This is a genomic window from Paenibacillus sp. Y280 (genome assembly GCF_056786335.1).
Map to the genome: position 1 here is coordinate 57,672 of NZ_JBXCIW010000009.1, position 112,443 is coordinate 170,114.

Annotated in this window: 58 protein-coding genes and 4 pseudogenes (1 of these 62 cut by a window edge); 8 read left to right on the plus strand and 54 right to left on the minus strand. The window is 48.8% G+C overall.

Annotated features, from left to right (window positions below; genetic code table 11):
- From AC1TPC_RS14025 to AC1TPC_RS14095, 15 genes are all read right to left on the minus strand, one after another.
- On the minus strand, positions 1-1,380 hold the 5' portion of the coding sequence (locus AC1TPC_RS14025; protein ID WP_482067451.1) for a sensor histidine kinase. The gene continues 411 nt to the left of window position 1, outside the view; the window shows 1,380 of its 1,791 coding nt (coding positions 1-1,380); its start codon is at positions 1,378-1,380; its stop codon lies beyond the left edge, outside the window.
- 238 nt (positions 1,381-1,618) lie between these two features.
- Positions 1,619-1,687, minus strand: coding sequence for a histidine kinase (locus AC1TPC_RS14030; RefSeq protein ID WP_482067528.1), 69 nt, complete (start codon positions 1,685-1,687; stop codon positions 1,619-1,621).
- Between the two features lie 109 nt (positions 1,688-1,796).
- Positions 1,797-2,600: a response regulator transcription factor gene (locus AC1TPC_RS14035; RefSeq protein WP_482067452.1), complete on the minus strand. Its 804-nt coding sequence runs from the start codon at positions 2,598-2,600 to the stop codon at positions 1,797-1,799.
- On the minus strand, positions 2,597-4,477 hold the full coding sequence (locus AC1TPC_RS14040; protein ID WP_482067453.1) for a sensor histidine kinase: 1,881 nt from the start codon (positions 4,475-4,477) through the stop codon (positions 2,597-2,599). Before AC1TPC_RS14040 ends, AC1TPC_RS14035 begins: the two co-directional genes overlap by 4 nt.
- Before the next feature lie 44 nt (positions 4,478-4,521).
- On the minus strand, positions 4,522-5,352 hold the full coding sequence (locus AC1TPC_RS14045) for a carbohydrate ABC transporter permease (RefSeq protein ID WP_482067454.1): 831 nt from the start codon (positions 5,350-5,352) through the stop codon (positions 4,522-4,524).
- Positions 5,353-5,369: 17 nt separating this feature from the next.
- Complete coding sequence (locus tag AC1TPC_RS14050) at positions 5,370-6,260, minus strand: carbohydrate ABC transporter permease (RefSeq protein WP_482067455.1); 891 nt, start codon at positions 6,258-6,260, stop codon at positions 5,370-5,372.
- Between the two features lie 99 nt (positions 6,261-6,359).
- On the minus strand, positions 6,360-7,682 hold the full coding sequence (locus AC1TPC_RS14055; protein WP_482067456.1) for an extracellular solute-binding protein: 1,323 nt from the start codon (positions 7,680-7,682) through the stop codon (positions 6,360-6,362).
- Between the two features lie 322 nt (positions 7,683-8,004).
- The gene (locus tag AC1TPC_RS14060; protein WP_482067457.1) at positions 8,005-9,240 is read right to left on the minus strand and encodes an aminopeptidase; all 1,236 of its coding nucleotides are present in this window, start codon (positions 9,238-9,240) and stop codon (positions 8,005-8,007) included.
- A gap of 224 nt (positions 9,241-9,464) precedes the next feature.
- Entirely contained in the window at positions 9,465-10,730 is a 1,266-nt protein-coding gene (locus AC1TPC_RS14065) for a glucuronate isomerase (RefSeq protein WP_482067458.1), read from the minus strand.
- 161 nt (positions 10,731-10,891) lie between these two features.
- Positions 10,892-12,310, minus strand: coding sequence for a nickel pincer cofactor biosynthesis protein LarC (gene larC, locus AC1TPC_RS14070; RefSeq protein ID WP_482067459.1), 1,419 nt, complete (start codon positions 12,308-12,310; stop codon positions 10,892-10,894).
- A 1-nt stretch (position 12,311) separates the two neighbouring features.
- Complete coding sequence (larB, locus tag AC1TPC_RS14075) at positions 12,312-12,986, minus strand: nickel pincer cofactor biosynthesis protein LarB (protein WP_482067460.1); 675 nt, start codon at positions 12,984-12,986, stop codon at positions 12,312-12,314.
- Positions 12,983-13,798, minus strand: a complete 816-nt coding sequence (gene larE / locus AC1TPC_RS14080; protein ID WP_482067461.1) for an ATP-dependent sacrificial sulfur transferase LarE — start codon at positions 13,796-13,798, stop codon at positions 12,983-12,985. Before larE ends, larB begins: the two co-directional genes overlap by 4 nt.
- 26 nt (positions 13,799-13,824) lie before the next feature.
- Positions 13,825-15,339 carry a gluconokinase gene (locus AC1TPC_RS14085; protein WP_482067462.1) on the minus strand — a complete coding sequence of 505 codons (1,515 nt, stop codon included), beginning with the start codon at positions 15,337-15,339 and terminating at the stop codon, positions 13,825-13,827.
- Entirely contained in the window at positions 15,336-16,613 is a 1,278-nt protein-coding gene (locus AC1TPC_RS14090) for a nickel pincer cofactor-dependent isomerase, group 22 (protein WP_482067463.1), read from the minus strand. Before AC1TPC_RS14090 ends, AC1TPC_RS14085 begins: the two co-directional genes overlap by 4 nt.
- Positions 16,610-17,371, minus strand: a complete 762-nt coding sequence (locus tag AC1TPC_RS14095) for an SDR family oxidoreductase (RefSeq protein ID WP_482067464.1) — start codon at positions 17,369-17,371, stop codon at positions 16,610-16,612. Before AC1TPC_RS14095 ends, AC1TPC_RS14090 begins: the two co-directional genes overlap by 4 nt.
- A gap of 170 nt (positions 17,372-17,541) precedes the next feature.
- Here AC1TPC_RS14095 and AC1TPC_RS14100 point away from each other — a divergent pair, with 170 nt between their 5' ends.
- Entirely contained in the window at positions 17,542-18,543 is a 1,002-nt protein-coding gene (locus AC1TPC_RS14100; RefSeq protein WP_482067465.1) for a LacI family DNA-binding transcriptional regulator, read from the plus strand.
- Positions 18,544-18,647: 104 nt separating this feature from the next.
- On the opposite strand, the gene AC1TPC_RS14105 is transcribed toward AC1TPC_RS14100, so the two are convergent.
- Positions 18,648-18,884, minus strand: coding sequence for a helix-turn-helix domain-containing protein (locus AC1TPC_RS14105; RefSeq protein ID WP_482067529.1), 237 nt, complete (start codon positions 18,882-18,884; stop codon positions 18,648-18,650).
- Between the two features lie 14 nt (positions 18,885-18,898).
- On the opposite strand from AC1TPC_RS14105, the pseudogene AC1TPC_RS14110 reads away from it, so the two are divergent.
- From AC1TPC_RS14110 to AC1TPC_RS14125, 4 genes and pseudogenes are all read left to right on the plus strand, one after another.
- Positions 18,899-19,177 (plus strand): annotated as a pseudogene (locus AC1TPC_RS14110) (Gfo/Idh/MocA family oxidoreductase); the annotation flags it as partial.
- A gap of 17 nt (positions 19,178-19,194) precedes the next feature.
- Positions 19,195-19,935 carry a Gfo/Idh/MocA family protein gene (locus tag AC1TPC_RS14115; RefSeq protein WP_482067466.1) on the plus strand — a complete coding sequence of 247 codons (741 nt, stop codon included), beginning with the start codon at positions 19,195-19,197 and terminating at the stop codon, positions 19,933-19,935.
- 195 nt (positions 19,936-20,130) lie between these two features.
- On the plus strand, positions 20,131-20,313 hold the full coding sequence (locus AC1TPC_RS14120; protein WP_482067467.1) for a hypothetical protein: 183 nt from the start codon (positions 20,131-20,133) through the stop codon (positions 20,311-20,313).
- 206 nt (positions 20,314-20,519) lie between these two features.
- A complete protein-coding gene (locus tag AC1TPC_RS14125) occupies positions 20,520-20,885 on the plus strand; it encodes a hypothetical protein (protein WP_482067468.1) in 366 nt (121 codons plus the stop codon).
- Positions 20,886-21,091: 206 nt separating this feature from the next.
- Here AC1TPC_RS14125 and AC1TPC_RS14130 read toward each other — a convergent pair.
- Positions 21,092-21,211 (minus strand): annotated as a pseudogene (locus tag AC1TPC_RS14130) (DMT family transporter); the annotation flags it as partial.
- A gap of 722 nt (positions 21,212-21,933) precedes the next feature.
- Positions 21,934-23,214, minus strand: a complete 1,281-nt coding sequence (gene ectB, locus AC1TPC_RS14135) for a diaminobutyrate--2-oxoglutarate transaminase (protein WP_482067469.1) — start codon at positions 23,212-23,214, stop codon at positions 21,934-21,936.
- Between the two features lie 234 nt (positions 23,215-23,448).
- Here ectB and AC1TPC_RS14140 point away from each other — a divergent pair, with 234 nt between their 5' ends.
- Positions 23,449-24,927 (plus strand): alpha/beta hydrolase family protein, encoded by a 1,479-nt coding sequence (locus AC1TPC_RS14140; protein ID WP_482067470.1) that lies wholly within the window; start codon positions 23,449-23,451, stop codon positions 24,925-24,927.
- A gap of 60 nt (positions 24,928-24,987) precedes the next feature.
- Here the strand turns inward: AC1TPC_RS14140 and AC1TPC_RS14145 are convergent, their stop codons facing one another.
- The 26 genes and pseudogenes from AC1TPC_RS14145 to AC1TPC_RS14270 form a co-directional block, all read right to left on the minus strand.
- The gene (locus tag AC1TPC_RS14145; RefSeq protein ID WP_482067471.1) at positions 24,988-26,769 is read right to left on the minus strand and encodes an ABC transporter ATP-binding protein; all 1,782 of its coding nucleotides are present in this window, start codon (positions 26,767-26,769) and stop codon (positions 24,988-24,990) included.
- Positions 26,766-28,565 (minus strand): ABC transporter ATP-binding protein, encoded by a 1,800-nt coding sequence (locus AC1TPC_RS14150; RefSeq protein WP_482067472.1) that lies wholly within the window; start codon positions 28,563-28,565, stop codon positions 26,766-26,768. Before AC1TPC_RS14150 ends, AC1TPC_RS14145 begins: the two co-directional genes overlap by 4 nt.
- 19 nt (positions 28,566-28,584) lie before the next feature.
- Entirely contained in the window at positions 28,585-41,259 is a 12,675-nt protein-coding gene (locus AC1TPC_RS14155) for a non-ribosomal peptide synthetase (protein ID WP_482067473.1), read from the minus strand.
- Between the two features lie 21 nt (positions 41,260-41,280).
- Positions 41,281-49,014 carry an amino acid adenylation domain-containing protein gene (locus tag AC1TPC_RS14160; protein WP_482067474.1) on the minus strand — a complete coding sequence of 2,578 codons (7,734 nt, stop codon included), beginning with the start codon at positions 49,012-49,014 and terminating at the stop codon, positions 41,281-41,283.
- 36 nt (positions 49,015-49,050) lie between these two features.
- Complete coding sequence (locus AC1TPC_RS14165) at positions 49,051-56,763, minus strand: amino acid adenylation domain-containing protein (RefSeq protein ID WP_482067475.1); 7,713 nt, start codon at positions 56,761-56,763, stop codon at positions 49,051-49,053.
- 111 nt (positions 56,764-56,874) lie between these two features.
- Positions 56,875-77,133 carry a non-ribosomal peptide synthetase gene (locus tag AC1TPC_RS14170; protein WP_482067476.1) on the minus strand — a complete coding sequence of 6,753 codons (20,259 nt, stop codon included), beginning with the start codon at positions 77,131-77,133 and terminating at the stop codon, positions 56,875-56,877.
- 22 nt (positions 77,134-77,155) lie between these two features.
- Positions 77,156-77,947: a thioesterase II family protein gene (locus AC1TPC_RS14175; protein ID WP_482067477.1), complete on the minus strand. Its 792-nt coding sequence runs from the start codon at positions 77,945-77,947 to the stop codon at positions 77,156-77,158.
- A 265-nt stretch (positions 77,948-78,212) separates the two neighbouring features.
- On the minus strand, positions 78,213-78,887 hold the full coding sequence (locus tag AC1TPC_RS14180; RefSeq protein ID WP_482067478.1) for a 4'-phosphopantetheinyl transferase family protein: 675 nt from the start codon (positions 78,885-78,887) through the stop codon (positions 78,213-78,215).
- 4 nt (positions 78,888-78,891) lie between these two features.
- The gene (locus AC1TPC_RS14185) at positions 78,892-79,473 is read right to left on the minus strand and encodes an RNA polymerase sigma factor (RefSeq protein ID WP_482067479.1); all 582 of its coding nucleotides are present in this window, start codon (positions 79,471-79,473) and stop codon (positions 78,892-78,894) included.
- Positions 79,474-79,519: 46 nt separating this feature from the next.
- Positions 79,520-80,707 carry an ABC transporter permease gene (locus AC1TPC_RS14190; protein WP_482067480.1) on the minus strand — a complete coding sequence of 396 codons (1,188 nt, stop codon included), beginning with the start codon at positions 80,705-80,707 and terminating at the stop codon, positions 79,520-79,522.
- The gene (locus AC1TPC_RS14195; protein WP_482067481.1) at positions 80,704-81,393 is read right to left on the minus strand and encodes an ABC transporter ATP-binding protein; all 690 of its coding nucleotides are present in this window, start codon (positions 81,391-81,393) and stop codon (positions 80,704-80,706) included. Before AC1TPC_RS14195 ends, AC1TPC_RS14190 begins: the two co-directional genes overlap by 4 nt.
- Complete coding sequence (locus AC1TPC_RS14200; RefSeq protein WP_482067482.1) at positions 81,390-82,445, minus strand: efflux RND transporter periplasmic adaptor subunit; 1,056 nt, start codon at positions 82,443-82,445, stop codon at positions 81,390-81,392. The genes AC1TPC_RS14195 and AC1TPC_RS14200 overlap by 4 nt, the downstream gene beginning before the upstream one ends.
- Before the next feature lie 1,729 nt (positions 82,446-84,174).
- Entirely contained in the window at positions 84,175-84,381 is a 207-nt protein-coding gene (locus AC1TPC_RS14205; protein ID WP_482067483.1) for a hypothetical protein, read from the minus strand.
- A gap of 261 nt (positions 84,382-84,642) precedes the next feature.
- Positions 84,643-85,509 (minus strand): phosphosulfolactate synthase, encoded by an 867-nt coding sequence (gene comA, locus AC1TPC_RS14210; protein ID WP_482067484.1) that lies wholly within the window; start codon positions 85,507-85,509, stop codon positions 84,643-84,645.
- A gap of 111 nt (positions 85,510-85,620) precedes the next feature.
- Entirely contained in the window at positions 85,621-86,919 is a 1,299-nt protein-coding gene (locus tag AC1TPC_RS14215; RefSeq protein ID WP_482067485.1) for an MFS transporter, read from the minus strand.
- A gap of 122 nt (positions 86,920-87,041) precedes the next feature.
- On the minus strand, positions 87,042-87,416 hold the full coding sequence (locus tag AC1TPC_RS14220; protein WP_482067486.1) for a hypothetical protein: 375 nt from the start codon (positions 87,414-87,416) through the stop codon (positions 87,042-87,044).
- Between the two features lie 153 nt (positions 87,417-87,569).
- Complete coding sequence (locus AC1TPC_RS14225; protein ID WP_482067487.1) at positions 87,570-88,229, minus strand: YitT family protein; 660 nt, start codon at positions 88,227-88,229, stop codon at positions 87,570-87,572.
- A 154-nt stretch (positions 88,230-88,383) separates the two neighbouring features.
- A complete protein-coding gene (locus tag AC1TPC_RS14230; protein ID WP_482067488.1) occupies positions 88,384-89,196 on the minus strand; it encodes a DUF4091 domain-containing protein in 813 nt (270 codons plus the stop codon).
- Positions 89,126-89,839, minus strand: coding sequence for a glycoside hydrolase domain-containing protein (locus AC1TPC_RS14235; protein WP_482067489.1), 714 nt, complete (start codon positions 89,837-89,839; stop codon positions 89,126-89,128). The genes AC1TPC_RS14230 and AC1TPC_RS14235 overlap by 71 nt, the downstream gene beginning before the upstream one ends.
- A gap of 129 nt (positions 89,840-89,968) precedes the next feature.
- The gene (locus AC1TPC_RS14240; RefSeq protein WP_482067535.1) at positions 89,969-90,091 is read right to left on the minus strand and encodes a hypothetical protein; all 123 of its coding nucleotides are present in this window, start codon (positions 90,089-90,091) and stop codon (positions 89,969-89,971) included.
- Positions 90,092-90,207: 116 nt separating this feature from the next.
- Positions 90,208-90,567 carry a DUF6463 family protein gene (locus AC1TPC_RS14245; RefSeq protein ID WP_482067490.1) on the minus strand — a complete coding sequence of 120 codons (360 nt, stop codon included), beginning with the start codon at positions 90,565-90,567 and terminating at the stop codon, positions 90,208-90,210.
- 5 nt (positions 90,568-90,572) lie between these two features.
- Positions 90,573-90,827 (minus strand): hypothetical protein, encoded by a 255-nt coding sequence (locus tag AC1TPC_RS14250; protein WP_482067491.1) that lies wholly within the window; start codon positions 90,825-90,827, stop codon positions 90,573-90,575.
- A 6-nt stretch (positions 90,828-90,833) separates the two neighbouring features.
- Positions 90,834-92,018: an ArsA family ATPase gene (locus tag AC1TPC_RS14255; RefSeq protein WP_482067492.1), complete on the minus strand. Its 1,185-nt coding sequence runs from the start codon at positions 92,016-92,018 to the stop codon at positions 90,834-90,836.
- 64 nt (positions 92,019-92,082) lie between these two features.
- Complete coding sequence (locus AC1TPC_RS14260; protein ID WP_482067493.1) at positions 92,083-92,559, minus strand: MarR family winged helix-turn-helix transcriptional regulator; 477 nt, start codon at positions 92,557-92,559, stop codon at positions 92,083-92,085.
- Positions 92,560-92,696: 137 nt separating this feature from the next.
- Positions 92,697-93,575: a carbohydrate ABC transporter permease gene (locus tag AC1TPC_RS14265; protein ID WP_482067494.1), complete on the minus strand. Its 879-nt coding sequence runs from the start codon at positions 93,573-93,575 to the stop codon at positions 92,697-92,699.
- Positions 93,576-93,587: 12 nt separating this feature from the next.
- Positions 93,588-94,088: pseudogene (locus tag AC1TPC_RS14270) on the minus strand (ABC transporter permease subunit); the annotation flags it as partial.
- Positions 94,089-94,172: 84 nt separating this feature from the next.
- Here AC1TPC_RS14270 and AC1TPC_RS14275 point away from each other — a divergent pair.
- On the plus strand, positions 94,173-94,805 hold the full coding sequence (locus AC1TPC_RS14275; RefSeq protein ID WP_482067530.1) for a peptidoglycan-binding domain-containing protein: 633 nt from the start codon (positions 94,173-94,175) through the stop codon (positions 94,803-94,805).
- Positions 94,806-94,873: 68 nt separating this feature from the next.
- On the opposite strand, the gene AC1TPC_RS14280 is transcribed toward AC1TPC_RS14275, so the two are convergent.
- From AC1TPC_RS14280 to AC1TPC_RS14310, 7 genes are all read right to left on the minus strand, one after another.
- A complete protein-coding gene (locus AC1TPC_RS14280; RefSeq protein ID WP_482067495.1) occupies positions 94,874-96,364 on the minus strand; it encodes a discoidin domain-containing protein in 1,491 nt (496 codons plus the stop codon).
- 584 nt (positions 96,365-96,948) lie between these two features.
- Complete coding sequence (locus tag AC1TPC_RS14285; protein WP_482067496.1) at positions 96,949-98,223, minus strand: cache domain-containing protein; 1,275 nt, start codon at positions 98,221-98,223, stop codon at positions 96,949-96,951.
- A 760-nt stretch (positions 98,224-98,983) separates the two neighbouring features.
- Positions 98,984-100,093: an alginate lyase family protein gene (locus tag AC1TPC_RS14290; RefSeq protein WP_482067531.1), complete on the minus strand. Its 1,110-nt coding sequence runs from the start codon at positions 100,091-100,093 to the stop codon at positions 98,984-98,986.
- Positions 100,094-100,126: 33 nt separating this feature from the next.
- Positions 100,127-102,406 carry a glycosyl hydrolase family 95 catalytic domain-containing protein gene (locus AC1TPC_RS14295; protein ID WP_482067497.1) on the minus strand — a complete coding sequence of 760 codons (2,280 nt, stop codon included), beginning with the start codon at positions 102,404-102,406 and terminating at the stop codon, positions 100,127-100,129.
- Between the two features lie 46 nt (positions 102,407-102,452).
- A complete protein-coding gene (locus AC1TPC_RS14300) occupies positions 102,453-104,840 on the minus strand; it encodes a glycoside hydrolase family 2 TIM barrel-domain containing protein (RefSeq protein ID WP_482067498.1) in 2,388 nt (795 codons plus the stop codon).
- Between the two features lie 55 nt (positions 104,841-104,895).
- Entirely contained in the window at positions 104,896-106,032 is a 1,137-nt protein-coding gene (locus AC1TPC_RS14305) for a glycoside hydrolase family 88 protein (protein WP_482067532.1), read from the minus strand.
- A gap of 68 nt (positions 106,033-106,100) precedes the next feature.
- Positions 106,101-107,129, minus strand: a complete 1,029-nt coding sequence (locus tag AC1TPC_RS14310) for a glycoside hydrolase family protein (RefSeq protein ID WP_482067499.1) — start codon at positions 107,127-107,129, stop codon at positions 106,101-106,103.
- Between the two features lie 161 nt (positions 107,130-107,290).
- On the opposite strand from AC1TPC_RS14310, the gene AC1TPC_RS14315 reads away from it, so the two are divergent.
- Entirely contained in the window at positions 107,291-108,154 is an 864-nt protein-coding gene (locus AC1TPC_RS14315; RefSeq protein WP_482067500.1) for a helix-turn-helix domain-containing protein, read from the plus strand.
- Between the two features lie 25 nt (positions 108,155-108,179).
- On the opposite strand, the pseudogene AC1TPC_RS14320 reads toward AC1TPC_RS14315, so the two are convergent.
- The 3 genes and pseudogenes from AC1TPC_RS14320 to AC1TPC_RS14330 form a co-directional block, all read right to left on the minus strand.
- Positions 108,180-108,479: pseudogene (locus AC1TPC_RS14320) on the minus strand (ABC transporter permease); the annotation flags it as partial.
- A gap of 145 nt (positions 108,480-108,624) precedes the next feature.
- A complete protein-coding gene (locus AC1TPC_RS14325; RefSeq protein ID WP_482067501.1) occupies positions 108,625-110,319 on the minus strand; it encodes an S-layer homology domain-containing protein in 1,695 nt (564 codons plus the stop codon).
- A gap of 74 nt (positions 110,320-110,393) precedes the next feature.
- A partial coding sequence (locus AC1TPC_RS14330) for an immunoglobulin-like domain-containing protein (protein ID WP_482067502.1) occupies positions 110,394-112,443 on the minus strand: 2,050 nt, incomplete at its 5' end.

Here is a 112,443-nt window from a genome sequence, read left to right on the forward strand (position 1 = left end):
AATCGACCTTCCGAATCGAATCTCCATAATATATAAATAATGCTTCAGGTGGTCGACTTCTTCCTCTATCGTTGTGAGCAGACCGCCGCGATTAAACGAAGAGGCGAGCAAACGGGTTAAGGCATGCGTCATATTGCGGATATTGTCTGCTTTGCTGATTAAAGCCATGTACTTGATCGAATTTAACGTATTGATCAGAAAATGAGGGTTGATTTGGGACTGAAGAGCGGCAAATTCGGCTTTGCGCTTCTCGATCTCCTGCTGCTCATGCTGATCAATCAGCTCCTTAACCTGTTCCGTCATTAAATTAAAGGAATGGCCAAGCCGCACCATTTCCAAGCTTCCCGAACCGGTATATCTTGCATTTAAGTCACCGCCGGTAACGCGGACCATTTGACGGAGCAGCGCGCTGATCGGCTCCGTGACATTGGATACGAGATAGAAGGAAACGAGCACAAACGACAAAATGATCAAAATCGCAAGAAACCATACAAACGAATTAACGCTTCTGTAATTTTCGAGCAAATCCTTATAAGGAAGCATTTGCACAATATACCAATTCGAATTATCCACTCTAGCATACGTTATTAATTTGCGCTTGCCCTCTGTATCATCGACGAAAGAGCCCTTCTCCTCATGACCGATCTTCGTTTTCCAATTGCCAGGAATCAAGCTGCCTCTATCCACAATCGTATTGGATGCGATAATTTCACCTTTCTCGCTTACGATGTGCAGAACCGATTCGGAATTATCACGGGATTGCAAAATACGATCGAAAGCGCCGCTCTCAAACGTAAACAAAATCATCTCTAGTTTAGAAAAAGGGTTAGGGTCGCTCGGGGACAACGCAGCGGCCATAAAATACGGATTATAATTGCCATACAGCATATTCGGGAGCATGCCTAAGAAACGGACGATGTTAGGCGTGCTCGTCGTATCGTGATACCATTTCTGCTGACGGATGTTCGACTCTTCGATCATCATATTTTTTAAATAGGAGTACGATTTGCCGTTATCAAAAAAGAAGTTGACCGATAAGACTCGGCCAGAGACTGACGCCGTATACTTCTCGATCAATATTTTCAGCTTATTGCTGGCTAATTGCTTCTCAATGCCCACCTTGTGATGGACGTCAAACACCGATAATATGACATCCTGATCCACCCCGATTGAAGCAAATAGACCCGCCATCCGGTTAATTTCCTGACTAACGGAATAGGCTACCGCTTGCGAGGTCTGAAGCGACCGTCCCGTATTTTGTTGAAGGATATCCCGCTCATAGATGTTCAAAATGACCGCGCAAATTAATATGACCGGTACGATGACGACTAAAATGAAGAAAAGTCTAAGTATCGTGGACATGCGTAAATTTTTTTGCATAAGGACCCCTTCAGCTAAATTTTCAGAGCCTGTCTAGCAATTACAGCATTTGGAAGCCTCTCGTTTCAATTCGACAATCTGCGATAAAACCCTCTCGCGATGTCTTCGTTAGCTTTATCATAAACGAGCAAGCCCTTTTTTTATTTAGCCATAAACGAGAATAGTTGGACAATTCCGTTATGAATAACCGAAACTCCTCCTAGAACCCCGTTTCGAATAAAATAGGACAGGTTAAGTTCTAAATAGCTATCCACTTTATATAGTTTAATGTATTCAGCAAAAAATGCGGATTTATTTGCGCTTGCAGCGCGCGGAAGCCTTATCCTCTTTGCCATCCAGCCATGATGCTAAACAGAAAAAAACCGCCATATGCGCATGGCGGTTTAAGCTTGCTATATCCCGATTCACACCTACAATTAAAGTGATGTGCGATCAGTCTTCTGAGACTCTGACATTCGATATTCGGTTGGTGTTTCCTGACATGATTTTCGGAACACCTGCGTGAAATGACGCATATCATTAAAGCCAACCTGCACCGCAATATCCGATACTTTAAGATTTGTATCTCGCAGCAATGCCTTGGCTTTTTCCATTCTTAGCTGAGTAATGTATTCCTTATAACCAGCACCGACTTTTTGTTTGAACAGCAGGCTGAAATAAGTTGGATTTAAAAAAACGGCCGCAGCGATTTTATCGAGCGACACATTTTCATGAAAATGCTCATGAATATATTGAATGGCTGTGTCGATCATTCCTGTTGATGCTTTGTCGCTATCCTTTAACAGTTGGGTTGACTTTGTTGCCTTTTCTTCGAGCTCCAACAACTCTTTTGCAGATAATCTTTCTTGCTCCTTAATCATTTCGGCCTGCAATCTTGTAATAAGCGCTATCAATTTTTGCTTCCCGATCGGTTTAAGCATATAGTCGGAGGCTCCTTGCCTGAGCGCTTCCTGTGCATAGTAGAAATCGGCATGGGCTGAAATGATGATCCACTTAATACGTTGATCCAATTCCCTGCCTGCTGCCAGAAGCATTAATCCGTTCATCTTCGGCATCTTGATGTCCATAATGACGATATCAACCGGTGATTTGGAGAGTAGATCCAGCGCTTCCTTCCCGTTTCCTGCGACTAAAATCGAAGCATCCGGAAAGGAGGAGAGAATGGTCCGTTTCACACCGTCACATATCGGTTTCTCGTCATCCACGATCAAAATATTCATGAATGCTCCTCCTCCAAAATAGCGGGAACGACAATGGATACTCGCGTTCCCTCTCCAAATGTGCTGCGGATTTGCACGCCATAAGCTGGTCCATACCAAAGCAAAAGTCGTCGGTGTACGTTAGACAGCCCAATCCCCGTATCGGATTCCCGCTGCAAGTCAATGGAGATTAAATCTTCTGCTTGCCCTTCAGGGATTTCCTCGAGCCCGTTCGCCGTCTTCCTCTCAAACGTGCGCTCCTTCTCAGACTTGATATGGAGTAAGGATAATAGTGACCGAAGCTTGTCCTGCTCCATGCCAACACCATTATCCTCAATATGAATATAGAGATTCCCAGCATCAAAATTGGATGTAATAAGGACAACTCCAGCTTCATCCGAGTCCTTCTCGTCCAGACCGTGAACGATAGCGTTCTCAACAATCGGCTGTAAAATCATCTTCGGGAGCTTTATTTCATGCCAAATGAGATCGATCTCTATTTTAATTTCTAATCGATGACTCATTCGTGTTTGGCAAATGAGTGCGTAGTTTTTAATTTGTTCGAGTTCTTCGTGGAGCTTTACACTTGATGAATGCTCCCAGTTGCTGCTATATCTAAATATTTCAGAAAGGGAAAGGACAACCTCGCTAAGCGTTTCTTCTTCCTTCTCCTCCAGCATCCAGTAAATCATATCCAACGTGTTATACAAAAAATGAGGATTCACTTGTGCTTGCAGAACTTGAAGCTGTACATTCTTCTCACTCGCGGATATCGCTCGAATACGATCTATCAAACCATTGATCCGATCAACCATTCGGTTAAATCTTTGAGCCATTTCCCTAATTTCCTCGAATGACTTTACTTCCATCATACCATTAAAATCCCCACGCTCAACCTGCTTCATTTGACGAATCATTTGGCTTATCGGCAAGGAAACCGATCTCGATACAAACAATGCCAATAAGATTGACAAGAAAATCAGCAGCATAAAAATCATGAGAAGAAATTGCTTCGTCTGATTGAGCTCAAAAGCGAGATCCGATCTGGGCGTTATGCTCAAGAGCTGCAGTCCCTTGCTGTTCAGCATGCCATTAACGATTAAATAACGATCATTGTCAATGATCTGAACAGGCTTGCTGTCATGTTTATCCGCAATATCACGCGCAATAGAAGTTGCAATGTGATCTGGCTTATTATGAGCCAGTAACGCCTTATCGCTGTTCAAGAGAAATGATTCGCTATTATTGGACAACTCCAAATTTTTCATGATGTCATTAAGAGCCTTTGGCTCCATCTCGACAAGTATGATGCCCATCGACTTCTGATTGGTGTAGTCCACCAATTGGCTTCCGAATGCGAATACAGATCTTTGTTCAATTTGATCAATAATTGATTTTTCCTTTACGCCAAGCCAAATAGGCTCCCCTTTGGATTGCTTAATCTGATAGTACCAGAGGGAATCCTTATAGCCAACGTCAATCACCTGTGCATTTCGGCTTCCGTAGCTGTACACTTTTCCTGTATCCGTTATCACGTAGATGCCAATAATGTCATCCCACGAATAATAAATCGAGCCTAAGGCGTTTGTTATCGTACGCTCTCTAATAGCCTGTAGTGAAGGAATGTCTTTTTGATCACGTGCCGCATAGGTTTGGATCTCCGGACTGCTGACAATCGATTTCGCCAATATCGAATAACCCTTCAGAAGCAGCTCGGCATGACCGCTAGCTTGCGACATGCTCTTTAATGCCACGTCTCCTACTTTGTCATTGACTTGGATTGCCGATCTTTGGTAATACAGCATGGTTAACATAAGCATGAGGATAAAGGAGCTCCCGACAAACAATAGAAATAAACGAACACCTAATCGATTAAACCGTTGTTTGCCCCGCCTCATGCTTTTATCTCCCTTGAATCCATTTTAAGGCAGATCTCAATGGATCATCCTTTTACCGCGCCTGCAACCATGCCTTGCGTAATTTTGTCAGCAAGGAGGAAGTAAACGATCAGTACAGGAATAACGCCTAAGATCAAGTATGCACCAATTGCACCGTAATTCGTCGTATATTTTCCGACAAAGCTATAAATACCGAAAGGCAATGTTTTGAGATGAGAGCTAGAAATAAAAGTAGCCGCCATAATGTATTCGTTCCAAATGGTGATGAACGTTACGATCGATACAGTCATCAAAGGCGGAACTGTAATTGGGAAAATAATGCTTGTAAAAATCCGATAAATGGATGCCCCATCAATTGCTGCCGATTCTTCGAGCTCATGAGGAATTCCTTTATAAAATTCGGACAAAATAAAGACAGCCATTGGCACAGAGAATGCGATATAAGGCAAAATAAGCGATAGATGCGTGTCCATAATATGCAGCTTATTAAACAATACAACAAGCGGAATCAGCGTCGCTTGTGTCGGTATCATAATACCGACCAAGAAAACAAGCATGACGATTTTGGATGCTTTCCATTTGAAACGGGCAATTGCATAGGAAACCATGGCGCCGAGTATCAATGTGATAATCATCGATACCCCTGTCACAATAACGCTATTCCACAAATATTGCAAGTAGTGGCCGTTAACGAATGCATTCGTGTAATTTTCCCATTTCATAACTTGTGGAAGGGCAAAGAAGGTGCTTGATAATATTTCCTCGTTAGTCTTAAAGGAGTACAACACAAGCCATAGCAATGGATATACTTGTGTTATTATTAGAAGGGCCAAAAAAGCCCGGACAATCGTTTTTTTGATTTTCACTTGTATCATCCTCCTGTTCCGCACTATTAAGATGCGGCATTCTCTGAGCGTTTGAAGGCAAAATTAAGCAATATTGTAGCGACCAAGCCTTCTGCGACTAAAAATACGGACATTGCGCTGCCGTAGCCGTACTGGAAGGACATGAACGTTTTGTTATACATGAGGGTAGAAATAACTTCGGTTGAATTTCCTGGTCCTCCGCCTGTCATTACCATAACAATATCGAATGCATTAAGTGAACCGATAACCGCTAGTATAAGCGATATTTTAAGTACGGGTGCCATTAACGGAATGGTAATGTAACGATCAGCTTTAAAGCCTTCTGCTCCGTCGATACGTGATGCTTCATATATTTCCTTGGAAATATTCTGCAATCCTGTAAATTGGATTAATACATGGTAGCCTAGATACTGCCACAAGGCGACGAAAAAGATTGCATAGATCGCGATTTTAGGTTCTGCCAGCCAAGTATGTGTCCAGCTCTCCAGCCCTACCGATACAAGCAGCTTGTTCAGCATGCCTCCAAATTCGGCTGGGTTATAGATCGAACGCCATAGCTGACCGATTACGACAACAGACAAAATAACGGGCAAAAAGTAAATCGAAACCAAAGTGTTCGGTTTGCGAAGGTACCTTGTAAGTAGAATACCTATAAACAATGCAAACGGAATTTCACATGCCGATATTAGCGCGAAGAGCAAACCCCGATTTACCGCTGGCCAAAATAACGGGTCTTTCGTAAGCATGGAAACAAAGTTGTGAAGTCCTACAAATTTCGCCGTGCTCATGCCGTCCCATTGGTAGAAAGAATAGAACATGGATACAATAATTGGAACAAACACCATCAGCACATACAAGATAAGACACGGCAGTATGAAGATCGCTAGTGCTGTTTTTGAAACTTTCAAAATATTCATTGTAATCCCTCCGTGTTGCCATAGGCTTCATTGGCCTGCTTATTGAATAAAGGAAGGGAACCGTGAAGGCTCCCTTAGTTAATGTTTTAGGTTTGTAGATTAAGGATTGTTGATGTCAAAATTACTTTTGTGCTCAGCAGCAATATCTTCAGGTTTAACCTTCTGAATGAACATGCCTTGAAGCGAATTCAAGTGATATTGAGTCGTGCTTGGATCAATCAAGTTGTCGAACGCGATCGAGCCGCCTTTTACTGACTTGAAAATATCAAGAACATCAATTGCTGTTTGCGAGTAACCCGCGCCAGCGAAATCACCGTCTACGATTTGTGCAAGACCAACTGCACCTTTCATGTCAAACATCTTTTTCGGATAGTTAGTCATGTAGTAAAGCAAGAACGCTTTGGATTCTTCCATATGCTTCGTACCCGCGGAAATAACATAACCTGAACCAGGTCCAAGCATAAATTCATTTGGATCGCCTTTGCCATCTACTGTAGGGAATGGTTTCGCGACTACTTTATCCTGAACTTCAGATCCTTCGATAGAAGCAGTTACCCATGAACCCATGTAGTACATTGCAGCTTTGCCAGTCAAGAACAAATTCTCGCCTTGCTCATAGTCGAATGATGTTGCACCTTCTTGGAATGCACCTGCTTGAATGAGATCTTGCATTTTTTCAACGGACTTCACAAATGCTGGGTCGTCGAAAGATTTTTTCTTTTCAATTACGTCTTGCAAGAAGCTAGCACCGCCAAGACGGATTACGATGTTTGTGAACAAGAACGATCCTGTCCAAGGCTCTTTCTCACCAATTGCCATCGGAATGATTCCTTTAGCTTTAAGCACTTTGGAAGCCTCTACAATTTCTTCGAAAGTAGTCGGGATCTCGAGACCCGCTTGTGCGAACAGATCTTTATTGTAATACATTAGACCAATGTCATTTGCTTCCGACAATCCATAAGTCTTGCCATCAAATGTGTAGTAGTCAAGTATTCCTTGTTGGTAGGAATCACGCAAGCCGTCTTTGTCCAAAATGTCGTCAAGCGGAGCAAGCTTGCCGCCATCAACATAAGGTTTCATTTGAGCCCCTGGATTCACCACAGTAATATCCGGCATGTCATTGGAAGCTGCTTGCGTTTTCAACTTCAATTTCTGTTGGTCGCTGTTTAACGCGTCCACTTCGATTTTGATGTTAGGATTTGCCTCAGTGTAATCCTTTACAATTTGACGAAGCGCTTTCAATTGAACCGAAGATTCATCTGCTGTATGAATTTGAAAATTAAGCGTAACCTCTTTTTTCTCCGTGCTTGTGTTGCCAGTAGTCGGATTACTGCTTTCTTCCGTTGGTGCGTTGTTGCCTCCGCATGCAGCCAAGCTGATAGCGAATAATGACATTACCATGATCAGAATCAATTTCTTCATCTTTTTCTCCCCCGATTCTAAAATTTGATAGTGCGCCTTGCCTATTTACAATTATCACGTAATATAGCCTATTGACGTGATACGTTTTTTTTTGGTTTAATGTTTAATTTTTTTAGGATAATCCACATTCCTGACACAAACCTCACATGAATCCGATTGCGACAATTCCAGTAATTTGGATATGCCCATCTACTCTAATCCAAGTATGTAAGAATTAAAAAAACCAGCGCAACAGCGGATTCCATTTAGAAATCGCAATTGCGCTGGTTTTTGTTGATTGGCCAAGCAGATCATTCTGAATGAGCCAAAGCCTTTGCTTTAACTAGATCGCCCAATTGCCATTGCGGAAAATAGGCTCGCGGGTTCCATCCTGCATCACGCCGTCAATATTCATATCGGGCGAGCCGATCATAAAATCTTCATGCGTAAGGCTTCTGTTTGCACCGTGAGCGAGCAGCTCCTCAGGGGACATTTTGGTACCGCCAGTGAGGTTAACTGGATACGCCTGACCTAGTGCAAGGTGGCAAGAGGCGTTCTCATCATATAAGGTATTGATAAAAATCACATTAGAGTTTGATATTGTCGAGTCATGAGGAACAAGCGCGATTTCGCCCAAATGTCTAGCCCCTTCATCCGTACCCAGCAAATTAGTCAGCGCCTCATAGCCTTGCTCAGCCGAGTAATCGATCACTTTGCCGTCCTTGAAGGTCAAGGTGAAGCCGTTAATAACCTGGCCATTATAATTTAAAGGCTTCGTGCTTCGAACGACACCATTTACACCATCTCTATGGGGCATCGTAAATACTTCTTCCGTCGGCATATTCGGGTTAAAAAACACCCCTTTGGCGTTCGCTTTGGCTCCGCCCAGCCAAATATGACCTTCCGGCAGCTCAACGGTCAAGCTAGTGCCTGGCGCCTCATATTGCAGCTGCTTGTAGCGCTTGCCATTAAGCACCTCAACCATTTGGAGCAGCTTCGCATTATGTTCTCTCCATGCTTGAATCGGATCTTCTAGTCCGATGCGCGTAGCATCGACAATCCGCTCCCACAGCTTCTGAACCGCTTCTTCCTGCGATACATCCGGAAATACTTTCGACGCCCATTCCGGCGTTGCATAGGAGATAAGCGTCCATGCGTTGGTATGGCTCATCAAGGCGCCGCGGTAGCTGCTCATCGCAGTAGAGGCCGTCTTAGTCGCTGTCGCAACCCGGGCCGGATCCACGTCGTTCAGAAGATCCGGGTTCGGCGAATAAATGGTAATAAACGCCGCACCTTTATCTGCATAATCCTCCCATGCCTTGGCACGCCACATCGGGTACTCCAAGAAGGCTTCCTCCGGCGCCTGCTTGTACTTAATGCGGGTTAGCTCCTCATCGTTATATTCGACATGCACGTTTTTCGCTCCGGCTTCATAAGCTTTGGAGGCAATAAGCCGTACCAATGGAGCGGCGGTAATCGGAGCCATAACGACAACCGTCTGCCCTTGCTGAACGTTGACGCCAACCTGTACGGCCAGCGCAGCGTAATTTTCCAAATGCTGATATGTAGGATATGTCATTGTCAGTTCTCCTCCAATATTAGTATAAATTTACTTGGCAATTGCTTGCTTCTATTATAGTACTCCCTTACAAAATGCTCAAATGAAGCTAGGGATCTATGCGTTTAATGAAGCATGGAAGGCATATTCGGAATTAAAAAATCTCCCTTATGCAAGAAAAGGCAATTCCCCGCTTTACGCGGTAAGAATCGCCTTTTATTATTTGAAGCACCTTATTCATTCGATTAGGAAATATCTTTGCCGAGGAAACGCCAGAAGTTCCGATTCAACATATCATCCAAATCTCTTTTGATTTCCTCCTCAGTCACTTCCCAGCCGCTATGATGCAGCTTCTCGTATTTATCTGCCAGCACGTTCCCGATAATTGACCTCGAATGCTCCCATTTATAGATCAGCTGCTCGAAGACACGACAATCCGAATGCTGCGGAATGACCGAAGTGCCTAGAAGCTCTATGCGGATCCTAGTCATTTCCTCAACCATGGACTCGATATGGAGAAACCACCAGCAGCCAAAGATCATCAAATTACGGAACTTGCGGGCAAGCACCGTTAATTCATGCTGATTCTCTCTTGCAAGCATAGTGATAAGAAACTTTTGCTCCGGATAACGTCGGCATAACGCTTCAACGGCAGACACGTCTGAGCGCATGCTCATATCACCAGCAAGTCCCAGCGACGGGTTCACTTTTCTGCGAACACCAATCATAAGCGCAAACGGAATTTGCTGCTCCTGGCATACGGGAATCATAACTTCATCTATCATCTTGCTTCTATGATCATCGGCTGGGTATTTAAAATCGCCCGGCATCGACACCGCAAGATAGAGAGCATCCATCCGAATAATCCATTCAGACAGAAAACGACGGGTCTCCTCTTTTGTCCGCTCCGTCCACTCTGCTTGCACGTCATACCCGAGCTTTTGCAGCTCGTTTACGGCGTGAGGCCAATCATTAAGCAGTGCGTCAACCCGAAGCGCCGCAAAAAAACGGGGATCCGACTTCCCATTGCCTGACAACCAGACCGGCCGTTCTACAGCATCAAATGGGTCGTTTGTCATGACGATTTTTTCAATTCCCGCAATCTGCATCACCGTATCGACTTGCTCATGCACCGTTCGCTTCGCCAAGGCTTGACGGTAATCGTCCAGGTTGCGCGAGGATACGTCGAATCCTAGTCGCTTCAAGATGGTGATGAATCCGGTAGCCGCCTCGCTTACCGGAGAATGGTCAATGAATAGCTGCTTCCATATCCAATCCGCTTGCTCGCGCTTGGTCATTGACCAGAAGCGGCTGTATTCATCCTCTGACCATCTAAACGATTCCGAAATCAAATAATGATAAGTCAGCAGATCATCGATACCCCACAAAAGCAGATCCCCGAATTCGGGAGCGTATAAATGCGTATGCATATCTGTGACAGGCATGCTGTGAGCCCATTTTTGTACCGTTTGCCGAAGATCAGCCAAGCTTATAACGGATTGGGTATTCATTATTTTTTCCCCCTTGAATTAGTTTCATTGATCATGTTAAAAGGCCAGCTTTGTCGATAGTACGGAAAGCACATGTGCAGCATTTGGCAGGATATAGGCAACGTTATACCAACGTTGTTATTTTTGGCCGAAATTACGTTATCCCCTCTACTCCCAGTCTCCTATTCTTTCAACTGTCTGTAGACTTCGCGATATACGGTTTCTAGAGGTATCCCTAATGTTCGGGCAGCATGAGCCGCATCCTCAAATTCCGGTGATTGGCGAATGATCCGCTCTCCGTCAATCGCCTGCTTTACTCTTACTGTGCCGTATGGCGTTTCAACTTGAATCCATCGGCGCTCCAGCGCCCTGCGCTGCCACTCGCTTCGGCGCACACCGAAGGTTGACGTTTCTGCAAGCAGCGTTTCCTCGCATCGGTCGCTATCAGTTGGTCGGCATAACACGCTGACGAGGACACCCGGACGGTTTTTTTTCATATAGACCGGCGTATGGTACACATCGAGCGCCCCGGCTTCGAATAGCTTTTCCATCGCATAACCAAGCATTTCCCCCGTTGAATCGTCCACTTGAGCTTCGAGTACGACAATCGTCTCTTTGTTTTCTTTCTGCTCCTGTTGATACAAAATAGCGCGCAAAACGTTCGGATGCTCAAAATCCTTTGTACCTGCGCCGTAGCCGATTCGATCAATCGTACCTGCGGGCAAAGTGCCGAAGCCTGCTGCCAGCGCTTTGACGATCCCGGCGCCGGTCGGCGTCGTCAATTCACCCTTAGCCGTGAACGGCGATAACGGTACGCCTCGAAGCAGCTCCGCAGTCGCAGGGGCCGGAATCGGATATAATCCATGTGCCATGCGAAGCTTACCGGTTCCTGTAGGCACGGGTGAAACGATTATTTTGCCGACATCGAGGCTCTCCAGCGCTAAACAAACGCCAATGACGTCTAAAATGGAGTCCATAGCTCCGACCTCGTGAAAGTGAACGTCAGCCGGGTTCATGCCATGAATTTTGCCTTCTGCTTCGGCAATCAGACGAAAAATGGAAAGACTCCGCAATTTAACTCGGTCTGGCAGGCTTGAGTGTTCGATCATGCGTAAGATGTCGGAAGCTTTTCTATGCTCATGCGAATGCTCATGCGAATGATCGTGGCTGTGATGATGATTATGATCATGACTATGATCGTGACTATGATCATGGCTGTGACCGTGACTGTGATCATGGCTGTGACCGTGACTGTGATCATGGCTGTGACCGTGACTGTGATCATGACTGAGATCATGACCGTAATCATGACTATGATCGTGATCATGCCCATAACTGTGACTGTGGCTATGAGCGTGTTCATGATCATGGTGATGATGAACATGAGCATCCACATGATCGCTGTTAACAAAGTCTAACTTCAACCATTTCGCTGTGATGCCCCTCCGGTCCACCTCTATAAATTCCATGGTGAACGGATCGATTGGCAGCTTCGATAAATGGCTAATCATATAAGTCGGGTCTGCTCCAAGGTCCACCAGCGCGGACAGAGCCATATCTCCTGCGATGCCTGAAATGCAATCCAAATAAAGCGTCCTCATGCTACGTGCCCTCCGCTACCAGTTGTAAAATCATTGCTGCTTGAAATCCTGCCCCAAATCCGTTATCGATGTTCACTACCGTAACGCCTGCTGCACAGGAGGTCATCATGGCAAGAAGCGTCGTTATGCCTTGTAAATTCGCGCCGTATCCTACGGAGGTCGGCACAGCTATTACCGGCCTGCGAACAAGTCCGCCAACAACGCTCACCAAGGCTCCCTCCATGCCCGCGACCCCAATGACAACGGATGCTTCCCTGATCCGTTCCTTTTGGCTTAGCAGCCGATCGATGCCAGCGACTCCGACGTCGTAGATGCGATCAACCTCGCAGCCCATCCACTCCGCAGTCCCAGCCGCTTCCTCCGCTACTGGAATATCCGATGTCCCGCCGGTCACGACGGCTACCTTGCCAGGAAGCACTCGCGTTGACCTTCCTAGCGAGATAAGGCGAGAGGCTTCGTCATAGCGGGCATCAGTAAATTTTGCAACTACTCGTTCGCCCATCTCGGGCGTTGCACGCGTTACAAGCGCCCTGCCATGAATCTCAACAAGCCGGGAAAAAATCGTTTCCACCTGCTCGGTTGTTTTGCCCAGTCCAAAAACGACCTCGGGATGCCCGGTCCGCTCATTGCGCCCCACATCCAGCTTGCAAAAACCAAGATCCTCAAATTCGTTCATATCGCCGCTCCTCCGTGTTCAAGCACTTTATTCATGCTGCCGCTGCGATAACCCGAGAGATCCATGGACACATAGAGGAAGCCCAGCTCCTTCAAGCGGTCCGAGATGATCGATGCAAAGCTAATCAACCGCTCCATCGCTCCTTGCTCCACTTCGATTCTGGCGATATCGCCATGGCTTCTCACCCTGACTTGACCGAAGCCAAGGGAGCGAATATAGCGCTCGGCTTCACCGACGCGTCCCAGCTTCTCAATCGTAATCGTCTCGCCGTAAGCGATCCGAGAGGAAAGACAGGCGAAGGACGGCTTATTCCAAGTGGCAAGCCCGTGCTCGCGGGATAGATCACGGATTTCTTCTTTATAAAGACCCGCTTCCTGCAAAGGGCCGCGCACGCCGCGTTCCTTCGCCGCCTGAACTCCCGGCCTATGCTCATTCATGTCATCCGCAATCAGCCCATAAACGATATGGCGGTAATCACCGTCCTTGATGAACGGTTCAAGATGCTCGAACAGGCTTTTTTTGCAAAAATAACAACGGTTCGCATTATTCTCTTTATAACCAGGTATTTGGAGCTCGGACGTTTCAATTACTTTATGTGTTGCTCCAAGACGCTTCGCCAGCTGGATGGCTTCCTCCAGCTCTTCCGACGGATATGTCTCCGAGTCAGCCGTAACCGCCAAGACACGCTCGCTTCCAAGCGTTTTGATTGCGGTGTCCAAAAGAAAAGTGCTGTCGACGCCTCCAGAGAACGCGACCACAACGGATTCCATGTCCTTTAAAATCGCTTGCAGCTTGCTGTATTTATCATGCATGTTACTGCTCCCTCCTTCTGCTAAGGTCATCCAACCGACGTATTTTGAAGCAATGAAATTTCCCTCATCGGCTCTTTCAACCGATCGTATAAGCTTAAATATAGCGGCAATAGTCTTTGGTATAGTTGATGATTCATCAAATCAGGTACATAGAGGCTGCCCTCATCCATCTTCCACCTGAGCAGCGGGCCTTCGCAACCTCCCATGGCGTATAATCCCAGCTGAGCGGCTCCGAGTCCCGAGCTTTCGACGGATACGGGCACGCTTACCGGTACCCCCAGCATATCGGCCAGCATCTGGCACCATAAAGCTGAGCGCGCAAAACCTCCGGATGCCCGAACCTCCTTAGGCTTTTCCCCAGCTTGCTTCATTAAAGCAACGATAGCCGTAATTTGGAACATGACCCCTTCCATTGCAGCGCGAAGCATATCCGTTTCATTGTGCGAGAGCGTCAGTCCGAACATAACCCCCTTCGCCTGCGCATCCCAGAAAGGAGCCCGTTCACCCGATAAAAGCGGCAGAAAGAGCAGTCCATTAGCTCCCGCAGGGACAGCTGCAGCAAGCGGAAGAATCTCTTCAATCGCTTTGCCCGGGTATAGCCGATCCGCAATCCATTTCGCTACGATAGCGCCATTGTTGGAAGGCCCGCCAACAATCCAATGGTTACTCGTCAAAGCGTAGCAAAACAGCCGCCCAGCCGGATCGAAGGCGGGCTGACTTACGGCGGATCGTACCGCCCCGCTTGTGCCAATCGTTACGGCGAGCACGCCTTCCTCCACAGCTCCGATACCGAGATTGGCAAGCACACCGTCCTGCGCGCCGACGATAAATGCGGTATTTGCGGAAAGTCCCATTCGCTCGGCAGCTTCAGGCTTCAACCCATTCAATCGTTCCGTAGTTGGAACTAGTCTTGGCAACTGCTCCTCGCGGATCCCTGCCAGAAGCAGCGCTTCCTTGTCCCATGCCAACGTCTCCAAGTTAAACAATCCAGTTGCGCTCGCCAGAGAATGATCCATAACCATAACACCGAACAGCTTATTTAAAATATATTCCTTAATGCCAACGAAATGGCTTGCAGAATAAAAAAGTTCTGGACGCTCTTCCCTCATCCAGATCAGCTTGACGAGCGGCGACATCGGGTGGATCGGCGTTCCCGTCCGCGAATATATCGGCAAGCCGGTGCCGTCTGCGAGCAATCGCTCAGCCTGAACGGCGGCGCGCAGGTCTGCCCATGTAATGCTTGGAGTAAGCGGAAGCCCGCTGGCATCCAGCAGAATCAAGCTGTGATTGGCGGAGCTGAACGCAGCGCAAACTACATTTTCAGCCGAATAATCGCCTTTCCTCATAATGCTCTCTACACCTTCCAGTACAGCCTCATAGATCACATCCGGGTCCTGTTCGGCATAACCTGGACTTGGCGTATGCAGCGGATATTCGATCGACTCGCTGCCTTGAATGTTTCCTGCAAGATCGACGGCCAGCGTCTTCGTGCTTGTCGTACCGATATCAATTGCGATAACAATTTTGGGATCCGCATTCATTTCGGCAAATATCCTTCCTCGTCGAACGTCCACTCGTAAGGTCCTTCCAATATTTCAATGCGCGGATTGATCTTTGCTTCCTCAAGCAGCGCTGCCGAAATTTCAATCGTTCCAAGGTGGAGCGTATCGCGGATGCGGACAAGCTTGCACGCGGTATAATCCAAAATGTTGCAGGTTTTGATAGCCGCCTTAATGGCATCACGGTCATTCGCAAGCGTAGTCGCCTGCTTCGTTGGCGCACAGACCGTTGATGTAAGCCCATTTGCATAGGTGCTCGGCCAATCCGTCTTGCCAACCAGCCTGCTCGTCGTGAAATCGGCCGTGCCTACGCCGTTGGCATTCCCTTGGGATTCCGGCGTAAGATCAAGAACAACCATCTTATTGACCTCCGGGCCTCCATGCGCATACGGTGTAGGGTATCTTCCCGTAATATTCGGATCGGCTCCATCGCCGCTGATGTTCTTGCCGATATAATCGATCACGAGCACGTCAAGCTCCGTAAAAAGAATTTGGGGAAGGCGGCTTTTCGCTTCGATGAGCAGCTCCTTTTCCCTTTCTTCCATAATATCCGTACCAAGAACCTCGATCCGGCAAATCTGGTCATAAGCATTCTCGACGACCGCCACGCCGAACTTAATCGGGAGCTTCTCGATCATAACCTTCGCCATTGCAGGTACATTCTCAGCCATATACTTAAACCCAAGCTGATGGCACGCTTCCGCTCCCTTTTGCTTGCCTAGCCCGATCGAAATCATTTTGAACATCCCGCTTTCAATCGCCCCGCGAAAAGCGGTATGCGGCTTAATGCGGTTGATGACGACGATTGCGTCCGCCTCCGTCGCAGCGATTTTGTCACAATAAACCGGCAAGTCGTTCGGCAGACGCTCTAGCAGAACGACTTCCATCGATGAGCGCACGGGACAGCCCATTCTCTGCTCGTCAATGCCCAGATGGGCAAGCACCTCCGTCTGCCCTTCCGCTGTCGCTCCTCCATGGCTTCCCATGCATGGCACGATGAATGGCTCTGCGCCGATTCTCTTCAGCTCGTCGATCACCGTCTTCGTCAATTCATCGATTCGGGAAATGCCCCGGCTTCCGACGGCGACCGCAACCTTATGACCGGTTGCAATGCCAGCCATCGATTCGGATGCTTGCAGCCGTGCGGAGAGATGTTCAAGCGGATCTTCTAGAATCGTGTCGTCAAATGATTGGCGAATCTTCACAAGCTTGGGAAGCGGTATGTTTTCAACTAACTGTGTTAAAATATCGCTCATATCGTCATCGCTCCAAATCCGCCGTCTACCCGCAGAAAAGCACCGGTTACAAACGATGATGCGCGCGGTGAGGCTAAGTATACAACCGCTCCCTTGAGCTCTTCGGGAGCTCCGAAACGATCCATCGGGGTATGCCGCATAATCGATTCAATTCGATCCGGAGATAAAATCTTTTTATTTTGCTCAGCAGGGAAAAAGCCTGGAATAATGGCATTGACTCTTATATTGTGCGGGGCCAATTCGCGTGCCAAAAATTGTGTGACGCTGTTGACTCCCGCTTTGGATGCCGAATAAGTGAACACCCGAGAAAGCGCCGGAGCGGACGATACCGATGAAATATTAATGATGGAGCCGCCGCTCCCCTGTTCAACCATTCTTTTTCCGAATACTTGGCTTGCCAGCACGACGCTCTTTAAGTTAACGTCCATAATCCGGTCCCATTCATCCATCTCTAGTTCAAAAAAAGGCGTCGTGCTGTTCGTTCCCGAGGCGTTGACTAGCGTATCCACGCGTCCTCCCCATTGCAGCACTTGCTCGAGTACCGATTCCAGCTCGTTTTTCTTAGTCGCATCCGCTTGGAAGGATCTAGCTGAACCGCCGCTTCGTTCTATTTGCTCGCACACCAATGCGGCCTTCGCCATATCCCGGCCAACGACAGCAACCTTTGATCCCGCTTCGGCGAGTGCAGATGCCATGGCACTTCCCAGTACGCCATTGCCACCGATCACAACTGACACCGTTTCCTGTAAATTAAACATAAGCAAACCACTCCCACCCCAAATTAACAACGTTGTTATTTTCATCATATCCGAATATTCCTTACCTGTCTATACGAAATGTTTACCGCTTTCATTTGCAAAATAGACATTCTGTGATAAAGTGAACGACATAATTGAGTGCGTGCATATGTGCCTTCCGGAGGGAATTCATGGTAACGATTAAAGATATTGCAGACCGGGCCGGCGTTAGCTTCTCCACTGTCTCGAAGGCGCTGCGAGATAGCCCGCTCGTCCAGAACAAAACAAAGCAGCATATTCTTGCCATCGCAAAGGAAATGGGCTATCAACCCAACATCGCAGCCCGAAGTCTCGTCTCTCGTAGAAGCGGGGCGATCGGCGTCGTATGGCCATCCATCGAACGCGCCGCGCTTTCCTCCCTCATTACCAAAATTAATGAACAGCTTGAGAACTTTGGCTACATCACCTTGCTATCGATCAGCAATTTGGAATCGGCGGTTGAAATTTTTCGCCGCTACCAAGTAGACGCCATTCTCGTCTTCGGAGACCAGGATCGCATTTCCAGCTTCAACCATTTAAATCCGCTGCAAATCCCGATTCTTACTTACGGCGCTGCCGGATATACGCCTTACTCCGCGGTTGACGTAAACCGGGGTCAAGCGGTTCGCCTTGCCGTTCGTCACTTGGCGGGGCTCGGTCACAAGCAGATCGCGTATATCGGGGAACCGCAGTCGCATGATCCTTTGCAGACGGTCAAGATCGAAGCTTTCCGGGAGGAAATAGACTCTCTAGGGCTGCCAGCCTCGGATGACGCAGTGCTTCAGATGAACGGCTTGGAGTTTCACGACGGTTACATTGCCGCGCGAACGATGCTTGAGCGTACGCCTCGACCAACAGCTGTAATTAGCGGCGGCATCGATTTGACTCGCGGCATCCTTCGGGCGATAGGCGAGCATGGGCTTCGCGTCCCGCAGGATATTTCCGTTGTCAGCTACGACAACCTGCCCCAAATGGAAGACATCGGCGTTCCTATGACCGTGGTAGGCGTAGCCATCGCGACGATCACATCGGTTATCGCAGCTACCATTCTTGAACTTATAGATAAACCGGAATCGCTCAAAATCGTCTACTTGGAACCGGAGCTTGTCGTTCGTGCTTCTACTTGCAAGCTGCAAGGCGGCCAAGTTGAATGAAATATGAGCGCGCACAAGCGAATAAATAGGTATAAATAAAGGAAAAAGGCCCTACTGTCATCTGCACAGAAGAGCCTTTGCTCGTTTTTTAAGCTCCGTCCCGATCACTTTGTCCGAAATATTTTCCGATATTCACGAGGCGCGAGGTTAAACCTTCGTTTAAAGGACCGCTCGAAATTCGGTATCGTATTAAAGCCCGAGGCATAACAGATTTCCGTGATCGGCAGCAGCGTGCTGCAGAGCAGCGCCCTAGCGAACTGCAGCCTTTTCTCTTGCAGATGCACTTGGAAAGATGTCCCCGTCTGCTTCCGAAAGCACTCGCTAAAATAATTCGCAGACAGACCAACATGCTCAGGCTGAAATAGCCGGAACCGAAGGCGTCGTCATGACGAACAGCTTGAAGAGCAGCTCGCTTCAAATCCACAAGCATCCTTCCGGAGTGTCGGCCCCTGCTGTATCCATCCCAGAAAGCCCTGCATTCAAAAGTCCATATGCTCTTGAGCTCGAGCATTTTATCCGCTGTATTCGTGATGGATCAGAAGCAATCGTAACCGCGAGCGATGCGTATAAAGCGCTTGAATTGGCGCATGCTGCGCTTGAGAGCGCACGTACCGGCAAACCTGTTCAACTCTAATAGCGAGGAGGAAAAAAATGAAGAAGCTTAAAGTGGGTATGATCAGCTTTGCGCATGGCCATGCATATTCCTATTTCGAAGCATTAAGGAGATTGCCCGAAGTTGAGCTCGCAGGCATTGCCGATCCGGTAGAAAGCAGAGTCAGCGCTCTCGTAGCCGAGCATCATCTTCCTTATTACAGCGATTATCATCAGTTGCTTGATCAAGAGATAGATGCCGTCGTCATTTGCTCAGAAAATGTTCATCATGCCGAGATTACTATCGAGGCTGCCAATAGAGGAAAGCATGTGCTATGCAAAAAGCCGCTGGGCATTCAAACAGATGAAATGCATGCGATGATTAAAGCTTGCCGCGACAATCAGGTACAGTTGATGACCGCCTTCCCCTGTCGATATTTAGCTGCGGTTGTACAAGCGAAGAAAGCGATTGAACGAGGAGAAATCGGCAGCATCGTCGCAATTAAAGGAACGAATCGGGGGACTGCGCCAGGCGGCTGGTTCGTTGATCCCAAGCTCTCCGGAGGCGGCGCTTTGCTGGATCATACTGTCCAAGTCAATGAGGTGTACAGCCGGCAAGCCGGCAAAGGACAATGGAACTATTGGGGAGACAACATGGATTTCCATATGATTCAAGCATTTGTCCAAGCTATCCATAGCGGTCAACCCGTCCCGATTACAGGCGAAGACGGCTTGCGTTCAACGAATGTTGCCCTTGCAGGGTATCGATCGATAGAACTAAAGCAGCCGGTTGCACTATAAAATTTTACGGTAAGAGGGTTCGATAAACAACCAGCCTTGATATTGTACTCCAACACGTTCATACCATTTCCCCTCCCCTCCCGTTCACTAGTCTAACAAACTATAAGATATGTTATCGTAACAAACATACAAACATAGTTCTACCAGCAAACATAACTTATAGAGAGCTCAACTTAATAGGAGGTGGATTGAACGATGTTCACTCAAACGAGTACAATTCTAGTGCTTTTTATTTTATTAATAATTCTCGCTTGTAACTGCGGCTTAATTAGCCGTAATGATCGACATGATGACAAAAAAGATGACAAAAAAGATGAGAAAAAAGACGACAAAAAAGACGATAAGCTCCATTTCGGCTTCTATGGCAGATGCTGCTGAACATTTATAGTTAGCTTCCTAAGAGACCCATCGATGGGTCTCTTTGCTGTTTAAAGAGCTGCCATCATTTTAAATATTCATAGGCAAATCACATAGATTAAAAGTCTCCGTAACAAGTATCCAGTCATTGAACGACATCCATGCATATTTTACAGTGTAGTCAAAAAGTATTATTCAAGATTATGGAGAAAGGAAAGTGATTTGAAGTGAAAAGAATAAAAAAAGCCCGTACAAGCGCAATTTTACCTGCTGCAACTGAGCCTTTAAATGACATTAACACAGGAGAAGATTCTCTAACAGCGCCTATATCAATAGGTGAAAGATCGATGTTTGCCCGAGTCGGCGGTTTTGACGGAATCATGTCTATGATGGGGAAGGTTCAACAATTTTTCGGCATGTTCCAGCAGATGCGGCCGGCGATCAAGATGGTCGGTTCATTTTTGGGACCAAAAGCTTTTTTAAGCAACGTACCTAGTAGAAAACCAAGCATGAAAAGAAAAAATGTCGAACTACGATCAAGAGCAGCAGCTTCACGCAATAGCACGAAACGAAAACGGAGCACGCGTCGATAATAAAAATGAATGAAAAGTAGATAACAAGGATGCAATCTCAGAGCAAACATCCTGTTCCCTGAGCATCTATTTTAAATCATGCATCCTTATTTGCTTTCTCGTAATTCCCTAATAGGATACCTTAAACAGGCCCTCTGGCAGCTTCGCTTCCCATTCAACAGGCGAAGCAAGTCCGAGCGCGCGTATTACGACTTGAACACTCTTAAAATGCCGAGCATTGTTCCAAACACCGTTCCTATCTCGCGAATGGGTGCCGGATGTGACAGCGGCGCAAGATTCATAGCAAAGAGAAACAACAGGTATGATCCAGACGACAGTACCGTTCCCCATAAAATCGCTTGTAATACATAAACCGACCATTGTCTTCGTAAACATATTCCAAATGGCATGGGTCAAGCCTGAGCATAAAACAAGTATGATACCTAAGGAAATAACTTACCCCTCCTCCGATTGATTCGTATTTTTCATTTTTTATCTTACTTATCGACCTTTACAATATCAATATAAAAACAATAAAAAACAACTAAAACCACATTATAAAGTCGATAAGAAAAAACAAGCTAATGCCTCTTTACGAGGATTAGCTTGTTTCAATCAGAGAACACATTGGTTCAAGTTTGTTTAATAATGATGCTTTGGACCACCTAATAGGTTGCTCATAAGCGTTCGATGCCAATTAAATCACTTAAAGTCGATCCTGATAAGCCTCCATAATCCTGTTAAGCGCATATGTGTTCTTACAGCTCACCAAAACACATGATTCATTAGCTTTAAGAACAAATGTGTTCTTACAGCTGTCTTTTTACGTTTCTAATACGTCTATTTGCTGCTGTTAAGCGCATATGTGCGCTTAAAGCTCATCAAAACACATGATTATTAGCTTTAAGAGCAAATATGTTCTTACAGCTTGCCTGTTGAATCTGGTTTCATCTATCCCATTTAATATGGATAATATGAAAGCTAAGCCTCCAACTCCACCATCACGGTGAGTTTGGAGGCTTTTTTAAAAAGCTAGGCATGCTATGGCACCTATTTAATTAAGACTGCTTTATGCCAAAAGATATTCGGAAGCCTTATACTTCTCATAGCATTCTTGCACCACTTGCTTCACGATTTCACAGCCCTCTTCAAGCTCTTCCAACGAGATCGTTAGCGGCGGCATCAGCTTGATCACTTTATCGTCGCGACCCACCCTCTCGAGGATAAGACCAAGCTCGTAGCAGCGAGTAGCAATTTCCTTTGAAAGGTCATGCTTGCTCGCAGATACGTCAATTCCCCATATAAGACCCATCCCTCGAATTGAGATGGACTGGTCGATCGGCACAATCTCTTTGGTCAAAAACTGACGGACAAACTCCCCTTTTCGGTACACATCCGCTTCGAGATTAATAGAGTCGCCATATTCGAGCGCGGCTGTTGCCCCGACAAAAGCAAGCTGGTTGCCGCGGAATGTGCCGGTATGCTCCCCCGGATTCCAAATGTCCAGCTCCGGCTTCATGAGCACGATGGACATCGGAAGGCCGTACCCGCTGATTGATTTTGAAAGCACGACGATATCTGGAACGATGTCCGCTCTCTCGAACGAGAAAAACGGGCCCGTCCGACTGCATCCAACTTGAACCTCATCGCAAATGAGCAGGATGTCATGACGGTTGCAAAGCTCCCGCAGCTGCTTCATCCACTCTATCGGAGCTTCGTTGATTCCGCCTTCCGCCTGCAGCGTCTCGAAAATAATCGCAGCCGGCTTCTCGATACCCGAATGCCCATCCGTAAGAACCTCTTCTAGATATTGAATCGTATCAAATGAATTCATAAACCCTTGCGGAAACGGCATAAAATGGACGCGATCCAAATCCGTACCTGCAGCGCCGCGATGATATAGATTGCTGGTAGCGGCTAAGCTTCCAAGCGACATACCGTGAAATGCTCCCATGAACGAGAATATGCCGGTTCTTCCTTTTACCCTGCGTGCCAGCTTCAATGCCGCTTCAACCGCGTTGGTGCCGGTCGGTCCGCAAAATTGCACTTTGTAGGATAAATTTCTAGGCTTCAAAATAAGGTCCGAAAACCGGTTCAGAAAGATTTCCTTCGCCGAGGTGTGCATATCCAAGCCGTGGGACATGCCGTCCGATTCCAAATACGCAACGATTTTCTGTTTAATAAAGTCATTATTATGGCCATAATTCAAGGCTCCCGCTCCTGCAAAAAAATCTAGGAACGATTTTCCAGATTCGGCGTATATTCTAGAGCCCTTTGCTTTTACGAATACATCCGGGAAAGACCTGCAATAAGACCGTACATTCGATTCCATTGTCTCAAAAACGTTCATTATCCCACTCTCCTATTATGTTTTCAATAAAATACCATACAATATTTAACATACTGTCATCATTTGATTAAATAATTATGAATTAACATCTCCTTATTCATGTTAATAAAATGTTAATTTTTTTCATTAAAATAAAAACTTGTAACTCTATCAATGCGAGTATACAATATGGATGGGCTTCTGCAATAAAAGCAAGAAGACCGAAAAAGCATGTCCCTATTAAGGAGGTTTGAAATGAAAATCTTTGAAGTTTTGGTTTTATTCATTTGCATTTTTCTGATCATACGAACTCGCTTCGGCAAAAGCATAACCCGATCGACGGTTATCTCGATGACTTTACTTACAATCGTTTCCGTTGTTCTTCACCTGACGGTAAACGGGTACCGCTGGCAAATGATTCCCGCTTACGCTTTGACACTCTTTGGCATCTTCCGCATGCTGCGGCATGGAAGACATGCAGGACTATCGTTGGCACGCACGAAACTGCTGTCGGTAAAGCGGGCTATCTCTTCAACCTTGCTTGCCGTATTTATCATTATTGCCATCGCACTCCCAACGCTGCTCCCGGTATTTGGCTTCGATTCGCCAACCGGACCATATGCTGTCGGAACGGTAGAATATGCAATGGTTGATCCGAATCGACAGGAAACCAATACGGAAGATCCTAACGATCATAGGGAAGTGCTGGTTCAGATTTGGTATCCCGCCGATATCGATAAGCCTCTTCAGGGCAAAGCTCCTTATGTCAAAAATGTTCCGGTCATCGCAGCAGAAGTAAAAACCAAGCTTCAAATCCCTAAATTTTTGTTTCAATACCTTGAACTCGTCAAGACGAACTCTTATCCGAATGCTTCTGTTGCAAGCAAACAGCAGTCATACCCGCTCATCCTGTTTTCGCACGGACTGCCCGGAGCGCGGTTCTCGAATACGTTCCAATTTGAAGAGCTAGCCAGTCAAGGGTTTATCGTAGCCAGTATCGAGCATACCTACAACGCCCTTGCAACCGTTCTGCCTGACGGAAAATTCGTAACGATTGCCAACCTCCCGGGAATGACTGACATTAACGCATGGGATAGCCTTATTTCGGACATTTGGGTTAAGGATTCAACCTTCGTGCTTGATGAGCTGGAGAAGCTAAGCAATAAAGACTCGAATCATCTGTTCAGCGGCAAAATCGACTTGAACCACGTTGGGATGTTCGGTCATTCCTTCGGCGGCGCGAATGCTGCTCAAGTATTGTACTCGGACCCAAGAGTTAAGGCCGCAATCAATATGGACGGCACCTTGTTTGGCAACACGCATAAAGCCGAAGGTACGGGCAAGCCGTTTATGCTGATGGACACCAAGCCTTTTGAAATGGAGACCAACCCTGTAGCTCCAACCGAATCGCAATTGCAAGAACTGAGCATGACGCGCAAGCAATTCGATCGAATGTCCATTGAGCTCCCAATGCGAATGAAGCAAGCATTAGGCTCAGGAGCCTATGAATTATCGTTGCAGCGTACCCGTCACATGAGCTTCAGCGATTACTATTTTTGGTCTCCGGCTCTTCCCATTATGGAGAAAATGCCGCTTTCGCCAAGACGTGCGCATAAGGTTATCAATGCTTATACGGTCGCTTTTTTCCAAAAGCATTTGCTAGGTCTGGACACTCCTCTTCTTGATGCGGAGCAATCCACAGATTATCCGGAGGCAGCATTGAAGCGATACTAAGGTCACGGGAGTCAGAACGTATCTTGTTCTGGCTCCCTTTCCCTTTCATTGTTCACAAAATTACACAGCTGCATATTCCCTTTCATTGTCGAACTGATGCTTGTATAAACTCGCGTACAAGCCCCGTTGATGAATAAGCTCCTCATGGCTCCCCTTCTCGAACACCTCCCCCTGCTCCAATACGTAAATGACGCTTGCCTCTTGGATCGTTGACAATCGGTGAGCAATGACAAGCACCGTACGGTTTTTCATTAGCTGCTCCAGAGCCTGCTGCACCCAATATTCGGATTCGTTGTCGAGAGCGGAGGTCGCTTCATCGAGCAGCAGAATCGGAGAATCCTTCAGCAGCGCTCTTGCAATCGCTATTCGCTGGCGCTGCCCGCCTGAGAGCTTGGCGCCTCTCTCGCCAACCATCGTTGCATAACCGTCAGGCTGTTCCTCGATAAACTCATGCGCATAAGCAGCCTTAGCGGCGGCAACCATTTGCTCGCGTGAAGCGTCCGGCTTGCCGAGCATAATATTTTCTTCGATCGTACCTTCAAATAAATAGGCATCCTGAGGAACATACGCGATCATCCCGCGAATTTCTGCTAATGTATACGCTGAGAACGGCTTGCCGGCAATGCCGATTGCGCCGCCATCAATCGAGTAAAACCCGAGCAGCAGTTTAAATAATGTGCTTTTTCCGCTGCCGCTTGCGCCTACGATCGCTGCAACTTGCCCTTGCTGGACATTCAAATGGAATCCTGACAGCACCTGAGCACCAGTTTCATAGGAGAAGCTGACATCCTTAAACTCCAGCATCGTATCCTTGCTCAGCGTGGATTCCTCTGCGCGTTTCGGAAACCGTTCTTGCTCCGGCTCATGGTCGATCACTTCAAATACGCGCGCTGCTCCTGCAAGCGAGCTCTGCATCATGGAAACAACGCTGCCAACCTGCAGGAAAATCATCGTGACTCCCATCTCGAGCTGCACGATTGCAGCCATCGTCCCAAGCTCCAGCGCACCTTTTGCGAACATAAATATACCGACAACCAAGATGCCGCCGAAGCTTATGAAATTGATCAAGTAGTTAACAGCCTCAAGCAAACCATTGCGGTGTCCCTGCTCCAAGGAAGAAGCTTTTACCCGTTCGCTCTCTTCATTGTATTTTCCGGTAATGATGGTCTGAAGCCTGAACATCTTCACCATGTGAAGGCCGGCAAGCAAATCCGTTAAGCGTTCCGTCAATTTGCCCAGCCGCTGCTGCAGCCGGTTGCCTGTGCCGCGGAGCGGACCCGCGAAGGCCAAATTAACGGCGATGCCGGCAGCTCCAAATGCCGTTAAGGCGAGGGCAAACCGCCAATCCAGTATAAACATGGAAATAATGGAACCAAGCAGCGTAAAAGCGTCGGTTAAAATCGACTTCAGATGCTCGACGTAAATATTTTCCATCGTTTGAACGTCACTCGTTGAGCGGGAGATAAGATCTCCCGAATGCCTGGTTTCGAAATAGCTTGGAGGCAGCTCCCCGAGATGATCGTATAACCGTCTCCGCGTGTTCACCATCGTTTGCTTGACGATCTTCATATACAGATAAGAGAAAATCGGCGATAGCAGAGCAATGCCTAGAAATGCGGCGCTTACGAAAGCGATCGAATTGTAAAAAAGCTGCCGGTCGCCCTGTACCGAGAAGTCGAGTAAATTTTTGAATACGAACGCCATCATTATGGTAATGCTGCCATTAACCATGCTATCGCCAATCAAGCCGGCAAAATACAGCCTGCGACCGGAGCCAAGCAATCCGATCATTCTTGCAAGCTCAGCCTTGCTTTTCTTCAGCAGCGACTTTTCTCCAATCATCTCCGCGCTCCCTCCCCTGACGCTTGCTGCATCGCATCGCGGCTTTCAAGAGCGGCGAATTGCTTGTAGTACAGCTTCATGTAAAGGCCTCGTTGCTCCAGCAAGGACGCATGCGTTCCCCGTTCAACGATTCGACCTTGATCAAGCACCAGAACGAGATCCGCTTCTCTAATCGTGGATAGCCGATGTGCGACCACCAGCACGGTTCTATCCTTCATGACGCGCTCCAGCGCCTCCTGAACGATGGACTCCGACTGCGTATCCAAAGCGGAAGTCGCTTCATCAAGCAGCAATATCGGCGCATCCTTCAGCATTGCGCGTGCAATCGCTAGGCGCTGGCGTTCTCCGCCAGACAGCCTCGCTCCCCGCTCCCCAAGTATGGTCTCGTAGCCTTCCGGAAGCGCCTCGATAAAGGCATGAGCGCCTGCTGCTTTTGCTGCATGGATGATATCCTCACGGCTTGCTCCTGGCCTGCCGTAGCCGATATTTTCTGCAACGCTGACCGGAAACAAATAGGTATCCTGCGAGACGAGCGCGAGCTGATCGCGCAGATCAACTGGGTTCCATTCATGCAGTGGCCGCCCAAACACTCGAATGGCGCCGGACAACCGAACGCCGCTTACATCCGCATCCCCATCCGCCTCGTTCTCCAAGCCGTAAAAACCGCAAATCAGCTTTAAAATCGTACTTTTGCCGCTGCCGCTTGGGCCAACTAACGCCACGGTCTGCTTCGGATTCGCCTTGAAAGTGATGCCAGCAAGCACATCTGGCTTACTTTCATAAGCGAATGAAATGCCGTCAACCTCGATTGGTACGGCTGCCTCATCAACGGTTTGCGCCCCTCGCTCAGAGGGCTCGAGCGGCAGATCCAGTACTTCGAACAACCGCTTCGCAGCTCCCTTCACCTCTTGGATCTGGGCGGAGAGCACCGGTGCCATCGATAGCGGCTGCATCAGGAAGTTAAGCATATAGAGAAACAGCACCATGCTTCCTGCAGTCAGTTCTCCCTCTCCGATCAAATAACCGCCGTATGACACGCTGAAAATAATCGGACTCGACATAAGGAGCAGGCTGATAGGCGCAATGAATGCCCGTCTTTTCTCAACCTGCAGGCCCTTCTTAAGAACGAGCTCCATTGCAGCCTTGTACTTCACCGACATTGCCCTGAACATATTGAACGCCTTCAGCATCGGAATGCCGCCGATTGTATCCTGCGCGATCGCATTGGCCGAGCCCAAATACTGTTGAAGCTGCTCGGACATTTTGTTCATCGGAAAAATAAGGACGCTCGTAACTACGATCGCAACGGGAAGAAACAAGAGACTAAATAAAACCAGCTTCCAGCTCGTCATGAGCAGCACCGTCAGTGCACCGATAAAGACGACCGGCATGTAGAACAGATTTGCAAAATGCAGCATAAAAAATTGCTGGAGCACCGCCGTGTCATTCGTCAATCGCGATACCAAATCTCCAGAGTGCCTGCTTTCCAGCGCAGCCACCGTCGATCGCTCCAAGTGACTAACGATATCGCGGCGTATATCGCGCAAGGCGCACGCACTGAATCGGGTCAGCGCGTACTTGATCAAATAGCTCGCTGCGGCACCAATAACCGTTAATGCCGCTAGCAGCTTGAGGGTTGAGCCAAAGCTGTGTGCAAAGCTTCCCGACGCGTCCTCTACAAGCCTTTCGATGAAGAGTCCCAGCCATATATCGATGGCTGCAACCGTCAATGATGCTGCAATGCTGAGTACAATCCAAAAGCTGTAGGGCTTCATATACTTGAACAGCTTAACCAAGGGTGAGCTCCTTTCCCGATCAGCCAAGCAGCTGTCGGATCAATTCCGCATTAGCCGTAATATGTGCAGGCTCGAGCATATCCTCATGCGTGCCGGCGCCTTTATATTTAAGATGCCTGCCGGTCGTATGCTTGCTCCAGTTAAGCTGGCGTTGAAGCAGGCTCAGCTCCTTGCCTTCGGACTCGATGAAATGGATGTCGGCTGCGAGCTTGCCCTTGTTGTCAAGCTTATTCAGAAAGGACATATAGGCGACGATGTGCCGGTAAATCGCATCGCGGATCATATTATTTTGCAGGTACGCTCCATATTGCGAGCCTTCTGCTTCCTGCTCGATAATTTTCCCGACCTCCTCTTCCGTCTGCTCAGCCGACTGCTTGATCGCCTTCTTCTTAGGCTCGGCATCGAGCATGATGAGATCAGATACGCTGCTCCCCTCGGCTTCAAGCATTTGGGCTACATTGAAAGCCAGGTTGCCGCCTGCTGAGTAACCGAGAAGAAGATATGGACCTTCCGGCTGTACGCTGCGAATGTATGCAACATACTGCTCGATTCGATCATCCTCATGAATGAAATCGAAGCCGTAAACAGCTATGCCTGCCTCTTCCAGCAATGCGCCCAGCTCTTGATAAACGAAGCCGTAGCCGGCAATCGGCGGGAAGCAGAACAAATGCCTGTCTGCTGAACGATTGAGCAGTGTAATCGGCTGATCCGCGCTTCGCTGAATGCGGCGGCTTGTTATGTAGCTAGCAAGCTCCGCAATCGTCGGCTGCTGGAAGACGGCAAGGAATGGAAGCTCCACCCGCAGTTGTTCATACACGTTAGCCGTAAGCATGGTGGCCTTCAACGAATTTCCGCCTACCTCGAAGAAGTTGTCGTGAATGCCCACCTCAGTGACGCCGAGCAGCTCCTCCCAAATTTGTGCAAGCTTTTGCTCCTCTTCATTTCTTGGCGCCATATAAGGCTTGCGCAATGCATGAACGTCTGGCTGCGGCAATGCCTTCATATCGATCTTGCCGTTAGGCGTTAACGGAAGCCGCTCTAGTCGAATGAAATGAGCAGGCACCATATATGCTGGAAGCTCTTTGACAATGGCAGCTTTGGCTGCCAGCACCGCCTCTTCGTTATCTGCGACTAGATAGGCGCATAAATATTTTTGTCCGCTCGCATCGTCGAGCGCTTGAACAGAGGCAACGCGAATGTCAGGCTGCTTTAGCAGCACCGCATCAATCTCAGCAAGCTCAATGCGATAGCCGCGTACCTTCACCTGCTGATCGATGCGTCCGGCAAATTCAATCATCCCATTTGGCAGCCAGCGCGCCGAATCGCCTGTTCGGTACATGCGCTCGCCCGGCTCGAATGGACAAGGGATGAATTTCTCCTCCGTCAGCTCCTGCTGATTCCAGTAACCGCGCGCAAGACCGATGCCTGCAATGCAAAGCTCTCCTCTGACACCGATCGGCTGAAGCTGCATCCGATCGTTTACAATATAAATTTTTGTGTTGGCAATCGGCTTGCCAATTGTAATGGTCTGATTTGGCTCAAGCCCGCGCATATAGGTGGACATTACGCTGCTCTCGGTCGGCCCGTATTCGTTCACCAGCTCTGCCTTTGCGTTTTTTAGCTTCGTTTGCGCAACCAGGCCGCTGCTGACAGGCTCACCGCCAAGCATAATCTGACGAATGGATCCAGCCTCTTCCGGCTCAAGCAAATGAATGATTGAACCGAATAAGCTCGGCACCCCGTTTAGATTCGTGATTTTAAAGGCTGACACCATTTTCTTCAATGCTACCGGGTCCTTTGCTTCTTCATTCGGCACGAGATAGCTGACCGAACCTGAAGCAAGCGGCGTAAACAAGCTGATGACGGACGCATCGAAGGAGAACGACATCATTTGCAGCGCCTTGTTCTCTGGTCCGAATCCGAATTCGGCACGCCTCCACTTTACCGTATTGGCAATGCTTTGATGCTCGATCATGACTCCCTTCGGTTTGCCGGTTGTCCCAGAGGTGTAGATCACATAAGCTAGATCCTCAGGCAAAACGGTCCATTCCGGATTCGAGTGGGACGCATCGTAGCTGTCTTCAGAATTCAGATTAAGCAGACTGCCGCTGAATTCGATTTCCAATGCCTCTATCATGCTTGCTTTTGCCAGCAGCAGCGGCGTTCTGCTATCCTCAAGCAAATAACGGATGCGGTCAGCAGGATAATCGGGATCGATCGGCAAGTACGCTGCGCCTGCTTTCATAATGGCTATCATGCCTACGACCATTTCAATCGATCGATCTGCCGCTATCGCGACAATATCGCCTCGCTGTATGCCGCGGCCTCGAATGACGCGGGCTAATTGATTGGCCCTCGCATTCAGCTGCGCGTACGACAGAGATGACTCCCCTTGTACGATAGCCGGCTGTGACGGATGCAGGCTTGCCTGCTCCTCGAACAGACCGTGCAGCAGACTAGCGCCTGTATACTCGCGCTCAGTCGCATTCATTTCGGACAGCCACTGCTTTTCCCCGTTAGACATCAGATCTATTTGTCCAATAACGGAATCAGGCGAATACGCAGCTGCCTCAAGAATGCGCAGGAAATGACCAGTCATGCGGTGAATGGTCTCCTCCTGGAACAGATCCGTGCAATATTCAAAGCTTAGTCGTAAAGTCCCCTCGCCTGGCGCTGCTATCAAGGACAGATCGAATTTAGAAATGCTATGCTCTTGACCGAATGGTACGATACGAAGCTCGTTTTGCGAATGTGAGACATCGGATGTTTCGCTTCGTTCAGCGTCCGCATTTTGCCAAACCACCACGGTATCGAACAGCGGATTGCGGCTTAGATCACGCGGAAGCTGCAGCTTCTCGACCAGCATTTCAAACGGATAATCCTGATGCTCGAATGCATTCAGCGCATTTTGCTTCACGTCTGACAGAAACTCCCGGAAGGAACGATCCGCGTTAAGCGAGCTGCGAATGGCCAATGAATTTACGAACATGCCAAGCATGCCTGACGTATCGACATGCGAGCGTCCCGCGATCGGAGCACCGACCACGATATCCGGGTGGCCCGAATAACGAGCAAGCAAAATTTTATATGCTGCAAGCAATACCATGTACAAGGTCGCTCCGGAATGCTGCGCCAGCCTCTCAAGCCTGTCCGTCAAATCGGAGTTTGCTTCAAACGCGGCTACAGCGCCGGAGAAGCTCTTAACGGCTGGACGGGCATAGTCGGTCGGAAGCTCTAGAAGCGGTAAGTCTCCCCCTGCAAATTGATTCAGCCAGTATTGCTCCTGCTCAGCGAAAGCCTCGCTCTCCAACCATTCGTTCTGCCATAAGGCAAAGTCCTTATAATGCAGTACAAGCTCCGGCAGGTCCTCACCTTCATACAGCTTAATGAGCTCCTGCAAGAAGATCGAGCCTGATACGCCATCCGAAACGATGTGATGCATGTCATATGCAAATACATGCTTATGCTCTGAGATTTGGATGAGAGCCGCGCGCAGCAGAGGCGCAGCTGCCAAATCAAATGGTCGGAACCATTCTTCGAGCAATTGCCCTGCCGCTTCCTCGGAGCTTGCTTGATAGCGCTCCAGCTGCATATCAACCGTGTCGTGAATACGCTGAAACGGTTCACCGTCCACTAAATAGAAGGAAGTGCGCAGCGGCTCATGCCTTGCAACGAGCTTTTGCAGCGCCTGTTCAAATCGTTCTGCATCGATAATCCCTTCCAAACCAACGACAGCCGGCATGTTATAGGCAAGGCTTGTCCCTTTTCCTTCAAACAGGTCGAGAATGTACATGCGCTTCTGTGCCGAAGACACTGCATATAATTCCTTCTTAGGCGCGGGTCTGATCGGGCTATAGGATTTCTTGGCATGCCCGTCGATATAGCGTGCAGCCGCTTCGATTGTAGGCGATTCGAATAGATAGCGAAGCGGAACCTCGACTCCGCATGCCTTATGCATCTGCGCGAGCAGCGCCATCGCTTTGAGCGAGTGGCCTCCGAGAGCGAAGAAGCTGTCCAGCACGCCAATGCTTTCAACGGCAAGGGCCTCTCGCCATAGGCTGACAAGCAGCTCCTCGGTTGGCGTTCGAGGTGCGACATACGCTGCGCCTGTTGCCAGTTGCCCTTCAGGCTCAGGCAAGGCTTTCCTGTTTATTTTGCCATTGGAGGATAACGGCAAGCGCTCCAGCTGAACGAAATGCGAAGGAATCATATACGCAGGGAGTCCGTTCCCTAGATGCTCGCGCAGCTCGCTTACGTTCAGCTCGCGGTCAGCCGTAAAATAAGCGCACAGGAAGCTGAGCTTCTCCTTATCCTGCAAGGCGACAACGACCGTATCGCGGACAGCCTCATGCCTTTGCAGCGCGGTTTCGATGTCGCCTAGCTCGATGCGGTAACCGCGAATTTTGACCTGAAAATCAAGCCGCCCCAAATATTCCACATTCCCATCTGGCAGCCAGCGCGCCAAGTCGCCTGTTCGGTACATTTTTGTGCCGGGAGCAAACGGATTGTCTACAAACTTCTCTGCTGTCAGCGCAGGGTTGTTCACATAACCTCTAGCCAAACCAATTCCGGCTATACATAGCTCACCTGGAATGCCAATCGGCTGAAGATGGAAATCCCCGTTCACCACATACAGCTGAATGTTACCAATCGGCTTACCTATAGGAACGATACCCGCTGCATCATTTGTCGAGCAGTCAAAGTACGAGACGTCAATGGCAGCCTCGGTCGGGCCGTATAAGTTAATCAGCTTAGTGCCATGCCTGCTGTAAAGCTCCTTGTTGAATCGCCTCACTTGATCGAGCTGGAGCGCTTCACCGCTTGCGAATAACAGGCGCAGGCTAGGCAGCCGCTCCGCGTGCGAACCACTGGCAATATATTCGAGGAACAAACCGAGCATAGATGGAACAAAATGCAGCGTCGTTACACGGCTTCGCTCGATCGCCTGAACGATTTCCTCCGGGTCCTTCTCCCCTCCCGGCTTCAGGAAGCAAACCTTTGCTCCGGTAATGCCCCACCAGAACATTTCCCAGACGGAAACGTCGAACGTATACGGTGTTTTTTGCAAAATAACGTCGTTCTCGTTTATCGGATACGCCTTTTGCATCCAGTGAATACGGTTAATCGCAGCTCTATGCTCGATCATGACGCCTTTTGGCTTGCCAGTAGAGCCAGAGGTATAAATCACATATGCGAGATGGCACGGCCCTGCGATCGGCTTTAAATTACGATCTTCCCCGTCCGCATAAGACGCTGGATCATTAAGATCAATCACTTCGCCAACCTGCAGTGAACGCGCTTTTGCCACAAACTTCGTTTGCGTCAGCAGCCATTTTGCTCCGGAATCCTCCAGCATGTACTGAATTCTCTCTTCCGGAAAATCAGGATCGATAGGCAGATAAGCTCCTCCCGCTTTCTGAATAGCGAGAATGCCGACGATCATCTCAGCGGCGCGTTCCAGCATAAGCGGCACGATGCGGTCTGGACCGACGCCGCTCGCACGCAGCTTATATGCCAACCGATTAGCTTTGGCGTTCAGCTCACGATACGTTAGCGTTCGGCTGTCATCCACTACAGCGACGGCGTCTGGCGTTTTGTCCGTTTGAGCTTCAAACCATTCGTATAGCGTCGTCTCAGCTGGAAATTCTGCTTCCGTATCATTAAACTGCTCCATCAATTTCGCTTTTTCTTCACCGGTCATCATATCGATATCTGCAAGCAGCACCTCGGGATTACCGGCAACCTCTTTTAAAATACGAACAAAATGATCACCCATCCGTTCAATCGTCTCGCGCTTGAAGAGGGAAGTTCCATACTCGAAGCTTATGATAAGATCGTCTTCCGTCTCCGTAGCTTCAAGCGATAAATCGAACTTGGCGGCGCCGCCCTCAAAATGGAACGGCTCAATTCGGAGCCCAGTCAGCTCCCGCGTGCCCATATCGATATTTTGCAGGCTGAACATCGTGTCAAAGAGCGGATTCCTGCTCAAATCGCGCGGCAGATTCAGCTTTTCTACCAGCGTATTGAACGGATAATGCTGATTATCCAGCGCCGCTAGCGTAGATTGCTTCACTTCCTCCAGCAGCTGTCCGAAATTTTTGGACGCCTCGGGGTTGCTGCGCAGGGCAAGCGTATTAACAAACATGCCGATTACCGACTCTACATCCGCATGCGGACGTCCCGCCACCGGTGTACCGACGACGATATCGGTCTGGCCGCTGTATTTGTGGAGCAGCACTTTGTACGCTGCAAGAAGGACCATATATAAGGTCGTTCCTGTCCGGGCTGCCGCAACATTCAGCGCGTCTTTCAGCGCACTGCCGGCTTGAATTGCATGATTTGCGCCTTTGAAGCTTTGCACGGCGGGACGCGGATAATCGGTCGGCAAAGCCAGAAGCGGCACTTCCTCCGCGAATGCCTCCAGCCAGTATTGCTCTTGCCGCTTCAAGGCGGACTTCCCTTCACCGCTGCTTAGCCATACGGCAAAATCCTTGTAGCTAATGCGCAGCGGAGGCAGCTCCTCGCCTTCATAGAGCTCGGCGAATTCCTTCATGAAGAGGCTCATCGACACGCCATCGGCAATAATATGGTGCATATCGCATAGCAGAATGTGCTTTTCCTCCGAGAGCTGGATCAGCTCTACCCGAAGAAGCGGTGCCTGCTCCAAATCGAACGGCCGAATAAAGGCTTCGATAAGCTCGGATAAATCCGATTCCTCTGCTAGACGCAAGCTAATGCCGAACGAAATATCATCGTCTGAAGCAATAAGCTGAACGGGTTCGCCGTCTACCAGACTAAATGAGGTGCGAAGCGCTTCGTGACGGGAGACCAGCTTGCGGAATACAAGCTGCACATGCTCCCATTCAAGCGGCCCATCTATCATCATGACACGCGGAAGATTGTAGCTGATGCCAGCTCCCTCGAACCGGCTTAACACAAACAATCGTTCCTGGGCTGGCGACAGCGGATAATACGGCTGCTCAGGCGCTCTGCCTATTGCGGTCTGTACCTCTTTATCCGCCTGATCCATATAGATGGCCAATGCTTCCACTGTCGCCGCTTCAAACAGCTTTCGCAGCGGAACGTCAACACCAAAATGCCGTTTCATTCGGGCGATTAGCGTCATTGCTTTCAAAGAATGACCGCCCAGAGCGAAGAAATCATCGGTCACACCAACAGGCTGCGTGCCGAGCACTTCTTCCCATAACGCAGCTAGCTGCGTTTCCGTATCGGTGCGAGGCGGCACATAACCCGCGCTTTGAGCTGCGGCTGCCGTGAAATCAGGCTTCGGCAGTGCGCGGCGATCGATTTTGCCATTAGCAGTTAGCGGGAACCGTTCCAGCTGCATGAAGCATAGCGGAATCATATAGGCTGGAAGCTGCTGTGCCAGCGCCGCACGAAGCTCCGAAGCAACTAGCTCAGCTTCACTGACATAATAAGCGCATAGAGCCTTTTGTCCGTTCTGGTCCTCACTCGCAACTACGCATGCTTCCTTCATTCCCTGCAGCTTCAACAAAGCGGAATCGATCTCTGAAAGCTCGATCCGATAGCCGCGAATTTTTACCTGCTGGTCAATCCGGCCCAAATATTCGATCACGCCATCTGCGCGCCATCGCGCGAGATCCCCGGTTTTATACATCCGTTCTCCATGCTCGTACGGGTTTGGAACAAATTTCTCTGCTGACATTTCCGGCAGATTCGCATACCCGCGGCCGACACCGTCGCCTCCAACCACAAGCTCGCCAGGGACGCCAATCGGCTGCAGATGGCCAGCTTCATTCACGATATAGGCTGTCGAGTTGCTGATTGGCATGCCGATCGGAATAGAATCCTCAAAATCAGACTCAATTGGAAACGTCGTCGAGAAAGTCGTATTTTCAGTTGGACCGTAACCGTTAATCAAGGATAGTCCCGGCGTGCTGCGGCGCACGCGGTTAATATGGCGCGGAGATAACACATCTCCCCCGATAATTAATTGACGAACACCAGCAAACATGCTCGGATTCTCTTCCGATAGCTGGTTAAACAGCGGCGCTGTCAACCACATCAACGTAATCCGGTGCTCGCGAATATAGGCAGCCAGCTGTTCTGAATGAAGCAGCACATCCTTGTCCACAATATGCAGCGTCATGCCATTCAACAGAGCTCCAAATATTTCAAACGTAATCGCATCAAAGCCGACAGAGCCCGTCAGCAGCAAACGTCCGTCAGAATCGAAGGAAGCGTATTTCGTTCCTTTCACGAGTCGGACGACACTCCGCTGCTCAACCATAACTCCCTTCGGATTGCCGGTAGAGCCTGACGTATACATGAAGTAGGCAAGGTCGTCTGGCGCAATAGCTGCGTTTAAATCCTCATCCTCGGCTGCCTCACTCGACATCAATTGTGTCAGCTCAAACCAGCCGATATGCAGGCTTGTCAACGGCTTGGTTCCGAATGTCAAGCAAGCCGATGCTGCACTGTCCTCCAGCATGAATCGAATCCGCTCCTCCGGAAATAGCGGATCGAGCGTGACGAAGGCAGCTCCTGCTTTCAAAATGCCTAGAATACCGACGATCATCTCAAGCGATCGGTCAGCATAGATGCCAACGGTATGGCCGCGGCCAATCCCGATATTTTGAAGCGTAAATGCTACTCGATTGGCATAGGCATTAAGCTCTTTGTAGCTCAGTTGTCGTCCGCGATAGGTGACAGCAGCATGCACAGGCGTTTGCTCAGCTTGTTTCTGGAACAGCTCTGCAATGGAGGCATCACGCGGATAAGCAGTGCGGCTGTCATTAAAGACCCGCAGTATAACCTGCTTCTCGCCACCTGTAATGATTTCGATCTCACGGATAGCACCGTTTGGCCGAGCGGCTATGCTCTTCAATATTTCGATAAAATGGCCTAGCATCCGCTTAACGGTCTCCTCACGATATAAAGCAGAGCTGTACTCTGCGCTAAGCAGCAGCCCCTCCTCTGCTTCTCTCGCCTGCAGAGACAAATCAAACTTGGACACATGCGCCTCAGAGGCGAGCGGAATGAAGCTTAGACCAGGCAGACCGGTCGCTTCAAGATCCATATTTTGCAAAATAAACATCGTATCGAACAGCGGATTGCGGCTAATGTCCCGCCTAAGCCCAAGCTTCTCGATCAATGATTCGAACGGATAACCTTGATTATCAAAGGCTTCGAGCGTAGATTCCTTTACTTGCTGCAGGAAAGTCGCAAAGGATTTATCCGCTTCCGGCCTGTTCCGCATAACTAGCGTCCCGACGAACATCCCGATCATCGGTTCTGTATCCGCATGCTGACGGCCTGCGGTTGGCGATCCGATGATGATATCTTCTTTTCCCGAATATTTGGCCAGCAGGACGTTATAAGCAGCGAGCAGTACCATATACAATGTCGTATTCGTTTTCTTCGCAAGTACTTGCAGCTGGTTCAGCAGCGGCCAGTCTGCTAGCTGCGTTACGACGCCGCCATGAAAGCTCTGTACAGGCGGGCGCGGAAAGTCGGTCGGAAGATCTAGCACCGGAAGCTCGCCGGAGAACCGATTCAGCCAGTATTGCTCCTGCGCCTTCAATTGAGCTGAACCTAGCCGCTCCTGCTGCCACACCGCGTAATCCTTATACTGAACGCGCAGCGGCTCTAGGCTTGTGCCTTGATACAGCTCAACAAACTCCTTGACCACTATGCCAGCCGACACGCCATCGGAAATAATGTGATGCATGTCGTACAGCAGCAAATGCTTGTTTTCCTTTAATTTGACCAGCTCCACCCGGAAGAGCGGTGCAGCATTCAGCTCGAACGGACGGATGAACGCTTCCGTCAAGCGTTCGGTTTCGGATTCATCCGCTTCCGAATAAGGAACATGAAGCTGGGCATGCTCCTCTATGATCTGCACCGGCTCCCCATCTACAGCCTCAAAGCGGGTCCGAAGCGTTTCATGACGTTTAACTAATTGGCGAAAAGCCGATTGCAGCAGTGGGACGTTGAGCTCCCCTTCAATAAAGATGAAGCCCGGCAAATTATAGCTTGTCCCTGAACCCTCAAGAGAGCTGACAACATACATCCGTTTCTGTGCCGAAGATACCGGATAATAAGCTCTTGCCGTCACCGCCTCAATCGCTGAATAGGTATGGCCAAGACCTGACTCCTTCTGCCGGATAATATAGTCCGATATCGCTTCAATAACCGGCGATTCGAAAATAACGCGGAGCGGAACCTCTATCCCGAAAGCTTGATTGATTTGCGAGATCATCGTCATCGCTTTAAGGGAATGTCCCCCTCTTTTGAAAAAATGATCCTTCGTTCCGATGACCGGCACCGCAAGCAGCTCCTGCCACATGGCACATAACCGTTCCTCCGTATCATTCGAAGGCGGGGTATATTCCGCAGCATCGCCGGTTATTGCCGATGTGAAGTCGGGCTCCGGAAGCGCTTTTCGATCCAGCTTGCCATTTGGCAGGCGCGGCATGCGATCAAGCTGAACGAAATGCGTCGGCACCATATATGATGGAAGCTCAGCCGCTAGTCTTTCCTTGATGTCTAGGAGTGCAAGCTCGTCATCCGCAGTCAAATAAGCGCATAGCGTCTTTTGCCCATTCGCATCATCACGTGCAACGACGACGGCTTCCTCGACAGTCGGATGACTCAGCACCGCAGCTTCAATCTCCCCAAGCTCAATGCGATAGCCGCGAATTTTGACTTGATGGTCGATCCGGTCTATATATTCGATCCGCCCATCCGGGAGCCAGCGGGCAAGATCGCCGGTACGATACATCCGCTCCCCCTGCTGGTAAGGACAATTCACGAATTTCTCAGCGGTCAGCTCCGGCCTCATCCAATAGCCCCGAGCAAGCCCGGCACCCGCAATACACAGCTCGCCGGGAACACCTATCGGCATAAGCTGCAAATGCTCGTTAACGATATATATAACCGTGTTTGCGATCGGACTGCCGATCGTTACCGCTTCATCTGCCTTTAACTGACGGCAAATCGTAGCGACTACGCTGGTTTCTGTCGGACCATACTCGTTCACAAGCTCCGCTTGCGGCGCTATTTTCCGGCTCCGTTCAAGGAGTGCGTCTGGGATTCGTTCTCCTGCCAAAGTCACAATACGGAGTGAGCTGGCAGCCTCCGGCTTCATGCCGTCTATAATGACCCCATACAAGCTTGGTACACTTATGAAATGCGTCACTCCCGCTTCGGCGATATGCCTTCTGAGAGACAACGGGTCCTTCGCTTCCTCTTCGGAAACGAGCACGACCGTTGCTCCGGAAATGATCGGCGTGAAGAAGCTTGTCACAAAACCGTCGAACGAGAAGGAAAATAGTTGAAGCACGACATCCTGTTCCGTTAAACCGTACTCGGCTGCTCGCCATTGAATCGAGTTTGCAACTCCGCGATGCTCGACCATAACACCCTTTGGCTGTCCGGTTGTACCTGATGTGTAGATGAGATAAGCCATTTGCTCTGGCCCAGCCAGAGCTGTCAAATCGGAATCATCCGCATCATAAGCAGCCTCGTCGCCTAGATCAAGCGTCTGCGCTGCACCGCATTCGGCCATCAGATGGGTTTGTGCAAGTACGAGATTAGCAAGGCTGTCATGGATTAAATAATCTCTACGCTCTTTCGGATAAGCCGGGTCAATCGGAAGATAGGCTGCTCCTGCCTTCATGACAGCTAGAATCGCTACGATCATCTCGTTTGATCTCTCTGCCATTACGGCAACTACTGTATCCGCAGCTGCTCCGCGTGCGCGAAGCGTACGCGCAAGCCGATTGGCGCGCGCATTCAGCTCGCGGTATGTAAGACGCTCCGTGCCGAATTGGACAGCTGTTCTCTCAGGCGATCGAAAGGCCTGCTCCTCGAACAGACCATGCAGCGTTCGTCCTTGGGGTAAATCAAGCGACGTATCATTAAAAGTGTGCAGCAATAGCTGTCTTTCTTCCTCAGAAAGCAGAACAAGCTGCGATAACGGCACGTCCGGTGTTTCAATCCCTTTAAGCGCAAGATTAAGATGAGCGGCTAATGAAACCACATTTTGCTCACTAAATCGTTGTAAGTCGTATTCGATTGCGACCTCCAAGCGATTCTCATCCTTACGGAACACAAAGGCTATGCTTGATCGAATATTAGCCGCATCGTTTCTAGCGTGGACACCCTCCAGCATGACGAGAATTGGCAAATCTGCTATTCCATCCTCCGATAACGCAATCTGCGCATATTCGGCCAAGGTGTGAAACGGAATGTTCTGATGCTCATTCGCCTCCGTCACGGCTTGACGGACATGACCTGCAAAGTCGCGGAAGGTATGCTCGCTCTTATATTCGGTATGAATGACCAGCAGCTTATTGACCGGCTCTTTCAAATCTTTATGCTGCTTAAACACCGGCACCCCAATCCGGGCTTGACCTGCCGATGCATGGTGGTGCACCAAATAGCTGACGCCGGATAACAGCAGCATAAACAGGCCGTATTCCGTGCTTGCCGCTGCTTTCAGCTTGGCTGCAGCTGCCTCATCAACAACATGAAGATAAGTGCCGATACCACTGGCTGCCTTCGCGGATGAGGCAGAGCTGCCTTGGATAATCATCCGCGGAAGCACGCTCATGCCGATGTCATCCTGCAGCTTTTGAGCCCAAAAATGCTGCTCCTTATCGTAACGGCCGCTCGTCAGCAGCATTTGTTGCGCGTATTTATCGATCATTACGAGTCTCCTCCAACCGAATCAGAATTGAAACTGTACGTCTTCCCCCAGCAAATTATCCATTTGCTCGGCTTCAATCAGCTGTATGTCGCCGATACGGATGCTTGAATCGTTCGTTACAGCCTCCAGCACCTTGATATAATGCTGCGCCAGCCGGTCAATCGTGTCCCGTTTGAACAACGCTGCTGCATATTCGAAGGAGAATCTGAAGCCCTCCTCATCCTCAACCGCCGACAGCGTCAAATCGAACTTCGCAATCGAGCTGCCTAGTTCATAAGGCACAAACTGCAAGCCGTCGATTTCCTCTGCCTCACCCGCAATATTTTGCAGGCTGAAGACGGTATCGAATAATGGGTTGCGGCTTAAGTCCCGCTGCAGATCTAGTCTCGCTATTAGCTGCTCCAGCGGAAAGTCCTGATGCTCGAAAGCTTCGAGCGTAAGTGTTTTTACTTGAAGAACAAATTCCGTAAACGATAAATCGGCATCATGAATGTTTCTAAGCGCCAGCGTATTAACGAACATGCCCATCACTTGCCCGAGCTCAGCAAGCGGTCGTCCCGCAGCCGGAACACCAATAACGATGTCAGACTGTCCCGAGTACTTAGAGAGCAAGACGTGATAAGCCGCAAGCAGCACCATGAATACCGTTGAGCCTGTTTCCTCACTCAATAGCAGCAGCTTATCTTTTAGGCCCGGAATTGTGCTAAACGTAATCGCATCGCCTGCAAAATCTCGTTTCTCCGCTCTACTGAAATCAGTCGGAAGCGCTAATTGCGGAACGCCTCCCTCAAATTGCGCTAGCCAAAAAGCTTCCATACGCTCATAGGCAGAGGAGGCAAAAAGCTGGTTCTGCCATGCGGCAAAGTCTTTATACTGCAGGTTTAAAGCTGGAAGCGAACGCCTGGCGTAAAGCTCGGCAAACTCTCGAACCAGAATAGCCATTGATACACCGTCAGAAATAATATGATGCATATCGAACATAAGCAGATGCTTTGACGGCTCAAGCATGACAAGCCCTACACGCAGCAAAGGCGCCTGCTCCAAATCGAATGGCTGAACAAATTCGTTTAATACACTTTCCAGCTCGGCTTCGCCTGCATGCCGATAAGAAATTTCGAACGCAGCCTCATCGTGAACTTTCTGTACCGGCTCTCCTCCAATGGAATGGAACGTTGTCCGGAATGTCTCATGGCGCTGAATGATGCTGCGGAAGGCGTCCTGCAATCGGTCAGGATTCAATTCTCCCTGTATGATCATCGCGCCTGGCATATTGTAGCCCGTTCCTTCGCCATCGAATTGATGCATAATGTACATGCGGCGCTGAGCGGCTGACACTGCATAATGCGGACTGCTCGGCAGCGGTACAATTGCTGCTGTCACTATCCGCTCCTTGCGGTCAATCGCCGATGCTAAAGCTTCGAGTGTCGAGCTCTCAAACAACGAGCTGAGCTCCAGCTTCACGCCAAAGGCTTGCACAACTTTGGATATGAGGTTCATCGCTTTCAGCGAGTGGCCGCCAAGCTTGAAGAAATCGTCCTGCACACCGACTCGCTCGGCGCCAAGCAGCTCGGACCAAATAGCTGCGAGCTTCACTTCCGTCAATGTTCGAGGCGCGATATGCTGCGATCCGGATTCAAGCAGCGATCCAGCGGTTTGCCGCAAAGCAGGACGGTCGATCTTTCCATTCGCTGTGAGCGGCATCCTCTCTAATGGAATGAGGCGTGCCGGAAGCATAAAGCTAGGAAGCTTAGCTTCCAGATGCTCACGCAGCTCGGCCGGCTCAAGCCCGTTTTGAGCCGTATAGAAGGCGCAAAGATAAGCATCGCCTTGCCCGTCAACAAGATCGAGCACGATAGCTTCAACAACGCTGCTCATCTGAACCATCGCCGCTTCAATCTCACCAAGCTCGATTCGGTAGCCGCGAATTTTCACCTGATGATCGATCCGCCCCAAATATTCGATGCTGCCGTCAGGCCGCCAGCGTGCTAAATCTCCGGTTCGGTACATCCGCTCGCCAATCAGGTAAGGACAAGCAACGAACTTCTCCTCGGTCAGCTCCGGCCGGTTTAAATAACCTCTAGCCACGCCTACGCCTCCGATGCATAATTCCCCAGGTACGCCGATCGGCTGCAGCTGGTTGTCCTGGCTGACAATAAATATTTTCGTATTCGCAATAGGCTTGCCGATCGGTATGGACGATGAAGCTTCAAGCGGCTGCTCGTTAATCTCGCAAGCGGTCGCGCATATCGTCGTCTCCGTCGGACCATAGGCATTGACGTAGCTTACATGGTCAACCCACCGGGTGACAAGCTCTCTTGAAGAGGCAGAACCAGCGGTAATGAGACGCCGCAAGTAAGGCAGCCGCTTCGGCTCCAGATGAATGGCAAAAGTAGGAGGAAGCGTAATGACTGTAATTCGCTCCTCGTTCATAAAGGCTTCGAAGCTTGCATAATCATTCATCGCTTCCTTCGGAACGATATGGAGGCTTGCTCCGGTGAACAGCGCCATAAATATTTCCCAAACCGATGCGTCGAACGAGCTGCTTGCGAACTGGGCGATTCGATCCTCCTTGCCAATGCCGTACTGGTTTTGGAAATAAACCTGTAAATTAACAAGCCCCTTATGCTCCAGCATCGTCCCCTTCGGCATGCCGGTTGTTCCGGAGGTATAGATGACGTATGCCAAGCTCCCGGACGAAATAATTGGCTGTTGCTGCTCACCCTGCGCTTGATCGATGCTCGTGAGCGTTTCGGCGGCGGCGGTCAATTCACCAAGCTCCTGACCTTCTGCTCCCAGACCCATAAGCTCCTCGTATATGAGCAAATTGCTTTGCGTATCTACGCTTGCCCGAACCTTGTCATAGTCAAGCTGCCTCGTAACGAGAAGCTTGGCTCCGCTATCCCGGACGATGTACTGAATCCGTTCATCGGGATAATCGATGTCGATCGGCAAATAGGCTCCGCCGGCTTTCATAATAGCCAGCAGCGACACGACCATCTCGGTTGATCGCTCCATCAACACGCCAACAATCGCTTCCGCTCCAATACCGGCATGACGAAATTTATCAGCCATCTTATCGGCCTTGGCATTAAGCTCTGCATAGGAAAGCGTAATGCTGCCTAGGCTCAAAGCAGCGGCATCAGGATTAAAGCTTGCTTGCTGCTCGAACAGTGAATGAACGGTTTCGTCAGCCGGAAGCTCGCTTCGTGTATCGTTGAAATCCTCCAGCAGTCTTCGGCTGTCTTCAGCTGTGAGCATATTGATTTCCGCAAGCGTCAGCTCTGGCCGCCGAACGATAGCTGTCAATATTTCCGTATAGCAGCTCAGAAACAGCTCCATCGTATCCTTGTTGAACAAGGATGTACTGAATTCAACGCCTAGCGTTATTCCTTTGCTAGATGGCTCAGCCATGAGCGTCAAATCGAATTTGGACCATTTATTTTCGAATTCATGGGCACTTACTTTTAACCCGTTCGGATCTTCTGCGCCTTCTGATAGATTCTGTACCATGAACACCGCGTCGAACAAAGGATTTCGGCTCAAATCACGCGGCAAATCCAGCTTCTCCAGCAGCGTTTCATAAGGATAGTCCTGATGCTCGAACGCAGACAATGAAGTCTCCTTCACTTCTTTCAGCAAAGCACGGAACGTCTTTTTCCCTTCCGGCTTCGCACGAAGAGCCAACGTATTCACAAACATCCCGACGATTTGATTCATATCTTCATGCGTTCGTCCAGCTACCGGAGAACCGACGATGATATCCGTATGGCCGGTATATTTGTACAGCAGTCCAAAGTATGCAGCAAGCATCACCATGTACAGGGTAACGCCTTCCTTCGCTGCAAGCTCCTCGAGCGCAGCTGCAAGCCTCGGTTCAAGAAGCATAGACAAATGCTCGCCCTCAAAGCTTCTAATAGCAGGCCGCGCGTAATCGGTTGGAAGGTCAAGCAGCGGCAAATCTCCTGAAAATTGCTCCAGCCAGAACGCTTCCTTCCTGCTGAAAGCCTCCGATCCGACGAGGCTGTTTTGCCAGACGGCAATATCCTTATAGTGGATGCGCAGCTCCGGCAGCTCCTCGCCTCGATACAATGCCGTGAATTCATCAATGATAATGCCTAGCGAAACGCCGTCTGCGATAATATGATGCAGATCAAATAGCAGCAAATGACGGTCAGCAGCCAGCTTAACCAGCTCTACGCGAAATAACGGCGCTGCTAGCAGATCGAAAGGCCGGACAAAACGTTCGATCAGCTTTTCGGGCTCATGCAAGGCTTCCGATTGTTCTGAAACATCGATCCTATTCACATGAAAAGAAATGCTGTCGTGTACGCGCTGCATAGGCTCGCCATCGGTAAGTATGAAGGAGGTTCGCAGCGATTCATGTCGCTCAACCAGCTTTTGCATCGCCGCTTCGAATCGGACGGCATCGATTTCGCCCTCAAGCAGAAATATGCCGGGAATGTTATAGCCCGTATGAGCCGCGCCCAATTGTTGGAGTACAAACATCCGTCTCTGCGCGGACGAGGCAGGGTACATAGGCTGCTTCTTCGCCTGCGGAACGGCCGAAACCGTCGGAACGTGTTCGGAATCAGGCTGATTTGGAGCTGAAAGATATGTAGTCAGTGCTTCAATAGTCGGTCTCTCGAAAAGCATTTTAAGCGGAACGTCGATGCCGCACTGCTTGCTTATGCTGGATACGAGCATCATCGCTTTAAGGGAATGCCCTCCCAGTGCGAAGAAGTTGTCGCAAATGCCGACTTGGGCAACTCCAAGCACCTCTTCCCATATTGCAGCCAGCTTTTGCTGCAGCTCATTCGTCGGAGCGACATAGGCAGTTCCTGTTCCTGCGTCTCCCTCCGGCATCGGAAGCGCTCTTCGATCGGTCTTCCCGTTAGGCGTAATCGGCAGCTTCTCCAGCTGAATGAAAAATGACGGCACCATGTAATCAGGGAGCGCTTCAAGCATATAATCCCTCAGATCAACTGCTGATAACATTTCCGATGCCGCGTAATACGCACATAAATATTTGCTGCTCTGAGCATCTTCGTATGCGAGTGCCGCCGCTTCCGTAATAGCTGGATGATTGAGCAGACGAGACTCAATCTCGCCAAGCTCGATACGATGACCGCGAATTTTCACTTGATGGTCGATGCGGCCCCGCAATTCAATTTCCCCATTCGGAAGCCAGCAGGCGAGGTCTCCAGTGCGATACATGCGCTCAGCGGGACGGTATGGGTTCTGCAAAAATTTCTCTGCGGTTAATTCGGCGTTGCCGATATAGCCGCGCCCGACATTGTCTCCAGCGATATATAGCTCGCCGGGTATGCCAACGGGCTGAAGCTGCAAGCCGCTGTTTAAAATATAAATGCCTGTATTCGAAATCGGCCGTCCGATCGTCGGCAATTCGGCTATCGGCTCTGCTCCCCCGAGCGACAACGTCGTAACAACATGCGTTTCCGATGGGCCGTAATGGTTGTGGAGCGTAACGCCACGTTCTTTCAAATAAGCTCGAAGGCCATCCGAAACGACCAGCTGCTCGCCCGCGGTTATGATGTGCTTAACGCAAGGCGGGAACAGCTCTACGTAGCTTTTTTCATTAAATACAAATTTGAGAAAGGGAACCGGCAAAAACAAGACGGGAATCGATTGCTCGCCGATCCACGATGTTAGTTTTTCAACACTGCGCTTCGTATCGTTATCGATTAAACAAAGCGTGCCTCCTGCCAGCAGCGTCGAAAAGATTTCCTGATAGCAGACGTCGAAGCTGATCGTCGTGTATTGCAGCACCTTCGTATGATAAGGAACGGCTGTTTTCGACCATGCATAGGAAAGTAAATTGACCATGTTTTTATGCTCAAGCATGACCCCTTTGGGCTGCCCGGTCGTGCCGGACGTGTAGATCACATAAAACAAATCGTTCGAAATCGCTGAAGGAGGCAGATTGTCAGACGGCAGCTGCACGTACAGCTCGTCTTGCAGCATTTGCAACTTGATATCCTCACCAACAATAGTTGATGCCTTGTCAGCCATATCCGGCTGGATCAAAAGCGTTTCCGCTCCGCTGTTATTCAGCATATAGGCGGCGCGCTCTGCCGGAAGGTCTGGATCAATCGGCACGAATGCGCCGCCAGCCTTCAATACAGCTATCACTCCCGTCACATATGCGATCGAGCGCTCCGCCATGATGCCGACCGTCTTGCCAGGGCTGACGCCCTGCCGCCGCAAGCTATGCGCCAACCGATTCGCCGCTGCATTCAGCTCGCCATAGCTGATTTGCTCAGCGCCCATCACGATCGCAACCGCTTCTCCCGTACGGGCTGCCTGCTCCTCAAACAAACGGTGAACCGTATGCTCGGATTGATACTCGCATGCATCACCGTTAAATGATTCCAGCAGCTGCTGCTCTTCGCCGGTTACGATTCGCATGCTGCGAACGGGCATGTCCGGGCTTGCAACAGCTTGCTCAGCCAACGTAATCAGATGACCTTCAATAGCCTCAAGCTGCTTCGGATCATAAATGGATGCATTGAAATTAAGCTTTACTGTCAAATCGTCGCTCGGAAGAACCATCACGTTCAGATCATAGCTCGTCTGCTCATACATGCTTACATCGCCTACATCGAAGCCAAGCGTATCCTCCGAGCCGCTCTCTGAAACTTCCTTTTCAATCGGATAGTTTTCAAACACGACAATATGATTAATCAGGCTGTTTTTTAATTCCGTCATATTTTGAATGTCATATAACGGCATATAGTCATAACCTTCCGATTCAATGGCCTTCCTCTGCACGCTTGCAGCCAGCTCCGCGAACGATTCATTCCCCAGCGATCGTATGCGAACCGGAATCGTATTGATAAACAGCCCAACCATCGTTTCAATACCAGGCAACTCCGATGGGCGGCCGGATACGACAGAGCCAAACACGACGTCCTCCAAATGGTTGTACCGCTTAAGCAGCACGCCCCATAACGTCTGGAACAAGCTGTTTAGCGTAATCTGACAGCTGCTTGCCAGCTCCTGCAGCTTGCGGGACAGCTCCAGACCAAAGCTGAATCGCAGCTCGGCTTGCTCATAATGTTCGGCTTGAACAAGTGACTGGGCTTTGCGCCTTGGAAGCGATGCCTCTTGCTCGTAATCGCCAAGCAGCTCCCGCCAGTAAGTTAAAGCTTTCTCCTTGTCTTGCTTCTCCAGCCACTTGATGTAATCGCTGTAAGGCTGAGCCGGCGCGAGCGCAGGCGTTTCCTGCCGTTTCAAGCAGCCATACATGCTGAATAATTCATTGATGATGATCCCAAGGCACCAGCCGTCCATTAGAATATGGTGATGGCTCCAGATCATTTCGTATTCGTCCGCTGCAAGACGGAAAACAATCATACGCGTCGGGATATCGTGAGAGAGGTCGAAGCCTCTCTCACGATCCTTTTGCCTGGCGGACTCAAGACTTGCCTCTTGGGCCTCTTTGGTTAAATCCGACAAATCCTCAACATGGATTTTTAGCGAGCGTTCCTTCAGCACTACCTGCACCGGGCGCTTGACCTTGTCATATAAGAAAGTAGTCCGAAACACATCGTAGCGCGCAACTATACGGTTCATGCTCTCTTCGAACAAAGCGACATTCAGCTCTCCGCGAATACGAACGGTCATTTGCTCAAAATAGGAGGCGTCCTGGCTCATGATGGTATGAAACAGCATGCCTTCCTGCATCGGAGACAAATAATAAATATCCTTCACTTGCTCTTTCTTAAAAGTTGACATTTCGCACCTCTCTGACAAGCATATTCGCTCGCTTTCTCATTTCAGCTTCTCTTCCAGCAGATCGAAAATGTCTTCCAAATCGTCAACCGTCATCCCTTTTGAGCTAATATCGCTTGGCGTCAGCTCAGCATCCTCTTGTGAGGTACAATGAGCGATTACGCTTCCGAGCTGCGCGCGATAAGCATTCATAAAGCGGTTCATCGTCTCCTCCGAAAATTCCAAGCTGTTGTAATGGCATTTCATTGAAAGTCGGCCTTGCTCGACGATGCCTCCGAAGCTCCATGCAAAGCTGTTTTCCGCTTTTGAGCTGACAGGTGACCCATTGTCATAATCCGACATAGTGAAAATTTCGTTTGTTACATCTCCGTCAATTTGCCCTAAGTAGTTGAAGCAAATCTCCGGCTCAAGGTCGAAGCCAAGCGCTGGCTTCAATGGGTCTGGCGTCATATATTTCAATAGATCGTAGCCGATGCCTTTGCCAGGTACAGCTCGAAGCTGTTCCTTCGTCAGCTTAATCTGACGAGATAAATCGTCCTCCGCGCTCATATCCAGCACAACCGGATATTGGGAGGTGAACCAGCCAACCGTGCGCGAAATGTCCAGCGCCTCTGAGATAGGCTCGCGCCCATGTGATTCTAGGTTGATGCCTACCTGATCTATGCCGGACCATTGCTTAACGGCAAGACCTAATGCTGTCATCAGCAAATCGTTGATCTCCGTATTATAAGCACGTCCAGCCCGCTTCAGCAGATGTTCCGTTTCCATCTCATCCAGCTCGAACTGTGCCGTCCGCAATGTCGAGAAATCACCGCGGCCCGCATGTCTATCGCGAGGAAGAGGAATGACGCCTCTCTCCTCCAGCTCTCTCCAATAATCTGCCTCCCTTAGAAGCAGCGGGCTTTCCGCATACAAGCGGAGCTGCTCCGACCAATAGAGGAAGGAATCGGATTTGAGCGGAAGCCGTACCTGTTCTCCGCTCAGCGCTTGGCTATATGCCTGCTCCAGATCCTCGAACAAAATGCGCCAGGATACGCCGTCAATGATGAGATGGTGGGCGATCAGCAGCAAATGATCGCCGCTTGCCGTCCGGTAATGAGCGGTCAGGAACAATGGACCCTCTGACAAATTAATCGAGCCTTGAAGCTGCTCTGCATGCCTCGCAAGCACCGAGCGGTCATCCGACTCGCCGGTTAAATCAATATACTCGTATTTATGCGTCTCCTCTTCCTCCAGCCCCCGATTGAAGGGGATATAGGAGCCTTCTGCATTCGGGCGGAAAACGAAGCGCAGCGCATCATGATGCCGAACGATCGCATCAATGGCAGTTCGGATCGCCTTCTCCTCGAACCGCCCCGGCGTAAACAGCATGACCGATTGATTCCAGTGATGGGCATCGGTAAATTGCTGCTTAAAGAACCAATGCTGAATCGCGGTAAGCCCAGCTTCGCCTGTTACGGCGCCTTGCTCAATGCTCCGGGTGACGGCCTTTAGCCGCGGAGCAAGCTCACCGATTGTCGGATACTGGAATAAATCTTTAATCTCCAGCTTCAAACCATGCGCACCGAGTCTAGCAGCTACTTGTATCGCTTTAATAGAGTCGCCGCCAAGCGCAAAGAAATTTTCAGCCGAACCAATATTTTTTGCGCCAAGCACGCCTTGCCAAATGTCTGCCAGCAGCTGTTCGCGAATGGATTCTGGAGCGATATACACACTGCCGGTAGCGATGCTCAGATCCGGTTCAGGCAGCGCATGCCTGTCAATTTTCCCATTAGAGGTCAGAGGAATTTTGTCCAGTTGGACAAAATAGGCCGGAACCATGTAATCAGGCAGCGATTCTTTCGTAAATTGCCGCAGCTCGGTGACGGTCAGCGCTTCCTCGGCAACGATATAGGCGCACAGCGCTTTGCTGCCGTCCTTCTGGTCACGTGCAATGACGGTTGTTTCCTTAACTTTGCTATGATTAAGAAGTACAGTCTCAATTTCACCCAGCTCGATGCGATGACCGCGGATTTTAACCTGATGGTCGATGCGACCAAGATACTCCATCTCGCCGTTTGCCAATCTGCGTACCAGATCGCCAGTCCTGTACAGTCTCTCGTCAGAATTGTAAGGATTCGGCACAAAGCGTTCCCGCGACAGCTCATCCCGGTTCAAATAACCTCTGGCAACGCCATCTCCGCCAACATACAGCTCGCCATTAACGCCAATGGGAACAAGCCTCTGTCTGGAATCGAAAACATAGCAGGTAAGCGTAGCAATCGGCTTGCCGATATTGCTTACATTTGTCGCGATCTCATGATCCGTTATCACTTTGTAGGTGACATGCACGGTCGTTTCGGTGATGCCGTACATATTGATCAGCTTTGCGGCAGGATACAGGTCGCGGTAAGGCCGCAGCATTGCAGGATTCAAAGCTTCACCGCCAAAAATGACATAACGGACAGCTAATCCTTGGTCCTGCCGGTGCATCTCTTCTTGAATCAAGGCATAAAAAGCAGTCGGCGTCTGGTTCAGCACCGTTACCTTCTCCCGCCTCAGCAGCTCCGCAAACTGCTGCGGATTTTGAGCGGTATGGCGCGGAACAACGACGACTTGTCCGCCGTACAGCAATGCGCCGTACATTTCCCATACCGAGAAATCGAAGCAGTACGAGTGGAACATCGTCCAGACGTCCCGCTCATTAAAATCAAAGGCAAGCCGATTGTTCGTTAACAGCCTTACCACATTCCGATGGGTGATCATAACGCCCTTCGGCTGTCCAGTCGTTCCGGACGTATAGATGATATAGGCTAAGTCCTGCGGCTCATTGACCGCCTCCAAATTACCTTCGTCTCCTGAGAAGGTTGAGCCGTTCTGGAGATCGAAGACCATGCAGGCTTCATCGTTAGCCCGATGGAGATAGGGAGTTTGCGTAAGCAGCGCCTTCGGCTTGCTGTCTTTCAGGATGAACTGAACCCGTTCCTCAGGATAAGCGGGATCTATCGGCACATACGCGCCTCCCGCCTTCAGAACCGCGAGCATAGCAACGATAATGTCGGCAGAGCGGTCCATAAGAATCGCTACTAGATTATCGCGCACAACACCCGCTTCGTCTCGAAGCCGCCTTGCCAGCATGTTCGCTCGAGCGTTCAGCTCACGATAGGTTAGCTGCCGCTCATCGTCCGAGACAGCAATTAGCTCGCCATGAATAGCTGCCTGCTGTTCAAATAACGAGATAATCGTAGCCTCACGCGGGTAGCTTGCCGAAGTATCGTTAAACCCGTACAGCAATTGCTCGATTTCGCAGCTGTTTAGTACATCCAGATCAGCTAATGATTTCTCTGGATGAGCGGCAATAGCATGCAGCAGCTCGATAAAATGGTTTCCAAGCCGCTCCGCTGTCTCTGGGCGGTATAAAGCTGTTGCATATTCAATGCTGAACTGCAGCGACTCGTCCTGCTCGATCACGCCAAAGGTCAGATCGAACTTGGCGATATCGTTGGATTGCGGGTAGGATGTCAGCTTCAAGCCTTCAAGCTGCAGATCAGCCGAATCCATGTTTTGCATAAGAAACATCGTATCGAACATCGGATTGCGGCTCATGCTGCGCGGAATGCCCAATTTTTGCAGCAGCTCCTCAAAGGGATAATCCTGATGCTCGAACGCTTCAAGGCAATGCCGCTTAACCTCGGCAACATAATTTTGGAAAGAAAGCTCTGGCCTCGGGCTTGTACGGAGCGCAAGCGTACCTACGAACAGCCCGGTCATTTCACGCAGCTCATCATGAGCCCGGCCGGCTGTCGGCGTTCCAACGACAAAATCCTCCTGGCCTGTATACTTGCTGAGCAGCACGTTATAGGCTGCGAACAGCACCATAAAGAGCGTTGCGCCTTGAGCTGCTGCCAATTCACGCAGCGAAGCAGCCAGCTCCTTATTGGCCATGAATTCGTATCTCTTTCCTGCAAAATCACGAACGAGCGGACGCGAGTAGTCAGTAGGGAAATCGAACGCAGGCACGCCGCCGGAGAATTGCTCCAGCCAGAAAGCCTCCTGCTTTTTCAACCGATCCGCGTTTGCATCACCCAATTGCCAGACTGCATAATCCTTATACTGAATGCTAAGCGCTGGCAGCTGTCCACCCCGATACAAAGCGGCCATATCCTGAATCAGATGCCCAACTGTAATCCCATCGGCAATAATGTGGTGCATATCGAGCAGCAGCAGATGGCGTTCTTCCTCCAAACGAACGAGACGAGCCCGCATAAGCGGGGCTTGTGTCAAATCGAAGGGCCGCACGAAATCGCGCATGATTTGTTCAGCGGGCAGTGTATCAGATGCTTCGAAAACCTCAAGCTCAAGCACAGCCGTAGCATGAATGCGCTGAACGGGCTCCTCCAACTGCAGCTCGAACGTGGTCCGCAGCGGTTCATGCTGCTCGATCAGGCGCTGTAGGGCATCTGTAAGCCTTTCCTTATCTATAACCCCTTCCATAAGCAAAGCATCGGGCATATTGTAAGCCGTTCCGACGTTTTCAAACTGATTGATTACAAACATTCTTCTCTGCGCCGATGTTAACGGATAGACTTCCCTTGGCTCTGCCGGAGCAATGGCGACAAAACTGCCTTCCTCCAGATTCTCACCTTCAATGAAACGGGCAATGCCGCGTATCGTTGGACGATCAAACAGCTCTTTCAAAGGAATGTCTGTCTGCAGCTCCTTCTGAAGCCTGGCCGCTAACAGCATCGCTTTGAGCGAGTGCCCGCCAAGTTCAAAAAAATCTTCCGTTACGCCGATCTTCTCCACTTGCAAAATTTGTTCCCAAATCGGCTGAAGCTGCGCCTCAAGCAATGTTTCAGGCGCTATGTATTCACGGTTCCCTGCCAAGCTTGCATCCGGAATCGGAAGCGCCTTACGGTCGAGCTTGCCGTTCGCTGTGTATGGCAAGCGCTCAAGCCGAATGAAGGCTGCCGGATTCATGTAGGATGGCAGCTGAGTTCCAAGCACCCGTCTTAATGACGCTTCATCCCACTCGGCCCCTTCTTCGAGCGTTACATAGGCGCAAAGCTGCTTCGAACCTGATTCCTCCTGCACAGCAAGCACAACTGCGTCTTTAATGGCCGCCTGCTTGCGAAGCGCGGCTTCGATCTCTCCCAACTCGATCCGATAGCCGCGAATTTTCACTTGATGATCGATCCGCTCTACGAATTCAATCTGGCCGTCCTCCGTCCACCTTGCTAGATCACCCGTAAGGTAAAGCAAGCCAGCGCCTTCATCGAATGGATGCGGCACAAAAAGCTCCTTCGTCAGCTCAGGCTGATTCAAATATCCACGAGCCAGCCCTTCGCCAGCAACACATAGCTCGCCGACTGCGCCGACTGGCTGTAGCTGCCTATCGCTGCCTACGATCCAAACCTGTGTATTGGCAATCGGAGTGCCAATCGTTATCCGCCTTCCGTCCTCGGCATGACGCAAGCAGGTCGTTATAACGCTGTTTTCGGTCGGTCCGTATTCATTAACCAATTCAAGCGCCGGATTTACGCTCCTTGCACGGTTAACGGTATCCTCCGTAACCTTATCTCCCCCGAGTGTCACCGCTTTGAGCGATAGAGCTTCCTCATGCGTTATAACATCAAGAATCGCCAGGAACATGGCTGGCACTGTGCTGAAATGCGTAATTTGTCCTGCCGCAATAAGCTTCTTCAACGCGAACGGGTCCTTGCTCTCCGCTGCTTTCGCCAAGTGAACGGACGAGCCTGCAATGAGCGGCGCGAAGAACGTACTAACGAAAGCGTCGAATGCAAACGACAAGAAGACTAGCGTGCGATCCTCCGTGCTGAATTGGTACTCTTCTTTCCGCCAAAGCAGCGTATTCACTATGCTGCGATGCTCGATCATAACCCCTTTAGGCATACCTGTCGTGCCGGATGTGTAAATGATATAAGCCAGATCATTCGGCTGAACCCGGACATCCAAATTGGTTGTATCCTCCGCATAGCCGCTTATATCGCTAATATCAATTACATTTGTGCCAAAGCTTTCAGCAAGCTGGGCATAGTGTGGATCGGATAGGACACAGCAGGCTTCGCTGTCCTCAAGCATGTAGCGAATGCGATCTGCTGGAAGCGCGGGATCGATCGGCAAGTAAGCGGCCCCCGCTTTAAGGACAGCGAGCAGCGCAACAGCCATATCCGGCGACGGCTCAGCCATAACAGCTATGACGCGGCCTGAAGAGCCGTTATTATATAGCGTCCGGGCAAGGCGATTTGCTTCGACGTTCAACTCCCGGTAGGTCAGTTCTACACCGGCTCCGAGCACAGCGGTTTGCTCCGGCGTGCGCGCTGCCTGGTTCTCAAACAAAGCATGAACGAGCTTCGGTCCCTCATACACCCTCTTCGTATCGTTAAAATGGTCGGACAATTGCCGCTTTTCTTCAGCTGAAACCACTTCTAGGGCGCTCAGCTCGACTGACGGGTTATCCAATATTTGCGTTATGATGCTGCGCAGATGACTTTCTGCACGATGAATAACCAGGCTTTCAAACCTGTTCTGGTTGTAGCTGAATTTGATAGAAAGCTCCTCGGAAGGAGATACAACGACATTCAAATCATAATTCGTTTGTTCAAACACGCGGTCAACCTGTGTCTGGAAGCCGATCGCCTCCTCGGCCTTCCCGCCTTCAACATCCTTGCCTAGCGGATAATTCTCGAATATCAAAATATGATCGAGGAGAGCCTGCTTCAGCTCCGATTGATTTTGCACCTCGTAAAGCGGCAGGTAGCTGTGCGCTTCCATCTCAACCGCTTCTGCTTGGATATTCGCTAGCAGCTGCGCAAAAGTAAGGCCGTCAAAGCTGCGAACGCGCACCGGCACCGTATTTATAAATAATCCGACCATCTGCTCGATTCCCGGCACATCCGAAGGGCGCCCTGATACGACCGAGCCGAACACGACATCGCGCGTCCTATTATATTTGCTGAGAAGCACCGCCCAAACGGCTTGAAAAAAGCTGTTAAGCGTCGCTCCGCAGCCTCTTGCCATTCGAGTAAGGAGCATAGTAGTTTCGGCGTTAATTACAAATTCATGCTGACCCTGACGATATTCTTCCGAAGGGCCTCCAAGCTGTTTTTGAGGCAAAGACGTTTGTTCTTCAAAGCCTTCGAGCGCTTTTTTCCAATAGACTAGAGATTGCTCTTTGCTTCTATTTTCAAGCCATTTGATGTAATCACCGTATGGATAAATGATGCTTTGAGGAATCGCGCTGCCTGTTCGCATAGCAGCATAAATTTGAAACAGCCGCTGGATAACAACGCCAAAGCCCCAGCCGTCCATCAAAATATGATGATGGCTCCACATTAACCGATAGGTATGTTCTGTAGTGCGGAACAAAGCGACTCGAAGCAGCACATCCTTCGATAGCTGAAAACCGCGGCTTCGGTTTGCCTCGTTATAGCTCTCGATATACTTGCCTTGCTCCGTCTCACCTAGGTGGCGAAGATCCTCATAATGCAGCTTCGTGCTCCGTTCGTGGAAAACAACTTGCCGGGGGCGCGGCAAATTTTGATGAACAAACACTGTACGCAGGATGTCGAATTCCTTCATGATGCTGTTTAAACATTGCTCGAACAGCTCCGGGTCCACGCTGCCTATCAGTGAAGCTTCCATTAAAGTGAAATAAGCGCTTGACTTGCTGTTTATGATCGAGTGGAACAGCATCCCTTCCTGCATAGGAGTAAGGGGGTACACCTTCTGAATCGCATTTGCTTTCGTCATTATTCACCTCGTGTGAAGTTGGCTTATTCGCTTTAACCGTCTTTTCCATTCCGGAAGACAGCCGTTTTCCTCCAGCAAATCGATGTCTGCTGGAGGATTTGCGGCTTCAGATTACCATTCAATAGATTCCAAAATACTGTCAAGATCCTCAAGCGTCAGCTCATCATCGCCCAGGTCGCTAGGCGTGAGCTCCTGCGTTTCTCTGCGGACACAATGTTCAACAATTTCGAGCAAACGACTCATGAGCAGATCAATCAATTCAGCAGCTGTTCCTGGTTCGTACTCCCCAGCGCTGTAATGAAGCTCCAGCTTCAGCTTGCCTTCATATACAAGTCCCGTCACATCGAGCGAGACTGTACGCTCTGACTCCACACTGAACGGCAAGCCGGTATCATATGGGGATGTCTTCATACTGCTGCCGCCTTCGGCATTCACATCGAACTGTCCCAAATAATTGAAGGAAATGTCCGGCTTCAGCTCAACGATCTGCGATTGATCAGACATATACTTCAGAATGCCGTATCCCAGTCCTTTGTTTGGTACTTTACGAAGCGTTTCTTTCGTCAGCTTAATCAAATAGCCCATATCATCTTCATGCTTCGCATCGAGGATGACCGGATACTGCGATGTAAACCAGCCCACCGTACGGGTAATGTCCAGCTTCTCGGTAAACGCTTCGCGTCCATGCCCTTCCAAATTGACCGCAAACGTATCGCCCTTGCTCCAATCCTTCAATGCCAAAGCGAGTGCTGCCATTAAGAGATCATTGATCTCCGTCCTATATGCTTCATGCGCGCCCTTCAATAGCTTTTCGGTCGCCTCCTGTGTCAGCTCCCTGCCGACGCTGCGCATATGCTTCACGCGATTGTCGGCAGATTGCTTATCCTTAGGCAGCTCTGCAATTGCCGTTTGTCCTAGCTTGCTCCAATAGGAAACCTCGCTTCGAAGCTGTTCGCTGCCAGCGTAAATTTCAAGCTGTTCAGCCCAATAACGGTAGGAGTCTGTTTTGTCCGGGAATACGATGTCCTGTCCTTGCTCGGCTTGCCTGTAGGCTTCCTCTAAGTCCTCGAACAAAATACGCCAGGAAACGCCGTCAACGGCTAAATGATGAATAGCGATCAGCAGATGGTCACCGTCATCGGTAAGGAACAGGCCGAGCTTTACGAGCGGTCCGTCCGTCAGGCTTATGCTGCTCTGAATTCTGGTCGCAGCGTGCAATAGCGCTAATTGAATTTGCTCTTTCGTCCGGCCCCGAAGATCGAATGTCTCCAGCGTAAAATGCTCGCCTTCCATGCCTGCGTTATGCTGCTTCACTACTCCGCTGCTGCCCGCCACAAATCGCAATCGCAAAGCGTCGTGATGCTGCGTCAGCCTTAGGAACACTTGATGAAGTGTATCAGCATCGAATCCTTCAGGCCTATAAATGAGCTCTGCTTGATTCCAGTAATGCTGATCGGTAAAGCTGTTTTCGAAAAACCAATGCTGAATCGGTGTTAAAGGAACCTCGCCCTCAATTGCAGCCTGCGAGATCACTCGATCTGTCAGCATCAGACGTTGACTCAGCTCCGCAATGGTCGGATAGCGGAACAGGTCGCGCACCTCGAAACGCAAACCGTACTTATTCAATCTTGCCGCTGCCTGAATCGCTTTAATGGAATCTCCGCCTAGCTGGAAGAAGTGATCCTTCGTACCGATGCGGTGGATGCCAAGAACCTCTTGCCAAATCTCGGCCAAAATTTGCTCTCTCTCACCGTCTGGCGCCTGATAAGCGTCAACTGCACTTCCTGTACGATCCGGATCAGGCAATGCACGGCGATCTACCTTGCCGTTCGGAGTAACCGGTAGACGATCTAGCTGAACGATAAAGGATGGCAGCATATAATCAGGAAGCAACTGGGACAGCTCTTCTCGTATTGCGGCTTGCCCCACTTCCGAATCTGCCGTTACATAGGCGATTAGATACTTGCTGCCGCCATGATCGTCCTTTGCTACCACTACCGCTTCCTTCAAATGGCTCAGCTGCAGCAGCGCTCCCTCGATTTCACCAAGCTCTATTCTGTAGCCTCGAACCTTAACCTGATCATCTATTCTTCCGATATAGTCAATTCTGCCGTCAGGGAGCCAGCGAGCCGCATCACCTGTACGGTACAAGCGTGAATGAGGCTGATAGTCATCAGTCGTAAAACGTTCTTCTGTCATTTCCGGCAAACGAACGTATCCGCGTGCCAGACCCTCCCCGGCAATGCACAGCTCGCCAACCACACCAATCGGAGCTATTTGGCCATCTGCACCGAGGATGCGGATGCGTGTGCCGGAGATTGGCCGACCTATAGTAATTAGGCTGCCAGGCTGCAAATCACGTTCGATGGTGGCGACGACGCTGCTTTCCGTAGGACCGTATTCATTGATCAGCTCGATCCGGTCGTTAACGGATTTGCTAAGCGAAATGACCTTGTCAGTTACTCGCTCTCCAGCCAGCGTAACCATGCGAAGTGTCGCTGCTTCCTCTGAACTTAAGCACTCCAGAACGGCTGCGTACAAGCTCGGAACGCTGATGAAATGGGTGACGCCGTGATCCACAATCTTGTTCTTGATCGCCACAGGGTCTTTCGCTTCATCCTCGTTTAGCAATACGACAGTTGAACCTGATACAATCGGCGTAAAAAAGCTCGTAATAAAACCATCAAAGGCAAAGGAAAACAGCTGAAGTACACGATCCGATTCCGTTAAGCCGTACGCCATGCTGCGCCACCAAATATTCCCGGTAATGCTTCGGTGCTCAATCATTACACCCTTCGGCCTGCCTGTCGTTCCTGATGTATAGATGATGTAAGCAAGATCGTCTGCGCGGCTGCCGGAAACCAGATTAGACCCGTCCTCCGCGTAAAGTGTCTCATCGTTTAGATCCAGCCACACGACTGACGTATCATTAACTAATGCCGGAATGAGATCAGCTTGCGAGAGCACGAATGCGGCATCGCTGTTCTCCAGCATGAAGGCGATACGCTCCGATGGATAAACCGGATCTATCGGCATATATGCGCCGCCCGCCTTCAACACCGCAAGTATGCCGACAATCATCTCGAATGAACGATCGACCATAATGCCGACAACCGATTCCGGCATAATTCCGCGGTCACGCAGCGTCCGGGCTAATCGGTTTGCTCGCTTGTTCAGCTCCCCGTAGGTCATCCGTTCCGATCCGAGAGACAGCGCAATTTGGCTTGGCACCGACTCTGCTTGAAGCTCGAACAGCCCATGAAGCGTATCTGCCGGAGAATGCATCGATTCGGCAGCGTTAAATTCGACAAGTATCCGCTCTTTCTCAGCGTCGCCTTGCATATCCATCTGCGCAAGCGTGCAGCTCGGATTCCGCGTTATTTCGCGAAGCGTCTGAACGAAATGGTTAGCCATCCTCGCTATCGTTTCTTTGCGGAACAACGAAGTGCTATACTCCCAGCTTAACGAAAGGCCTTCTTTTTCCTCCACGGCGGCAAGCGTCAGATCAAACTTCGAGATTTTATTCTCATACGCATACGGCTCGATCGTTATTTGCTCGATTTCCAGCACTTCACGATCCATGTTTTGCAAAATAAAGACCGTGTCGAATAGCGGATTTCGGCTAAGATCGCGATAAGGCTGCAATTTCTCGACCATCGATTCGAACGGGTAATCCTGGTTCTCGTATGCTTCATAGGCATTCTGCTTCACTTCGTTTAAGAACTGAAGGAACGTCTTCCCGATTTCCGGCCGATTGCGCATCGGGAGCGTGCTTACGAACATCCCGATCAAGCCTTCCGTATCGCCATGCGTTCTGCCCGCAACCGGAGTACCTACGACAATGTCGTTTTGATTCGTATACTTCGACAAAAATACGTTATATGCGGCCAACAGGACCATAAACAGCGTCGTTCCCGTAGCTGACGCCAGCTCCTTCAGCCCGTTCATCAATGTTTCATCCGTCTCAAAATCGAAATAGTCGCCTTCCAGATTGCGTACTGCCGGTCTCGTAAAATCAGTAGACAGCTCCAACACCGGAATCTCATCGCCGAAACGGTCAAGCCAATAGGCTTCCTGCTTGTTCATCACACCAGCTTCGAACAGACCGTGCTGCCAGACCGCAAAATCTTTATACTGGACCTTTAGCTCAGGTAACTCATTACCGCGATAAAGCAGAGTAAACTCATGAATAAGCACATTCATCGAAATGCCGTCGGATATAATATGATGCGTATCGAACAGCAGCAAATGCTCATCTTTTTGAAGCTTAATAAGACCCACCCGCAGAAGCGGTGCCTTGCTGAGATCAAACGGTCTGACAAAAGACTCAATGAGCTTTATCGCTTCCGCTTCCCCGGCTTCCATCCATTCCATCTGCAGCTCCGCGTTCAAATGAACGATCTGTACCGGATCGGACTCTATGGTATGGAACGTCGTACGAAGCGATTCATGACGCTTCACAAGCTGCTGGAACGAGGCTTCCAGTCTGCTGCCGTCAAGCGGCCCATGCAGACGAAGCACTCCCGGCATGTTATAGCCGGTTCCTGGTCCCTCCAATTGATCCAACACATACAACCGTTTCTGCGCAGACGATAGCGGGTAATTCGCTCTCGGCTGTACAGGTTGAAGCGTTAGTTCCTCTGACGAAGCTGACTTCCGTACAAAATCGGCTATATCTCTAATCGCAACGCTCTCGAAAATAATGCGCAGCGGCACCTCTGCCTTGAATTCCCGGTGCAGCTGGGCAACGAGCTGCATCGCTTTCAACGATTGCCCGCCAAGCATGAAGAAATGATCAGACATTCCGACCTTTTCAAGCTGCAGCAGCTCTTGAATGATCGCTGCCAGCTTCTCCTCCAGCTCATCAGCCGGAGCCACATAGTCAAGACGGCCTAACAGCTCAGGATCAGGAGCAGGCAGCGCCTTCGTATCAAGCTTGCCGTTCGGAGTAAGCGGAAGCTGCGACAGCTGAATGAAATAAGAAGGAATCATATAGCTCGGCAATTCCTGCGCCATATACGACCGGACGTCTAGAACAGCCAGCACATCGTCCGATACGATGTACGCGCATAAATATTTTTGCCCTCCGTCGTCATCTCGGGCGATGACGACTGCTTCTTTAATCATGTTCAGCTTCAGCAGATTCGCTTCTATCTCACCGAGCTCAATCCGGTAACCGCGAATTTTAACCTGATGATCCATCCTTCCGGCAAAGTCAATCGTTCCGTCCTCAAGCCAACGCGCCATGTCTCCTGTTCGGTAGATTCTTTCACCAAGGATAACGGGACTCGTCACAAACTTTGCAGCAGTCATTTCCGGCTGATTCAAGTAGCCCCTCGCAAGCCCGGTGCCGCCGATACATAGTTCGCCAAAAACGCCAATCGGCTGCAATTGCATATGAGCGTCTACGATATAGACACGGGTGTTTGCGATCGGACGGCCAATCGTGACCCGCTTGCTCGGATGAAGTCCGCTCTCAATCGTCGTGATGACACTGCTTTCCGTAGGTCCGTACTCATTAAACAGATTCAGCCGATCATTCAATGCGATGCTCTTCTCGATCAGGCTGATCGGAACATTCTCTCCTCCAAGCGTGACCGCCTTAAGGAGCGCGGCTTCCTTAACGCTGAGCAGATCGAGCAGCGCCGCGTACAAGCTTGGCACGGTACTGAAATGAGAGATTCTATGACTCGTTATGCAGCCTTTCAATGCAAGCGGGTCCTTCGCTTCCTCGTCTCTTGCAATGACGGAGGTGCCGCCAGCTGCCATAGGAGCAAAGAAGCTGGCTGCAAAAGCATCGAATGCATATGAAAGCAGCTGTAAAACACGGTCTCCCGCACTAAAACGGTATTCTTCTGTCCGCCAAACGATCGTATTCACGATGCTGCGATGCTCGATCATAACTCCTTTTGGACGTCCAGTTGTTCCGGAAGTATAAATCACATAGGCCAAATCCTGCGGTCTGTTCACTGGCTTAAGATTCGTATCATCATCACTATAGGAGTTGGAGTCAAGCAAATCGATCGTTATACCCTCGTATGGGATGCCGCTCGGAAGCTCTCCTAGTGTCAGAAGTATGCTTGCGCCGCTGTCTTCCAGCATGTAGCGAATTCGGTCGAGCGGATAGTCCGGATCAATCGGTACATAGGCCGATCCTGACTTCAGCACTGCAAGTAAAGCAACAGTCATTTCAACAGATCGATTTGCTAAGATAGCAACCGTACGATCTGGCCCGGCTCCTCTAGTGCGAAGCGACCGTGCAAGTTGGTTCGCCTTCCCGTTCCATTCTTGGTAGGTCAAGCATTCATTGCCGACAATGATGGCAGGAAGCTCCGAAGACCTTATCACTTGCGCTTCCACTAGCTCATGCAAAAGCTTTGCATCTGCATCATAAGCGGTCGCCGTATCATTGAATTCATGGATCAAACGATGCTCTTCATCCTCGGAAAGCAATTTCAGCTCGCTTACCTTAACATCCGGTTGTACCATTGCCGATCGAATCAGCTCAATCAGATGATTCGACATCCGCTCTATCGTGCTCGAACTAAACAGCTTCGAGCTGTATTCAAGCACGAAAGCAACATCATCCTGCGTCTCCGTCGCCTCCAGCGTCAGATCGAACTTCGTCATCGTTTCCTTCGCTTCGAAAGGCAGAACCCTAACATCTTCCAGCTGAAAACGCTGTTCATCCGTGTTCTGCAAAATAAACATCGTATTAAAGACTGGATTTTGGCTTAAATCCCGCTTCACCTCAAGCTTCTCAACCAACTGGTCAAACGGATAATCCTGATGCTCATAAGCCTGCAGCATACGGGCTTTAACGTTCATGAGTAAATCACGGAACGTAAGCTCCGAATTGATTTCAGTCCGCAGAGCGAGAGTACCGACAAACATGCCTACCATTCCATCCAGATCCGCATGCGAGCGGCCAGCTGTCGCCGTGCCCACAATCAGGTCGGATTGTCCGCTGTATTTGGCAAGAAGCACATTGTATGCCGTAAATAGCACCATATACAGCGTAGTTCCCGTTTGCGCTGCGAGGCGGCTCATCTCGTCCCGAAGCTGCATGCCTGTGCCGAAAGCGACGCGCGATCCTTCGAAGCTCTGCTTTGCAGGGCGAGGATAATCCGTTGGAAGCTCCAATACTGGCAGCTCGCCTGACAACGACTCCAGCCAATAAGATTCCTGCTGACTTAAAAATTCAGCTGTAAATTGACGATTTTGCCAAGCGGCGAAATCCTTATACTGCAGCTTCAGCTCCGGCAGCTCTTCACCGCCGTACAAAGCTGCAAACTCGCTTAAAATGATTCCCATCGACACGCCGTCAGACACAATATGATGCACATCGAAGAGGAATAGATAGCGATTCTCGGATAGCTTCACTAGGCCAACACGCATCAGAGGTGCATGGCCGAGATCGAACGGCCGTACGAATTCAGCCGTTAACCGCTCCAGCTCATCGTCGGATGCAAGCAGCGCTTCCGAAAACTCAACGTGGAAATCGACATTTTGATGCACCTTTTGGATCGCTTTGCCGCTCTGCATATGGAAAGATGTTCGCAGCGATTCATGACGGCGAATGAGCTTCCTAAGCGCTTCTTCTACTTGGGCTGGATCGAGACTGCCTTCCATAATCATCGCATCCGGCATATTGTAGCTGGTGCCTGTTCCTTCGATTTGGTTCAGGATGAACATACGCTTCTGAACCGACGATAGCTCATACGCTTCTTGGAGCTCAATCGGCTCGATAGCGGTAAAGCCTGGGCCGGTGCTCTCTTTAGCAGCTTCGATGTATCTGCTCATCATTGCTGTCGTCGGCGCTTCAAATACGATTCGTAGCGGCACGGCAATACCGAATGTTTTATGAATATGCGAGACTAACGTCATCGCTTTAAGAGAATGTCCGCCGATTTGGAAGAAATCATCGTTCACACCGATATCAGCCGTGCCAAGAACGAGCTCCATCACCTCGATAAGCCGCTTCTCAGTAGCTGTGGATGGCGCTGCGTATTCCGTCGATTTTAGCTGGTTCCCAGCTCCACCCGTCAACGCCTTGCGATCGATTTTACCGTTTGGAGTGAGCGGCATTCTCTCAAGCAGAACAACTTGTGACGGCACCATGTATACCGGCAGCTCAGCGATTAAATGGGCTTGAAGCTCATTTAGCGTTGGCTCATTCGAACTTACGATATATGCACATAGATACTTTTGTTTATAAGTGTCCTCATGAGCGATAACGACTGCCTCGCGAATATCGGGATGCTTCAGCAAGCAAGCTTCTATTTCACCCAGCTCGATCCTGTATCCGCGCACCTTGACCTGATGGTCATCACGGCCAAGAAACATCAGATTGCCGTCAGGCATCCAATTAGCTAAGTCACCTGTTCGATACAGCCTGTCTCCCGGTACGTACGGATTATCTACAAATTTCTCCGCAGTCAGATCGTCGCGTCCAAAATACCCGCGCGCTACACCAGCGCCGCCGATGTAAAGTTCTCCTGCCACGCCGACCGGAAGCAGCTTCAAAGCAGAATCAAGCACGTAGTAAGACATGTTCGGCAGCGGCTTGCCGATTGGCGTGTTTCCGGCTGTCGGAAGCTTGTGAAGCGGCTCCTCGTAATAGCTTGAATCAATAGCCGCTTCCGTCACGCCATAGCTGTTGATAATGCGCATCTGGCTGCCGAAACGGGTTAGCAGCTTATCGAATTCGATGATTGGGCAGCTATCCGCCCCTAGAATAAGCAGCTTGAGAAAGCTGACATCCAAGCCATTCTCATAGATATGCTGCATCAATGGAGCAATTAAGGCCGGCGTCGATTCAAAAATATTGACCTCATGCCCGCGTATCAGCTCATATAGGGAGGCTGGGTCAAGCTTAATATCGTTCGGACAAATGATAAGCTGACCGCCGCTCAGCAAGGCGCGAGCCATATCTCCTGCGAACACGTCAAACGAGAAACTCGCCATTTGCAAAAGCCTTACCGGGAACTGCTCGAGCTCATACTTTTCCTTCCAGGCTAACGCGACGTTCATATATTGGCGATGCTCGATCATGACACCTTTCGGCTTGCCCGTCGTTCCGGAAGTGTAGATGATATAAGCCAAGTGCTCCGGAGCAGCTGCATGGATCAAATCCGAGTCGTCTCCGCTGGCTTCCTCTATCTCCTCCATGATTAGAATATGTCCCGTCAACTGGGCAGACTCTCTTAAGCCAAGCTGAGTGATTACGATCACAGCTTTGCTGTCCTGAAGAAGATAGTCGATACGATCCTTCGGATACTCCGGATCGATAGGAAGATAAGCTCCTCCCGCCTTCATGACGCCTAACGCCGCAACGATCATATCAACAGAACGGTCAACCATAACGGCTACGATGCTTTCAGGTCCAACGCCTCTGTCGCGCAGCATATGCGCAACACGGTTAGCGCGCGCATTCAGCTCCAAGTACGTTAGCGAGATGCCATCTGCCGTAACAGCCGTATGCTGCGGCGTCAGCTTCGCCTGCACCGCAAATTGCTCATGGAAAGTCAGGTTAGTCGGATAATTCCGCTGCGTATCATTAAAGTCCAGCAGCAATTGCTGTTTTTCCTCCAATGACAAGTAATCCATGTCATCTATACGGACTTGTGGATTTGCAGCTGCTGACTGCACAAGCGCCACATAATGTCTAGCTGCGCGTTCTATCGTTTCCTTCTTAAACAGCTTGGTGCTGTATTCCCACTCCAAGTGAAGCGTATCTGACTTCTCGACCGCATCCAGCGATAAATCGAATTTGGATGTAGGGTTATCCATTTCATAAGGAACGAAGGTCAGCTCATTAACCGCGAGAGCTTCTGTATCGCTTATTTGATGGCTGAACATCGTGTCGAACAAAGGATTGCGGCTGAAATCACGCTGCAGCTGGAGCTTGTCAACAAGCTCCTCAAACGGATATTCCTGATGCTCGAACGCTTCGAGGCTTACGCCTCTTACTTGCTCAAGCAGCTCCAAAAACGTCATGCCCGGCGTATGTTTGGAGCGAATTGCCAAAGTATTGACGAACATCCCGGCTAAATTCAGCACATCGACATGTGTTCGGCCGGCAACCGGCGTGCCGATCACGATATCCGTCTGACCGGAATATTTGCTTAACAGGACGTGATATGCCGCAAGCAAAATCATATACATCGTTGCTCCGGTGTCCTTCGCAAGCTGCTGCAGCGCGCCTAGAAGCTCTCCTCCAGCATCAAAAGCGAATCGGTCACCTTCAAAGCTTTGGACTGCCGGCCTTGCATAATCAACCGGAAGCTGAACAACAGGTATTTCGCCATCGGCAAATTGGTTTAACCAATAAGCTTCTTGCCGCTCCAATATATCGGAAGCGTACCTCTCCTGCTGCCAAACTGCGAAATCCTTGTATTGCACCTTCAGCTCCGAAAGCTCAGCTCCGCTGTACAGCTTCATGAATTCATCGACTAAGAGACGAATCGTCTCCCCGTCTGAGACGATATGATGCATGTCAATCAGCATAATATGCTGTGAATCGGACAGCTGCAGCAGCTCAGCCCGCAATAGCGGCGCTTGATTAAGCTCGAACGGCCGCACAAATTGTTGAACGATTCCGTCTACCTCATGCTCATTAACTTTCCTTATTGGCAGCTCCAGCTCAATGTGGTCATGAACCATTTGGAACGGTTCACCATCGATTGTATGGAATGAGGTTCGCAAAATTTCATGTCTTCGAACGATACTGCGGAACGCCTCCAGCCATTTCGTCTGATCTAGCGGCCCTTCAATCCGCAAAGCATCGGACATATGATAGCTCGTACTGCCGCCATCCTCGAATTGACTAAGAATATATAAACGCTTCTGCTCAGACGAAAGCGGATATAGTGACTGCTTGCTCGCAACAGGAATGGCAGCTTGGTTTACCATCACTGCGCCTTGCGATTCCAAAGCAAGAGCCAGCCCTTCAATCGTCGGAGAAGCAAATAGCTCGCGCAGTGGAACCTCCGCTCCAAACCTGCTTGATACATGTGACAGCATGACCATCGCTTTCAGAGAATGACCGCCAAGCTCGAAGAAATGGTCCTTAACTCCAATCTGATCGACGCCAAGCACGTTCTGCCAAATCTCGGCAAGCGTCCGCTCCGTTTCATTGCGCGGAGCTGTATATTCAGCCAAGAGCTGATCGCCATCCGGCGCTGGCAAAGCTTTGCGGTCTATTTTCCCATTCGGCGTAAGCGGGAATTGCTCCATTTGGACAAAGAAGGAAGGAACCATATAGCCTGGCAAAGCCGATGCAGCATGTGCCTTTAGGTCAGCCGGCTCCAGCATCCGATCCGCGGTGAAATAAGCGCATAAATATTTCTGATTGCGATTATCGCTCCGGTCCATAACGAGAACCTGCTTGACGGCTTCGTGCATGAGCAGTTGGGCTTCAACATCACCGCACTCGATCCGGTGACCGCGAATTTTGACCTGATGGTCAATCCGCCCCATATATTCCAGACTTCCATCCGGAAGCCATCTTGCCAAGTCGCCCGTTCGATATAATCTGCTCTTCGCTTCATGGAATGGATCTTCCATAAAAGCCTTTTCTGTTCGGATTGGATCATTCAAATAGCCGCGCCCTACTCCGATACCCGCAACACATAGCTCTCCCACCACTCCAATTGGCAGCAAGTTCAAATCCGGATCCGTTACGTACACCTTCATATTGCGTACCGGCTTGCCGATCGGCATCATGTCGGTTTCAGGAGCCATGTCCAAAATATGCAGCGTAACGTCATCAGCCGCTTCGGTCGGACCATATGCGTTGACCAGCTTTATATGCGGATACCGTTCGAACCATTGTCTGGCTGTTTGCGCTTTAGCTGCTTCACCCGTTAAGATCAAATGCTCCAAAGCAGGCAGCTTTTCATCGATTTCCATCTCAAGCAAAGCTGACATAAAGGAGACGACCACTTCCAGTACGGTTACGCCATCTTGCGCAACGGCCGATATAAACGCTTTGGGCGTGGAAATCAGCTCATCCGGATAAATAACCGTTGTCCCGCCTATCGTAAGCGCCGTGACGAACTGCCATACCGAGATATCGAAGCAATGCGGTGCATTTTGAGCCATGATACAGGATTCCGTCATATTCAGCTCTTCGATCATCGCTTCTATATGGTTAAGCATGCCTCCATGCTCAAGCATGGCGCCTTTCGGCTTGCCTGTTGAACCGGAAGTATATAAGACATATGCCAGCTGCTCCGGTTTAACTTCGAGGTTAACATTGCCTCTCTCAAACGATTCAAGTGAGTCATCGACAGCATCCAGGCATACAAACGCCGGTCCCGGCAAAACTGCTGTAAGCTCATCGCTGCAAAATACCTTCTCTGTCAAGACAACCTTAGCTTGAGAGTCTCCAATCATATCTGTGATCCGCTGCAGCGGATATGCAGGATCTACTGGCACATACGCGCCGCCAGCCTTCCAAATCGCTAATATACACACGACCATCAATGGCTTTCGATCCATAAAGATCGCTACGCGGTCGTCGCAGCCTACACCTTTCTCCACCAACAGCCGAGCGAGCTGGTTTGCGCGCTGATTCAATTCGGAATAGGTAAGCTTTGCTTCGCCGAAGCGAACAGCAGCCCGATCTGGAACGAGCAGCGCTTGCTCTTCGAACATCGATATAGCCGTTGCCCCTTGGCGAGTCGGCATCCCTGTAAAATTAAAAACATTTATTATTTGCTTTTGTTCGGCATCGGTCAATAAGGGAACATGACCAAGCTGAATATCAGGATGAATAGCTATTGCTTTAACAATTTGAGAAAAATGACCCGCAAATCGTTTCGCCGTTTCTTTACGGAACAGCCGGGTGCAATATTCTACCGCAAACTCAATTTTTCCATTACTTTCCAAGGCTTCCATCGAAATGTCGAACTTGGAAATCTTCTCGTCGACGGTCAAGCTCTCGATAGAAATACCGTCCATCGCAAGCTTCACGGTTTCCACGTTATTTAGACTGAACATCGTATCAAAAATCGGATTGCGACTTAAATCCCTGCGAATCGCAAGCTTATCGAGCAGCTCCTCAAACGGATAATTTTGATGCTCGAAAGCCTCTAACGCACTTTCCTTCACTTGCTGCAAATAATGATTGAATGTCTGTTCCGCGCTTGGATAGCTGCGGATGGCAAGCGTATTAACGAACATGCCAATCATATTGTAGACATCGGCATGCGTCCGGTTCGCTACCGGGGTTCCGACAATGACATCTTCCGATCCGCTGTATTTGAACAAAAGCACCTTGTAGGCGGCCAGCAGCAGCATATACATGGTCGTTCCGCTCTCAGCAGCCAATTGATTCAGTCTCGCAGTCAACTCAGCATCCATCTCGAAGGAGAAGCTTTCTCCTTCGAAGCTTTGCACAGGCGGCCTCATAAAATCGCAAGGCAATTCCAACACAGGCAACTCGCCCGACAGCGCATCAAGCCAGTATCGTTCCTGATTGCTGTACTCCTCAGAATCAATCCAGCCTTGCTGCCAGATGGCGTAATCTTTGTATTGCAGGCGTGGTACCTGCAGCTCTTCTCCGGCATATCCCCGAATCAGCTCATCGATGATGACCGAGACCGAAATACCGTCTGAAACGATATGATGCATATCAACGAGCAGCAAATGCTTATCCTCTGACAATGCGGTCAGACATACCCGCAAGAGCGAGGGCTGAGTCAAATCGAATGGTCGAATGAAGCTTTCTAAAGCTTGCGGAATATCCGCTTCTTCCACAGTGATATAATGGATTGCGAAATTCACGTTCTCATGGACTTGTTGTACCGGATTTCCGTTTACAAGCTGGAACGAGGTGCGCAGCGATTCATGCCTCCGGACGATTTCGGCAAAAGCATGCTCTAGACGCACATGATTTAACGCACCGGCAAGCAGCATGGCTGCAGGCAAATTATAAGCGGTTCCTGCCTGAGCCCCTTCCAGCCGATCCAAAACGAACAACCGTTTTTGTGCAGAGGAGAGCGGGTATACATCTTGCAAAGGCGCTGACTTTATTGCGCTGAAGGCAAGAAGCTCGTCTGCTTGCATCGACTCTTGATACTTTGCTTCTTCATCAATTACAGCTGAAATTTCCGCGATGGTAGGCTGCTTAAAGATCGTGCGCAGAGGTACTTTTACATTAAACTCTGCCAAAATACGTGCTGCCAGCATTGCAGCACTAAGAGAATGGCCGCCGCTATGGAAGAAATCGTCCTGAACGCCTATGGATTCAGCACCAAGCAGCTCTTTCCAAATTTCGAGAAGCTTCCCTTCCGTCGGCGTGCGCGGACCAACCCGTTCCTCCCCTGCAGCAGCAGTTCTTTGCGGCGCGGGAAGCGCCGCGCGATCCAGCTTGCCATTGCTCGTAAGAGGCATCCGATCAAGCTGTATAAAAAACGACGGAATCATATAGGACGGCAAATGCTCGGAAAGAAGCGAACGAAGCTGAGTGTCGCTCGTCTGGCTGTCGGTTATATAGTAAGCGACTAATATTTTCTGGTTGTGCGCATCGTTTGCAACCAGTACAGCCGCTTCCCTAACATCCGGCACCTGCAATAGAACAGATTCAATTTCGCCCAGCTCAATGCGATAGCCGCGAATTTTCACCTGATGATCGATCCGTCCAAGATATTCCATCTCACCGCTTGGCATCATGCGAGCCAAATCGCCTGAACGGTAGATTCTCTCGCCAGGGACATGCGGATTCATCATAAACCGCTCAGCGGTCAGCTCATCGCGGTTCAAATATCCGAGCGCTACGCCATCGCCGCCAATGTACAGCTCCCCGACCACGCCGATCGGTGCTAATTGCTTGTTCTTATCAAAAATATAAGCGGTCAGCGTAGGAATCGGCTTACCAATATTGCTTATATTTGCAGCTATTTCTACATCTCCAATTTCCTTGTAAGTGACATGGACAGTCGTTTCAGTAATGCCATACATATTGATCAGTTTCGTATTCGGATATTTCTCGCGCCATGGACGCAGCATCGCGGGGCTTAACGCTTCGCCGCCAAAGATGACATACCGCACACAAAGATCTTGGTCCGCTCGCTTTATTTCATCATGGATAAGCGCATAGAAAGCAGTTGGCGTCTGATTCAAAACGGTGACCCGCTCCTCACGAAGCAGCTCGGCGAACTCCGCCGAATTTTGCGCCACATGCTTAGGCACGATTACCGTTTTGCCTCCGAATAATAGCGCGCCATACATTTCCCATACCGAGAAGTCGAAGCAGTACGAGTGGAACATCGTCCACACATCCGATGCGCCAAACTCGAATTGCTGTTGATCATGCACCAGCAGACGCACGACGTTGCGATGCGTGATCATTACACCTTTAGGCAGCCCTGTCGTACCCGACGTATAAATAATATAGAGAAGATCCTCTGGCTCGTTCACTTGCTGCAGGTTGCTCATTTCGTCCGCATAGCAGGCATCATCAAGCAAATCGATAATCATTCCGTCATATTCCGCTGCTAGGCTGATATGGGTTGCTTCCGTTAGGAGTACTCTTGCTCCGCTGTCCTGAAGCGTGAATTTTATGCGGTCAGCAGGGTAAGCAGGATCAATCGGCACATAAGCGCCTCCTGCTTTAATAATAGCTAGGATGCCTACGATCATTTTCTCCGACCGTTCTACTAAGATCGCAACCAGGCTGTTCCGTGTCACTCCGCTTTCACGCAGCGTGCGCGCAAGACGATTAGCCTGTTCGTTCAGCTCGCGGTAGGTGAGTGCCTGTCCATCGTATGCGACCGCAATATGGTCAGGCGTTCTTGCAGCCTGTTCCTCAAATAAGGCAATGACAGTAGCCGTTTGCGGATAAACCGCTTCTGTAGGATGTAGATCATAGAGCAGCAGCTGCCTCTCCTCATGACTCATCATATGGATGCTGCCGAGCGGGATTTCAGGCGCAGACGTTACGGCTTTAAGCAGGTTCAAATAATGAACGGAAAACCTGTCGATCGTTTCCTTCTTAAACAATTCAGTGCCATATTGCATCTTGAAGCGAATATGGTCGGTCTGCTCGGATGCCTCCAATAACAAATCGAATTTGGCGACATCCTCATCCAGCTCATTCACCTTTAACCGTAATCCATCAATATCCATGTCAACGATATCGTTATTCATATGAACAAACATCGTATCAAACAGAGGATTGCGGCTGCTGTCGCGCCCGAGCTCAAGCTTCTCAATAAGAGCATCAAACGGATAATCCTGATGCTCGTAAGCTTGAAACAGCGTTTCCTTCACCTCCTGCAAAAATTGCAGGAACGATTTATTTTCCTCTGGAAACGAGCGTATACTTAGCGTATTGACGAACATGCCGAATACATTATCTACCTCGGCAAGCGAGCGTCCCGCGATCGGGGTGCCTACAATAAGATCCTCTTGCCATGTGTATTTGAACAACAGCGCTTGATAGGCAGCAAGCATAACCATAAAGGTTGTCGTTCCCGTATCGGATGCAAGCTTGCGAATGGCGCCTGTCAAAGTCGTCTCGGCATAAAACCAAATTCGAGCCCCGGCGAAGCTTTGTAGGGAAGGTCTTAGATAATCGGTAGGAATAGCAAGAACCGGCAATTCTCCCGATAGCTGCTGAAGCCAGTATGTCTCATGGCTCTTAATGGCATCGCTGCTCAGCATACGATTTTGCCAAGCTGAGAAATCCTTGTACTGAATTTCAAGCGCCGGCAAGCGGGCTCCGCGATAGTACGCTCCAAATTGCTGCAGAAACAGCTGAACGGATACGCCATCTGAAATAATGTGATGCATATCAACCAATAATGCATGCTCCTCTTCGCCAAGCTTTACCAGCAGGACACGCAAAAGCGGTGCCTCATTTAAATCGAAGGGACGAATAAACTCCCGCGAAATCCGAGGCAATTGTTCAATGGAAGCTTCTATCATCGGCACTTGCAATTCCAGTTGCTTATGCACCTTCTGGAAAGGAACTCCATCCTTTGCTGCAAAGGAGGTGCGCAGCGCTTCATGCCTTTGAACTAGCAATTTAAGAGATTCCTGTACTCGCTCAGCATTCAGAGGCCCTTCGATTGAGAGCATGCCCGGCAAGTTATAGGCTGTACTTCCTTCCTGCAATAAATGAAGCAAATACATACGTTTTTGCGCGGACGAAACATCATACAGCTGTTGCTCCTGAACGGGTTCAATCGTTTGCTCGCGAATAGTGCCTGGCTGCTGCAAATAACGAGAAAGTCTGATCGCAAGTCCCTCAACAGTCGGTGCTTCAAACAATTCGCGCAGGGGCAGCTCCACATGATACTGCTTATAAAGATTAGCCATAATAACCATGGCCTTCAACGAATCTCCGCCAAGCTCAAAAAAGTTGTCTCGGGCGCCTATACGGTCAATACCAAGCACATTTTGCCAAATCGTAGAGAGCAGCAGCTCTGCATCGTTCCTTGGAGCGACATATTCGACCGCTGTCCCGACAAGCTCAGCTGCTGGCTCCGGCAGCGCTCTACGGTCAATCTTGCCATTTGCAGTAAGTGGGAAAGCATCCAACTGCACGAAATAGGAAGGAACCATATAACTCGGCAGCTCCGCCGAAATGAATTCCCTTAGCTCAGCAGAGGCAATCGGCCACATTCCGGTAAAATACGCACATAAATATTTATTGCCATTCGAGTCGCTGCGATCCAGAACAAGCACTTCTTTAATCGCTTCATGCTGCATGAGACGGACCTCGATGTCGCCGCATTCGATCCGATGACCGCGAATTTTGACTTGATGGTCAATTCTCCCCATGTACTCCAAATTTCCGTCTGGAAGCCACTTCGCCAAATCACCTGTCCGATACAGTCTTACGCCAGAAGCTGTTCGAAAAGGATCCTCCAAAAACACCTTTGCTGTTCTCTCCGCATCGTTCAAATAGCCTCGTCCAACGCCTATGCCTGAAACACAAAGCTCACCGATAACACCGATGGGAAGCAAATTCATATATCCATCAACGACATACACTTTCAGATTGCGGACAGGCTTTCCAATCGGCATAACATCTCCTGTTGGCGCACTATCCATGATGTGTAAGGTAATATCATCACATGCCTCTGTTGGTCCATAGGCATTTATCAGCTTCACATGCGAATACCGTTCAAACCATCGTCTGGCAAGGTCTGACTTCGCCGCTTCACCCGTAACGAGCAGATTTTCCAGTGCTGCCAGCCGAACCTCAAGCTCCATCTCTAATAGCGCTGACAGGAACGAAACAACAACTTCAAGTACAGTTACGCCATCCTGCTCTACCTGCACAATGAAAGCTCTTAGATTCAAAATCAGCTCGTTCGGATAAATGACCGTCGTTCCGCCGAGCGTAAGTGCCGTTACAAACTGCCATACCGATATATCGAAGCAATGCGGAGCATTCTGAGCCATGATGCATGTTTCATCCATGCCAAGCTCTTCTACCATCGCTTCAATGTGGTTAAGCATGCCGGCATGCTCCAGCATAGCTCCTTTGGGTTTTCCGGTAGATCCCGACGTATAAATGACATAAGCCAGCTGCTCTGGTATGATTTCAACCTCTGGATTTGAAGTACCGAATGTTACAAGCTTCGAAGACGCTTTATCCAGCAATAAAAATGCATGTGCTGAAAGCAGCTTTTGCAGTTCATCACTCGCAAATGCAGACTCCGTCAAAACACAGCTCGCACCCGAATCCGCGATCATGTCTATAATTCGTTGATTCGGATATGTAGGATCGACGGGTACATAAGCGCCGCCAGCTTTCCAGATTGCCAAAATACTTTCCACCATTAGCGGCTTGCGATCCATTAGGATGGCTACTCGATCATCACGTGTGATGCCTTTTTCAATTAGCATCCAGGCCAACCGATTAGCTCGTTCGTTCAATTCACGGTAAGTCAGCTCGATTTCTCCGAACTTGACTGCCACTTGATTTGGAAGGCGTTCAGCTTGCTTCTCAAATAAAGCGATCGCTGTTAATCCTGGAGTCGACGATATTGCATCGGTGTTGTTAAACTGCTCTAATATAAGCCGCTCATCTTCTGGCGGACAAATTTCTAATTTTCCGAGCGGTTTACTTGGATTTGATACGGCATCTTTAAGTAAACAAAGCATGTGCTGGCTTATATTCTGAATTTCTTCAGGAGTGAACATTTCTGTGCGATAATCGAATACCATCTGCAGCTCGCCTGTATCCCATCGGTCCTTTACAGATACGAACAAATCATTTAGCTCATGTCCGCAAAATAGCTGTTCGGCCACATAGCTGATGCCGTCCTTTTCCTGCCAGCCCATTACGATGTATTCCAGCGTTAGGCCAAACAATGAGCTTACATCGGGCTTACGGGATTTAATATCGCTCAAGATCATGTTATAAGGATATTTCTGATGCCGGAGCACTCCCGTCTGTTCCTTCAGAACGCTGCGCGCGAAGGTTAGAAAGTCGATCTCTGGCGAGAGCTGAACACGCACCGGAGTCGTACTGACAAACATGCCGGGAAGCGCCTTTTCCTTTGCACTCGTACGGTTTGCGAAGAAGGTTCCTAGAACCAAATCCTCATGCCCCGTAATGCGATAGCAATATGTATAGAGTACGGATAAAAATAACGTTAATATACTTAAGTTGTTCGACTGGCAAAATGCTCGAACTTGACTCTCCAGCGCAGGAGGTATAACTAAGATTTCCCGCTCTGCCTCTGTCCGAATGCTATAGCTGTCCGTAGGCTTCAAGGAAACAAATTCTGGCAAGGTGGAGAACTTGTCATTCCAAAATTGTTTGTCTTTATTCCAGCGATCCGATTGCTTATACTCAAGCTCGTTTGGAATATACGACAGATAGGAGGGACGTGACTCTTCACTTATTGCCCTTCCGTTAACGAGATCGAGATAAATGTCAATAATTTCGCTTATTGTAATGACCATGCCGTTTCCATCTGACAAAATATGATTCATCTTTATGACGAAGCTTCCCTCATACTCGCCCGTTATCGCTATTGCAAAAAAATAAAGCTCTGATTCAAAAAAAGGCATTGGCAATCGCATGAGATTACTGGCCCATTGCTCCACTTCAGCTTTAGCTTTTTGCGAAAAATCAACGATCTCCACTTCAAAGGGTGCATAGTCTGCTACGTACTGCGTCGGCTCACTGCCGGGATCATTAATCATTCGAAGTCTCATCGTGTCATGAAGACGGACATAATGATTGATTGCCCGTTCCATGAGCTCAGCATCATAAGGAAGATTTGTTTTGAAGCTAATGTTTCCTCCGATGTTTGAGATGCTCGTTCCTGGATAAAACCTTTCCGTGTACCAAATTCTTTTCTGAGCCTCGGTTAACGGATATGCATTTTCTGTATACATCTTATACCCCTCCATATCATACCTATCTCACTGGTACGCTAATAAAGCTGCTCTCTAAGGCTTTGGCAGTCTGAAGAATGCTGCTGTTCAGGCTTTGCGCCAAATTGTCTTGCTCATTATGTAAAAAGAAATGATCGCCTTCGAACATTTTCAAATCAGCATGGTGACTGGTATGCTCGCTCCAAGCAGCCAGCGATTCTAAACTGACAGCTAGATCATCCTTTCCGCCATATGCAGTAATCGGGCAATTGATTGGCTTATCAGCCGTGTACATATACGTTTCACAAACCTCAAAGTCTGCCCTCAAACGAGGCAGTATGAGGTCCATCAACTCTTTATTTTGCAGCACGGCATCCGGGGTGCCATTTAGAAGTTTTAATTCATTTTTGAGTTCATCATCTGGTAGTAGGTGAATCTTCCTATATCGGTGTGTGAGATGAGGAGCAGATCGGCCTGAAACGAATAGGTGGTCGGGGGTTCTTTTATTTTTTCTGCTTAAATGGCGTGCTGTTTCGAAAGCGATCAGCGCTCCCATGCTATGACCGAAAAAAACATACGGCATATTAAGCAAAGGCTGGATTTCATCAGTTATCAAATGTACAAGCTGGTCTAGTGAATGGATAGGCGCTTCTAAGCCTCTGCTTTCTCTTCCTGGGAGCTGAACAGCACAAACCTCGATTTCCTTAGGAAAAAGCTTATGCCACTCGCGGTAAACACTTGCTCCGCCTCCTGCATAAGGAAAGCAAAATAGTCGTAATTTCGCATGTGTATGGATATTCGCGGGAACAAACCAAGAATAAAGCTTGCTTGTCATTATTCCACCTCATTATTTTTTTAAATTAGGACAATAATTAATCAAACACATCTATGTAAGTCATTATTTTAGAGGTTGAAATAATAAAAATTCAATAAATTATTACATCACCATCCTAATTCAAATCTTTAATAATTAACTTCATACTTATAAATTACTCCAAATTTGTCATCTGAATATTAGCGTCAAGATAACTTTTCAATAAGAAACTAAATAATTAAAAGAAAAAAATATTTTTTTTACACATAAAGTTAAAATACGGAAATCAAAACGAAGAAAGCCCCATGATAGTAATGCTCTCAGGGAATTCATCTCTCATCCTGCAAACGGCCAGCTTATAAGCAGGATCGATATCGTACTGCTTGAGATAATAGCCGCTTACTTTCTCTTCGGTAATGAGCGCAGAGGCAGTGCCTTCCTTTTGTATAGTAAAAGAATTTAAGGCGATCGAAAGCCCTCTGCCATCTGCTTTAATATAGCTTTCCTTCATCGTCCATAATTCAAAAAAATAGGATAGACGCTGCTCTGATGGCAACGACATAAGCTGCACGCACTCCTGCTCTGAAAAAAACTGGTGGGCGATTTGCAAATCGATTGGTTTAATCTGTTCCACATCAATGCCTACCGGCCAAACGTCAATGGCGCAAACGATCCATTCCTCGGAATGTGAAACGTTAAAATAAATGGCTTCTCTCATATCCCTAACATGAGGTTTGCCATATTTATTGTCCTCAAATCGAATGTCAAAGATGGACATACCGGTATGCTTTGCAATAACCTCTCTAGCCAGCCTATCTCCGATTAAGCTTCGAGCTGCATCTTCGTAATTTACGAAACGCCGCACTTTTGCTTGCCTTTCTAGGGATGATTCATTCAACAAGCGATTAAACATTGCTTTGCCCATCCTCTCCTTCATTGGGACAGCAAAGATTTGAAGCATGCATTCAAGCCTCCATCTGTACATTTTTAACCGGCTCGTCATTCATGATGGCTTGCGTCCAGCAGTCAATGTGATAGTCTGACATCAGCTTTCGATTGAATCGATCATCATACGGTTTTCGAGTAATCCGCAGCGATGCTTTGGAACGATGCAGCGACATTCTAACAGAACCAACTGAACACTGCAGCTCCTCAGCAATATTTTGATACGAATAATTAAAAACTTCCGAAAGCAGAAGCATGACAACCTCACGTTCGGCCAAATGTTCAGATATCCATTCCACAAGCCCTCTAACCGCAGCATAATTGAGATCGGTATACGGCAGCTTGGCTGCTGCCTCTATAGATACAATTGTTTTGCGGCGTCTACGGAGCTGATCAATCCATAGGTTGCGGGCAATCTTGTTGAGAAGCGTCAACGGGTGCTGAAAGGCACCGACCTTCCGATAATATTGATAAGCTTTAATCAGCACATCCTGCACCAGATCATCGGCATCCCATTTGCAGCAGGCCAAATAAAGACAATGATTATGAACCTTCTTCATATGCGGCTCAATAAATCGGGCAAATTCCTCCGAATGATCCATCCGGCATTCCTCCCACGGCCTTTCTACATTCGATTGTTCAAATAGGTTATTCGTATCTTAGCGCTTCAATCGGCTGCAGCTTGGCAGCCTTATTCGCCGGATAATAGCCAAAGAAAATGCCGACGGTTGCAGAAAAGCCAAATGCGAGCACGATGGCCCAGATGGAAATTACGCTAGGCAAAGCCATAAAGAAAGAAACACCCGCTCCTACTAGTAACCCTAGCAGTGCGCCTGTCATTCCGCCTAGAAAGGAAAGGATGACCGACTCGATTAAAAACTGCAGCTTAATTGCGCTTGGAGTAGCCCCGATTGCTTTGCGTATTCCGATCTCGCGGGTTCGCTCCGTTACGGATACGAGCATAATGTTCATAATTCCGATTCCGCCCACTAGAAGCGATATTGCGGCGATTGAGCCGATTACAACTTGAAGGATGCCAAAAATGCTGGAGACCATATCCTGTGCATCTTTGCCCGATTGGGAGGTGAAATTCTCCGGCTCAGCATTATGTCTAAGAGCGAGCCATTCCTTCATCTCCTTCATCAGATCATCCATTTGTTCTGGATTTTCCGAAACGATGTCTAGCGAGCTAAGATAACGTCCTCCACTTGAGTTCGGCATCGACTCTAACGGTGCATAAGCGTTATACTGCGTTCCGCCCATATCGCCTAAAATACTTTTTTGCGGCTTATATACACCTACGATTTGGAAGGTTCCTCCCGAAAGCTTCACTTTGCGATTCAATGCACGTTCAGAGGACCCGTAAACTTTCTCGGCATATTTGTTTTCTACGACTAGCACTTTCTGCTTCGTGCGCTGCTCTTGAGCAGTAAAGAAACGTCCGGTCAGCAGATCAACTTTTTGCATTTTTGTCATGTCAGATGTCGTACCCAGCAGGTTAAATAGCAGCTTCTCCGTTTCGCGCATCTCCGACATTTGAAAGCTGCTGCTGGTAGAAACGAATTTGACTCCACCCAGCTTACGAGCCTCGTTCAAATCTCTTAATGTAATGCTAGCATTGGAATTTCCTTCTCCTGCCGTTTTGAAAACAACGAAATAACCGTCACTATAATTGGATAGTTCATTTAGGACAGAGGCTTGCCCCGCCTGGCCGATCGATACAACCGTTACTACCGCCATAACGCCAAAGACAATCCCGATCATCGTAAGCAGCGAACGCATTTTGTTGACTCTCAAATTGTCCAGCGCCACCAGGATGCTTTCCCACATACTCATGTAGAGGCACTCCCTTTACGCGTTTCTCTCAGCAGCTTGCCATCTCCGAACCAAAGGACACGCTCCGCATGCTCAGCAATTTCCGGCTCATGCGTGACAAGTATGATCGTCGTTCCTTCTTGATGGATATTTTTGAAAAGCTCCATGACTTCCTCTGACGATTTGGAATCTAGATTTCCGGTAGGCTCATCGGCTAGCAGAATCGGCGCGTTCATGGTCAATGCGCGGGCTATAGCAACCCGCTGCCGCTGACCGCCAGACAGCTCAGTAGGCTTATGCTTTACTCGTCCACCGAGTCCTACTTTTTCGAGCAGTTCAAGTGCCCTGTCACTGCGTTTGGCCCGACTTAATCCTCCGTACATCATCGGAAGCTCAACGTTATGTAGAACGGTTTGTCTGCCCAGCAAATTAAAACTTTGAAATACGAAGCCAATTTTGCGATTGCGAACGGAGGAGAGACGAACCTCATCAAGTGCTTGCACTTCCTCGCCGTCCAGTATGTATTTGCCTGATGTGGGTACATCCAGGCAGCCGATAATATTCATTAAGGTTGATTTGCCTGATCCAGACGATCCCATAATAGCGACGAATTCACCGCGTTCGATCGTCAAATTAACAGAAGCTAGAGCCTCAACCTCAAGCGGCCCGTTACGATATACTTTTCGAATGTCTTGGAGAGTAATCATTGGACAACCACCTTGCTGCCGTCAGCAAGCAACTCCACATCTTTGATGACGATCTTATCTCCCAAGGCAGCGCCAGAAACAACCTCGTAGTACTCATCATTCTCTTTCCCTGTTTGGATCTCGACTTTCACTGCTTTTTCCTGTTCAACCTTGTATATGTATGATTTCCCTTCGCTTTGTACGACAGCTTCCAAAGGAACGACTACCCTTTCCTTATCGGGAATTTTCAATTCCACGTTGACATTGTACCCTGGGCGAAGCTCGTCACTAACTTTCTGCAGTGCTATGGTTGTCGCGACATAAGCATCCTTATAAGCAGGGTCCGTAACAACAGCTGTAGATGCCATCTTGGACACCTTGCCCTCGTAAACATCTGCGAATGACTCGCCGCTAATGGATACTGGCATGCCGAGCTTTACTTTTCCAGCCTCAATTTCGTTGATATCAGCAACTACATGGTATGCTGAGAAATCTGAAACTTTCAAAATAAGCAAGCCCTCGCTAATCAGCTGCCCGCTGTTCACAGATAATTCCGTGACGGTTCCATCCGCATTTGCCTTGATCTCATCCTTCACTAGCTTTTTCTCCATAGCGTTGATTTTAATATTGTGGGTTTTGATTCGAAGGTCGAATTGCTCTAAATTCAAGGGGTCGTTGATCGCATCTTGATTTTCAATCTGCTGCTGTTGGAATTTCTTGAAGTGGTCTTGTTTCGCTGACAATCTCTCCGCTTGCGTGATTTCCAAACTTACACGCTCTTCTGCCAAAGCCTGCGTAACGCTGTCCATATTCAGCGTAATTAAAACCTGTCCCTTCTTGATTTTGTCTCCTTCCTTCACCTTCAGCTCTTTGATTAGCCCATTCGTATCCGAATACAGTGAAGTGGTTTCTTTTGTTTCCAGTTTTCCGCTAACATATATCTCTTCCGCCATTGATTGTTGAGTGACTTCCCCTAACACAACCGTAAGAGGCTGATTCATTGCGATGATAGAAAAGCTGCTAATAACACCAATAATTAGAACGATAACAATGATCCAAATCCACTTCTTCATGGCATCCACCTTTTCTTTGTGTAAGTAAACCTGTCTTAAAATAGGTGTCCTTTCTCCCTTCCACAAACCATCCGATTCCAGTTATGTATGCATTTACTCAAAATAATAACACAGAAAATGCATTGGTCAACTGGTTTTATTGTAAATATTTCTATTTATGGAGTATGAGTCCTAAGTCCTATTTCCAAAGTCCTTATCCAGGTTTGTGCAATACAATGTAACAGAGGAGTAAAGACCTTATATGCGTTTCAGGACTTTTAGGACTTTATTTTTAACACTTTTTATTATTTGTCAAATGCAGCAGAGGAATTGAACGAAGTGCTGCCTCACTTGATTAAAACCTTAATAAGACGGCAATATTTATCGAATACCCGCCTAAAAAGGAATCGTTGCTGCGCACATCTGTTAGCATATTAAAACCGAAACACGGTATTTTTACTAGCTTTTGAAATACTCAAGCTCTGTTACACCACACCCAGCTTTTTGTTCTTTTTAAATGACTAAACGACAAATAGAGCTAAATGGATTCCCGAAAACCGATGTTCTTTGTAACCCTTTACATTTTAGATTTCATCTGAATATCTAAAAATAAATGAAAATAATAATATAATCCAAAAGAACTATAAATATATGTGTATTCGAATCTAAATTTTTACAAAAAATAAAACAAAAGCCGAGGTAGGTCCAAAACCAACTTCAGCTTTCCATTATGTTAGCTCTTCGGCCTATGTCAGCCTATGTCAGCCTTTGACGGAGCCGATCATGATTCTATTGAAAATCAAATCGAAGGAAAAAATGATGGAAGAGGGAGCCTGTTGGAAGGTTGGCGAGAATCATAGGGGATCATCTTTCAAGGGTCTGACTTAAAAGGCTACTAATAAGACTGCTGTAAGAACACATTTGCTCTTACAGCCAACATATGATGTGTTTTGGTGAGCTTTAAGCGCATATATGCGCTTAAAGCATCGATTAGGCATATCAGAAGCGTCGAAAGGCTGCTGTAAGAACATATTTGCTCTTACAGCCAACATATGATGTGTTTTGGTGAGCTTTAAGCGCATATATGCGCTTAAAGCATCGATTAGGCGTATCAGAAGCGTCGAAAGGCTGCTGTAAGAACATATTTGCTCTTACAGCCAACATATGATGTGTTTTGGGGAGCTGTAAGCGCATATATGCGCTTAATGTATCGATTAGGCGTATCAGAAGCGTCAAAAGGCTGCAGTAAGAACACATTTGCTCTTACAGCCAACATATGATGTGTTTTGGTGAGCTTTAAGCGCATATATGCGCTTAATGCATCGATTAGGCGTATCAGAAGCGTCGAAAGGCTGCTGTAAGAACACATTTGCTCTTACAGCCAACATATGATGTATTTTGGTGAGCTGTAAGCGCATATATGCGCTTAATGCATCGATTAGGCGTATCAGAAGCGTCGAAAGGCTGCAGTAAGAACACATTTGCTCTTACAGCCAACATATAATGTGTTTTGGTGAGCTTTAAGCGCATATATGCGCTTAATGCATCGATTAGGCGTATCAGAAGCGTCGAAAATTCCTTTGAATCTTATTCAATGTTGTAAATGTAGAAATGGTTTTGAAACAGTAAAATATTAGAGTCAGCGTTCAAAAATCACTTAACCCCGGATAGTACGGCTAAATCTGCCCATACATCAAGCTGAAAGCGGATCGGAACGTTTTGTTTAAACTCAATAAAGACCTTGTCCGGATTACGTGCCAATATGTCCGTTTGTTGCGTTGCTGAGCAAAACCTGTTCCTCGTATCGGACCATATAGATGGAATCGATAAGTGGGTAATACGAAATCATATCGTTCATTTTTTTGACGGCGCTGATGTTGATATAAGGATCGCGGCCCTCTTTGCTGTTGAAAAAATCGATAAGCGATTTATTATTAATGTATTCCTTCATCATCATTATACAAAGACCAAAGGATAGCGCAGCTCTGATCGATCAACTGCATTAAATCATTGAATTGTTTAGTGAAACAACTTACTTCCATCTTAGTCGGACGCGTTACGCTAGGTCAATAAACCGTTTTCACCCGCCTTGATCATTTTCACCTGTCCAAAATAATCATGATTTCCAAACAGATACCGCTATGTATCTCAGGTCTATCTAACTAGCTGCCTAGCAAGGAAACCTCTCTTCTCAGAGGCTTCCCCTGCCTATCATTCATTAAATCATATAGAAAAACTTTTTGGCTTCACTAGCCTCTACTCCAAACTCGAATGTATCCTGGCGAAGCCCGCGTCTCATCGTCTCCAGAGAAAGGACCTCTCCTGGCGGAATATTGCCCAAATGCACATTGGGACCAAACTCGCGCAGCAGATGCACCTGTTGCTGCTTAAGCGGAGTCTCCCACATCAATCGCTGCGTATCCGGAATAAATTGAAGGATCATATTTATAACATGATCCCGGCATTCTCCCTTCTCATCGAATAGGCCGACACCGATACCCGACTCACGGGCTTCAACCGTCACAAGCTTTGCGCCTGCTTCCAAATCAGTCTCCAGCGTTTGGGCAAGATGTTTCGCATCTATAAGCGATCCTGACAGTTTTTTACCATATTCTGTAAAAACTTGAAGACCTCTTTTTCCACCTTCCTTTATCAATTCTGTACGTTTGCGCCGTGCAAGCTCGATCGTACCGTCAGACACTTCAATTCCATTGAACCCAAGCTTGCAAACGGCATCAAAAAAGGCCGGGACAACCTCTTGCTGCACCGCCGTCTCTAAAAGAGTACCGCCTGGCATAACCGTAATACCGTGCTGTTTAGCAAGATTGATCTTAAAAATCAACAGCTCTTTATCATAAAGAGGGGCTGTGCCAAAGCCAAATTTGATGCAATCCAAATAATCGGAGGCCGTTTCGATTAAATCTATAAATGCGTTTCTGCCGAGGCCTTTATCGATGACCATCGTTTGACCGCGGCCAACAACCTGACGCGCATGGGGATCATCGGATTTAAGCTCGCACTCTTTACGACGTCCGCTCGGGTCGCATAACTCTTGGGGCCAAACTGTGCATAGAGAACCTTTCATCGGGTATCTCCTCAATTCCTTATGAATTTGGGCATCGATTGATAAGGTATCCTATGCGTTTTTCCTTTGGCTGGTGCCTATTGACTATTGCGATCAAACATAGCCCTTCCGTTATTCAGTCAATTTGGCGGGGGGTTTAATCAGAAAGAACACCAACCCGAGCGTAATAAATGATAATGCAGAAACCGAAATAAAAATAATGCGATCCGATTTATCCATCATCCATCCGAATAGAGGTGGACCAGCTGCTACACCTAAAAAACGCAAACTATTATACAAAGAGGTGATCATGCCTCGCTCGCTTTTCTCAACGGCACCAGTGATAATCGTATTTAAACAGGGCAGGAGCAGGCCTGTACCGATGCTGCTGACCGTTAATAGGCCAATAAATACATAAATGTTTTTAAAAAAGAAGATCGTCGCGGCAAGCGAAACGGTCATGGCAATTAATCCGATATTCATGAGCCAGCGCATCAAAACGCCATTTTTCTTGATCAAGCTCCCTGTCGTATAAGACGTGATGGCCATGCCGAGCAGCGGTATGGCTAAAATCAAACCTTTTCTGACACCTTCGATGCTGTAGGGTTCTTCTTCAAGCGTGTTGGACAAATAAAATAGAACGCCGAACAAAATAAAAAGCCCTAATGAACCCGCAAAGAATGAAGTGATTAGCCATCGACCCTTTTCGCTGAATACTTGTCCGATTTTTTGAATATACGCCTTTAATTTTTGCTTTTGGTTATGCTTCGGCTCATTAATTAAAAAAATGACAGCCAGCAGCGACAGCGCGCAAAACACGGGAAAAGCGAAAAAGGAAGCATACCAGACGATTAAAACCAGCAAGGAGCCGATAATCGGACTGAGCACCTTTCCTACCCCATTAGAAGCCTCGATCAAGCCCAGCGCCTTGCTCTCTGTACCGCCGTTATATAAATCGCCCACAAGTGCCATCGCTATAGGCGCCGTTCCTGCAGCCGCAAAGCCTTGAATCGCCCTGGCGACAATAATTACCGAATAGGAGTCCCAAATAGCGCCAAAGCCTGCCAAGACTCCGCTTCCCCCATAAACAATCAATGCTGGGATTATAATCATTTTCCGGCCAAATCGATCGGATAAATAGCCAATGACCGGAATGAAAATACCCGCTGCCAGGGAGAAAATGGATATAATTAAGCTGCTTTGAAATTTGCTGATAGCAAGCTCTCTCTGCATGACAGGCAGCACCGGCACCAGCATGGAGTTCCCAAATACGAGCACAATTGGGATCGTGGCTAGTGCAATAAACTCCCAAATGCGGCCTTTTGAACCGCTGTCTGATTTCGAATCCTTCCCTCTAGACTCCTTTTCATCTGTCAGGCTTATGTCGCTCTGGAATGTAATGTTCAGCTTCAGCGATTTAGTCTTATTCATAGGTAGAAGCTCCTCTTTTATGGAGATGTTCTGTTTATCTGCACGCTCGCCGGCTAATGGCAATATGCAACGCGCAGAACTAAAAAAGACATTCCAGATCATGGAACGTCTCTACTTCCTCGTTAAACAAGAGCGCCTTCGGCTTGAACGATAGCCATCGCTTTGTCAAAATCCTCTTCCTCAACGACAATGGTCAGCAGGATATCGCGTCCTGTTACTTCATTTTCCTTGCCGCCTGAGCTCATCCCACTCGCGCTTACACTTGCGGCAGCAAGGATGCCAGCGTCCGGACCAGATAAACCGCCGCCAAGCGTTAAGCTTCCAAGACTGGGAAAGTCGCTAGTCAGCGGATTTTCGATACGCTCAATGCCACTGCCGGGATAGGCGTCAAATCTATCGATCGCACTATCCACGATTTTTAAAGGCTTCATTTGCTGTAGCGCTTTTTCCGCTTGCTCCGGACTTTTGAAATAAGCCAGAATATTTCTCTCAGCCATTCATTTCTCCTCAATTCTCCGCTGCAATATACTGTATTTATTTAATTAACATAAATTATGATTTACGATTAAATTGAAAAATATGCATGAATGCCAGCCCTGCTGCACTCATAAGGCAGGCGATCTATAATTTCAAAATGAAGGGGACTGCACTCAATTTTTTTTGCGCCAGGCTATCGTGTATACCTGTTTTTTGGTGTAGGAAGCGTTGTGTGACCAACTAACTATTCTCGTTGATATCCATTGACAAATAATGGCTTGTATGATGATTACCCAATCAATAACATAAGAGGTAATAATGATAATAATGCCGTTCATCCAAAACAAAATGATTGCTGGTTCGATTTTCTTATATTTCGCAATAGCTAATGCGGCAAAACCGATTCCGCCGTTTGAAACTCTCTGCTTGAGAAGAATGGAAACTCCACAGCCAAGGATTATGGAACCTACTAGGAGATCGATCCATACACTCGAAAAAGGAGAAACGAAGTACACCTGAAAGACGTTTACTGAAATGGATGTAACCGTAATCGTAAATATCGTGCCGATAGCGCTAACTTTTCCGAGGTAGTGGACCGATGAGATGAGGAAAAAAAAGTTCGACAGCCATAAACCGATGCTTATCGGGGTGTGAAGCCAGTAATTAAGCAGCACCGCTAATCCTGCGCCGCCGCCTGAGGGGATGGAATGCGGGAATAGAAATACGCCCATGGCAAATCCTTGAATGACAGCCCCAGTAATGATGAGGGCAGCCCTCTTGAACAAACGGCGCAAAAATAGTTCGTTAAATAAATCCGGTCTGCTGTTTCTCACAGGTTATCATCCTTAGTTGAAATGGTGTAGAGCCCGTCCTGCAATACTTTTTAATGTATGCTTTCCGGCACTAGGGAATGCCTGCGAAGCATAGAAAAGCACCATACCCAAGTACCGTTAAACGGCTTGAATATGGTGCAGGCAAGCGATTCTATTATGATCTCAACAACGGTTTGATAGTCTGGTTTAAGCGCTCGCGAAGAGACAGCAGCCATTTCTGATCTCTCGGATACACATCAAAGCTAATCTCTTCATTAAGTCCGTCTTCTAGCATTTTAAGCGTCTCTGTTCTGCCGATTAGGCTTTCAAGAAGTTCAAGCGCCCGCATATCCTGCAAAGCCTCATAAAATACTTTTAACCGAATAGACTCTATCGGCCCCTCCGATCCAGGATAAACAAGAAACGCATCACCCGATGGAAATGCACAGCCCGCATCCGTTGTCTCGAAGGGTTGAATCGGTGCTGTCGAAAACTGCGAATTCCAGAAATTAAATCCCCAATGCAAAAAACCGGCTATATTGTATTTGTACATTTGCAAACCGATTATTCGATTTCGCGCGGAAGGCATGCAAAAAAAGCGGTTAGAAACCTCTTTGTATTGCACGCAGCAATAATAGGTCCACAAATTTTGAACTTGGTTCGATAGAAACGGCTCGATATGATTATTGGCCGGAATCGGATTGGATACCAAACCCTGCTCATAAAATTTATAATCGGATAACGCATCAATCATCGGATATTGGCCCAGAAATTCATGCATGATCTCACTGGCGCTTGCATACCAGGACAGATCCTCGATTGAAGGCTCATCGGAAATATGGAAATAGTTTCTTTGTTCCAAATGGTTCGCTTCAATGAAATGGACGAGTTCCGGCAAAAACTGTCTAAGAAACCCTTTATAGAACTCCCCTGTTGCATCGGTCTCCCAACCAAAAATACGAGCTTGCACGCCATTCTCTGTCGCCATGATTTTCGGGGCATGCTTCGCTCCCCACTGTGTAAAGAGATGCAAAAAATTCGAAGAATTGTATTCCGCATCGGTTTCCCAGCTCTATCCATTGTTTAAGCCGCTCAAATCCAAAGGTGTAGCGATCCCCTTGCTTCTCTACCTCAATAAGCTGAACCGTTGGCCGCTCTCCCCCTTCCTTCGTATCGAGAGGAGGCATAAATAGCGGCGTCAGCAGCATATTCATGCCGTGCTGAACGGCTGTTATCACATTTTTTTCAATCAATAGCCAGTGTTCGTCACTAAACATATCCACGTTATAATGTACCGCTAAGCAGTCGGTGTGAAACCATTCGGTGTGAATCAATTTCTGCTTCGGCAATTCAGCATTCAGAATGTCTAGCTCAACGATTTCCTCGGACAATAAGTCATTTGATTCATCTTGAAACCATACACGAATCGGATATACGCCAGATTCAGCTGTACCGTCCAACGCAACCGTTATCCATATCGAGCGCCACTGATGGGGAATCGCATGTACACCCCGATTTGAATCCATAGGAAACAGCGGATCGGGATATAATCCAGGCGTTGACCGGAGGATATGCTCATCCTGATCGGGATAGCAGGGCAGCTCGGATGGAACGAGCCCAACGGATTTCACCGAGATTTGATTCGAAAGCTCGCTTACAATCTGAATTTTTAAATCTCTTATGGCACGGGTAGCATGCTGCGCACGATAAGCGACTTGGAAGGGTTTAAGCGCTGCTTCCACCTAGAGCGGTTGGCAATTTTACTTTACCGAGATTTTCTCTAATGGCTGCGCGTTTCCATAAACCGGACGTTTGCGGTTTTCTTCTTTTTCCAGCTCGATAAATTCCCCAATGCCCACCGCGATCGGATGGCTTGGCGCCACAGCCCATCGACGCTCCAAGCGGCACAATCAGTGCTCGCCAAGAGAGTTTAAGCTGCGCATGCGAAGCGAGTCCAAGGTTACGATGGGAGCCTTGAAACCATACATGGAATAACCGGTTACCGACGCGTTAGAATCCAAGCCTGCGGCAGAGCCAGCCAGAAGCCCGAAACGGGCATGGCGATTGCGCCGATTAGACTCAGAATAAGCAGCAGCCATCCGAAAGCAGCGGGCGGGGATATGTCCTTCTTTATCATCAGCCAATTAACCAAATAACCGAGCAATAATAGCAGAAATCCGAACATCATAAACCAAAATGCGGTTTCACGTTCCCATTGCCCCTCCTTAACGGTGTTCCATAGTCCCTCAGCAGCGATGGGAAGAAGCTGCTTCGTGAATACAAGCAGGCCGACTACTGTATGAAGCAATCCGGTCAACATAAGCAGCAGCCCGACCTGACGTTTGATCCCGTTCACCATATCGTCTATCTCCTCTCTTTTCCTTTGACCGAATCCTCGCACGTATCTGAGATTTTTATTTTCCGTGCAAGCGGCGTCTCCGGTTCGTCTTCCAAAGCATCGATGATGCTGTCGACTATAGACCGGGAAGCAAGCAGCCATTCCTTGATGCCGTTTCGCATATGCCGCTTTGCTTGGTGTTGTTCCAGATGTCCAAACAATCGTTCTACTTTCAAAAGATGTTCAAGTACTTGCTCCATTCCAAGCCCGCTGCTTCTCATTGCTCCTCAACCCATTTCTTGTATATTCTTTCCGCCGAAGCGGATGACAAGCCGATCATCTGCATACTTCGCACCAGTGACTTGCCGGCCCATCAACGGCCTTGGTAAAATGACTTTGCGTTTGTAGTCACCTGCATCAACTGTCAATTCGTCGCCCGTCTGCGTTAAATCCAGATCCGTCTTATCGACAAATGGAATCGTTAGCTCCAAAAGCATTTCGCCTTCCTCTTCCCGAATCGTTTCTGTTCTTCCGGAATAAAGCATCGCTGATGGGTCCGTATTTCCATAAACGATTTCCGCCAGCTCCTCGAGAATTTCCAGTCCGATTACTTCTTTTTGCATCATGGGCGCTTTCATTATCGGCAGAGGCTGGAAGTTTACCTTGATTTCTTCCTCATACTTCTTTTGAAGGCTTCTCCAATGTGCAAAATATCCCTCTCCCGCCTCATCCGGCAGCACCCGATTTACGATAACGGCATCCGTATTGAATCCAAACAAATTCAAATACGTAAAAGAGCGCTTCGCTTCAGCAAGGACCATCTTCTCGGGGTTCAGCACGATCCTAACCGATGTCATTTCCTGATCCAGCACGATCCGCTGCATATCCTCCAAGCTGCGTGCTAATCGCTCGATGCTGTCTAACACGCCATCCGAAGGAAGCTCGATGTTGTTTACGAGCTTCGCCACAGGCCTTACGAACTTAATCAACCTGCGTTCATGCGGGAATATTTTCTCCAGCCACCAATTCAATACGTTCGGATAGCTGAGCAGCCGCAGCGTCTCTCCAGTTGGAGCACAATCCACCACCAGTACGTCGAACTGTCCGCTTTGCGCGTGTTTCTTAATCTGCAGCAAGCTGAACAGCTCCTCCATGCCCGGAAACACCAACATTTCTTCGGTCGTAATATCTTTAAGCTGTGCTTTGTCGAGCATGGTTGTCAGCCAGTCTTGGACTGCCCCCCAGTTGTTCTCCGTCTCCCGCAGACTGTTCACTTCCTGCCCCCACAAGTTTTCAGTTACCGGGACAGGATCCGGACCAATCGGCATAGCTAGCGAATCCGCCAAGCTATGTGCAGCGTCCGTGCTGAGAATTAACGTCCGTTTCCCCTCTTTTGCGAGCTTTACTGCAGTTGCTGCCGCTATGCTCGTCTTGCCAACGCCGCCCTTGCCCGTGAAAATGATGATTCTCATGTCAACCACTCCTTTTAGTACGATTTCGTAGTAATTATCGAAAAAAGAGACCGGTTCAAACCGGTCATTCCTCGATTTTGATTTTTACAGCTGTGATCTTCGTCTCTGGAAGCCTTACTGGCCCTTCACTTTGGAATACCTTAGCCGCCTTGAGCATAAGTGACGTGAACTGCTCTAATTCTTCCTGTGTGAATGCCGCTTCCAGCCTTCCTAGCATGATCAGCATAATATGCTCTGATTCCTTAGCTAGCTGCAATCCTTCCTGCGTCAGCGTGACCAGCTTAACTCGTTGGTCTTGCGCTGATGTAGCTCGGGCGATATAGCCTTTGCGTTCAAGCCGTTTGGCAATGCTCGTCATGGAGCTTAAAGGCGCCCCCATCTCGGCAGCCAGCTCCGACATCGTTAAATCACCGCGGATGAGCAGAATAAGCAGCGCAGACAAATCCGAACGCGTCACTTTTTGCTCCAAATGCAGCGTATCGGTCATGAAAGCGAAAGGACGCAGACCGGTCTTGAGGAAGAGATCGTAAAGTTGCTGCATGCCGGCGACTCCTTTTAGTACGATTTCGTAGCTTATATGGTATTAATTTAATACGATTTCGTAGTAATGTCAATTGTATTTACAAAATATTCAAAGCAAAGGCCTCTATTTTAAACGTTCAACAGCGTTGCCCTTCTTTACCCCTTTATCGCCCCGATTAGAGCGCCCTTTACGAAATACTTTTGCAAAAATGGATAAACGCATAAAATAGGAACGGTCGCGACAATAATCGTCGCATACTTCAAGGTGGCGGACAGAGCGGCCGCATCCATATCAGAGGCGCCAGTAGCCATGCCGCTGGCCTCGCCCTGCAGCAAAATTTCACGAAGGATCAATTGAAGCGGGAGCAGCGCTCTTTCCTGCAAAAAGATCAGCGCATAGAACCAAGAATTCCAGTGGCTAACGCCGTAATAGAGCAGCATAACCGCAACAACCGGCAGCGACAGCGGCAAAATAATACGGAACAATATCGTAAAATCATTGGCGCCATCGATTTTGGCCGATTCCTCAAGCGCATCGGGGATGGCTTCAAAGGCTGTTTTCATCAAAATCAAATTGAAAGTATTAACAGCTTGCGGAATAATCAAAGCCCATAAGGAGTCGGATAGCCCCACCCCTTTAACCGTTAAATAGAGAGGGATGAGTCCGCCATTGAAGAACATCGTAAAGACAAGGCCCATCATAATCGGCTTGCGGTATTTAAGGCTTTTGCGCGACAAGGCGTAGGAACCGAAAGAGGTCAACAAAATATTAATCGATAATCCAACCACTACTATAAAAAGGGTATTCGCATAGCCTTTTCCGATCATCGGATTTCGAAGCACATTCTCATAGGCCTCGATCGAAAAACCGACTGGCTTCCATAGAAATCCGTTATGCGCCATAAGCTGACCCGCATCGCTTAAAGACGCGAACAATACATAAACGATCGGATATACAGTCGCCATCATCATGATTAACAGAAACAGTACATTTCCGATATCAAAAAATTTCTCTCCAAACGTTGCTCGATTCATCTTGCGTACCTCCTACCACAAACTCGTTTCATTCCATTTTCTGCTTATCCAATTAGCCGTTATCAATAGCGTAAAATTGACAAAGGAGTTAAATAAACCTACGGCCGAGCTGAAGCTAAAGTTGAAATCCTGAAGGCCCACCCGATAGACATAAGAGGAAACGACATCCGCCGTAATATAGGTGGTCGGATTGTAAAGCAAAATGATTTTCTCAAACCCTACGTTCATCATGCGGCCGATTTCCAAAATTAATAAAATAATAATGGTAGGCAAAATTCCCGGAACCGTCACATGGATGAGCTGCTTCCACCTTCCGGCTCCATCCATTCGCGCCGCTTCATATTGCTCGTTATCGATGCCTGTCAGCGCTGCCAAATAGATAATCGTCCCCCAGCCTATATTTTGCCAAATGCCGGATGATACATAGATTGAACGGAACATGTCCGGCTCAAGCAGGAAGGTGACGCGCTCTCCTCCTATCCATGCGATGAAGTCATTAATGACGCCTTCGCTTCAAATTCATTCTATGGTACTAGCTTTCAAAGCACTTATTCTCTTGGACAAACACATGCACAAATCGCAGTACTCAAGCAAAACCTGAAAAACTGGCGGGCCTTCGGCTCCTATGAAAGCTTCTTTACCGGTGTTGCGAACATTACTAGCACCGATGGCTTTTTCGATCAAGCGACCAAAGATAATTTGAAGGTCTTCCAAACGGTAAAAGGCTTGACGTCTGACGGCATTTATGGCGCTGCCAGCCGTAATGCGCTTCATGGCGCATTTGGCGGCATTTCACCTAAAGGATATGTTCGAATTGCCAATACGGCTACTTATATTAACTACAACGATACGGTTAACGGTCTTGCAGGTGATTCCACTTATAAATTGGATCATAGCTGGGTCACTTCGGGTGCCAAAGCCACGTTGGATCAACTAGCTGCAAGCTTCTATGCTGCTTACAGCAAAAAACTTGAAATCAACGACGGCAGCTTAATAGACGGTGTGGACACGCCGGAATACGATACCCATATAGATGGCAAGGACCTTAATGTTCGAAATAATTTTGGTACGACCGCTATGACGGCTGTGGAAGAAAAGAAATTTCTTGAAATTTGTATTGCAAATAGTAATGTAGAGCAAGTATTGTTCTACAAAAATCACGGTTTAACAAGCTCTAAAATCGTTGTAAGAGCCGATCATAGCGATCATTTCCATGTTGACTTTAAATAAGTAAACAAAACAAAGAGAACAGATAGGTGCTTACCTATACTGTTCTCTTTGTTTATTATAGCCGTATGTTACGGCGCAATCACCGCAAATTCATAAAGTGAATAACCGTATGCCGTTCCTCTTGCTGTGCCGTACATTCTAACATATTTGGCATTCGTTGTGGAGAACGTAATCTCATCGAGGCCGCCATTCCCGCTTGTCGTCGAATAAACGTCAGTCCAATTAACAGGTGAGCCGCTGTCCGTGGATACCTGGATCTTATAGCTTTTCCCGTAGGCAGCTTCCCAGTTTAATTTAACCTTATTAATGCTTTGAATAGAGCCAAGGTTGACATAGATCCACTGAAGATCTACGCCTTCTATGCTGGACCATCTTGTAGTGGCATTTCCGTCAAAAGCCTTAGCGGCTTCAAATCCAGCGCCTTCGAATGAACTGGCCGTGCCAGTCTTGCCTTGAGCAAGATTGGTTCCAGTTGGAGGCGTTGTACCGTACGTATCTCCACCCTCTCCGGTCCAAGTCATCTCGACAAAACTTGATGGACTTGTTAAAGTCGCTGTATTGGAGCCGGATGCGTATAATCCTCCTGAAACACTCGTCATCGTATAATCCGTAAATAATTTATTTGACGAATAGTTTGTATGGATCATCGAGCCTGCAATATTGCTCGCCGATACATTTTTCAACTCCAAATTGCTTCCGTAAGAGACGCCGTTATCAGCCGTAATTTTGCTTGTACGGTAAGCTTGACCGGTGCCTGCGTTATTTTTAACGATCGTATTAATGATTTGTACGTTATTGGCGCGCATAAACACGCCGTGATTCCCTACTGTTGACTCAGGAACCGTGTTCTGGAAGTCTATATTCCCGCCAATAACCTTGATATGGTGCGTGCCTTCTTTAAAATCGAAACCGTCATTTTTTGTTTGAACGGTGCTGCAGTTGAGGAACGTAATATAGCCGCTTTGATCGGGATTAGGGGCTGTCGTCCAGTTTTGATCCGCATCGCCTACATAGAAGCCTTCTCCGAATGAGCCGCTTTGACCCGCATATTGTGCAGAACAATTCGTCAGCAGCCAGTACTGGCTGTTCTTTCTTATTTTGAATGCTTCAGACAGCGAATTTTTAACGGTTACATTCGTCAAATAGCCGTGAGACGCTTCGATCAGTATACCTTTGTTCGATTTGGAGTTGGCGTTGATCGTTATATTTTCCAGCTTATAATAATTGTTCTTGATATAGAAGACAGAATTACCTCCAGAAGCCGTAAAATTAAATGTAGCGCCGCTTCCTGTCCCCCGAATGGTAATGTAATTTCCTGCAGTTCCGCTTTTCGAGGTGACAATGGTGCTGTCAGATACGGTATACGTTCCCGATACTTCAATAATATCTCCGGGCAGAGCGCTGGATAAGTAGCTGCGCAGTGTCGCCACATCGCCGGCAGGAACCGTTTTGGTAGCCGCTAAAGCTGTTGAGCCGGGATAAACCGCAGAGAAAATTGAAAAACAAAGCAGAAATGCAAAAGTTAATTTCATGAGATTCATTGTTTTTTTAAGCATCATATTACCTCCTATTGTTATGAAAATCGCTAAACATAGATAAATCTGAAATACGTCCTGCAGTATTGCGGCTTTTCCAGCCTTCCGAATAATTCCCTCCCATTTTGTTGAAAATATAGTTAAGCACGTCTTTTGCCTAAGGTGTATTAGAACGACTGCCCTATATGCAGAGGCTCCACATGTTGTCCGTGCAAAATCTTCCCTCATTCGTCACAGGCTTTCACGGTATTTGCCGGGCGTGATGCCTTCGTTTTTTTTAAGAAAACGATTTGAATCCCTTACACTTTCCCCTAATTGTTTAACCGCTTTAATTTATGACTTCAAGTGGAGTATACATTAAATTAATTGAAATGAACAGAATTTCTCTGCTATTCATTTTTTTGTAATATAATACTTTTATGTATATTGATAGATGAATATCCGATAATATTTTACGTAATATTGCGAATTTTCCTTGAACTTGTTTCCTTATATCAGTCAAGTACACAAATGAGGGTGGATTCACCGAGCTTTCTTCAAAATAGCAGGCTGGTTTGGATAATATAAGCGCAGAATAAGCTGTATCGTAAACGAAATCGGGTAGGAGGCTACCCACTAGTTGAGTAGCCGATCTCCAGAACACCGTACGTACCGTTTCGGTATACGGCGGTTCCGTAGCGTAATCGCATGAACCTCAAGCGACTCCTGCAACGGCATATTCCCATCAAGCTGCCCCTCAACAGCCCTTGAAGAAAATGGGAGCGAATCGAATTTCGATGCCGCTCAAAACGTTCCCCAATCTTTTCTTTCTCTGCAAAAGTATCATCGAGCAGCGTTTTTAAATAACCGAACTCATTCGAGCCTGCCTCGAAGGAAATGCCCGAACGCGTGACTAGACTTCGAATCAGCGTATTGATCGGGTTGTAATTCCGCTTTAAAAATAAATAAGTAAAAACTCCACCTATGAAGAGGCTGAGAATGAGGCTGATATAGATTAAATTTTTTACGAGCTTCATTTTCTCGTCAAATAGGTTGGCCGGAATGATCGATATATATTTCAAACCCGTTTCCCCAGAAACCGTATAGGAAACGGCTATTTTTTGTTTTCCTGTGCCTTGATAGAACATCCCGCTTGCGCTTTTTAATTTCTCATGCGTAAAATCATCTGAGCCGTATGCATTGCCGGTAGAAGCGATCAACCGGTTTTCCTTATCGAGTATAACGATCAAAGCTTTGTTGCTGGATGAAATATTCGCAAGTAAACTGGAATCCTTAATAATAAACAATAAGACGGCGCCATCCTGCTCCGAATTATCGAGAGTAAGCGAGCGGGCGTACATGACGGCCTTCGATGCTTGTCCATCTTCCCTGTATGTGATCGGCACATATTCATTCGTATAGCGTTTGCCGAAAATCGCCGACCATCTATTTTGGTCCATCCTATCGGTATACGTCATTTCGAACAGCCTTTGACTGTCCAGATGCTCCCGCGAGGAAATGACCGTATCGCTGTTTTTATAATATACATAGATCTCTTCGATGTAGTCGTTAGCCATTTTATAAATGCGCAAGTCCTTTGCAATTCCGGTCAGCGTATAATAATCAGGATCTTGGATAGGGGCTTCAACGTCAAGAAAACCGGCAAGCCGATTGCTTAACGTCATTTCCGTGCTTAGCCGTTCAATATCCAGAAGATTGCTGTCAATCGCTTGCTCCATCTGATTAAGAAGAGATTCATTGGCCCGGTTAACCTCCGACGCTACTACATGCCAGGTCGCCGTATATATAATTCCGCTAATAATAATCGGGACTAACAGGACCGATATGTATGAAATTAGCCAGGTAATGATAATGCTGCGCGTACGGAACTTGATCATGCCCATAACGATCCTTGAACCTCCCGACTGATGCTGAAGCTTAAGTAACATTTTTTAGTATTCGACGCAATTCCTGTTTTTACCTGCCGTTTGCAGCACCTTGTCTTGGACCTCGAAAGACCGCAGCGCTCTAGCGTGGCGTCATTAAAAAGAGGCTGTCCCAAAAGTGCTAAACTCGCTAGAGAAATAGCTTGGTTTGAACAAAAGGGGATGAAAAAATGGAGCTGTCCCAAAAGCCCAATTGATATTTTTATCCCCCGTTTAGATTTAAATTTTGCATATAAAAAAAGGACCTCTTCCCCATCTAACAGTGGGTTATGAGGTCCTTTCGTTTGCTCCTCCATGCGATTGTAACTAATCAGGCATGAGTCGTTGTTGTAAATGAGAACTTCGGCGGACAGAGAATCCTTTATTTTTTCTAAATCAACAATTAATGTGCAGTTCGCGGACTCAGGTTCCACTAATCGCTTCAAAAAAGCAATTTAAACCTCGTTTAAATGGAAGGATCTCCTGTCCGCTTATTACGCCTAAATGGTCAAAACGCTAATATAACGGAACTACAGTCCTCTCTTTACAAATTCATGTGTTGAGATTCATTGAAAAGAAGAAAACATTCTTCCGGTTGTGATAAGTCTGGCATCAAGCTCCGCTTTCGTTCGGCTAAGCAAATCTTGGTATTGCCGCTCGAACTGTTCGGCAGAGGTCGGATTGTTCCGGTCATATCGCCGTCAGCAATCGTTGCTCCCGATATAAATCGATACATCGCTCAGAAGTGCATTAACCAGAGCAGAGGTTGTCGGAGCGCCATGTTCCGACGGATTTCCGGAACTGGGGAATCAGGGGCCAGGGTTAGCCATAAATCCAAATAACGATCATCTTGAAATGCAAGTCCCGCATAGAGCATAAAGGACATCCGTACCGGCCAACTGTCGAAATGCTCGATGTCTGGCGGGAACGCCCAACTCGGCTTATTCGCAAGATAAGGATACAAATAATCGAGCCCGAGCCGAATTCCCCTCCCATCCGGAAGATGGAAACGCCATAAATCATCATGCGGCGTGGACAGCAATTGACAAAGCGTTGCCATATTGTCGAGTACAAAGATCGAATAGCCGTAGGGCTTCGTGCGCGCAAGCTCGAGCGGGAAGCTGCCGTCTGCTGCCATTTGCGAGGGCAGCAAAATATGTTTGTAACGCTCCCTGCACATGGCCATCACGGCAGCATTGCCCGTATACGATGCGAATGCGGCCGCTTGCACGGTCCAGCATACCGCATGGTTGTTCGATGAATCTCGTTCTTCCAGACCGTAAGGATGCGTCAGCATCCATTCGAGATAATCCGCAAACCAGCTTCTCAGCAATGAGCCTTCACGTTCTGAGAGTGCCCCTGCCGCTTCAATCACTTTCGCCGCAGCAGGGATATCGATTAAATGAAGCGTATCAATGATGCCGAAGCCACGCCCCGAGCAAACGCCTGGAATCGCCTGGGCATATCGGAGATGCGGATTCATGCGGGTCGATGCATTCAGGAAAAAATGGCGAAGAAGCGCAGCAGCCTTGTCCGCGTAAATACGACCACCAGAAACCGCGTAGCCCGCCGCAAGATTGGCCGTATGCGTCCGCATTTCGCGGAGCGCTTCCCGATGCGCGGTGAATGCCCCTGGGTACGATTCGCCATCCCTTCGGACGTATGGCAACGCGCTTGGCGTATCCGGATTTGGCCACCAATAATCGCCATTGGAATAATAATCGTGCTTACCGCCTGGACTTAGCACTGATCGGCATTCCGCAATGCCGATCAATGGCGCTTCCAGCGAGCGGTCAGCCTTCGCCATCACTTCTTGCGGATCCGTTCGCCAATCACAAAGCTTATCCATCGTCAGCACCTTGTTCAAGCTCCTTTCGCTAGTTTAATCGGCAGTCCAGATTGGGATTCCGTACAGCCTCCACGGCTTGAAGCCTCCGAAGTACCCGCATAAATGCGGCTCTGCCGCTACAGGGCGAATCTTTGGCAAACTGCCTCCGTTTTCCAAATCCGGATTGCCCACGCCGTCCTCTCCAGACATTAGAATCTCTTCTCCTTCAGCCAGCACCAGTTCAAATCTCCCGTTTCCTAGCGGAATCGCCTTCGCTCCACCGCTTGCCGTTACAGTTACACTGTCAGCCATATCAGTCACTAGACGACAAGGCATTCCGGCCAAGCTTTTAACGCGAATCCACGACGTCTCTCCGCGCGAGCGTACTGCGCTGACAAGGAAAGCCCCCTCCGCACGCAGGTCATGGAAGGCTGCTTCCTTCCAAGCGCTAGGCAGCGCGGGAAAAACACGAATCCATTCCTCCCAGCTCTGCAGCAGCATATCATGTACAGCCTCCGCTCCCGCAAGCGGCGACTCGATAACCGGACCTGCCTCCTTGTACATCGTGTTTGGTTTCAATATATGGAGCAGCGACTTCAGGTAAGCGTGCGCTTCGTCGCCAAGACCGATTGTTGCCGCAATGGAAGACGCTCCCGTGAACGTAAAGCCGCGCAAGTCTCCTTCCCTCGAAAACCAGTGGCGAAGCGAACGCTGAATTAGCGCCCTCTCTTCCTCCGACTCCATATTCGCTGTATGCAATGGAAAAGCGGCCATCAAATGGCTGAAATGCCGATGCCCGAAAGCTAGAGGCTGTCCCCGGCCGATCATGTAACCGGTCTCGTCCACGGGAAGAGGAGCAAGACGCTCAAGCGTTTCCGTCCATTCCCGCCGCTCAGCGTCGAGCTCCGCTGTTGCTTCAATCCCGTCATGCTCCGTCGGTTCGCTGACGCGCAGCAGCGTGCGGATTCCCCATTCGAGCAGTGCAAGATCATAATGAGCGTCCGGCACCGTCAACTGCAGGAATGATCCGTATTCCGGCGAAATAGTCGGCGGCAAATGCAACAGTCCGTCTTCTCCTTCCGCCAGCAATTGCATATGGAAGCGTGCAGCCCGCCGCAGCAGCGGATACAACAATTCCTTCAGCAACTCTGAATCCATGGAATATCGGTATTGGCGCCACAGATTATGGCATACCCACAGCAGATTCCCCTTCTCGTCATCGACGGGGCTAACAAGATCGTAGCTGCAGCTCCGTCCGAGACCCGCCGAATCCTGTCGGTACTCCTCAGGTACATTCGAGATCAATTGATCGAATTGCGCTCGGAGCGCATTCACCAGCGACAAGCCAAGCTCCAGCCGATTAGAAGCATACACGGGAGAGTAAGACATCTGCACGTTCATGTTGAACCAAACGCCAGGCCAAGGCGATGAAGTAAGCCAAGGCCCCTGATTGTCGATAATCATGCCGTCTGACCTTGTCGCCGATGCGAGCTTATACATTTGAATCCAATAGAAGCCTTCCAGCTGCGTGTCGGGAATCGAGAGGAAGCTTTGCGGATAATACGCATGCCACCAGCTGCGATGCAGCTCAGTCCATGCATCCCATGGCTGCCGACGTGCCCCAATTACCGCTTCCGCTGCTTGCTCCGCCGAGGCTTCATCAGCGCCGTTCATGACCGACAAATAAAGGATGCGCCGTCTATCAAATCCCGTGGAAGCTCCCTCCAACTCATTCTCGGCCCAGGCTGTCGCGCAGCCTCCTGTTTCGCCAGGCTTGAACGCGGTAAGGGCTATTTCGATTCCATTCCTGACAGACCTTGTAACCTCCTCTTCAGGAATATATTGATTCAGATTGCGGCCGTCCGCATTGTGCAGAATCGGATCAACCTCCGAATAGGGATACCACCGGAAAGCTGCGCTGTCTTCACCTGCCGAAGTCTCCAGCTCCACCGCCATGACCATTTCGCGGCTATGCGCGAATGCTCTTAGCTTGACCGTTCCAGCAGTCGTCGTTATTTCCGCCTTGAGCTCCGCATCCCATAAATGGAGCCGCATGCTGGTCGGCTGATAGATCCAGCCTGCCAGCTCCAAATGCAATTCGCCAATCGGCACACGGGGAGAAAATCCTCCATCGGGACGTCTTGCCGTCACATCGGTTCGCCCTAGCACAAATCGCAGAACATTACGCTTCAAACGATGTTCCTCGCCGTAAACCATAGCGCCAAGCCAGCCGTTTCCGATAAAGGCGCCTTGATCCCAGGAAACGGGCTTAACCGACCAAGTCAGGTCGTGCCTGCCTAAGAAGGATGACCAATCCAGCCTCGTATCGATCATATATTCCACTCCTTTTTTACGTTCGGGCGACGCTTGCCAGGGCATCTTACAATACTAGGCCCGCGCCTTTTAAGCCTTCCGATACGGCGCATACAGACGTAATGCCGCCTTCCGGATATTCCACCTGAATGGAAGCCCTTCCATTTGCCAGCTGGACGAATCGGCTGCCGCGGGCCGTTCCGAGATTATCGATCAGCCTGCCTTCACCGGCCAGCGAGAACCGGATAAAGTTAGCAGCGTCGGGACAAAACCGACCTTCACTGTCGATTGCTTCGACCTCTAGGAGTACTGTTCCTTGCGGCAGCTTCTTTGCTGTCAACCGCAAGCAAGATGGCTCCGACCAAGACTCCGTCACGTAATCGAATTGCAATTGATCCGAGACCGTAACGCCGTCCTTTTCGGCTATGACATGCAGTGTATTGATGCCTTTTTGGAACGCAATGTCCCAGCTTAAACCCGCGCAAGGAAAGCTTTGAGAATGTCGATTTTTCCTGCCGCAGCTCTCGCCATTTACAAAAAGCTCTGCTGCTTGGCAATTAGAGTAGATACGAACCTTCTTATTCTCACCCACTCCTCCCCATCTGGTTGACCACGAATGACCGTAAATACGTACCATCGGCTTTTCGCTCCAGTAGGATTGGAACACATAGTACGCCTCTTTCTTCGTCAAATCACGCTCGACGACGCCTTTTTGGTTGACATATGGTACAGGATTATCCGGCCTGAGCGGCGTTGAAAAATCTTTGAATACCCATTGCGCCGTGCCTGTCAGCCATTCCATCTTCTCCTGCGTTTTCAAATGCCAATCGATCAAGTCGCAAAAGTAAGTCTCAGACCAGTCACCGTCTGCCGACACGCGCGGATCTCCTCCGGACATCAGGAAGTCGCCATCGCGCTCCTCTGCGGTCGCCTCCGCCGTAATATTTTGGAATCCGGTATAGGGGTGCTCAGTATGCCTGCCCGCCATTGCGTCAGCTCCCCATTCCATGTGGATGAACCTGCTTGTATGCTCGAAGCCGTGACGGCTGTAATCCTCGTACTTGGGATAAATGCCCCTATACCAGCCAGCCCAAATCGACGGCGAATAAACATCAATGATATCCTTGCAAAACTCGCAGCGCCTAATGCCCGTTACCCGGTAAGGGTCTTGCTCGTGGGCAAGGTCATGCAGCTCCTTCATGAATGCTCGGATTTGCTCCTGATCGAAATAGACGAAGTCGCCTTCCCAATCGTTCTCGTTGCCGAGTCCCCAAATGATAACCGACGGATGATTGTAATGCTGCTCGATCATCGCCCCCAGCATATCGCGGCACTGACGCTTGTAGCCGTCATTTCCTAATCCGCCTCTGCACCAAGGAATTTCTTCCCACACGAGAATGCCTAACTCGTCACACAAATCCAGCACCAGCTTCGACTGCTGATAGTGGCCGAGCCGGAGGAAGTTGACGCCCATATCCTTGATCAGCGCAAGCTCGGATCGGATCATCTCATCTGTCATAGCAGCGGCAACGCCGGCATGATCGTCATGTCGATGCGTTCCTCGAATGAGCAGCCTCGTTCCATTCAGCAGGAAAGGTCCTTTCTCTACAAATTCGTAGAACCGGACGCCAAACCTTTCAACAGCTTCATCAATACCATGAACACTCTCAAGCCTAACCTCGCAAGTATAGAGGGATGGATGCTCGGGACTCCATAAGGAAGGGAAGCGAAGCTCAAACGAGGCCATTTCCTGCATGCCCTCCCATGGTGAAACTTCAATCGCGAACCGTCCCGCCTCTTTTCCCGAAGGATCGCGAACCACTCCTGTCAGATTAACCGGCGACTGCTTTCGCAGCGGGTTGTAGAGCCTTGTCTTTATCCGCACCGAGGCCCTATCGCCGGAATCCGTCACTACCGATACATGAACGCGGTCCAGCGATAAGGACGGCACATATTCGAGATGCACATGGCGGTACAAGCCCCCGTACAGATTGAAATCGCTAATGTCTGACGGGATCGTCTGAAGATCCCGACTGTTGTCGGTCATCACCGCGATCGGCACTCGCCCGTTGTAATAAGGTTTGCTGTTTGCCCGTTCTGCTGCCTCAGTAATATCTATCCTAAATTCATCATATCCGCCGGTATGCTTGCCGACTTCCTCCGTGCCGACATAGACGGCCGAGTTTTGTCCAGCGCCTTCGAACCGCAGCAGCGTCCTCCCTTCCGGGTAAGGGTTGCTCACATCAAGTCTTGTACGGTACCAGCCCTGCCCCTGATAATATTTAACATCGGGATCTACTGCGTCAGCTTCGTTAAAGCAATGCGGAAGACTAACGGTTTCCCAAGGAAGATGATACAGCGTCTGCTTCAGCTTATCTTCCCTCCAAGCCTCCCAGACACCGCCCAGGCATCCGCGATAATGCTCCCAGCCTTTAGAAAGTTTCAATGTTTTCATGATTCACCTCTATGTTTATCTTGATTGCTTAACTCAACACTTTGCGATCCAGATGTTAAAAAATACGGCGCTTCCAGCCCATCAGCTTGGCAACAGCCTCAATATAGTAATAGTCTCCGTAGATAAGAGAGACGTTGATGTTGGAATTTGCTGGTTTGTTCCCCGTTCCGCACAGCAGAATGGCCTCATGTTCAGGACGATCCCAAGTGCCATAGCTCTGAGTTAGCGAATGCAAAATACGCTCAGCCGCTTCGCGATATGGACGGCCTTGAATTTCGGGGAGCGACTCCGCCAGCTCGATTAACCCCGAGGCTGCACATGCAGCAGCAGAAGTATCGCGCGGTTCCTCGTCCAGCGAATTTGCTGCGCGGAAGTCCCAATGCGGGATGCTGTCGGCTGGAAGCATCGCCATAAAATAATGCGCGACCCGCTGCGACGCATATAGATAAGTTTTATCGCCCGTATAGCGATATACATTCGCCAAGCCGTGCAGCGCCCAAGCGGCTCCCCGGCTCCAAGCAGAGTTTGGCCCCGCGCCTTGTCCGCCTAGCGATTCTATGACTTCGCCTGAGGTTGGATCAAAGCTCACGATATGATTAACGGACCCGTCCTCGCGGATAAAATGCTTTATAATCGTATCGGCATGAGCTTTGCCAATATGGGAAAAACGCGGATCACCAAGCTCCTCGGCCGCCCAGAATAAGATAGTCAGGTTCATTGCCGAATCGATGATCGACCAGCCCGTCTTGTCTTGGTTCCATGCGCGCAAGAAGCCCCCTGCCATATTAAAGCGGCCAGCCAGGAAATTAGCTGCAGCCAAACCGCGGCGTCTGCCGTCCTGATCACCAGTAACCTTGTATTTCATGATCGCCGAAGGAAGAAACTGAAATCCGACGTCGTGGTGGAAGTTGTTGTCCTCTATCATTTTACGTTCAAATCTGCTATCCCACTCCCAAGCCGCTTCCTTGTAATGCTCCTTTCCGGTCATGTCATGCATGATCCAAAGCATGCCCGGCCAAAATCCTGCCGTCCACCAATCGAGTCGCATATCGTCATAGATGCCGGTCTCGTGAGGCGCAACATGCGGCGACTTGTCCCCAAGCTGCCCGATCATCCGATCAACCTTTTGCTGCAGCAATTCCCAAAGCGATTGAAGCTCCTCCTGCTGTATACGGCCGTTCTGCGCTAACATATTTACCATTCCTTCATCTCCTCGCTATATTTTACGATCATTTTTTTCCCATCATTTCAGTGCACCCATTACTCCGGCGATATGGGGATCACCATGTTCCATGTATGGCTGGCGTTTTGAAAACCGCCTGGTCCGTCTGCTGTAGCTGCAAACAGATGCGTTGGCTTGCCCTCCTGAAAGAGCAAGAAGGGTCTCTCCAAATTGCCCATTACGATGCGGGAGCCGTCATCGAAGTCTACCGTCCGCGAGTAGGCTTTGGGCGCGCTGCCGAGATCCCAATGAAGGCCATCGCTTGAAAAGGCATGGATTCCCGCATGACGCTCGCCGCATACATGCCCATCCATATCCTTGGCAATGAGCTCGTATCCTGCCTCCGTTTTCCAGATGAAGGGGTCCTCCAAATGAAACTGTGAAGGCGGAAATACCGGGTCCTCGCTCAGTATGCGGAACGGGGCCTCGTAGTGATCAGCCCATGCCGCTCCGATCGTCATCATGCCATGGACGTTGCCATTGTACCGCCTTGCTTTATAGATCAACAGAACGGAGCCGTCCTCATGAATACAGGGCGCTGGATTGGATGTCAGGAAGCTGTCGAACTTCCCGGGCCTAGTATCCAGAATCGGTTCATCCCTGCGAACCCATGGACCGAAGATGCTCTTGGAGACCGCAATCCCTACTCGTTTACCTGCCCGTGAGGCGATTATTAGTGGATCGTTAAGACCAAGCGGCTGCCCTGGCTCAGCATCAGGGAGAGGGTTGGTAGACCCCGTATAGAACAAAATATAAGTGTCGCCATGTTTGACAATATGCGGATTATGCGTCATTCGACCGTCCCAATACTCGGCCCCTCTGGCCGGCAGTACGATCTCCTGAAATTCATAAGGTCCCTCAGGTTGATCCGCAACAGCTCTTACAACCTCGGATGCGACCAGCCATCCCGGATGCATTGGAAGCGTTTTCGGCCAGCGGGATGCAAACATATGGAATCGGCCGTCCTCGCCTTTAGTGACCGTACCGCACCATACCCAATAGCCTTCCATGCGGAAACCCCCATTTTTCGGAGCAGGCATTAATCTCTCGAAAATACCTTTTGTCATTGCCGCAGCCTCCCTTCTATTCGTTTTCCGTAGTTTTCCGGAGTTTTCTCTCGCCAAAGCTCAATTGCTTTCTTCCATAGTAGCAAAAAATGATCAACCCTAGTTTTGCGCTCTTATGATAAAATGTTGCTATATTACGATTTAATACGGGAGCGTTTGAGATGAGAATTTTAAATTATATGAATTTGTACAGCCACCCTGTCCAGCTCTCTTTTCTCAAGGATCGAACCGATGAATTCGTTGAAGTCTACCATGCCCATCAAGGGATGGAGCTGTTATATGTACATGAGGGGAACAGCCAAGTTATCGTCAATCAGCAGATCGTCAAGCTGGCACCAGGCTGCCTCTTCTTCTTCCGTCCCTTCCAGCTGCATCGCATACAATTGAAGCTCGGGCCGGGATCCCGCTATATCCGATCGTTATTCGTCTTCGAGCCGTCCAAGCTTGACGAGTATCTTACTCCTTTCGCTTCACTGCGCTCGTTTTTCCACCGGCTATGGAAGGAGCCTCTGGAGCAAGCGCAAGTATTTGAAGGCTTGCCGCAAGAAGCTTTCCTTAGCATGTTCGAGCGCTATCGCGACCGCATCGCGAATACGCAGCCGGAGCTTCAACTGGAGGAGGAAATGCTCTTTCTCATTTCTCTGCTGCATCAGCTAAAGCCATTCGAAGCCCCGCAGCAGCGCAAAGACCCGCTGCAGCTGCGGAGTTCCTCCATAGCTGAGCGGGTGATGAGCTGGGTTGAGCAGCATTATATGGATGAGTTTGATCTGAAACAGCTCGCCGATGACATCCATTTGACTCCCAATCATGTATCAGCAGCCTTCCGGCAAAAAGCGGGCACGAGCATTACCGAATATTTGACCGCCCGCCGCATCCGCCAAGCCTGCTGGCTGCTCAAGATGAGCGACCTATCCATTCAAGAAGTGGGACAAGCGATCGGACTGACGAACAGCTCCTACTTCTGCAATTTATTCAAAAAGCATGTTGGCTTAAGTCCGAATCGCTACAGGCATTCAGTAAATTGAAGATAGCTGTAAATCTTTAACAACACTATGTCCGGCGCATATAGGCGCGCACCGTAATAGGTGCAAAGACCGCCACAATGACAGCAGCTCCGATGAGCGAGATACCAAGATCCCAGCCTACGGTTCCTGTGTTGGCAAGTTCTCGGACGGCAGTGACGAGATGCGAGATCGGATTGACGTTCACGAACCATTGAAGCCAGTTCGGCATCGTATCAACCGGCACGAAGGCGTTGGACAGAAACGTAAGTGGAAACAGCACAAGCATCGATATACCCTGCACGCTTGAAGCCGTACGCGCAATCACGCCGAAAAAGCTTATAATGAAGTAATTGAGGTACCCGTTGATTAGTAAATTGAGGTCTAAAATATTTTCCTTGCATCTGTTCAGACTGAACACCAGGGGCTCGCCTCCAATAAAAAAGTCCACGAGCTTAATCGTGGACTTTCTTAGTTGGTGGAACCTTTTGGCTTTAATTAATGAATTTAAGAGTTTGCATCATGCGATAAACAATGGTGGCGGATTGCGCTCGATCTGCTGATTTCAAAGGGGCAAACGCATTGCCCTCAAGCCCGTTGACGATTTTCTCCTGAATCGCAATGGCTGTAGCATCCTTTGCCCAAGTGGCAATAGATGCGCGGTCCTTAAACGAATTCAACAGCTGATCTTTGTCACTTGCCGCCATGCTGTTCACATATCCTGCATGCTTCATAGCGTTGTACATCATAACAACCATTTCCTGCCGCGTGATCTGTTGATCCGGACGGAATGTATTATCCTTGTACCCGCTGACAAGCCCCGCTTTGACAGCTGTAGAGACAACGCCGGCATACCAGCTGCTCTTCGGCACATCTTTAAACGTTTGATTGCCCGCCGTTTCAGGCAGAGCACCCAAAGCACGAGAAATCATAGCCGTAAACTCTGCGCGAGTAACTTTTTGATTCGGACGGAATTTTCCATCTGGAAAACCGGAGATAAAGAACTTGGAAGCTAGCGTCTCCACTGGTTTCTGTGCATAAGTGTCGACCACATCGCTGAATGTTTTCACATTTTTCACAACGGAATAGAGCGAGTTTCCTTTACGAAGAATACTCGACAATACTTCACCATTCGAATTCGTTGTGAACAGCGTTGGCAGCGGATAGAATTGATTCGTCACAGGATCGAAATAAACACCCGAATAATGACTGAAGTCATCCCCTGACGCTTGAGGTATCGTCAATATATGCTCCGTATACGAGCTGAATTGGTTCAGCTCCACTTCCTTGCCTTCCGAATCCGCCACAATTATAAAATCAACTGGAGCAGCTAACGATTGTGCGCCCGATTTGGCAAAAATGTCATTGATGCCTTGCGTCGTTTTTTCATCTGGCGTAGAAATAATGATTTTAATCGTATAATCACTCTTCAAATTGAGTTCGGCAGCCTTTTCTGTCAATGTTTGAACTGGAAAAGATATTTGGCCAACCTGTGTATTGAATTGAATGGAAGCGTTGCTTGCCTTATCCTTCAATGATTGAAACATTCCTAGCGTCAAACTTACTTCCACTTGCTGCCCGTTACCGGCAACGTCCACTACGACTGTTTGCTTCTCAGCCGAAGACGCTGCTACGTCTTTGTTGATAAAATCGGACAGCTTCTTTTCGTCCACTTGCGCCTTAACAACCGTTTTACCATCTACAGTCACCTGCTCGATCTTGGTAACATCAGCAGGAGCATTGATTTGGTTTGGTGAAGACGTACCAGGTGTTGGCACGACTACAACAGGACCCGGAACTGGGCCAGGATTAGGACCAGGACCGCCGGGCGCCGTCGAAACGATTGTAACATCGAAATTCTGATTGGCAACGTTTGAACCGATACCTACAACTACATGGTGTTTACCGGCGGATGCATCGGACGAAATTTTGAATTTGACGGAGTAGGTACCATTCGTCACCTGTACCGTATCGATAAATTCAACTACGTTCTTCGTAACGTCAATTACTTTTACGACGACTTCAGGATAAAGAGCAGTACCGCTAATCGTGATTTCTTGACCCGGGTTAACTGAAGCAATGCTGCTAACCGTCACTTGGGCAGCAGCGGCTTGTACGGAGCTCACCACGGCAAAGTTGCCCATCAATATTGCGGCAATGATAATCAGGGCAAGCCATTTCTTATTCACTTTATTTCACTCCTATGTTATGCAGCCAAACTTGGTTATCCCAAAGCTTGGCTGCATCTCAAAATGATTGACTTTTACTTGCTTAAAACGATTTTGTCGGCCAGCGGTGTACCGACATTATCTGTGGCAGTGTTAATTTGATCCATAATCAGTACATTAACCGTATGCTTGTCGGTAAATTTGGTATTGAATTGTGCGGTCAAGGTTGAAGCTGATTTGCCATCATACTCTAACGCTATGATGCTTACAGGCGTACCATCATTCATAAGTTCGAAAATGACGTATTTGGTACCGGAATACGTTAGTCCTTCGGTTGGTGTTACAGTCACCTTGGCTTCAATACCATTTTTCGTATCCAGTCCAGTACCGGAAATAACGTACGGCTTGGCATTTTCTGCTGCAAATGCTGCAGTGACCTTGGTGCTTTCCTCAAAGCCGGCGCGGGTTACTGTAATTTTCACAGTTCCAGCCGCAGCGCCAAGCTGCGCTATCTGCAGGCTGGCCGATGTTGCGCCGCTTGCTACCGTATCCGTTTTGAGCAATTCACCCGTAGAACTGTAAACTTTCACGGTATCCCCAGCTTGGAGATTGCTCACAAGTATCGAATCTTGTCCCGTTACGTTGTTTGTGACCGTGATGTCCGAAAGGACTGGAGCCGACGTTAGAACGTTCTTCAGTACGATCAAATTAAATGTTCTCTGTTCCGTAGTACCGTTCTTCGTAATGGTAGCCGTTAAGGTAACGGAAGTGTCACCGACAGCATTAGCCGGACGATTCACGGTTCCGTTTGCTGTAATAACGACTGTGTTGCCAGACGACCAAGTGATCGTTGTACCATTCGTTCCCGTTAATGGGAGCGTCAGATTGTGCGTCACGGTAGTTGCCGTATCAACGCCTGAGTATACAATGCCAAGCGCCGCTTTATCAGCTGCTACGGATTCCGCATCGTTAAACAATGTTTCTTTAATAACCGTTACGTCAAATGTTTTCGTAACCTGTGCACCGTTCTTCGTAATTGTAGCTGTCAGCGTCACGATAGCATCGCTGGATGTCTTCGCCGGGCGTGTCACTTTTCCGTTCGTGGCCACGACGAGCAGGCTGTTAGACGACCATGTAATAATCGCTCCATTTGCTCCCGTTGTCGTCAATGTCAAGTCCTGCGTTACGCTGACGGCTTTATCGCTGCCGCCATAACCGATACCCAGTTCCGCTTTGTCAGCTGCTACGGATTCCGCGTCGTTGAACGACGTTAGCTTAAGCACATTAATATTGAATGTTTTCGTATCTTGCTGGCCGTTCTTCGTAATCGTAGCTGTCAGCGTCACGATGGCATCGCTGGATGTCTTCGCCGGACGTGTCACTTTTCCGTCCGTGCCAACGATAACCGTGTTGCTGGACGACCATGAGATAATCGCTCCATTTGCTCCCGTTGTCGGCAATGTCAAGTTCTGAGTAACGCTGACGGCTTTATCGCTGCCGCCATAACCGATACCGAGTTCTGCTTTGTCTGCCGCTACGGACTCCGCATTGGTAAACGCCGTATCTTTTATGACCGTCACGTCAAATGATTTCGTTTCCTGCACACCGTTCTTCGTAATCGTTGCAGTCAGTGTCACGATGGCATCGCTGGATGTCTTCGCCGGACGCGTCACTTTTCCGTTCGTGGTTACGACGAGCGGGCTGCTGGACGACCATGTAATAATCGCTCCATTTGCTCCCGATGTCGGCAATGTCAAGTCCTGCGTTACGCTGACGGCTTTATCGGTACCACCATAGATGATTCCGAGTGCCGCTTTGTCTGCCGCTACGGACTCCGCGTTGTTGAAAGCCGTATGCTTAAGCACATTTACATTGAATGTTTTTGTATCCTGCACGCCGTTCTTCGTGATCGTAGCTGTGAGCGTCACGATGGCATCGCTGGATGTCTTCGCCGGACGTTTCACAGTTCCGTTCGTTTCAACGACATCCGTATTGCTGGACGACCATGAAATATTCGCCCCATTCGCACCTGTCGTCGGCAATGTCAAGTTCTCCGTTACACTGACGGCTTTATCGACTCCGCCATATCCGATAGCCAGTGCCGCTTTGTCAGCCGCTACGGTTTCCACGTCGTTGAACGTCGTA

Bases quoted from the DNA above. Each gene is read 5' to 3' on its own strand.
- AC1TPC_RS14195 (WP_482067481.1), bottom strand. From the start codon at position 81,393: ATGATTACTCTCCAAGACATTCGAAAAGTATATCGTAACGGGCCGCTT.
- AC1TPC_RS14170 (WP_482067476.1), bottom strand. From the start codon at position 77,133: ATGTATACAGAAAATGCATATCCGTTAACCGAGGCTCAGAAAAGAATT.
- AC1TPC_RS14255 (WP_482067492.1), bottom strand. From the start codon at position 92,018: ATGAGAATCATCATTTTCACGGGCAAGGGCGGCGTTGGCAAGACGAGC.
- AC1TPC_RS14160 (WP_482067474.1), bottom strand. From the start codon at position 49,014: ATGTCAACTTTTAAGAAAGAGCAAGTGAAGGATATTTATTATTTGTCT.
- AC1TPC_RS14190 (WP_482067480.1), bottom strand. From the start codon at position 80,707: ATGAGTATGTGGGAAAGCATCCTGGTGGCGCTGGACAATTTGAGAGTC.
- AC1TPC_RS14265 (WP_482067494.1), bottom strand. From the start codon at position 93,575: ATGAATCGAGCAACGTTTGGAGAGAAATTTTTTGATATCGGAAATGTA.
- AC1TPC_RS14250 (WP_482067491.1), bottom strand. From the start codon at position 90,827: ATGAGAAGCAGCGGGCTTGGAATGGAGCAAGTACTTGAACATCTTTTG.
- AC1TPC_RS14155 (WP_482067473.1), bottom strand. From the start codon at position 41,259: ATGATCGATAAATACGCGCAACAAATGCTGCTGACGAGCGGCCGTTAC.
- comA (WP_482067484.1), bottom strand. From the start codon at position 85,509: ATGAAAGGTTCTCTATGCACAGTTTGGCCCCAAGAGTTATGCGACCCG.
- AC1TPC_RS14140 (WP_482067470.1), top strand. From the start codon at position 23,449: ATGAAAATCTTTGAAGTTTTGGTTTTATTCATTTGCATTTTTCTGATC.
- AC1TPC_RS14040 (WP_482067453.1), bottom strand. From the start codon at position 4,477: ATGAGGCGGGGCAAACAACGGTTTAATCGATTAGGTGTTCGTTTATTT.
- AC1TPC_RS14305 (WP_482067532.1), bottom strand. From the start codon at position 106,032: ATGTTAGCGCAGAACGGCCGTATACAGCAGGAGGAGCTTCAATCGCTT.
- AC1TPC_RS14100 (WP_482067465.1), top strand. From the start codon at position 17,542: ATGGTAACGATTAAAGATATTGCAGACCGGGCCGGCGTTAGCTTCTCC.
- larE (WP_482067461.1), bottom strand. From the start codon at position 13,798: ATGCATGATAAATACAGCAAGCTGCAAGCGATTTTAAAGGACATGGAA.
- AC1TPC_RS14165 (WP_482067475.1), bottom strand. From the start codon at position 56,763: ATGACGAAAGCAAATGCGATTCAGAAGGTGTACCCCCTTACTCCTATG.
- AC1TPC_RS14175 (WP_482067477.1), bottom strand. From the start codon at position 77,947: ATGACAAGCAAGCTTTATTCTTGGTTTGTTCCCGCGAATATCCATACA.
- AC1TPC_RS14065 (WP_482067458.1), bottom strand. From the start codon at position 10,730: ATGAATACCCAATCCGTTATAAGCTTGGCTGATCTTCGGCAAACGGTA.
- AC1TPC_RS14060 (WP_482067457.1), bottom strand. From the start codon at position 9,240: ATGACATATCCTACATATCAGCATTTGGAAAATTACGCTGCGCTGGCC.
- AC1TPC_RS14280 (WP_482067495.1), bottom strand. From the start codon at position 96,364: ATGATGCTTAAAAAAACAATGAATCTCATGAAATTAACTTTTGCATTT.
- AC1TPC_RS14050 (WP_482067455.1), bottom strand. From the start codon at position 6,260: ATGAATATTTTGAAAGTTTCAAAAACAGCACTAGCGATCTTCATACTG.
- AC1TPC_RS14145 (WP_482067471.1), bottom strand. From the start codon at position 26,769: ATGATTGGAGAAAAGTCGCTGCTGAAGAAAAGCAAGGCTGAGCTTGCA.
- AC1TPC_RS14095 (WP_482067464.1), bottom strand. From the start codon at position 17,371: ATGTTTAATTTACAGGAAACGGTGTCAGTTGTGATCGGTGGCAATGGC.
- AC1TPC_RS14120 (WP_482067467.1), top strand. From the start codon at position 20,131: ATGTTCACTCAAACGAGTACAATTCTAGTGCTTTTTATTTTATTAATA.
- AC1TPC_RS14245 (WP_482067490.1), bottom strand. From the start codon at position 90,567: ATGGTGAACGGGATCAAACGTCAGGTCGGGCTGCTGCTTATGTTGACC.
- AC1TPC_RS14300 (WP_482067498.1), bottom strand. From the start codon at position 104,840: ATGAAAACATTGAAACTTTCTAAAGGCTGGGAGCATTATCGCGGATGC.
- AC1TPC_RS14090 (WP_482067463.1), bottom strand. From the start codon at position 16,613: ATGAGCGATATTTTAACACAGTTAGTTGAAAACATACCGCTTCCCAAG.
- AC1TPC_RS14180 (WP_482067478.1), bottom strand. From the start codon at position 78,887: ATGCTTCAAATCTTTGCTGTCCCAATGAAGGAGAGGATGGGCAAAGCA.
- AC1TPC_RS14205 (WP_482067483.1), bottom strand. From the start codon at position 84,381: ATGATGATGAAGGAATACATTAATAATAAATCGCTTATCGATTTTTTC.
- AC1TPC_RS14295 (WP_482067497.1), bottom strand. From the start codon at position 102,406: ATGATCGATACGAGGCTGGATTGGTCATCCTTCTTAGGCAGGCACGAC.
- AC1TPC_RS14230 (WP_482067488.1), bottom strand. From the start codon at position 89,196: ATGGCGACAGAGAATGGCGTGCAAGCTCGTATTTTTGGTTGGGAGACC.
- AC1TPC_RS14310 (WP_482067499.1), bottom strand. From the start codon at position 107,129: ATGACAAAAGGTATTTTCGAGAGATTAATGCCTGCTCCGAAAAATGGG.
- AC1TPC_RS14220 (WP_482067486.1), bottom strand. From the start codon at position 87,416: ATGGCTGAGAGAAATATTCTGGCTTATTTCAAAAGTCCGGAGCAAGCG.
- AC1TPC_RS14045 (WP_482067454.1), bottom strand. From the start codon at position 5,352: ATGATACAAGTGAAAATCAAAAAAACGATTGTCCGGGCTTTTTTGGCC.
- AC1TPC_RS14115 (WP_482067466.1), top strand. From the start codon at position 19,195: ATGAAGAAGCTTAAAGTGGGTATGATCAGCTTTGCGCATGGCCATGCA.
- larC (WP_482067459.1), bottom strand. From the start codon at position 12,310: ATGAGGACGCTTTATTTGGATTGCATTTCAGGCATCGCAGGAGATATG.
- AC1TPC_RS14055 (WP_482067456.1), bottom strand. From the start codon at position 7,682: ATGAAGAAATTGATTCTGATCATGGTAATGTCATTATTCGCTATCAGC.
- larB (WP_482067460.1), bottom strand. From the start codon at position 12,986: ATGAACGAATTTGAGGATCTTGGTTTTTGCAAGCTGGATGTGGGGCGC.
- AC1TPC_RS14315 (WP_482067500.1), top strand. From the start codon at position 107,291: ATGAGAATTTTAAATTATATGAATTTGTACAGCCACCCTGTCCAGCTC.
- AC1TPC_RS14260 (WP_482067493.1), bottom strand. From the start codon at position 92,559: ATGCAGCAACTTTACGATCTCTTCCTCAAGACCGGTCTGCGTCCTTTC.
- ectB (WP_482067469.1), bottom strand. From the start codon at position 23,214: ATGAACGTTTTTGAGACAATGGAATCGAATGTACGGTCTTATTGCAGG.
- AC1TPC_RS14290 (WP_482067531.1), bottom strand. From the start codon at position 100,093: ATGGATAAGCTTTGTGATTGGCGAACGGATCCGCAAGAAGTGATGGCG.
- AC1TPC_RS14285 (WP_482067496.1), bottom strand. From the start codon at position 98,223: ATGGGCATGATCAAGTTCCGTACGCGCAGCATTATCATTACCTGGCTA.
- AC1TPC_RS14035 (WP_482067452.1), bottom strand. From the start codon at position 2,600: ATGAATATTTTGATCGTGGATGACGAGAAACCGATATGTGACGGTGTG.
- AC1TPC_RS14085 (WP_482067462.1), bottom strand. From the start codon at position 15,339: ATGAATGCGGATCCCAAAATTGTTATCGCAATTGATATCGGTACGACA.
- AC1TPC_RS14185 (WP_482067479.1), bottom strand. From the start codon at position 79,473: ATGGATCATTCGGAGGAATTTGCCCGATTTATTGAGCCGCATATGAAG.
- AC1TPC_RS14215 (WP_482067485.1), bottom strand. From the start codon at position 86,919: ATGAATAAGACTAAATCGCTGAAGCTGAACATTACATTCCAGAGCGAC.
- AC1TPC_RS14200 (WP_482067482.1), bottom strand. From the start codon at position 82,445: ATGAAGAAGTGGATTTGGATCATTGTTATCGTTCTAATTATTGGTGTT.